Below are 108895 nucleotides of genomic sequence, written 5' to 3'. Positions count from 1 at the left end.
CGGGTCGCCTCGCCCCGGGCCGACGCCGAGGGGCACGACGACCGCCGGTAGTGCGCCGGTCCGGGTCGCGACCGGGCCTGCGGATCACCCCGGCCCCCACCCGGCCGGCGGCGGCACGGCAGGGCCCGAGGGGATGAACCGTGGCCGGCCGGGTAAGCCCGGTCGACCTGGTGGAGGAAAACCGCTGTCGCGGTGGGCCCGCGACGACGCCCGGGCGGGCGGCACGATGCCGACCCACCCGGGCGTCACGCCGTCGGTACGCCTCAGCCGCCGGTGACCCAGTTCCAGGCGGAGACCACCCATCCGGTCTGTTGGAGGTAGGCGATACCGACGCCCACCAGGAAGACCGCGGTCACCGCGTGCGCCCCCCGCGCGCTGCGCCGCACCCGGCCGAGCTGACGCTCCCAGACCAGCCGGCCGAGCAGCCGGGCAAGTGCGAAGAGACCGGCGGCGACCAGCAGGGTCAGCAGGAAGGTCACCACCGGGGAGGTCAGGTCGCCCCGGGACGAGATCGCCCAGATGCCCCAGCAGACGAAGGCGAAGAGTCCCCCGGCGGCGGTCCACTCGGCCCCGTTGCGCCACTGGGCGAAATACCAGCTCAGCGGACGGGACGGCCCCGGGGAGAACCAGCCCGTCGGCTCCTCCGGCTCGATGGCGGGGAAGGTTTCGGTACGCGGAGCCCTCGGTCGACCGACCGACGCCACCCCTCGTTGGAAGCCGTCCCGTTGGGGAGGAATCACCGGGCCGGAGTCCTTCGGCACCTCCACGGTCCGCTCCGCCCACGGCTGTGTCTGGTCTGACATCTCAATTTCCTCCCTGACGCCGGCCCTGCGGATCGGTCTGTCCCTCCCGAGGGTAGCCAGCGCGCACCGCAGGCGACGCGGGCGCATCCCCCGGTGCGGTACCGTCGGCGGATGGCGGACACCGAGCGACGGCGACGGCGCCAGCGGCACCCGGCGGGACACGACCGGGAGCAGACGGGCAGTGCGGCGACGACCGCCGGTACGCACGACGGGACGCCGGTCCCGGGCCGTCGTGGTGGCCCGGAGGAGCGCGACGGCGACCGGGGCCTGCGTGGCCTGGTCGGCTCGGGCACCTCGCAGGTCGGCGTCACGGCGGCGCTGCGGGCGCGGGACGCCAGCCGACCCACCGAGCAGGACGTGGCCGAGGCCGAGGCCGGGCTGGTGCTGGTCCGCCGCAACTGGACGCCGCGCGACGAGCTGCCCCGCCCCGGTCGCTGACCGCCCCTGCCGGCCGGAGCAGACCCGATCCCGGACGGGCCCGGATCGGCCGGCGAGGCGACCGGCCCGCCGCCCGATCCCGCGCGGGGTCCGGAGCGACCCACCGGGCGATTGGCCCCGCCGCCCCGGACCGCACGCCTCAGGGCAGGTCGGGCAGCTTTCCGGAGGTCTCGTACGCGGAGACCTGGGCGATCCGGCGGGCGTGCCGCTCGTTGCCGGAGAAGGGCGTGCCGAGGAACGCCTCGACGATCGCCGTGGCCTCGTCCAGGGTGTGCTGCCGGGCACCGACGGCCACCACGTTGGCGTCGTTGTGCTGCCGCGCCAGTTGCGCGGTGTCGGTGTTCCAGGCGAGCGCCGCCCGTACCCCGGGGATCTTGTTGGCGGCGATCTGCTCGCCGTTGCCCGAGCCGCCGATGACCACCCCGAGGCTGCCCGGGTCCCGCACCACCCGGTCGCCGGTGTGCAGACAGAACGCGGGGTAGTCGTCGTCGGGGTCGAAGGCGTGCGGGCCGACGTCGACCAGCTCGTACCCCTGCGTGGCCAGATGACTGGCCAGGTGCACCTTCAGCTCGAAACCGGCATGGTCGGATCCCAGGTAGACGCGCATACCGCGCAGTCTGTCAGGCCGGTCTCCGCGGTGTCGCCGAGGGCGGCACCGCGGATCCGGTTCGTCACACCCGGGGGGGTTCGTCGCGGGTCAGCGGGACAGCTCCGCCACCACCAGGCCGCCCCGCGCCTTCGGGGTGAACCAGGTGCTCTTGCGGGGCATCTTCTCCCGGGCCAGGTTGACCGCCACGAAGTCGTCCACGGTCACCGGCGCGATCAGGACGGCCAGTTCGGCACGGCCCGCGTCCACCTCGCCGGTCAGCCAGCTCGCCGGGTAGTCGCCGCCGACGTAGGTGATCCGCTTGTCGCCCGGGTCGAGCCCGAGGGCGTCCCGCAGCAACAGCCGCTCGACCAGGGCGTGGTCCAGGTTCTCCAACCGTCCGGCCGGCCCGTCGTGGGGCAGGGTGACCGCGTACCCCCGGTCGGCGAGGCGGAGGTGCACGGTGCCGCCGGCCGCCGGGACCTCCACCGGGCCGTCGATCGGGCGGATCTCCGCGCCGGCCGCACGGAGCCGGTCGAGCAGCTCCTCCGGGCGGCTGGTCAGCTCGCTGACCAGCCGGTTGTAGGGCTGGATCGCCACCGACCGGGGCGTGGTGACCACGGCCAGGAAACGCGGCAGGCCACCGGTCTGGGCGGCCAGGCTGCGGTGGTTGCCGTCCGCGACGACGAGTTCACCGCCGCCGGCCAGCGCGGTCAGCTCGTCCTGCTCCGGGCCCGGCCCGACCAGCCAGATCGCGTGGGTGCGCCCGGCCTGGTCGGTGTCGGTGGCGGCGGGCGGGCCGGCCGCCTCGGTGGCGGCGGCAAGCCGGGCGTGCAGTTCCTCGCCCGTGCCGGTCTGGAGCAGCAGCACCGGCGACAGCAGGTGCCCGAGCGTCTCGGCCAGCGCGACCCGCTCCCGCACCTTGGCGATGAAGACGTCCTCGTTCCGGATCACCAGACCCGGCTCGTCGCGGCTCGTGGAGATCTGGTCGGTGTCGACCATCGCGAAGATCCCGTACGCGGGTTCCTCCCCGGCCGCGCTGATCCGGTAGAGGACGACCACCTGCTCGGCGGGGGTGTAGCTGCCGTCGGCCTTCGCCTCGGCGAGCCGCGCCACCGCGTCGGGGAGGGCGTCGAGGAACGACCTGCCCAAGCTCTCCGGCGCCCGGTGGGGCATCTCGATGCCCAGGGCACTGTGCGGATTCGCCTCGATGATCGCGGTAATCTCCGCGTCGTCGGCGAACTCGTCGTAGTTCTGCGCGCCGGTGCCGCCAGTGGTGATCCAGGCCCGGGCGATCGGATGCACGACCGTCATGTGCGTTGACGCTACCGGGTCCACCAGGTGAAAAGAGGGCCCCCTGTCACCGCGGCCCCGAGCGCGGGACTCCTCCGCCGAAGCGGCCCGACCGGCCGGGAGCCCGCGCCACCCCGACCACGATCGGTGGGGCCAGCAGGTCCACCAGGTGCGCGGGCAGGCCCGGCCGCACCGACGACCAGGCACCGGCGTCCACCGACCAGTACGACTCACCGGCCGGCTCGGCGACGGGCCGGCGGGCGGCCTCACGGGTGGACACGCGGCGGTGGTTCGCCATCGGGATTCCTCCGGGTCGGGCGCGGTCCGGAACGGACCGGCGGGAGCGACACCGAATGCAACGACCACCCCGATGGCCGGTGACGGGAGGTGGCCGGCGAACGGACACCGGGTGCGGCCGGCGAGGGCCCGGCCGTCCCCCTCGACAGGCGACGGCCGGGCCCCGCCCCGGTCACTCGAAGCTGGGCTCGACGTCCCGGGAGCGCTTCAGCTCGAAGAAGCCGGGAGTGCCGGCGACCAGGAGGACACCGTCCCAGAGCCGTCCGGCCGCCTCACCCTTCGGCGCGGGGGTGATCACCGGGCCGAAGAAGGCGACCTGCCGGCCGTCCGGGCCGGGAGCGTGGATCACCGGGGTGCCGACGTCCTGGCCGACCGGGTCCATGCCGGCGTGGTGGCTGGCCCGCAGCGCGTCGTCGTAGTCCGTGCTGGTGGCCGCCGCCGCCAGCGCCGGGTCCAGCCCCGCGTCGGCCAGCGCCGCGGCGATGGTGTCCGGGCTGCGCTCCCCACCGAGGTGGATCCGGGTGCCCAGTGCGGTGTAGAGCTTCCGGAGCACATCCGTGCCGTACCGCTGTTCGGCGGCGATGCAGACCCGGACCGGGCCCCAGGCGGCCCGCATCAGCTCCTGGTACCGCTCGGGCAGCTCCCGTCCCTCGTTGAGGACCGACAGGCTCATCACGTGGAAGCGGACGTCCAGCGGACGGACCTGCTCGACCTCCAGCAGCCAGCGGGAGGTGATCCACGCCCACGGGCAGGTCGGGTCGAACCACATGTCGACGGTGACGCGTTCGGCCACGGTGATTCCCTTCGCGAAGCCGGCCGCGCCGACGGCGCGGCACCTTCCTCGATCTTCGTCCTCCGCGCCGTCGCCCGGCACCGCATTCCACGGTGACCTCGACCACCGGCGGCGACAACCTCGCACGCCGTTTCGGGGCGCCTGCATGGAAGACTCGAATCCGCTGTCGGTCCGGCCACCGGGCCGGCAAGCTGGCAGGGACGCCGTTGACCGTGGGATGGAGACAAACAGTGCCGGGAGTGCGCAACCTGACGCAGGTGGAGGCGACCGAACGGGCCCGCCTGCTCGACGTGACCGGGTACGACATCAGGCTGGACCTGTCGTCGGCGGTCCAGCCGGCCGACGGCCACACGTTCAACTCGGTGACCGAGGTCCGCTTCCGGTGCAGCGAGCCGGGTGCGCGCACCTTCATCGAGGTGGCGGCCGAGTCGGTGCGGTCGGCGACGCTCAACGGCACGCCGCTGGACACCGGCGACTGGTCGGCGGAGAAAGGGCTGGTGCTGCCGGGCTTGGCCGCCGAGAACACCCTCGTGGTCGACGCCGACTTCGCGTACTCGACGAGCGGGCAGGGCCTGCACCGCACGGTCGACCCGGTGGACGGTGAGACGTACCTCTACAGCCAGTTCGAGACGGCCGACGCGCAGCGCGTCTTCGCCTGCTTCGACCAGCCCGACCTGAAGAGCGTCTACACCTGGCACGCCACCGTCCCGGAGCACTGGCGGGTGGTGTCCAACATGCCGGTCGAGCGCCAGGAGCCGGCCGCCGAGGGCTGCAAGACCGTCCACTTCGCCGAGTCGGCGCGGATGAGCACCTACATCACCGCGCTCTGCGCCGGGCCGTACCACGAGGTGCGGGACAGCCACGACGGCATCGACCTGGGCCTCTTCGTCCGGGCGTCGATGGCCCGGTACCTCGACTCCGACGACCTGTTCCTGATCACCAAGCAGGGCTTCGACTTCTTCCACGAGCAGTTCGGTGTGCGGTACCCGCTGCCGAAGTACGACCAGCTCTGGGTCCCCGACTTCAACGCCGGGGCGATGGAGAACTTCGGCTGCGTCACGCACGCCGAGTCGCACTACATCTTCCGGTCCCAGGTCACCGACTACGAGTACGAGCAGCGCGCCAACACGATCCTGCACGAGATGGCGCACATGTGGTTCGGTGACCTGGTCACCATGCGCTGGTGGAACGACCTGTGGCTGAACGAGTCGTTCGCCGAGTGGGCCAGCCACTGGTGCAACACCCACGCCACCCGGTTCACCGACGCCTGGACGACCTTCCTCTCCGTCCGCAAGAACTGGGGCTACCGGCAGGACCAGCTCTCCTCCACCCACCCGGTCTACTGCGAGATGCCGGACCTGGAGGCGGTCGAGGTCAACTTCGACGGCATCACGTACGCCAAGGGCGCCAGCGTGCTCAAGCAGCTGGTCGCGTACGTCGGGATGGAGCCGTTCCTGGCCGGCCTGCGCAGCTACTTCGGCAAGCACGCCTGGGGCAACGCCACCTTCGACGACCTGCTCTCCGAGCTGGAGGCGGCCTCCGGGCGCGAACTGCGCAAGTTCGCCGCGCAGTGGCTGGAGACCGCCCAGGTCAACACGCTCCGCCCCGAGGTGGGCATCGACGCTGCCGGCAACTACGAGCGGGTGGTGGTACGCCAGGACGCCCCGGCCGAGCACCCGACGCTGCGTACGCACCGGATCGGGGTGGGCCTCTACGACCTGACCGACGGCCGGCTGGTGCGCCGGGAGCGGATCGAGGTCGACGTGACCGGCGAGCGCACCGAGCTGACCGCGCTGCACGGCAAGCCCGCCGCCGACGTGCTGCTGCTCAACGACGACGACCTCAGCTACACCAAGCTGCGCCTCGACGAGCGGTCCATGTCCACCGTGGTGCAGCACATCGCCGGATTCGAGTCGTCGCTGGCCCGGGCCCTGTGCTGGACCGCCGCGTGGGACATGGTCCGGGACGCGGAACTCGCCGCCCGCGACTACGTGGCACTGGTGCTCGCCGGGCTGCCCGCCGAGGCGGACATCACCCTGGTCACCGCGACGCTGCGCCAGGCGGTCAGCACGCTGACCTTCTACGCCGACCCGGCCTGGGCCCCCACCGGCTGGGCCGAGCTGGCGCGTACCGCGAAGGCGGCGATGCAGGCCGCCGAGCCGGGCAGCGGCTTCCAGCTCGCCTGGGCGCGGTCGTTCGCCTCGGCGGCCCGTTCCGCCGAGGACCTGGCCACCCTGCGCGGCTGGCTGGACGGGTCGAACGTGCCGACCGGGCTCACCGTCGACACCGAGCTGCGCTGGACGCTGCTCCAGGCGCTGGTCGCCAACGACCGCGCCGGTGCCGCCGAGATCGAGGCCGAACTGGAGCGGGACAAGACCGCCAGCGGCGAGCGCGAAGCGGCGTACGCGCACGCGCTGGTGCCAACGCCGGAGAACAAGGCCGTGGTCTGGGCCCAGCTCACCGGCACGGAGGCACTGCCGAACTGGCGCAACCGGGCGCTGTTGCAGGGCTTCGCGCACCCGGCCCAGGTGGAGCTGACCGAGGTCTACCGGGAGCGGTACTTCGCCACCGTGGCGCAGGTCTGGGCCAACCGGGACAGCGAGCCGGCACAGGAGTTCACCCAGCTGGCGTACCCGGCGTACCTGGTCTCGGAGGACACGGTGGCCGCGACCGACGCCTGGCTGGCCGGCGAGGGTCACCCGGCGCCGCTGCGCCGCCTGGTGGCCGAGGGGCGCGACGGCGTGGTCCGGGCCCTGAAGGCCCGGGCGAGGGACGCCCGGAGCGCCTGACGGACACCGACCGGGGCGGGCGCGGGGTAACCCGTGCCCGCCCCGGCCCGTTACGGTTACCGACGGAGGTGGACGTGATGGCACAGCCGACCGAGTGGCGACCGCCCGCGCGGGCCTGGCGCGAGGAGGACCTGCGCGACCTGCCGGAGGACGGAAACCGCTACGAGATCGTCGACGGGAGCCTGCACGTGACCCCACCGGCCGGATACGCGCACCACGAGCTGGCGGACGACATCCGGATGGCGTTGCGACAGGCCGCGCCGGACGGGTGGCGGGTGATCCGGGAGATCGGGGTACGCGTCCCCGGCGGCAACCTGATCCCGGACGTGACGGTGCTCCGACCCGGCGTGCCTGCGGACGGCATGTGGGCCGAGCCGGCCGATGTCGCGCTCGTCGTCGAGGTGGAGTCGCCGAGCAGCCGGCGGCACGACCGGTTCACCAAGCCCGCTCTCTACGCCGAGGCCGGCATCCCCGCCTACTGGCGGGTGGAACGGGGCGACTTCGGCCCAGTGGTCCACCGGTACGAACTGGCCAAGGGAGACCACTACCGGCTGGTCGGCACGGTCGGGCCGGACGACCCGGTGACGGTGACCGAGCCGTGGCCGATGACCCTCACCCCGGCCGCCTGGCCCCGCTGAGTCAGCACACCCGCAGACACCGACACCCGGCCCGCCGAGCGGCGGACCGGGTGTCGTCGTGTCGAAGGTGGATCAGCCCTTGCCGGCGTGGGTGGCGAGCTGGTCGAGCCCGTTGATGATCCCGCCGGCCAGGTCACCGCCGCCGAAGGCCGCGACCATGGAGAGCGCGGCGAGCTTGGCGTACGTGTCCGGGATGCGCTTGCGGGCCTGCTTGCCGGTGACGATCTCCAGCCGACGCTGGTTGGGCGACACGGCGATCAGGACCGAACGCTCCGGCTCGGCGAGCTGCCGGTGCAGCCGCTCGGCGTGCTCGCGGGCCGGCTCGTCGAGAGCGCCGACGAAGACCGAGAAGACCAGCCCGGTGCCCTGGTCGGCCAGGCGCAGCGCCTCGTCGATGCGGAGCAGCTGCCGGGTGCTGAAGGGGCCGTCCAGCACCTCGGGCGGGGTGCCCGCCTCGATCTGCTTCTCACCAACGGTCACTTGCGCCTCCGGTTGCCCCGGCCGGCGCCTCGATGCCGGCCTGCTCCTGCTTACGGCTGCTCAACGCCGGGGCCTGCGCGCCCGCGGCCAGCGCCGTGCCGGCCGAGTCGGCCAGCTGCTCCGGCCGGGCGAGGAACCAGACCGGCGTGAAGTCGAAGGGTCGGCCCGGCCGGTAGCGCTTGGCACCACCACGGCCGCCACGACCGCCACTGGCGAGGGCCAACCCGGCGATCACCAGCGTCGCCGCCGCCGGGATGCCGACGAAGACCACCAACGTCTCGGTAACAGACAATCCCAACGCCCCCAGGCGGAAAGAGAGACCGGATCCACCGGGCCGGATCGGGCGTCATGGTGTCGCCCCTCCGACCCCGTTGCTGTTCACGTTAGCGGAGCCGACCGCCCGCCATATCGCGGGGTGGCGATGATCCCACCCGCCGTCGGCCTGTTCGACCTCGGCGGCAGTGGCCAACAGCCGGGCGTCGTCGCCGTACCGACCGGTCAGCAGGACGCCCACCGGGAGACCCCCGGCGGTCCGGCCGACCGGCAGCGAGACGGATGGCTGGCCGGTCAGGTTGAAAACCGCGCAGAACGGCGAGAACCGCCGCTGCCGGTCGAAGTCCTCCGCCGGGTCGACGCCGGAGTGAAACCAGCCGACCGGGGCCTGCGGGGCGGCCAGGGTCGGGCAGAGCAGCAGGTCGACCCCGGCGGTCCGGCGGGCACCGAGGCGGACCAGGGCCTGGAGTTCGGCCAGGGTGCCGGTCAGGGCGGCGGCGCTCACCCGCACGCCCCGCTCGCGGAGGAACCGGGTCAGCGGCAGCAGGTCGGACTCCCGCTCCGGCGGCACCGGGGCGAGCGCCAGGACGTACCACACGGTCTCGAACAGTGGCCACGACTCCGGACCGAGCGGCGGCTCCACCTCGACCACCTCGTGCCCGGCCCCGGCGAGCAGCGCGGCGGCCCGGTCGACGGCGGCCACACAGTCCGGGTGGATCGGCTCGTCGACGAGCATCGGGCGGGTGAACCGTCCCACCCGCAGCCGGCCGGGCGTGGCCCGACGTGCCGCCGCCAGGTGACCGCCGGGTGGCGGCGGGGGTGGCAGGTAGGGCTCCCCCGGCACCGGGACGGCCAGGACGTCCAGCAGCGCGGCGACGTCGGCCACGGTCCGGCCGATCGGGCCGTTGGTGGGCAGGCCGAACGCGCCGGAGCCGAGCGGGCCACCGGAGACCAACCCTCGGCTCGGCTTGAGGCCGACCAGCCCGCACAGGGCGGCCGGGATGCGCACCGAGCCGCCCCCGTCGGAACCCTGGGCGACCGGCACCAGGCCGGCCGCGACCGCCGCCGCCGCGCCGCCGCTCGACCCGCCCGCCGTGTACGCCAGGTCCCACGGGTTGCGGGCCGGCGGCGCGACCAGGCCCTCGGAGTAGAGCGAGCAGCCCAGTTCCGAGGTGGTGGTCTTGCCGAGGCTGACCAGCCCCGCGTCCCGCAGGTGTCGCACCACGTCGGCGTCGACGGTCGGGACGTGGTCGGCGAAGGCGGCCGAGCCGAACGTGGTTCGCACCCCGGCGGTGAGGGTCAGATCCTTCACCGCCGTCGGCACCCCGTGCAACGGCCCCCGCTCGGCGGCCGGCACCGCGTCGGCGGCACGGGCCGCCCGGCGGGCCTGTTCGGGAGTGACGGTGACGAACGCCCCGACGGTGTCGCCCAGCGCGTCCACCCGGGCGAGGTGGTGCGCGACCAGCTCGACGCTGGAGAGCTCACCCCGGGCGACGGCCGCGGCCTGCCCCAACGCGTCCAGGTCGTGTGGCTCGGCCATGCCGCCATCCTCCCCCGCCCGCCGGCCCACGTCGACCGCGGCACGCGCCCGCCGCCTGGCCGGTGGTCGGACGTCCGGCTTGGACGCGGGTGAGGCCGGGGCGCTCACATGGCGGTGCGGGCCGACCAGAGTTCCGGGAAGACCACCCGTTCCATGCTGCGGCGCAGCCAGGACAGCCCGGCCGAGCCGCCGCTGCCCACCTTGGCGCCCATCGCCCGCTGCACCGCCTTGAGGTGCTGGTACCGCCAGTCGCCGAACTCCTCGCTGACCGTGGTGAGCGCCTCCCCGAGCATCCGGAGGTGGTTGTCGGGGCCGGCGTCGCCGTAGACGTGCACCCAGGCCGACTCGACCAGCGGGTGCGACTCGTGTTCGACGGCCACGTCCCGGTCGAGCAGGTCGGTCAGGAGGTCGAAGCCGTGTCGGGCGAGCAGGGCGATCACGTCGTCCCACACGCTCGGCGCGTCGAGGACGGCGCGCAGCTGCGCGTACACCTCGGTCTGCCGCCGGAACGGACGGATCAGCGCCGGGTCGCGGAGCCCGAGCAGGAACTCCAGCTCCCGGTACTTCGCCGACTGGAATCCGGAGCCCTCGCCGAGCAGGTCGCGGAACCGGTTGAAGTCGGCCGGCGTCATCCAGCGCAGGCTCTGCCAGGCCGCGTTGAGGCCCTCCAGGTGCAGGGCGGTACGACGCAGCGGGGCCAGCGCGTCGAAGATCCGGTCGGCGCGGAGCAGCCGCTGGGCCTCCCGCAGCTCGTGGCAGGTCAACCCGAAGTACAGCTCCATGATCTGGCTGACCATCAGGAAGGACATCTCACCTGGGTCACCGCTGAGCGGCTGTTGCAGCGTGTGCAGCGTGCTGGCGTGCACGTACGCGTCGTACGGCACCCGCTCGGCGAACTCCAGCGTCGGGCCGCCCCCGTTGCGGGCCGCCCGTACCGCGCGCTGCCGCGGCGTCACCGGGCGAACCGTCGCGGTCAGGGTGGGCGCCCGCAGGTCCGTCGTGTCCACCTGTGTCTCCCTCCGTGAGCCGATGACCTCATGATCTCGCGGTCGCGACGCCGGATGGAATGCCGGAACGATGGTCCTTGCCCGTCCTCACCTCTCGGCGCGAAGGTGAAATGGTTACCTGACTTCAGGAAAGGAAGGTCGAGCGTGGACGACATGGATTGGGCGCTGGTGCGGGAGTTGCAGGCCGACGCGCGCCTGTCGTTCAGTGAGCTGTCCCGCCGGGTCCACCTCTCCCCGCCGGCGGTGGCCGAACGGGTACGCCGGCTGGAGGAGTCGGGGGTGATCACCGGTTACCACGCCCACGTGGACCTCGCCCGGGCCGGTCGGAGCGTCCTCGCCCTGATCAGGATGTCCTGCTACGGCCCCCGGTGCATCCTGCACGACCCGGCGGTGGCCGACTGGCCGGAGATCCTGGAGATCCACCGGATCACCGGAGACGCGTGCAGCATGCTCAAGGTCGCCGCCGGGTCGATCGACGAGTTCGAGGCGGTGATCGATCGCCTCGCCCCGTACGGCCAGCCGTCCAGCACCATGGTCCTCTCCACCCCGCTGGGCTGGCAGCCGGTCACCCCGCTCGGGTCGGAGCCGGCCGACCGCCCGGAACCGCCCGGCCGCCGCCGCTGATCCGCGCCGGGCGGGTCGCGCGACACCGACCGACGGCCGGCGGGCAGGAGCGGCGGCGCCGCGTGGCCGGCGACGCCGGGCCCGGGTTTGCCTCCGGGGCAGCGGGAATGCAGGGCGGGTCGCCCAGCGCACCGCCGGTGCCGGGAAGGGGAGGATCATGCGGGGTCACGGACCCGGCCGCGCCGTGTCGACGGCGCTGGTCATGATCACACTGGTCGGGATCATCGTCCTGGCCGCTGCGGCCCCCGCCCTCGCGGGGGAGAACGTCTTCGTCGAGGTGCGGCCGAGCACGATCCAGGCCGGCAGCCGGGTGGACATCCGGGCCGGCTGCGACCGCAACAACGACCGGCAGGCGGAGGTCACGTCGGACGCCTTCGGTCGGGTGGTGCTCCGCCCGCACGACGACCGGTCGGGCGGCGACGGACGGAGCGGCACCGGCCCCGACCGCAACGGCGACCGCGCCGACTCGGGCTTCCTCACCGGCGCGGTGACCGTCCCGGCCAGCACCGCTCCGGGTGACTACCCGGTGGAGCTGCGTTGCCCGAACGGCAACCGGGCGAGCACCGTGCTGACCGTGCTGAACATGACCCAGCCCAGCAAGGGGCCGGCAACCGGTGGCGGGGGAACCGCCGGCGGCCGGGGATCGGGCTCACTGCTGCTGGTCGGTGGCCTGGTGACCGCCGCCGTCGTGGCCGGGCTGGGGTTGTTCGGCAGCCGCCGCCGGCCCGGGAGTTCCTGACCGGGGTACGCCATGGCCGGCTCACGCCAGCGCGACCCGCGCCGGGACCGCCGGACCCGGCGGCGGGATCCCGCCCACCCCGTCGCACGCCGCCGCGTGCTCCCGGGGTGGCTGTCCGCCCCGCTCGGGCACGGCGCGGCCGGGCTGGTCCGCGCGCTGTGGTGGGCGCTCGTCCTCGTCGGGCGCGGTCTGCGACTCGACGGCGTCCTGCTGTGGCACGGTGCCATCGCCCTCGGCCACGCCGGCCTCGTGCTCGGCCGTGGCCTCGGGCGCGGGCTGCGCCGGTTCCGTGGGGTGGCGGCCGAGGCGAGCCGCGCGGCGGTACTGGTCGTCGACCCGGCCACCCGGCGGCCACCGGGCCACCCGGTCGATCCGCGGGCACCCGGGGCCCCCGTCGGTCCGCGGGCACCGGGGCGCCCGGTCGGTCCGCGACGGACGGGCGTCCGGGGCCGGGTGGGTCGTCGGGCGGTGGGCTCGGGTCCGGGAGCGCCGGTGCTGGTGGTCGCCACGCTGATGGTGCTGATCGTGGCGATGCTCGGGGTCGAGCAGGTCACCGGAACCAGCCTGCTGCCGGACCGGCTCGGCGCCGGGCTGCGCCCGCCGCCCCGGAAGTTCCCGGTTCTACCGGCCAGCCCGCCGGTGGAGATCGAAATCCGGGCGCTGGACCTGGACGCGCCCGTCCACCACGTCGGGCTCGCCGCCGACGGCACGATCGGCGTACCAGACGAGAAGCGTGCCCACGAGGCCGCCTGGTACGACCAGGGCCCGACTCCGGGGCAGTACGGCCCGGCGGTGGTCGTCGGCCACGTGGACACCTCGACCGGTCCGGCGGTCTTCCACGACCTGAAGCGGCTGCGGTCCGGCGACCGGATCGAAGTCGACCGGGCGGACCGGTCGGTGGCGGTCTTCGAGGTGGACGCGGTCGAGCGGTTCGACAAGGAACGGCTGCCGGTGGACGAGGTCTTCGGCGACTTCAGCCGCCCGAGCCTGCGGCTGATCACCTGTGGCGGCCGCTGGGTGGGCGGGGCGACCGGGTACGCCGACAACGTCGTCGTCTTCGCGTCCCTGGTCCGGGCGCGCCAGCCCTGACCTCCCACCGGCCCCGCCCGACGGTGGAGCCGGTCAGGCCGCCTCGGCGACCGGCGCCGTCGCCAGCTCGCTCTCCCGCAGGTCGAGCCAGTCCGCCCAGCGGGGGTCGGGCGCCCGGTGGCCGAGCACCCGCCACGCCGTGCCCTTGGGGGCCGTGGGCATGGCGTGCAGCCGCCATCCCATCTCCGCCGGGGTCTTGTCCCCCTTGGTGTGGTTGCAGCGGGCACAGGCAGCGACCACGTTCTCCCAGACGTGCCGGCCACCCCGGCTGCGGGGGAAGACGTGGTCGATGGTCTCAGCGGGGCCCCGGCAGTACGCGCACCGCCACCCGTCCCGAGCGAAGATCGCCCGCCGGGAGAGCCCGACGTGGGTGCGGTACGGCACCCGGACGAAGCGGGTCAGCCGGACCACCGAGGGGACCGGCAACGCGTCGAAGGCGCTGTGCAGGACACCGTCCCCGTCGGCGACGCAGACGGCCTTGGCCGTGAGCACCAGGATCGCGGCCCGACGCACCGACACGACACACAACGGCTCGTAGGTGGCGTTGAGGACCAACGCGCCGGAGCCCATTGCGGGTCGTATGTCAGGCATCGTGCTCACCCTCCCGGTCCAGCCGCGTCGCGTCCTCGCGGCCGACCGCGGAGGACACGAGGCCAGCCACGGTCGACGCCGGAGGGATCACCGACGTTCCGTGCGCCAATCGTCCCTGATCGGAACCCGGATTGCACGCACTAATCGGGGGTCCCTGGTGAAGCTTTTTTCGACTGTGCAAGGATGACCGGTTTCGCACCGGTTGATCAACGGTGCGCCCCCGAAGCCCGGCCGGAGCCGCCGGCAGGCGGGGTGGCCTGCGCCCCCGGCGGAGCGTGCGGTACGAAGACAGACGTGACTGCTGCCCCGCCGACGCCACCGGCCACGGAGACCCCGACGCTGGAGCTCAGCCCCGACTGCCTCTCCGACGCGCTCTGCAAGAACGTCTACGACCTGACCGGCTCCACCTGGTTCGCCGAGGGCAGCTACTGGATCCTGCTCAAGCCGCTGCGGATCGTGATGATCCTCCTGCTGGCCGTCGCCGCCCGGTTCCTGCTGCACCGGGCGATCAGGCGGCTGGTCCGGAGCACGACGGACGCGGCGGTGCCGACCCTGCTCAAGCCGCTGCGGGAGCGGATCCCCACCGCCGCCACCGAGCCCGGGGAGTTCGTACCCGAGCGGCGTCGGCAGCGGGCCGAGGCCATCGGGTCGGTGCTGAGCAGCATGGTCACCGCCTTCGTGTTCGGCATCGCCCTGCTGATGATCCTCAAGGAGTTCAGCTTCGATCTCGCGCCCCTGCTGGCCAGCGCCGGCATCGCGGGCGTGGCGCTGGGCTTCGGCGCGCAGAGCCTGGTCAAGGATCTGATCGCCGGGCTGTTCATGCTGCTGGAGGACCAGTACGGCGTGGGCGACACGGTGGACGTGGGCGAGGCGACCGGGGTGGTCGAGTCGGTGGGCCTGCGGGTCACCACTGTCCGCGACGCCCGGGGGGTGCTCTGGTACATCCGCAACGGCGAGATCGTCCGGGTCGGCAACAAGAGCCAGGGGTGGGCACTGGTCGTGGTCGACCTGCCGATCGGGTTCGCCAGCACGGAGGAGGCCACCGCGGTGCTGCGGACCGCCGCGGCGTCGGTGGCGCTCGACCCGGACCTGGCCCCGCAGATCGTGGAGCCACCCGAGGTGCTCGGCGTGGAGCAGGTGACCATCGACGGCGCGGTGCTCCGTACGGTGGTCAAGACGAGCGCGGACGGGCAGTTCGCGGTCGGTCGGGAGTTGCGCCGCCGGCTGGCCGAGGCCCTGGAGAACTCGGGCATCACCGCAAAGATCGCCGCAGCCCGCTTCTACCCCGGCATCCCCGCGGCCGGGCCGGCCGCCTCGGTCTGACCGGCGCCTCGTCCCGGTCGATCAGCCATGGTCGAGGTGGCCGACCACCGAGGGGTCGCGATCCGCCCGGCCCCTCGGGTATCGTCCGTTCGTTCAGTCGGAGATGCGACGATCAATCCGTTCACCCTAGCCAGCCTTCAGACGATCGGGCAGAATCCGGGAACGAGCTCCTCCGGAGCGTGATCACGTCCTCGCTGCTCCGTAGATCTGACGACGATTCCCGGCCCGACCACCACGAGTGGCGTCGTCGGGGACGATGGAGGCCACGGTGTCCGACGAGCGACCCCTCCACGAAGGTCCGGCCACCTTCGGTGAAGTGTTCGCCCAGCGCGAGTACCGGGCGGTCCTGACGGCCACCACCCTCTCCTGGATCGGCGACTACATCGCGAAGGCCGCGGTGACCGTCCTGGTCTACCGGGAGACCGACTCGGTGGCCCTGTCGGCGGCGGCGTTCGCGGTGAGCTACCTCCCGTGGCTCGTCGGCGGCCCGCTGCTGTCCACGGTGGCCGACCGGTGCCGGTACCGGTCCGTGATGGTCAACTCCGACCTGTTCCGGATGGCGCTGGTCGCGTTGGTCGCCGTGCCGCACCTGCCGGTCTGGGCGATTCTCGGTCTCCTCTTCGCGACCACCCTGGCCAACCCGCCGAGCCAGGCCGCGCGCTCGGCGCTCATGCCGGTGATCCTCACCGGCGACAAGCTGGTGGTCGGCCTCTCGGTCAACAGCAGCGTCGGGCAGGCGGCCCAGGTGACCGGCTACCTCGTCGGCGCCGCCATCGCCACCGCCAGCCCCACGGTCGCGCTGCTGGTCAACGCGGCCAGCTTCGGCGCGTCCGCGTTGATCGTGCGGCTCGGTGTCCGCGACCATCCCCGGGTCACCACCGGCGATCCCCGTGCGTCCCTGCTGCGCGAGACCGGGGACGGGTTCCGGATCGTCTTCGGCACCCCGGTGCTGCGGTCGATCGCCGTGCTGGTGTTCAGCTCGATGCTCTTCTCCATCGTCCCCGAGGGGCTGGCCGGCGCCTGGGCGGGTGAGCGGTCGGACGGAGGCGTGGACGCCGCCGCCACCCAGGCGGTGATCATGGCCGCCGCGCCGGTCGGCTTCATCCTCGGCGGTCTGATCATCGGACGCGCCGTCCGGCCCGCCCGCCGGGTGGCCCTGATCCGGCCGTTCGCCGTGCTGGCGCCCCTGGTCCTGGTGCCGGCTCTGCTCGACCCACCGCCGGGCGTGGTGGCGCTGCTCGTCGCGGTCTGCGGCTTCTCGGTGGCCGGGCTGCTGCCGGTCGCCAACGGGCTCTTCGTCCGGGCCCTGCCCGACGGCTACCGCGCCCGGGCGTTCGGCGTCATGGCGACCGGCATGCAGGTGATCCAGGGCTCCGCCGTGATCGTCACGGGTTTGCTCGCCGAGCGGTTCTCCATTCCCCGCGTGGTCGGGCTCTGGAGCGCGGCCGGCGTGCTCCTGATGCTGGTGGTGGTGGCCCGCTGGCCGAGCACCACCGCCTTCGACGCCGCCATCGCCGCAGCCAAGGCGCCAGGTCCGCACCCCGGCTCCGCAGCACCGGTAGGCGGTGGCACCCCCGCCGGGACGGCCGGGCGCGCTGCCGCGCCGGTCGCCGAGGGGGCACGTGACGAGGGCCCGATGCCGGGGCGGCGCGCGGCGGCGGGCGGCACCGCCACGCTGTGATGCGACGGCCCAATTGTTGGTGGCCGTGCCGGGTGTGCCGGTGGCGACTCCCACCCCGGGACGGGCCGGTCACCGCCGACACGCCGTGCGGTGGCCACCGCGCCACGCTGTGACCGAGCCCGCACCGCAGCGCGGGCGGGCGCACCGGCCGGGTGCGGAGGCACCTGGCAGGATGGAACGGTGACTGCCGCAGGTGACTCCGACCGGACCCAGCCGACGACGACCTTCTTCGAGGCGGTCGGGGGTGAGCCGACATTCCGCCGGCTGGTCGACGAGTTCTACGCCGGTGTCGCCGCCGACCCGCTGCTGCGCCCGATGTACCCCGAGGAGGACCTCGGCCCGGCCGCCGACCGGCTGACGCTGTTCCTGATGCAGTACTGGGGCGGGCCGAACACCTACTCCGCCCAGCGCGGGCACCCCCGGCTGCGGATGCGGCACGCGCCGTTCCGGATCGGCCCCGCCGAGCGGGACGCCTGGTTGCGGCACATGCGACAGGCGGTCGACTCCCTGGACCTGTCGCCGGACGCGGCCACGACGCTCTGGGACTACCTGGAGCGGGCGGCGTACTTCATGGTCAACATGATGGACGACCCGGCCGTACGCTGACCCGAACCCACCGGGCGGGGACCGCCCGACCTACGGGCGTCACGGCACACCCCGGCCGCCGGAGGTGACGGCGGCCGGCCGGGGGTACCGGCCGGCATCGCCGCGACGTCATCTCCTCAGAGCAGGGCGCCCTCGTCGTGCAACCAGTCGACGAAGTTCGTCGCGACCGCCGCGCCACAGTCGAGCAGCTCGACCAGGAGCGCGTCGTGGGTCCCCGCGCCGAGCGGCACCTGGAGTTCGGCGTAGATCGGCAGTTGCCCGCGCTCGGTCGGGTCACCGATGTACGCCTTGCAGAACCGACGCGTGTGGTTCCACTCGTTGACCACCCGGTACGCCCGGTCGGCCCAGTCCGGTGGAACGGTCGCGTGTGGACGGGCCCGCATGACGAGGATCTCGTCCTCCGGCCCCTCCAGCGTGACCAGCACCGCGTGTCGTTCCCACATGGCCAGCAGGTTGCCGTCGCCGTCCGCAAGGTAGCGGACGTCCAACAGGTCGAGCGCGTCGCAGACCCGGCCGAGGTTCACCGGGGCGACGGCGGCCGACATCTCCGTACGCACCGTCCGGTCAGCGGCGGCGGCGGAGAGACAGTCGTCTCCCGGCTCGCGTGGTGCCGGTGGTCCGACCCGGACGTTGCCCTCCACTGTGATCCCACTCCGATTGTCCGGCTCGCCACCACTGGCGTGGCCGGGGCGCCATGACCACCACGGCATCACTCGCGCACCTCACTCCCCAGCGGATCCGGACGCCTACCGTGCGTTGGATCCGAGGATGGACGGTACCCGGACAGCCGGCGTGAAGCATCCCCCCAACGCCAGCCCCGGGACAGAAGAAGGAATAGGGATCATCCGTTCGGGTGATCACCCTGGGGCTTTATGGCAAGGTCTGCCACCTTCTGCGACCAGGCCACTCCGTACGGCGCCACCAGGCCGGTCCACCGGTTGGCCAGGCGCACCTGCACATCCCGCGGAACGGCGGCACCGGCCGGCCCGAGGAAGCCCATCCGGACCACCCCCTGCACCAGCCGCTGGGTGACCTCGATCCGCTCCCCCGCCTCCCCGGTGACCACCACCGCGACGTGGTCCAGCAGGGCGTCGCGGACCGCGCGCTGCCCGACCGCCCGTCCCGCCACCCCGTGCGTCGCGGCGGCCCGCAGGGTGCCGGCCGCCGCGTCGGCCACCCGGCGCAGTTCACCGGCGGGGATCGTCTCCACTACCCGCCCCGCGGCCGGCGGCAGCGGCCAGCGCCACTGCGCGTCCCGTCGCACGGGCAGGGCCGGGCCGTCCCGACCCAGCTCGGTCAGGAGGTCGGCGGCGGCGACCGTCGCGTCGCCCGGTCCCGGACCGGCGACCGTCCGGCAGACCAGCACCCCCCAGGGCAGCCGGGCCCAGAGCGCCGTCGGGCCGGACGGCCCGACCGGACGGAGCCGGACCACCGCCGTCGGGTCGAACCGCACCAGCCGGGCCAGGAACGCGCCCGCGTCGGCGACGCCGGCCAGCCCGTGCCCGTACGGTGCGGCGGAGGCCGGCCGGCCGGCGACCGGAGCGCCGGTCACACCGGCTCCCGCAACGGCGGCAGGGTGTAGTTCTCCAGGAAGGTCCGTTCGGCGTCGGTGAGGCGGCGCAGCCGCTTCTCCGCGAGGTCGTACGGGACCAGCACCGACCGGGCCCGGCTGGCCAGCACGTCACCGTCGTACATCTCGTACGCGATGGTGAAGGCGGCCCGCCGGATCGCCTCCACCCAGAGCTCGATCCGGACGGTCGGGGCCGCCTCCGCGCTGGTCCGGCCGAGGGCGTAGTCGACCGGGCGGACGTAGTCGATCTCGTGCCGGGCGATGACCACGCCCTCGGCGAACGAGCCGACCCCCCACGCCCGACCACCGGCGAACATCAACGCCACCCGCGCCTCCTCGTAGAGGGTGAGGAAGCGCGCGTTGTTGACGTGGCCGTACGCGTCCAGGTCGGACCAGCGCAGCGTGCAGTGGTAGACGAACCGGTCGCTCATGCTCAGTCGCGGGTGAGCTTGCGGTAGGTGATCCGGTGCGGGCGGGCCGCCTCGGCACCCAGCCGGTCGATCTTGTTCTTCTCGTACGACTCGAAGTTGCCCTCGAACCAGAACCACTTCGCCGGGTTCTCCTCGTCGCCCTCCCAGGCCAGGATGTGCGTGGCGACCCGGTCCAGGAACATCCGGTCGTGGGAGATGACCACGGCGCAGCCGGGGAACTCCAGCAGCGCGTTCTCCAGGCTGGAGAGGGTCTCCACGTCCAGGTCGTTGGTCGGCTCGTCGAGCAGGATCACGTTCCCGCCGATCTTCAGGGTCAGCGCCAGGTTGAGCCGGTTGCGCTCGCCGCCGGAGAGCACCTTGGTCGGCTTCTGCTGGTCCGGCCCCTTGAAGCCGAACGCCGCGATGTACGCCCGGGACGGCATCTCGACCTTGCCCACCATGAGGTGGTCCAGCCCGTCGGAGACGACCTCCCAGACGGTCTTGTCGCCGGCCAGACCCTGCCGGTTCTGGTCGACGTAGGAGAGGGAGACGGTCTCACCGACCCGGACCTGACCGCTGGTCGGCTGCTCCAGCCCGACGATGGTCTTGAAGAGGGTGGTCTTGCCGACGCCGTTCGGGCCGATGATGCCGACGATGCCGTTGCGCGGCAGCGAGAAGGAGAGGTTGTCGATCAGCACCCGGTCGCCGAAGCCCTTGGTCAGGCCGTTCGCCTCGATGACCGTGTTGCCCAGGCGCGGGCCCGGCGGGATCTGGATCTCCTCGAAGTCCAGCTTCCGGGTCTTCTCCGCCTCGGCGGCCATCTCGTCGTACCGGTCGAGCCGGGCCTTGGACTTGGTCTGCCGGGCCTTGGCGTTGGAGCGGACCCACTCCAGTTCCTCGGAGAGGCGCTTCTTCATCTTGGCGTCCCGGCGACCCTCGACGGAGAGCCGGGCGGCCTTCTTCTCCAGGTACGTGGAGTAGTTGCCCTCGTACCCGACGGCCCGGCCCCGGTCCAGTTCGAGGATCCAGCCGGCCACGTTGTCCAGGAAGTACCGGTCGTGGGTGATCGCCAGGACGGTGCCGGCGTACTTGGCCAGGTGCTGCTCCAGCCACTGCACGCTCTCCGCGTCCAGGTGGTTGGTGGGCTCGTCGAGCAGGAGCAGGTCGGGGGCCTCCAGCAGCAGCTTGCACAGCGCCACCCGACGGCGCTCGCCACCGGAGAGCTGGGTGACGTCGGCGTCCGGCGGCGGGCAGCGCAGCGCGTCCATCGCCAGTTCGAGCTTGGAGTCGATGTCCCACGCGTCGGCGTGGTCCAGCTCCTCCTGGAGCTTGCCCATCTCCTCCATCAGCTCGTCGGAGTAGTCGGTCGCCATCTGCTCGGCGATCTTGTTGAACCGCTCCAGCTTGGCCTTGGTCTCGGCGACCGCCTCCTCGACGTTGCCGAGCACGGTCTTGGCGTCGTTGAGCGGGGGCTCCTGGGCGAGCAGGCCGACGGAGAAGCCGGGCATCAGCCGGGCCTCGCCGTTGCTCGGCCGGTCCAGCCCCGCCATGATCTTGAGCAGGCTGGACTTACCCGCGCCGTTCGGGCCGACCACACCGATCTTGGCACCGGGCAGGAAGCTCAGCGTCACGTTGTCGAGCACGACCTTGTCGCCGTGCGCCTTGCGCGCCTTTTCCAGGACGTAGATGTACTGGGCCACGGTGCGGGCTACCTCCGTACGTTGCGATTGGGAGCCGGCGAGCGAAGGGCGGACCGGACCGCCCGCGTGCCGCCGGCCGTCGACCGGGCGCACGCACGCCATCGTCAATCCTGACAGGTACGCCGTGCTCCGCCCACATCACCCCGCCCCTCCCGACCACGCCGCCACCCGCCGCCCGCCCACCGCGCCCCGGGGAACGTCGGGCAGATCACGTCCAGGTTCGGTGCCCGCTGACCGGGGAAGTAACTGCCGCACGGGGCCCCAGACACCGCAGATACGCTCAGTACGCTCAGTACGCTCATGCGGTGGACCCGTCGCTTACCGGAGGTGGCCGATCGTGACCGTCCGTAGCTCCTTTGTCGTAGTGGCGAACCGTCTACCGGTCGACGAGGTGAGCACCCCGGAGGGACGGCAGTGGCGCCGGAGCCCGGGCGGACTCGTCACCGCGTTGCACCCGGTCCTCGCCGAGCGTCAGGGCACCTGGGTCGGGTGGGCCGGTGGCACCGGCGCCGCCCCCGAACCGTTCGAGCTGGAGGGCATCCGGCTGCACCCGGTGCCGTTGAGCGCCGACGAGCTGGAGCGCTACTACGAGGGGCAGTCCAACGCCACCATCTGGCCGCTCTACCACGACGCGGTGGAGACCCCGGCGTACAAGCGACGCTGGCGGGACGCGTACCGGCTGGTCAACGCCCGGTTCGCGGAGGCCGCGGCGGACGTGGCGGCCGAGGGCGCGACGGTCTGGGTGCAGGACTACCAGCTCCAGCTGGTCCCGGCGATGCTCCGTGAGCTCCGCCCCGACCTGCGGATCGGTTTCTTCCTGCACATCCCCTTCCCGCCGATCGAGCTGTTCATGCAGATGCCGCTGCGTGCCGAGGTGCTGCGCGGCCTGCTCGGGGCGGACCTGGTCGGCTTCCAGCAGCGGCTGGCCGCGCAGAACTTCGTCCGGCTGGCCCGGCACCTGCTCGGGCTGCGCTACGAGGGGCAGATGATCCAGGTCGACGGACGCCAGGTGAAGGCCGGCGCGTTCCCGATCTCGATCGACGTACGGGAGATGGAGCGGCTCGCCTCCGACCCGGCCATCCAGGCCCGTGCCAAGCAGATCCGGGAGGAGTTGGGCAATCCGAAGACGATCATCCTGGGCGTGGACCGGCTGGACTACACCAAGGGCATCGAGCTGCGCCTGAAGGCCTTCCGTGAGCTGCTCTCTGACGGAAAGCTGACAGTCCCGGACGCCGTCATGGTGCAGGTGGCCACCCCAAGCCGGGAACGGGTCGAACATTATCAGGCACTCAGAGTGAAGGTCGAGCGCGAAGTCGGCCGGATCAACGGCGAGTACGGACGGGTCGGCGTGCCGGCGGTTCACTATCTCCACCAGTCGTACTCCCGCAGTGAGCTCGCCGCCATGTATGTTGCGGCGGACGTGATGATGGTGACCCCCCTGCGAGACGGAATGAATTTGGTGGCCAAGGAGTACGTGGCATCGCGCGCCGACCAGGGCGGCGCGCTCGTGCTCAGTGAGTTTGCCGGGGCAGCGACGGAGCTGCGCCAGGCTTTTCTGTGTAACCCGCACGACCCGGAAGCGGTCAAGGAAGCCCTGCTGAAGGCTGTGCACGTGGAGCGGACGGAGGCCCGCCGCCGCATGCGAATCATGCAACGACACCTCAGGACCCATGACGTGGGTCACTGGGCCAGGTCGTTCCTCAGCGAACTCGGCACACCCGGCGTGGAGGCTGCTGCGTGAACACGAGTGTCACCGAGCCCGCACAGACCCACGGGGTCATCGACCCCGACCTGCGGGCGGCGATCGGCCGGATCGCCCGGGTCCCCCAACTCCTGGTCGCCTGCGACTACGACGGCACCCTCGCGCCGATCGTCGAGGATCCGACCAAGGCTGTCCCGCTGCACGAGTCGGTGGCCGCCGTCCGGGCGCTCGCCGCGCTGCCGCAGACCAGCGTCGCGGTGGTCTCCGGGCGCGCCCTGCGCGACCTGGCCGCCCTGTCCCGGCTGCCGAGCGAGGTCCACCTGGTGGGCAGCCACGGCTCCGAATTCGACATCGGCTTCGTCGAGCGGCTCAGCCCCGAGCTGATCGCCGTCCGTACCCGGCTGCGCAACGAGCTGCGCGAGATCGCCGCCGCCCACCCGGGCGTCCGGCTGGAACGCAAGCCGGCGAGCGTCGCGGTGCACACCCGGGGGGTGCCGCCGCAGATCGCGGCCGGTGCCATCGAGGCGGTCCGCAACGGTCCGGCCACCTGGGACGGGGTCACGGTCACCCAGGGCAAGGAGGTCATCGAACTGTCGGTGGTCGCCACCCACAAGGGCACCGCCGTCGACCAGCTCCGTACCCAGCTCGCCGCGAGCGCGGTGCTCTTCATCGGGGACGACGTCACCGACGAGAACGCCTTCGGCAACCTGCACGGCCCCGACGTCGGCATCAAGATCGGCACCGGGGAGACGAAGGCGCACTTCCGGGTCGCCGAGCCGATCGAGGCCGCCCGGGCGCTGGCGTTGCTGCTGGAGACCCGGCGGCACTGGCTGTTCGGCGAGCGGGCGGTGCCGATCGAGCGGCACTCCATGCTCGCCAACGGGCGGACCGTCGCGCTGCTCACCCCGGAAGCCAAGATCACCTGGCTGTGCCACCCCAAGCCGGACTCGGCGGCCATCTTCGCCGACCTGGTGGGCGGCAGCCCGGCCGGGCACTTCAGCGTCGCCCCCGAGCGGGGCGGCATCCCGCTGGGGCAGCGGTACCGCAACGGCACCATGACGGTGGAGACCCGCTGGTCGGGCCTGACCGTGACCGACTGGCTCGACCGGCCGTCCCGCGACCACGTGCCGGACGAGTCGACGGTCGTCTCCGGCGACTCGACCCTGATCCGGGTCTTCACCGGCTCCGGCCGGATCCGGCTGGAGTTCGCTCCCCGGCCGGAGTTCGGCCAGGTGGCCGTGCAGCTCCAGCCGCTCGCCGACGGGCTGCTGGTGCTCGGCTCCAACGAGCCGGTGGCGCTCTACTCCCCCGGCGTGCAGTGGCAGGTGACCAACGACGGCGGGTACGAGACCGCCAAGGCGGTGGTCGACCTCTCCGCCGCCGGTGGACAGGTCACCTGCGAGCTGCGCTTCGGTACGCACAGCCTGGAGCACCACCGGGTGCCGGTGCACGAGCGGCAGTCCGCCGCCGAGCAGCCGTGGAAGGACTGGGTGGCCTCGCTGCGCCTGCCGCAGACCGCCCGGGACCTGGTCGCCCGGAGCGCGCTCACCCTGCGCGGGCTCTGCCACGAGGCGACCGGGTCGATCCTCGCGGCGGCGACCACCTCGCTGCCGGAGGAGCTGGGCGGCGTCCGGAACTGGGACTACCGCTACTGCTGGCTGCGGGACGCGGCGATGACCGCCCGGGTGCTGGTGGACCTCGGCTCGATCGAGGAGGCGGAAGCGCTGCTGCGCTGGGTGGACGGCTGCGTCGAGCGCACCGGCGGGCACCCGGAGCGGCTGCACCCGCTCTACACCGTCGACGGGTACGAGCTGGGCGCCGAGGCGGTCATCGACACCCTCCCCGGCTACGCCGGCTCCCGGCCGGTACGAGTGGGCAACCTCGCCAACCACCAGCTCCAGCTCGACGTCTTCGGCCCGATCGCCGACCTGATCGCCGCAGTGGCGGACGCCCGGGGCTCGGTCCGCGAGACCGAGTGGCGGGTGCTGGAGAACATGGTCGAGGCGGTCCGCCGCCGCTGGCACGAGCCCGACCACGGCATCTGGGAGGCGCGTCTGCCTCCCCGGCACCACATCTTCTCGAAGGTGATGTGCTGGATGACCGTCGACCGGGCGCTGCACGTGGTCCGGCAGCACGGCGACGGCGACCGGCCCGAGTGGGTGGAGCTGCGGGACCGGATCGGCGCCAACGTGCTGGAGCACGGCTGGCACGACGGGGTCGAGGCGTACAGCGTCGCGTACGGGGACGAGGACATGGACGCCTCGTCGCTCTGGATCGGCCTGTCCGGGCTGCTCCCCGGCGACGACCCGCGCTTCCTCTCCACCGTCCTGCGGATCGAGGCGGACCTGCGCAGCGGCCCGGTCGTCTACCGGTACCACTGGGACGACGGCCTGCCCGGCCGGGAGGGCGGCTTCCACATCTGCACGGCGTGGCTGATCGAGGCGTACCTGCGCACCGGTCGGCGCACCGACGCGGAGGAGCTGTTCACCCAGATGATCGACACGGCGGGGCCGACCGGCCTGCTCCCCGAGCAGTACGATCCGCTCGCCGAACGCGGGCTGGGCAACCACCCGCAGGCGTACAGCCACCTCGGGCTGATCCGGTGTGCCCTGCTGCTGGACAACATGCTCAAGGTCTGATCCGCCCACGAACGACGGCGGCGGGGAACTTCGGTCCCCCGCCGCCGTCGTCGTGTGGTCCCGCCCGGGGGCGTCCAGGTCAGGAGCGGTCGAGGGCGGTGACCACGTCGCCGACGACCACCACGGCCGGGGGCCGCAGGCCAGCCCCGGCCGCCTCCGCCGCCACCGTGGCGAGGGTGGCGCGCAGGGTCCGCTGGTCGGTGGTCGTCCCCTCCTGCACCACCGCCGCCGGGGTGGCCGGGTCCCGCCCGTGCGCGAGCAGCGTGGCGGTGACCGCCGCCAGGTTCTTCAGCCCCATCAGGATCACCAACGTGCCCCGCAGCGCGGCCAGTGCCGGCCAGTTGACCCGGGACTCCGGGTGGTCCGGGGCGAGGTGCCCGGAGACCACGGTGAACTCGTGGGCCACCCCCCGGTGGGTGACCGGGATGCCGGCCACCGCCGGAACGGCGATCGAGCTGGTCACGCCGGGGACCACGGTCACCGGTATGCCGGCCGCCGCGCAGGCCAGCAGCTCCTCGCCGCCCCGGCCGAAGACGTAGGGGTCGCCGCCCTTGAGCCGGACCACGAACGCGCCCGCCGACGCCCGGTCCACCAGGATCCGGTTGATCTCCTCCTGGGTCCGGGACGGCCCATACGGGATCTTCGAGGCGTCGACCAGCTCCACGTCGGGATGCAACTCGTCGAGGAGCAGTCCGGGGACCAGCCGGTCGGCGACCACCACGTCGGCCCTGGCGAGCAGCCGCCAGCCCCGCAGGGTGATCAGCTCGGCGTCGCCCGGCCCCGCCCCCACCAGGGCCACCTGCCCGCCCCGCCGCCGGGTCCCCGCCGCCCCGGCTCCCGTCCGCAGGGGACTGTCCGGGCCGTCCAGCAACGCGCGGACGGCGTCGCGGGTCGCCCGCGAGCGGTGCGGGTCCCCGCCACCGAGCACGGCGACGGTGACCGGGCCGTGCCGGGTCACCGCGGGGGTCCAGGCGCTGGCGGCGAACCGGTCGTCGGCGCGGACGCAGAAGATCCGTCGTTCGGCGGCCACGGCGCTGACCGCCGCGGCGGCGGCCCGGTCGTCCACGGCCACGTGCACCAGCCACGCCCCGTTCAGGTCGGCCGGGACGAAGCGACGCGGCTCCCAGTGCAGCCGGCCGGCGTCCACGTGCGCCCGCAACGCCGGGGTGAGTTCCGGGGAGACCAGCAGGACGTCCGCACCGGCGTCCAGCAGCGCCGGCACCCGGCGGGTGGCGACCGTGCCCCCACCGACCACGACCACCCGCCGACCGGCCAGCCGCAGGCCCAGCGGGTACGGGTTCACGCTACCGAGTCCGGTGGTTCGCTCGCTCACTTCTCGGCCACTCCTGCCGCGTCGAACGTGGCCACCTCGTGCAGCACCCGGGCCGCCCCGGTCACCACCGGCAGGGCGAGCAGCGCGCCGGTGCCCTCACCGAGACGTAGGCCAAGGTCGATCAGGGGGTCGAGCCCGAGGTGGCGCAGCGCGACGGTGGCACCCGGTTCGGTGGAGCGGTGCCCGGCGACCATCGCGCCCACCGCGTCCGGGGCGAACGCGGCGGCGGCGAGCGCGGCGGAGACCGCGATCACGCCGTCCAGCAGCACCGGGATGCGGCGGGCCGCGGCGGCCAGGATCAATCCGGCCAGCGCGGCGTGCTCCAGGCCACCGACGGCGGCGAGCGCACCGAGCGGGTCGGCCGGGTCGGGTCGGTGCCGGCGCAGCGCGCGCCGCACCACGTCCATCTTCCGCTGGTACGTCTCGTCGTCGACGCCGGTGCCCCGGCCGGTCACCTCGGCCGGGTCGGCCCCGGTGAAGGCGGCGACCAGGGCGGCCGACGGGGTGGTGTTGCCGATGCCCATGTCCCCGGTGAGCAGGATGCCCGCGCCCGCCGCGATCAGTTCGTCGGCGACCCGGATGCCGGTCTCCACCGCCGCCCGCGCCTCGTCCCGGGTGAGCGCGGCGGTGACGGTCAGGTCGCGGGTGCCGGGGCGGATCCGGGCCTCGACCAGCCGGGGGGCGTCCGCCGCCACCGGCCGGGGGACGTCCGGCCCGTCGGCGACGGCGGGCGGCAGCGGGGTGGCCACGCCGACGTCGACCACGGTGACCGAGGCGCCGGCCTGGCGGGCGAAGGCGTTCACCACCGCCCCGCCGGCCAGGAAGTTGCCGATCATCTGCGCAGTGACCTCCTGCGGCCAGGGGGTGACCCCCTGGGCGTGGACGCCGTGGTCGCCCGCGAAGATCGCCACCGCGGCCGGTTCGGGCAGCGGCGGCGGGCAGGTGCCGGCCAGGCCGGCGAGGCGGATCGAGAGGTCCTCCAGGGCGCCGAGGGAGCCGGCCGGCTTGGTCAACCGGGACTGGAGGTCCCGGGCGGCGGCCGTCGCCGTCTGGTCGAGGGGGCCGATCGCCGCGATCGTGGTCTCCAACATCACGCCTCCAGGATGTCCGCCAGCGCTTCGACGAACGCGTCGGTGGTCCGCCGGTCGCGGACCGCCACGCGCAGCCAGTCCGGGCCGAGCCCGGGGAAGGTGTCGCCCCGGCGTACGGCCCAGCCCCGGTCCCGCAGGGCGAGCCGGGTCCGGTCCGCGCCGGGGATCTCCAGCAGCACGAACGCGCTGGCCGGTCGGCCCGCGACGCGTACCCCGGGAAGGGTGGCGAGGCGGGCCAGCAGATGGTCGCGGTCGGCGGCGAGGCCCGCGGCGATGGCGCGTTCGGCGGCGACCGCCTCCGGCGCGGCGCAGGCAGTCGCGGCGGCCAGCGCCGGGGTGGAGACCGCCCAGAGCGGCTGCACCCGGGCCAGCCGGTCCACCAGGGCGGCGCCGCCGAGCAGGTAGCCGATCCGCAGGCCGGCCAGCCCCCAGGTCTTGGTGAGGCTGCGCAGCACCAGCAGGCCGGGCAGGTCACGCCGCCCGGCGAGCGACTCCGGCTCCCCCGGCACCCCGGGTGCGGCGGTGGTGTCGGCGAACGCCTCGTCCACCACCAGGACCCGGCCGGGCCGGGCCAGCGCGGCGATGGTCGCGGCCGGGTGCAGCACGGATGTCGGGTTGGTGGGGTTGCCGACCATGACCAGGTCGGCGTCGGCGGGCACCCGGGCCGGGTCGAGGCGGAACCCGTCGGCCGCGTCGAGCAGCACCCGCTCCACCTCGTGCCCGGCGGCGGCGAGTGCGGCCTCCGGCTCGGTGAACTGCGGGTGCACCACCACCGGCCGGCGCACCCCGCGCAGGGCCTGCGCGATCAGCACGAAACCCTCGGCAGCCCCGGCGGTGAGCAGCACCTCCGCCGGGGGCCGGCGGTGCCGGGCGGCGACCGCAGCGCGGGCCGGGGCGGGGTCGGGGTAGCGGGCGAGGTCGCCGAGGGAGGTGGCCAGCGGCCCGGCCAGCCAGGGTGGCATCGGGGCCCGGCGGACGTTGACCGCGAGGTCGACCAGGCCCTCGCCGACCTCGACGTCACCGTGGTGGCCGAGGTCGGGTTCCGGCACGACGCCCAGGGGCGCTCCGATCGGCTGACCACGCATGCCCGCGATCCTGCCGGGAAGCCGGTGCGGAGGACAGCGGATCGGGGCGTGGGGCGCGTCACCACCTCGAAAGAATTATGAATATGACTCATCTCTTAACGGGATATGTCATAGCTTGACGGCGTGAGCTACCGACCCCTTGCCTCCCTCGGTCGTTGTGTCCCTCTCCTGCGTGCCGGGCTGATCGCCGGGATCATCCTGGCCGCCGTGGCGTACCCGATCGTGGCCGCCGCCGGCATCGGCGCCAAGGTCGGCGCGGAGTTCTCCGAGCACAAGGCCGACCTGCTCCGCACCACGCTGCCCGCCGAGACCTCCTACGTCTACGCCGCCGACGGCAAGACCCTGCTGACGATGTTCTACGAGGAGTACCGGCAGTACACGAAGATCGAGGACATCGCGCCGAGCATGCAGCAGGCCATGGTCGCTGCCGAGGACTCCCGCTTCTACCAGCACCGGGGCGTGGACCCGAAGGGTGTCCTCCGGGCGTTCGTCGCCAACTCGCAGTCCGGCGGGGTCTCCCAGGGCGCGTCGACGATCACCATGCAGTACGTCCGGATGGCGTTGCGGGACAGCGCCACCACGCCGCAGGAGGTGCAGGAGGCGACCGCCCAGACCAGCATCCGCAAGGTCAGGGAGATGCGGCTCGCCCTGGACGTGGAGAAGCAGATGTCGAAGGAGGACATCCTCGAGCGCTACCTCAACTCGGCGTACTTCGGGCACCGGGCGTACGGCATCTACGCCGCCGCGCAGATCTTCTTCTCCAAGAAGCCGAAGGACCTGACCCCGGTCGAGTCCGCCACCCTGGCCGGGCTGGTCAAGTCCCCGTCCGAGTACGACCCGGTCACCTCCGACCAGCAGGAGGCGATCGGCCGCCGCAACTACGTCCTGGAACGGATGGGCCAGCTCGGCTACCTCTCGCCGGAGGCCGCCGCACGGGCCAGCACCGAACCGCTGCGCATCGACCAGAGCGACCCGCGCAACGACTGCGCCTCGATCCCGCAGCGGCACAACAGCCTCGGTTTCGCCTGCGACTACCTGAAGAACTGGTGGAGCGCCCAGCCCGCGTTCGGGGACAACCGGCTGGAACGCATCGACAAACTGCGCCGGGGTGGCTACCGGATCGTGCTCAGCATCGACCCGAGGATCCAGGAGGCAGCGGAGAAGAACATCGACGCGAAGGGCACTACCGGAAGCCCGTTCGCGCACGGCGTGGTCGTCGCCGAGCCGGGCACCGGCCGGGTCAAGGCGATGGCGGTGAACCGGACGTACTCCCTGGACACCAGCGAGAACGGGCCGACGTCGAACCCGGAGGCCGACCCGAAGGTGAAGGCCAACTTCCCGAACACGGTCGCGCCGCTGCTCGGCGGCGGCAACCTGCCGGGCTACCAGGCCGGGTCGACGTTCAAGATGTTCCCGATGCTCGCCGCCCTCGACTCCGGCATGCCGCTGTCCACCGCGTTCGACGCACCGCACCGCTACCGCTCCGAGGTCTACGACGGGTGGGCGCCGTCGAACGCGAGCGGGGCGATGACCGGCCGGCAGACCATGTGGTCCGGCTTCGGCAAGTCGGTCAACACGTACTTCGTCTGGCTGGAGGAGAAGGTCGGCGCCGACCGGGCGGTCCGCCTCGCCGAGCAGCTCGGACTGCGCTGGCGCACCGACGTGGACAAGGCGCAGGCGTCCCCGGAGAAGGTGAAGAAGTGGGGCGCGTTCACCCTCGGCGTCTCCGACGCGACCCCGCTGGAGCTGGCGAACGCGTACGCGGCGATCGCCGCCGACGGCCGGTACTGCGAGGCGATCCCGGTGCTGTCGATCACCAACCGGGACGGCACCCCGGCGACCTACCGGACGCCGGCCGGCCTGGAACGGGAGGTGGCCAAGCCGCGTTGCCGACAGGTCGTGGACGCCGGTGCGGCCCGGGCCGCCACCGACGCCGCCCGCTGCCCGACCGGCGACCGGCCGGCCCGGGGAAGCTGCGGAGGCTGGTCCACCGCCGACAGCGTCCGGGGTACGGTCGGCCGACCGGTCGCCGGCAAGACCGGTACCACCGACAGCACCCGCGCCGCCTGGTTCGTCGGCTACACCCCGGAACTGGCGGCGGCGAGCTTCATCGCCGATCCGGACAACCCGTTCAACGCGGTCGGGGACGGCCAGTCGCAGAAGCCGATCGACGCGGTCGCCAAGACCCTGCGGGACGCGCTCAAGGGCCAACCCACCCGCCAGTTCACGCCGCCACCCGACCGCATGGTCGGCTGACCCCGCGCCGCCCCGGCCGCCGGGCGGGGCGGCACGGGGGTCAGTGGAGGTCGGCCATGACGAATGACCAGAGTTCCAGGTCGACGCGGTTGCCCCGGACGTAACCGGCGTTGCGCAGCAGGCCCTCGTAGCTGAAGCCGGCCTTCTCGGCCACCCGCCGGGACGCCACGTTGCCCGGGGCGACCCGCAGCTCGACCCGCTGGAACCCGTGCTCCAGGATCAGCGCGATGGCCAGCGCGAGGACCGCCTCCGTCGCCAGGCCGTAGCCGCGTGCCTCCGGCGCCATCGCGTACGAGACCTCGGTCAGCCGGGCACCCCAGTCGGTCCGCCTGGTCCAGAGACAGCCGACCACCCGGGCGTCCTCCCGGCGGACCACCGCGAAGTGGTCGCCGTCGCCACTGTCCCGCCGCTGCCGAGCCAGGTCGGTGCACCAGGCCAGCCCGTCGATCTGCCCCGACTCGTCGGCCAACGGCAGCCAGCGCTGGGTCAACCGGTCCGCGAAGATCTCCGAGACCGGGTCGGCGTCCCCCGCAGTGTGCCGGCGTACCTCCGTGCGCGGAGTGGAGACGGTCAGCTCCGGGAACCGGCGCACCGCCACCTGACCGATCACGCCGGGACTCCCAGGGAGCGGTCGGCCGGGGCGGGGCCGGGGCTGGTCGGTGCCGGGGCACGCCGGGCGGCGGCCACCAGCCGGGCGGCGATCTCCGGCGCGCCGGCCCAGTGCAGGGCGAGCTGTGAGGCGTACCCACCGGACCAGACGTGCCCCTCGGGCGGGCCACCCGGCCAGCTCCAGGCCGGGCACTCCCCGGCCCGGGGCGTGAGCACCGCCCGGTGCTGCTTGTAGCCCACCCGTACCGCACCCCGGGGCGCCACCAGGCTCTCCGTCGCAGCCGTCGCCTCCCGGTAGCCCAGCACCATGCCCTCCTGCGTCGCGGCGGTCGCGTCGAGCACCCCGCACATCGGCCGGCCGTCCAGCTGACGGGCCAGCCAGAGCAGGCCCGTCCCCTCCGCCAGCACCGGACGGCCGGCGCGGGCCAGCTCCGCCACCGCCGCGTGCAGCCGGTCGTTGGCGGAGAGCTGCTCGGCGTACGCCTCGGGAAGCCCCGCCCCGACGACCAGCGCGGCGGTGCCCGCCGGCAGGGCCTCGTCGCGGAGCGGGTCCACCGGGACCACCTCGGCCCCGGCGGCGGCGAGCAGTTCCGCCGTCTCGGGGTACCCGTAGGCGCCCCGGGCGGTGCCGGCGAGCGCGACCACCGGGCGGTCCGGGGCGACAGGGGGCGGCGCACCGGGCGACCAGGGCTCGACGGCCAGCGGCGGCGCGGTGCGGGCCAGCCCGAGCAGTCCCTCCAGGTCGACCCGGCCGGCGATCCCCTCCCCCAGCCGCCGGACCGCCCGGGTCACCTCCGGGTCACCGGTCAACGCCGGCGTCATCCCGTACGACCGGGCCGGGAACATCGGGGGCAGGTCACCCCGGCGCAGCGACCCGAAGACCGGGACGCCGATGTCGTCGAGTGCCTCCCGCAGCAGCTCCTCGTGCCGGGGCGAGGCGACCCGGTTCAGGATCACCCCGCCCAGCCAGAGCAGCTCGTCGTACGAGCGGAAGCCGTGCACCAGGGCGGCCAGCGACTGCCCCATCGCCGACACGTCGACCACCAGCACCACCGGACTGCGCAGCGCGGTGGCGACCGCCGCGGTGGACTCGACCTCGGACGGTCCGGCGACACTGTCGTAGAGGCCCATCGTGCCCTGCACCAGGGCCAGCTTCGCCCCGGCCGCCCCGTACGCGAAGAGCGGGGCGACACGTTCCGGCCCGACCAGTCGCGGGTCGAGGTTGCGGCCCGGCCGTCCGTCGGCGGCCATCCCGAGGTACGCGGCGTCGGCGTGGTCCGGCCCCACCTTGAACCCGGCGACGTCCAGCCCCCGTTTCCGGAAGGCGGCGACCAGGCCGATCGAGACGGCGTTCTTGCCGTGCCCCGACGAGGGCGCGGCGACCACGAGGCGTGGCACGACGCTCATGATCCATCCTCCGTGGCGGCGGTACGCGCGAACGCGCACGGTCGGTGGCGGCGCGCGGGCGGTTGTGCCACGGTGACCCGGACACCGCCCGGCGGTTCGTCCGCGTGACGATACCCAACCACTCCGCCGAACGGCGGTAACCGCCCCGCCACGCGTTCACCCGTCCACCGGTGGCGGGGACGGGTGCTCCGGTCCTACGAGTAGCCTCGGGGCGTGTACCGGTTCCTCCTGACGCCACGCTGGCTGGGTTACCTCGTCCTGGCGCTGGTCGCCGCCGCGGTCATGGTGCAGCTCGGCAACTGGCAGCTCGACCGTTACCAGGGACGCTCGGCGATCAACGAGCGCATCGACGCGACCGCGCGGATGACGCCCGTGCCGCTGCCCGACGTGCTCGCCGCGCCGACCGGAGCGGCCGGCTCGACCGGAGCCGCGCCGGACGCGGCGACCGTCTGGACCCGGGTCACCGTCACCGGGCGGTACGACACGACGAACTCGGTCTGGATCCGGGGGCGCAGCGTCGAACGGCAGGTCGGTTTCGAGCTGGTCACCCCGCTGCTGCTGGCCGACGGCTCAGCCGTGCTGGTGGACCGGGGCTGGGTGCCACCCACGCCCGGCGGGGACGCGACGGCGCGGCCCGAGCTGCCGGCCACGCCGAGCGGTGAGGTGACCGTGGTCGGCCGGGTCCGGCTCAGTGAGAGCGGGGCGGGCGGCGTCGAGCGGCGCGACGGCCGGTTGGAGACCCGCCGGATCGGCGTACCCCAGCTCGCCCGGGAACTGCCCTACCCGCTCCACGGGGCGTACCTGCTGCTCGACGAGCAGACCCCGGCCGCCGATCCGGTCTTCCAGGCGGTGCCGGTGCGGCATGAGAACAACTGGCAGAACTTCGGTTACGTGGTGCAGTGGTGGCTCTTCGCCGCGATGACGCTGGTCGCGTACGGCTGGGTGGCCCGCCGGGAGGCACGCCGGCTGGCCGGCGTCCGCCGACCCTCGGGCGACCGGGTCGCCGGCGACGGTACCCCCGAGGGGGACGGTCCGACCGGTCCCCGGGGTGACCGGGCCGGGGAGCCCACCCCGACCGGCTCGGCCTGACCGGCCCGCACGCCGAGCCGGATCGGTCAGCCGGAGGCCGCCGCCGGATGCAGGGCGCGGACCGCGTCGATGGTGTCGGCCTCGGCGGCACTCTTGTCGTCGCGGTAGCGCACCACCCGGGCGAAGCGCAGCGCCACCCCACCCGGGTACCGGGAGCTGGTCTGCACCCCGTCGAAGGCGATCTCGACCACCTGCTCGGGACGGACCCGTACCACGTGCTCGCCCCGCTGGACGGCCAGCGAGAGGAACCGCTCGGTCTGCCAGCGCAGCAGCTCGTCGGTGAGGCCCTTGAAGGTCTTGCCGAGCATCACGAACCCCCCGGTGGCCGGGTCTCGCGCGCCCAGGTGGAGGTTGGACAGCCAGCCACGACGCCGGCCGCTGCCCCACTCCACGGCGAGGACCACCAGGTCGAGGGTGTGCCGGGGCTTCACCTTCACCCAGGCCGCCCCGCGCCGGCCGGCGGCGTAGGGCGCGTCGGGCGACTTGACCACGACCCCCTCCTGACCGGCGGCGAGCGCGGCGGTGAACGCCTCCGTCGCCGCCTCCGGGCCGTCGACCTCCGTCCGCCCGACCAGCAGCTCGGCGTCGACCGCTCCGGCCAGCACGGCCCAGCGCTCCCGTCCCGGCAGGTCGATCAGATCCTCGCCGTCGAGGTGCAGCAGGTCGAAGAAGTACGGTGTCAGGACGGTGCCGCCGGTCGTGGCGGCGGCGGCGAGCACCGCCGGGGCGACCGGTGTCCGGCCGGTGGTGCTGGCGGTGGTACGGCGGGCGGCCCGACTGGACGTCTCCTGGAACGGCAGCGGTCGCCCGGTGGCGTCGAGCCCGATCGCCTCCCCGTCGAGGACCAGCTCCCGGGCGGGCAACGCGCGGACGGCCGCCACCACCTCGGGGACCCGCGCGGTGATCTCGTCGAGGCTGCGGGTGAAGACGGCGATGTCGGAGCCGGCACGGTGCACCTGGATCCGGATGCCGTCGAGCTTGACGTCGACGACGGCGGGAACACCGGTGGCGGTGAGCGCGTCGGCCACCGTGGGCGCGCTCTGGGCCAGCATCGGGGCGAGCGGACGCCCGACCCGCAGCCCGAACCCGGCCAGCGCGGCGGCACCCCCGGCGAGTGCGGCGACCGCCACCGCGCGGAGGTCGCCGGCGACGAGCAGGGCCCGGCGCACCGCACCCAGCGGCACCTCGGCGGCGCGGGCGACCGCGTCGGCGAGCAGCCCGGCCTGCGCGCCCTGGCGCAGCTCGCCGCTGAACAGCCCGACCAGCATGCGCTGCTCGGCGGCGGTGGCGGCGGCGAAGAGGGCGTGCAGCAGGGCGCGGCGGCGGGCCTGGGAGCCGGGTCCGTGCACGGCGGCGATCTCGTCGATCGCCGCGTCGACCGTGGCGACGGTCAGGGTCGGCACGCCGGCCGGTGGCGGCAGGTCGCGCAGACCGGCCCAGCCCACGCCGGTCTGGCGCTGGCGTAGCTCACCGGCGAGCCAGCCGGCACCGGCCGGCACCTCCGCCGGGTCGAGCGCGCGCAACGCCCCCGCGAGCAGTTCCACCTTGGCCCGCCGGCCGCTGGTGGCACTGACCGCGGCGGAGGTGGCCGCCAGGTCGAGGAACCGCACGGTCCCATCCTGCCAGCCACCTCCGACGACACCGGCGATCCGCCGAGGCCGGCCCCGGTGTGCCCAGGTCTCGGGCCGCTCCGCTCCGGCGGGAGGCCGCCCTACCGGGACTCGGCTGCCCTACCGGGACTCGACCGCTCCGCTCCGGAGGGAGGCCCGCCGGGACGGCTCAGGCCGAGACCGGCTCCTCGATCCGCAGGCCCCGGTCCCGGACCTGGCCGGCGACCCGCGCCAGGAGGGCGTCGAGCGCGACCAGCGCGGTGGAGAGATCGCCGAGCCGCTCGCGGAGCATCTCGTCGGGCCACGCGGAGACGTCGACGTCCCCAAGTGCGCTGACGGCGGCCTCCAGCCGCACCATCACCTCGTTCGTACTCATGTTCGAGAGGCTAACGTACGGACCGTCCCTGACGTGCCGGAATCCCGGAAATCGGACCGCGTGTCCGGTCAGCTCCGCTTCGTGCCCGCCTCGGCCACCCCGGCCAGCAACAGCGCCTCGGCCAGGCAGACCCGGGCGAACTCGCCGAGGTGCAGGCTCTCGTTCGGCCCGTGGGCCTGGGCGTGCGGGTCCTCGACCCCGGTCACCATGATCGCCGCCTGCGGGAACATCTCCTGGAAGGTCGCGATGAACGGGATCGAGCCGCCGATTCCGATCTCCACCGGCTCGGTGCCGTCCCAGGCGGTACGGAAGGCGGCGCGGGCCGCGTCGAACAGCGGGCCCGAACTGTCGATGACACAGGGTGCGCCGTCGTGCTCCAGGGTGACGGTCACCCGCGCGTCCCAGGAGACGTGCCGCTCCAGGTGGGTCCGGACGGCCTGGAAGGCCCGCTTCGGGTCGTCGCCCGCCGCCAGCCGTACGCTGATCTTGGCCTTGGCGGCCGGGACCAGGGCGTTCGGAGCCTCGGCGGTGGCCGGGGCGTCGATGCCGAGCACCGCCACCGAGGGCCGGGACCAGAGCCGGTCGGTGATCCGCCCGGTGCCCATCAGCGACACCCCGTCGACCAGGCCGGCCTCGGCGCGGAACCGCTCCTCCGGGTAGTCGACGGTCGCGTCCGCCGCGCGGGCCAGCCCCTCGATCGCCACGTCCCCCGCGTCGTCGTGCAGCGTGGCCAGAAGCCGGGACAGGGTGGTGAGCGCGTCCGGCACCGGGCCGCCGAACATGCCGCTGTGCACGGCGTTGCCCAGGGTGCGCACCTCGACGAAGAGGTTGACGATGCCGCGCAGCGAGGTGGTCAGCGCCGGCACGCCGACGTCCCAGTTGGTGGAGTCGGCGATGACGATGACGTCGGCGGCGATCTCGTCCCGGTGCTCGACCAGGAGGCGTTCCAGCGAGTCGGAGCCGTACTCCTCCTCGCCCTCGATGAACAGCACCACCCCGACCGGGAGGGCGTCGCCGAAGGCACGCAACGCGGCGACGTGCGCCATGATGCCGGCTTTGTCGTCGGCGGCACCCCGACCGTAGAGGCGGCCGTCCCGCTCGACCGGCTCGAACGGGTCGGACTCCCACCGGGAGCGGTCACCGACCGGCTGGACGTCGTGGTGGGCGTAGAGCAGCACGGTGGGCGCCCCGGGCGGGGCGGGCCGCGTCCCGATCACCGCGGGCTGGCCGCCGGAGCGCACGATCCGTGCGTCCAGGCCACAGCCGCGCAGCAGCTCGGCCACCGCCTCGGCGGAGCGCTCGACCTGCGTGTGGTCGAAGCCGTCGAACGCGATGCCGGGGATACGGACGAGGCGTTCCAGGTCGGCGCGGACGCCGGGCAGTTCCCGCTCGACGGCGGCCCGCAGCTCGGACTCGGTCGTGATCGGAGTGGTCATGACCGGCATCGTATGCCGGCCTTACCGGCTGCCGGGCGGCGCACGAAGTAGCACCGGCCGTCGTGCGGCAGCGTCGGCGCACCGTCCACCACGTGGTCCACCCCGGCCGCCGTGTCGTCGGCGGTGAAGTGCGCCCGCTCCCCCGCGTGCCAGCGGCGCAGCTCGGGCAGGATCCGCGCGCCGTCACGGGCCACCGCCCGCGCCAGCCGCAGCGCCGCCGGGGCGGTGACCAGGACCGTCAGGGTCGTCTCGGGGCGGACCGCCCGGCGGGCCGCGCTGACCCCCTCCACGATCAGCACCGGCGCGACCGGCACCGGGACCACCCGGGGCAGAAACTCCCGACGGACCCAGCTGTAACGGTGGTAACCGCCGGACCGTCCGGCGCGCAGTGGGGCCAGCACCCGCTCCTCCAGCCGGGGCCAGAAGGTGAACTGGTCGGCCCAGCCGTCGAGCAGGTCGTCGGTGTGCACCACCGGGGGCCGGTGGCCGCCGGAGAGCGCGGCCAGGGCGTCCGCGAGCCGGTCGGCGAAGACGCTCTTGCCCGCGCCGCTCGGCCCGTCGACCGCCACCAGTCGGGTACGCCCCAACCGCGCCGGCCCCGCCAGCACCCGCCGGGCCAGTTCCGCGTACGCCTCCACCACCGCCACCACGTCCGCCGACGCTACCGATCGGGTGGAGGGGTGGTGTTCGTCGGGCGGAACGCCCGTCGGGTCGGCAGGATCGGGTCGTGTCCCATTCCGTGATGAGTCCCGGCGTCGACGCCCTGCTCGAACAGGCGCGGGCCGGCGTGCGTCGACTGACCCCGCACGAGACGGTCCAGGCCGCCGGCCGGGGAGCGCTCGTGGTCGACACCCGTACCGACCTCCAGCGGCGCGAGCAGGGCGAGCTGCCCGGCGTGCTGGTGATCGACCGGACCGTGCTGGAGTGGCGGCTGGATCCGGCCAGCGCCTGGCGGATCCCCGAGGCCACCGGGTACGACCTGGAGGTCGTCGTGGTGTGCCGGCAGGGCTACTCCTCCAGCCTGGCGGCGGCGAGCCTGCGGGTGCTCGGGCTGCACCGGGCGACGGACATGGTCGGTGGGGTCGAGGCGTGGCGGGCGGCGGGCCTGCCGATGTCCGACCACCCCGCCGACGTCCGCCACTGAGCACCCTCCGGGCACCACCGGAGGCGCGACTCTTGGGTGGGTCAGCCGCCGAGCAGTTCGAGGGTCTGCCGCCCGTACGCGGTCAGGAGTGCTTCGACGTCGACGGCGGCCGGCGCGGTTCCACCGTGACCGGTCCAGCGCAACTGGAGGCCCACCGGCCCCTGGACGACCCTGAGCGTGCCCGTCTGCGACCGGACCTGCTGCCCCTCCCGCAGGGGGTGCTCCCCGGCGAGGGTGTCGCCGACGTGGATCACCGCATGGTCACCCAGGCCCTGCACGGCCCGCTCCGGGGGCTGCGGGGTCCGTTCCTGGTCGGCATCCCCCGTGTGGTCGAGTGTGACGGCGACCTGGAGGCTGTAGACCCACAGGTTTTCCTTGTCGCGGGTGGACAACCAGCAGCTCAGGTGCCGGTCCCGGGCCTCGGGGCGGACCGGATGGTATCTGGTCTGCGTGGTCGGGATGCCGGTCAGCGTGGTCAGGTGGGTGGGGTCGAGCTGGTCGCAGAGGTCGTCCACGAGGCGGTACTCGCGTGCCGGCGTGGGGCTGGCAACCTCCGACGCCGAACGTCGTGGTCCGGTCGTGCAACCGGCGAGGAAGAGCGGCAACAACATCCCGATGATCGACCACCGGGCGGTCAGGGTGGGCACCGGCAGAGTTTCGCACAGTCCTGTCAGGACAGTTCCCATGGACGCGCCCTGGCCCGCTCGGCGCGGGACAGGTCGGCCCGGGGCTGGACGCATCCGGTCGCGCAGGAGAGGTGCGACGGGTTCAGCCGGCGGGGGCGCCCGGCGGGATGAAGGGCAGGCCGGTCGGGGGGCCGGACTCGACGAGCCGCCAGAGGGCGTCGGTGTCCAGGTGCTCCTCGACCAGGTCGCCGAGGAGGTCGAGACCGCGTTCCCGAGCGGCGGCGAAGGAGGTGGCCGGGGCCGGCCGGAATCCGCGCCGCCCGGCCTGCCGCGCCACCTCGGCGAGGAAGCGGCGACGGAAGCCGTCCGACTCGAAGGCCCCGTGCCAGTGCGTGCCGTACACCGCGCCGAGCAGGGCGCCCTCGCTCCGGCCGTCGGCGTAGGTCAGCAGCGGGGGCAGGTCCGGGTCGGCGGTGGAGACGTAACCGTGGTGGATCTCGTAGCCCCGGACCTCGACGTCGTCGAACGCGGCACCGGCCGACTGGCGGACGGTCTTGCGCGGGTCGAACGTGACCTCGATCGGCAGCAGGCCGAGCCCGGGAACACTGCCCCGCCGGCTCTCCACCGGGTCGTGGATCGCCCGCCCGAGCATCTGGAAGCCGCCGCAGATGCCGAGCAGCGGCTTTCCCGCCGCCGCATGGGCGAGCACCGCGTCGGCGAGGCCGCTCTCCCGCAGCCAGGCCAGGTCGGCCACGGTGGACTTCGAGCCGGGCAGGACGACCAGGTCGGCGCTGGCGAGTTCGGCCGGTTCGACGGTGAGCCGGACCCGGACCCCCGGCTCGGTGGCGAGCGCCTCGACGTCGGTGGCGTTGCTGACCCGGGGCAGCCGGACGACGGCCACGTCGAGCCACTCGTCGCCGTACGGGGCGGCCGGGCGGCCGAGGACGCGGCCGTAGGCGAGCGAGTCCTCGGCGTCCAGCCAGAGGTCGAGGTGCCAGGGCAGCACCCCGTACGTGGGGCGGCCGGTCACCTGACCCAGCATGTCCAGACCGGGCTGGAGCAGGCCGAGGTCGCCCCGGAACTTGTTGACCACGAAGCCGGCGACGAGTGCCTGGTCGGCCGGGTCCAGCAGGGCCACCGTGCCGAACATCGAGGCGAACACCCCGCCCCGGTCGATGTCGCCGACGACGATCACCGGCAGCCCGGCGTGCCGGGCCAGCCCCATGTTGACGTAGTCGCCGTCGCGCAGGTTGATCTCGGCCGGGCTGCCGGCTCCCTCGCAGATCACCACGTCGTACTCGATGCGCAGTTCGGCCAGGGCGGCCCACGCCGTCTCGGCGAGCCGGGGACGGAGCACCCGGAAGTTGCCGGCGGTGACCGTGTCGACGGCCTCACCGAGGAGCACCACCTGGCTCGCCAGGTCGCTGCCCGGCTTGAGCAGCACCGGATTGAAGCGCAGGTCCGGGGCGAGCCCGCAGGCGGCGGCCTGCATCGCCTGGGCCCGGCCGATCTCGCCGCCCCGGCCGTCCGCCCCCACGACCACAGCCGAGTTGTTGGACATGTTCTGCGCCTTGAACGGCGCCACCTTGACGCCCCGGCGGTGCAGCCACCGGCAGATGCCGGCGGTCAGCACGCTCTTGCCGGCGTCCGAGGTGGTGCCGGCGACCAGCAGTCCGCCGCTCATGCCGCGCTCCCTCTCCGTAGCCGGTTCTCCGCCGCCCGGCCCAGTACCGCCCGGCCCACCGCGACGGTGACGGCCAGCCCGAGTGCGGCCCGGCCGACCGCCCCGGAGATCCGGGCCGCCCGGCGCAGGTGCCGGCCCTCCGGCCGGGGGCCGTCGCCGAGGAACGGTCGCACCTCGGAGCGTCCGAAGTAGACGTTCCGCCCGCCCAGCCGCACCCCGAGCGCCCCGGCCATGGCCGACTCGCATTGCCCGGCGTTGGGGCTCGGATGGTCGTTCCGGTCCCGCCGCCACACGTGCCAGGCCCGCTCCCGGTCCCCGCGCGCCACCGGGGCCACGGCCACGGTGAGCAGCCCGGTCAGGCGTGCCGGAGCCAGGTTGAGCAGGTCGTCCAGCCGGGCGGCGGGGGTGCCGAAACGGGCATACCGGGCCGAGCGGTGACCGACCATGGCGTCCAGGGTGTTCGCCGCCCGGTAGCCGAGCAGGCCGGGCAGCCCGGCGACCGCACCCCAGAACAGCGGTGCCACCACGGCGTCGGAGGTGTTCTCGGCGACCGACTCGACGGTGGCGCGGGCCAGTTCCGACTCGTCCAGGACGGACGGGTCGCGTCCGCAGAGGTGGCTGAGCCGACGGCGGGCGGCCGGCAGGTCGCCGTCGCGCAGCGCCCGGCCCATCACCTCGGCCTCGTGGCGGAGGGTACGACCGCCGAGCACGGTCCAGGTGCCGGCCGCCACCAGGACCGCGCGGGCCACCGGCCGCCGCCGGGTGGCGAGCACGCCCGCCGCGCCGAGCAGCACGGGCACCCCGACCGCGAGCGCGGTGAACGTCGCGCCCGCCACCCGGTCCGGACGGTAGAGGCGTCGTTCCAGGGCACCGGCGGCCCGACCGAACCCGGCGACCGGGTGCCAGCGGCGCGGGTCGCCGAGGAACGCGTCCAGCGCGTACCCCGCCACCAGCCCGGCCGCATCGGCGACGGTGACTGCCTGCCGCACCCCGCACCACCTCCGGCCGGTAAGCCTAGCCGTCACCGCCCCGCGTCCCGGGGGACGGCGGAGGGGTCACGCAGGCAGGACAGCCCGGTGGCGGAGCGTGGCCGCGGACTCGGGGCGACGGGCCCTCGGCCGGGGGCAGAGCGCGCCCGTGGGCGGGGGCCGGAGCGCGCCCGTGGGCCGGGGACGGAGCGGGCCCGGGTGGGGTGCCGGTCTGAAGCCGTCACCCCACCCACTTGCCCGCCCCGGCCGGTGTCCCCGGCCGGGGACGGTTCGTTCAGGCCGGTACGGGTTGCCGGGCCGGCCCGGCCGCATCGCCCCGGAGGCCACCGGTGCCCCCACGACCACCGCGCCGACCCCGACGCGCCGGCATCGCCGCCTCTCCGGGCGTTGCCGCCGTCTCACCGGGCGTCGGGATCCCGCCAGGGAGGCCGGCCGCCTCGGGCAGGGGGTCGAGTTCCCCGATCGGCCCCGCCACGACCGGATCCTCGGGCAGGTCGTCCCCCTCGGGCAGCGCGGCGAGTTCGTCGTCCCCGACCGGAGCGGTCGCCCCGGTCGGCTCGACCGTGCGGACGATCGGCGTGGACCCACGGGCCGGGGTGTCGAAAGGGTCGGGGCCGAGGTCCACCGCGCTGACCGGGAGGCCGGGCAGCCGACGCGGGTCACCGGAAGCCGGCAGGTCGAGGTCGTCGTCGAGCGGCCGGTCGTCGAGGGGAACGGGGGCCTCGTCGCCCGGAACCGGCTCGGTCGGCTCGCCGTGGACCCGTCGCTCCGCGTCGGCGTCCTCCACCGTGCTGGTCGCCATGCTGGGACGGTTGCGCAGGAACCGGCCCCGGCCCCGGGCGAGATCGTGCCCGACGGTGACCGCCTCCAACTCGTAGAGGGTGCGCTGGTTGCCGGCGTCGTCGATCCAGTCCCGGGTGTAGAGCCGCCCGGCGACGACGACCGGGTCGCCCACCATCACCGAGGAGGCGACCCCCTCGGCGAGCTTGCGCCAGCAGTTGACGCGGACCCGGAGGCTGTTGCCGTCGACCCAGCGCCCGCTCTCCCGGTCCAACCGGCGAGCGGTCGAGGCGACCTTGAAGTTGGCGACCAGCGTGCCGCTCTGCGCGGTCCGCCGCCACTCCGGGGCGGTCAGGACATTGCCGACCACTGTGAGGGATTGCAAAGACCTACCAACGCTGCGTCACCTCGAAGAGGAGTTGCTCTTCGTCAGCCGCTCGTGGATGCGTCGGGCGGCGGCGGCCACCTCGGGGTCCATGCCCATCAACTCCATGTCGACGTGCACCCGACCGGGCTGCACGGTGTCGGTGTGCCGCACCCGGGCGAGTTCATCGCGGAGGGCGGCGGCCTCGGCCTGGTGCCTCTGCGCCTCCCGCTGGGCGGCGGCGGCCCGGTCACGGGCCTGGAGCCCGTAGAGGTGCGCGCCGACGGCAAACGCGGCGGCGCCGAGGACGGCGGCGAGGATGCCGAGGGCGTTCCGGGTGGTCTGGATCTGGCTGTGGGTACGGCTGTTCCTGTGCATGGTTGTGCTGCTCCGCACTGTGAGGCAGGTGGGGGTGATTGGAGGGCGCGGGGCCCTCTCCGAGGCGCGGTGGTCCGGGCTCTGCCCGGGTGGCACGGGCCGGCGGGTCAGGCAGGCCGTGGGTCGAGAGCCTCGCCGTCGCGGCCGGTCAGGTGTGCGCGGGCTCGGGCGACGGTGAGCCGGTCGAGGGTGTCGGTGTCGACGGTGGCCGTGGCGGCCAGTCCCTGCATCTCGTGCCCGCCGCCGGGTGGCTTGGAGACGGGCGGTGGTGGGCTGTCGACCCAGGCGCCGGGGCCGTGGCCACACCGGTCGGGCCGGTCAGCGGCGGCCGGGCGCGCGGGCGTGGGGAGGATGCGTGGCACCTGCCGGGTCTGCGGGTCGCAGGGCTCCACGTCGTCGTCGCGGGTGGTGGCGGCCCGGTCGGTGCCGCGGTCGGGGCGCGCCGGCCGTCCGGATGGTCCCGCGCGGGGGTTGGCCACCTGCTCCGGGTCGACCTCCACCGGGGGCGCTACGGGTGCCGGCCTGGCGGGGCGGGGGGTGGGCAGCGGCGCGGGGGTGGCGCCGACGAGGGGTGGGTCGACGGGCGCGGGCTCCGGTGCGGCGGGGCTGGCCGGCGGGAGCAGGGCCGGCGGGTCCACCACGATGGGCGGGCCGGGTGGGGCGGGTACCTCGATGTCGACGGGCGGCGCGTCGAGGGGCGGCGCGTCGGGCTCTGGCTCGGCGGGTGCCGGCTCGTCGGCGGGCGTCTCGGGTGCTGGCGCGGGCTCGCTGGGCTCGGGCGGATCGTCGCGGTCCGGCTCGGTCGGCGGCGGCCGGTCGGCGGGGTCGTCGCAGTCCGGCGGTGGCCGGTCCCGGCGCGGCAGCACCCGGGGCGGGTGCTCGCGGGTGGGCCGGTCGAGTACGCGGTCGACGGCGCGGTCCACGGTGGCCGGCAGGGGGCGGTCCGCGGCGTGGGCCGGGTCGGAGTCGAGGGCGGCCAGGGCGGCGAGGGCCAGCATGGTGCCGCCGGCGGCGATGATGGCACGCTGGGTCCAGCGGGCGATCATGGACATTGGCCAGCACCTCCCCGCACGTCCGGGGTCCTGTAGAGACTGTCGATCTTAGTACACCTGTGCGACCAGGGAAACTCTTCGTGGCAGACGATTTACCGCAAGTTGCATAGATACGGTTCTGTCACGTGACGTTATGCCTGGAACGTTGCCCGTGCAACCGCCGTGCCCGAGTCGTCGGTCAGGCGGTGGTGAAGTCGAACATGTCGGCGCGGTACGGGCCCCGGGTCTGCGCTCCGACATGGATGGTCACCACGGGAACAACCTCGCCCAGCTCGATGCCCAGATCCACGCGTTCGGCGTCCGTCGGCATGCGACACACGATTTGGGCGGATCTAGGAACCCTGACATGTTGCCGAGTCTGCTGCTGCACCACGCGCGTACCGTAGCCACCCTCGGTGACAACCAGGCCCTCTCCGCGCAGCACGGCCAGTGCCCGGCGCACCGTTTCCCGACTGACCCCGTGGGTCTGCTCCAGGGTCTTACTCGACGGCAGTAGCGCACCGGGTTTCACCTGCCCGGACGCGATCAGCCCTCGCAGCAGGTCGGCGAGCTGCTGGTAGACGGCCCGCTCGGCGCGAGGGTCAATCACGGGCGAACCGTACGAACGACGCCGGAGTTGACAACCTGGGGTCCGGGGATCCTGGGGCCCCCAGGTACGTGGCCGCTCAACCTAACCCTGGACACACCACCGCCCCCGCGCCTGCTGGCCGGGGGCGGTTCTCTGCGTGGGCTACTGGTCGCCAGCTCGGCGACGTCGGATGAACTCCTCCACCGCGGCCCGCCGCACGAACCGGTAGCCGCTCTCCGACCGGTACCAGTCCTGTCCCTGCTCGCCGAACTTTCCGGCATCGACGCGGCGGCGAATCGTGTCGACCTTGTCCGGGTAGCCGGCAGCCTGGACGACATCCGTCACCTGCTTCACGGTGAGCCAATCTGAGTCCACGGTCGCCCTCCCTGCCGACGCTCGCAACTTTGGCGAGTCTCTCGATGATCGCAGACAGGGCAGGGCGAGCGCGGGAGCGGTGGGTGGCGACATGTCGTGAAGGCTAGCAACCTTTGGAACTCTGGCAACTCTGTGCCATGATGACCGGCATGAAGCTGACTGACCGGAGCCAGCAGCCGGCCCAGACCGCCAAGGACCTGGCCGCAGCCCTCGCCGAAGAACGCGCCATCATCGACGTCCAGCGCACCGACCAGCAGGAGCGCCGCCGCCTCGACGCCGAGCACCGCGACGCCCTGGCCGCCGTCGACGAGCAGTCCACGACCCGCCGGCGGGCCCGCCGCGAACGCGACCGCGACGAAATCGAGGGCGCCGAGCTGGCCGCCCTGTACCGGCGGGCCGCCCGGTCCGGCACCCGAGCCCGTATCCGCGCCGAGATTCAGCGGTCCGCCGAGGTGCGGGCGCTGCGGGTGGCCGGGGTGCGCCGGTACGCCCTGCTGCTGGGCCTGCCCCTCGTGGCCGGGTTCGCCGCCTACTCCACGCCCGGCGTGCAGCGGGGCATGGTCGAGCTGCTGGACCTGGAGCGGGGCTCGGCCGGCTGGTGGGCCGCGTGGGGGGTGGAGCCGCTGCTGATCGCGGTGGCGGTCGGGATCATCCTCGCCGGGTCGGTCCTACGGATGTCCGGTGGGCAAACCGACCGGCGGGCGGACGTCGCCAAATGGGGCGCGCTGTTCTTCTCCGTCGCCCTGAACCTGCTGGGCGGCTGGACCGGCAAGCACGACTCGGTGACGGCGCTCGGTGAGGCCCTGGCGCACTCGGTGGGGGCGGTCGGCGCGGCCGTGGTCGCGTGGCTGATCGGGGTTCTCGTCGACTACGCCAGCGAGGCGAAGCCGTGGGATGGCGCACCGCGGATCGCGGACCTGAACCTCACCGCGCCGGCCCTGGCGCACCCCGCCGCACCCGCGTCACCGGCCACCCTCGGCGGGCCCGTTGACGCGCCGCCGGCCCTGCCGGTGACGCACGAGCCGGCTCGGGTTGACGCACCGGTGGCGCAGCCAGATGACGCGCCCGTGGCGCAGTCCGCGCAGCCTGCGTCACCGCAGGTCACCTCCACTCTGACGCGGTACGACGCACCCCAGCGGCGCACTCGCGAGGTGGTGATGCGGCGCCCGGTAAGCGCCCCGCCTGCCGACCGTGACGCGGCCCTGGCGCAGGCCGCCGACGCGGTCCTGCGCAAGAAGGACTCGATCCGTGGCGCGGCCCGCGCTGCCGGCGTGCCGGACGCGACGCTGCGCCGGCACCTGACTCAACTGCGCACCGTGGCGCAGCCACCCGCTCAGAAGGTCAACGGCCACTCCCACGAGCTGGCCGGGACGAAGGAGAACTGATCATGCCCACTACGACCGCGCCGCCGACCCACTTCGTCAGCTTCGTGACCAGGTCCAGCCGCGGCTGGACGTCGATCACCCTGCCGGCCGGCATCCAGAGCCCCGCCGACATCGAGGCCATCCAGTCGTACCTGCGCACCCAGACGGGCCAGCCGGGGCTGACCGTCACCGGCTGGCAGCGCTTCGAGACGGAGGCCTCCCGGTGACCCGGCTCGCCGAACTCGAGCGCCGGCTCATCACGACCACCGACCCCACCGAGCACGCCCGCGTGCGCCAGCAGATCCGCGACGCCGGACTGGTCCACGTGGCCGACGCCCTCGACCGCATCGCCGCCAAGACCACCACCCGATGACGCCCCGGGGCGCGGCCCCCGCCGACCAAAGCAGCGCCGCGCCCCGGGTCACCTACCCACAGAGAGAGGCAGGACCCTCATCATGTCCCACTACACCAACCGGGCGCACCGTCGCGGTGACGCCGGACCCGGATTCCTCGTCGGCCTCGCCGCCCTGTTCCTCACCGTCGGCATGGTCGCCGTGGCGCTCGGATGGTGGTCGGCGTGACCGTCACCAACGGCCACAGGCCCACGCTGCGTAACTCTCCACTCTCCACTGGACAGTTCCGACCCTCCCCCGTCAAGCGCGAAACCCCGGCAGGCAAGCCGGAAACTCTCCACTCTCCGATTACCGACGGTGACGCCGGGGTGCGGCGGTGGCAGGCTGTCAAGGCGTACTTCACGCTGCCGTCACCGCTCACCGAGAAGGCCCCCGGCATCGACCAGATCCGCGCGTACGCCGACCGGGCCCCGTGGACGTCCCGCCACGACGGGCCGGTCCGGTTCGCCGGCATGGCCTACGCCCGCCTGGTGGCGATCCCCTACCTCACCTGGTCGCGGATCCGCGAGTGGATCGTGGCGCGGCCCGCCCGGCTGATCGTCACCGCGCTGACCGTCAAGTTCCTGTCCGAGCTGCCGCCGGCCGATTGGGCTGTCGAGCACGTCGTCAAGCCGGGCGTGGCGTTCGCGCTCTGGCTGTTCCTCTAACCCCCGAAGGAGAGATCACCATGATGAAGCCTCTGGCCTGGATCGGGTTCGCGCTCGCCGTCATCGGCGGCGCTGGCCTGGTCGGCGTTGGCCTCGCCTCAACCGTCCTGGTCGTCGCCGCCCTCGGCGCGCTGATCATCATCGCCATCGACATCGCCAAAGACCGCGTCCCGAACCAGTACGCGGTGATCGGCGCGTTCGTGTTGCCCTCGCTGATCGTGTCGATCAACGGCACGATCCCCGACTGGATCAACGCCCGACTCGGCGACCTGTGGGGGTGGGCGAACGACACCCTCGGAGACTGGGTGGGCACGACCACCGTCGGCCTCGCCCTGGCCGCCGTCGCCGTGTCGTTCCTCGTGTCGACGAAGACCATGCAGCGGGCGGGGCGGTAACCCGTGGAGATCCTGTTCTGGATTTGGGTGCTGACCTGGATGGCGAAGACGGCCACGCAGGACGTGCTGTACGCGTGGTCGGGGAAGCCGAACCCCCGCTACGAGCTGAAGAAGCAGAAGGCGCTCGCCGCCGGTCAGCCGGTCCAGGGCCAGCCCCGGTACGGCACCCGTGACTGGCTCGCCGACCTGCGCTCGGACGCGCTGGTGGCGCACACCGAGAATCGACGGGCGAAGGCCAAGGCCGCCCGGCAGCCGGTCGACGACATGCTCGACGTTGCCGAGGTGCGACCCGCCGACACCAAGCCGGCCGCTGACACCAAGCCGGCCGCCGAGCCGGACTGGCTGACCCCCGCCCCCGACGAGATGGACCTGCTCACCAAGGGCAACCCGACATGCCCCCGCTGTAACCTTGTGCTCCTGTCCCTCCAGTCGGACGGCTCCACCCGCTGCCCCGTCTGTGAACCGGACGTCACCACCCCCGACCAGTCGGACAGCCGCGCTCGATGCAACCGGCCCGGCTGCTTCGACGGCCGGATCATCGGCACTCGCTGCTGGCCGGGCGACCCCACCAGCTCGGACACCGCCGACCAGAACTGCGACCGGTGCGGGTGGCTGTCCTCCCACACCACCGGCAAGACGTGGGATCAGCTCGCCGACGAGTTCCACAACCGCCCGACCAGCGACCCGGCTGACACCCAGCCGCTCGCCACCGTCATCCCAATGTTCCCCACTATCAAGGAGGCACCCATGTCCAACGCCGAAATCACCGGCCTGCCCACCGCCATCGCGTTCGCCCGGGGCATGGCCGCCGCCCACCGGGCCGCGTCCACCGCCGGTGGCGAGCAGTACGTCGCCGCCCTGAGGAACTTCGAGGTCGGTGACGGCACCATCGCCACGGTCGCCACCGCGCAGGAGATGTCCGCGCAGGCCGCTGCCGCGTGGGAGCGGGCCGCCGCCGATCTGGCGAAGCAGACCACCGTCACCGAGGCGTACCAGGCCGTCCCGGACGCCGGTAACAAGCGGTTCGTCACCGGCGAGTAGCCCCGACTCCCGCCGTGCGGCGCAGGCCCTCCCCGGTCTGCGCCGTGCGGTGGAAGCCGGGACACCCGAGGGAGACACGATGACCACCAAGACCGTGGTGTCCGGACCGGACGCCCCCACCCGAGCACGACGCGTGGACCTGTCCGCACAGAGGGCACCTCACGTCGCCGTGGGTGCGCTCGTTCTCGCCGCCGGTGCCGCCCGCACCGCCGTGCACCTCACCGGCGACGAGGCCACCGTGGCGCAGTTCGTGGCCGGCACCGCTTTCGTCGTCGCTGTGGTCGCCGCCGCGGTCGTGTCCCGGAAGCGGCGGGTGTTCGGCCCGAAGGCCACCGCCCGCGCGGTGGCGTTCATCGCCACAGCCGCCGGCTGGCTCACCGGAGTCACCGTCACCGGCCTCAGCCTCGGCGCGGTCGGCATCCTCATGGCGTTCGGGTACGGCCTGGCCCTGCACTGGTGGCGGGAGCACCGCATCGACCCCGGCCCCGCCCGCCGGAAGGTCGACGAGCGTCCGTACGTGCAGCGGTGGAAGGCGAACCTCGCTGGCCCTGGTGCCGCCCTCACCGGCTCCGTGGCCATGGACGAGAAACCGGTGGAGGGTGGTGCTCGGTTCACGGTGCAGCTCGTTCCCGGCAAGCAGGAGCTCGCCACCGTCACCGGCGCGGCTGGGAAGATCCGCACCGGCCTCGGCTTGCGCGCCACCGACGAGCTGGTGGTGGAGCACCACCCTAGCCGCGACCAGTCGTACATCCGGGTGACCGTGTTGGAAGCCGCTCCCGTGCTCAAGCGCGACAACGTGTGGCCCGGCCCGGAGGCGTACAACCCGACGACCGGCAAGGTGGCGCTCGGCCCACACGTCGACGGGGACGGGTACGCGCAGTGGCGGGTGTACTCGTCGAACTCCATCTGGGGCGGTTTCCTCGTCGGCGCTCAGGGGTCGGGGAAGACCCGCATGATGGAAGGCATCGTCATGTCGGTCGTCGCCTCAACGCCGACGGCGGTGTTCTTCGCCGACGGGCACGGCGAAACCGGCGCGTCGTCGAAGCTGCTACGCGATCACTGCGACTACTTCGCCGGCACCGCCGACCAGCTCCGCACGATGCTCGCTGGTCTGCACCTGGTAGCCGAAGCCCGCTTCGACGACATGCTGTTGGACGACCTGGAAGGGTTCACCGCGACCGAGGACCGTCCCGGCCTGATCCTGGTCATCGACGAGTGCCACAAGTTCTTCGAGCACGACGACATCCAGTACACGGTCGCCAACATGATCACCGAGTTCCGGAAGGTGGGCTTCGCGGTCATCGCCGCCACTCAGTCCGCCAACCTCAACCGGGCGTTCGGCACCGGCGACGCCGCCGACGCACTGCGAGGCGCTCTCCTCACCGGCAACGGGGTGGTCTTGCGCATCAAGAGCGGGTCGATCAAGGACGTGCTCAAGCTGCCCTACGATCCGCGTGACTTCCCCGACATCCCCGGCTACGCCCGCATGGTCGACGAGTCGCGTGGTGCGGCGTTCCGGGGCTTTCGGGTCACCGACGAGCAGGTGGAGACTCTGCCGAAGCAGCTTCGCTGGCTGTCCTTGTCCCCGCCGGAAGCTGCTGCATTCGGTCCGGCCTACGACGAGCGGAAGCTTGTACGGGTGAAGGCGAAGGCGGAGGCGTTGAAGCGCCGCCAGCAGCGACAGGCCGGCATCCACACCCCGCCGCCGGTGTCACCTTCGGTTGCGGCAGCCACCGCGACGGGCGTCCCTCCGCAGGTCGTGGCAGAACTGCTGGAGGACGTGGTGTTCCCGGTGTGGCCGGGGTCGATGGAGCCGCCGACGCTCGACCTGTCCGACAGCCACCGGCGGATCCTCGACGCGGTGGGCGGTGGCCGTCAGCAGCCGAAGGACGTCATGGAGGCCGTCGGGCTGGGGTCGAGCCGCTTCTACCAACTCGCGTCCGAGTTGCAGGCGCACGGCTACCTGACGAAGACCGGCAAGGGCCCGGCGGCCCGGTACACGGCAACGGAGAAGGCGCACAGTCTCGCCGCGTGACACCCAGAAGCGCCCCGCCACCAGCACGGTGGCGGGGCGCTCTGCTGTCCACAAGATGCGAGGGTTATCCACAGGCGCGGCGTCGAGGGTTGCCCCACCCGCCGCAGGGCCGGCACGCTGACCGGGTCGACGCGGCCACTCCGACGGCACCGGCCACGCCCGAGGGCGGTGGGGTGCCCGACCAGCAGGCCACCGACGTCCGGGCTCGGACAGCACGAAGCGCCCCCACCGCCACGCAGGCAGTGGGGGCGTTTCTATAGCGCGCTTGACAGGCCCCTAAAGCGCGCTATACGCTATGGGCATGACGGCGACGGCAACCATCACCCGCACCCTCGACACCTACCCCGGCGAAACCCGCATCGATCACCTCTGGTCCATCACCATCGACGGCGAGCGCATCGCGGAGCTGTGGGTCGAGATTGCCACCGGCGAGATCCTCAACGTCTGGACCCACGAAGACCACCGGGGCCAGGGACACGCCACCGCCCTCTACCAGCAGGCCGCCAGCGAGATCGACATCTTCCACGCGCCCGTCAGCCACCGCACCGACGACGGCAACCGTTTCGCCGAGCGCGTTGGCGGACTCGTCATGCCCGACTGCAACACCTGCTGCGCCAACCTGTACGCCGACGAAGACGGAGACCAGTGGTGACCAGCATCGACGACCTTGCCCGCGCCATCCAGGACCGCCACGACATCGACACCCTCGCCGCCGCCCTCGAGTCCGTCGCCGTCATGGTCGACCAGATCGCGGACGACCCCGACCTCTGGGATGCCGACACCCGCACCCTCACCCCATCCGGCGTCGAGGTCGTCTCGCAGGCAATCGCCGAGTCGTACATGGTCGGTGCGGTGGCCACCAGCGCGCAAATCCTGCTGTCCGACATCGACGACACCGCCGCCGAGATCGCCAAGCTGGAGGAGGGGCACGCGGAGCTGGTGGCCCGCCGCGACGAGCTGATCCGCGCTGCCCTTCGCACCGAACTGCCGCGCGCCGACATCGCCAACGCTGCCAGGGTCAAGCCGGCACGTCTCTACCAGATTCGTGACGGTCGCCGCTGATCCACCCGGGTCCGAACACAGCGAAGCGCCCCCACCCCGGCCGCGAGGCCAGAGTGGGGGCGCTGGTTGTTTGGTCGGCACCCTCCGGACGGCCGTCAACGGGGGCACCGCGCTGGTGATCCTACCGGCGACCGGACAGCAGCCGCGCCACGGTCGCCGGGGCGTACACCCGGCCACGGGCGACCGCGGTCACGATCAGCGGCGCGACCACCGCCACCACACCGAGGATCGCGGTCTCCTGCTCGTCGGTCACCTCCAGGCCGAACGCGACGAGGAGAGCGAGGGTCGCGGTGACCGCCGCGGTGATGCCGCCGACGGTCCACAGCGGCTCGGTGCTCTGCGAGGCCGGCACGGTGCTGCCGGGCTGGGTGGGTCCGTACTCCATGAGGTGCCTCCAGGTACGACGAGGCCCGGACCAGCGCGGTCCGGGCCGAGGTTGGTCAGGTCAGCAGCCAAGCGAGGCGCGCAGCTCGGCGACCTCCAGCGCGATCCGCTGGCCGCGCTCCGTCTCCGGCGGCGGACTCCGGTCCGCCAGCACAGTCAGCAGCTCACACCACCGCTGATCGGCGTCGGCCTGCGCGCGGTGCGTATACCAGATACCCGCCCCCGACACGGCCAGCACGGACACTAGGACGGCGAGCAGCGCGTACCACACCGGGACAGGCCGCCTGTACGGGCTCACCGCGGATCACCCGCCGAGGGCGCGGACGAGGGCAGCGGCGAGGGCGAGGGCGGTGCCGGCGATGCTGGCGCCGACGACAACGCTGCGCCCGGGGTATGCCCCGCCAGCAGCAGATGCACGACCCCCGGCCCGGCCATCAGCGCGGCGCTCACGAGCAACGCCGGCCAGTCCGCGCCCGTCTTCAACGCGTACGCGAACCCCGCCACCCCGGCGGCGAGCGTGGTGAGGTCCCGCACCAGCGGGATGCGTTGCTGCAGCGTCACTCACGTGCCTGCCCCTGGCCGGCGGTGGCGAGCAGCTCGCCCATCCGTCGGAGCACCTCCGCCGCGTCGAGCGTCCCGTCCTGTCCCTGCTGGACGAGGGCGAGCAGGTCGGCGTCCCGGCGGGCGGCGGCCTCGTCGCGCTCCCGTTCGGCCTGGGCGTGCTCGTCGAGGCGGGCGAGGATCGCCCGGCCGTCGACACCCTGCTGCGCGTCGATCAGGGCCCGCACCTCGCTGCGGAGCGCGGTCACCTCAGCTCGGGTGCGGGCTGCGTCGGTACGGGCGTCGAGCAGGATCGCGGACGTCGGCCGCACCGCCGGCTTGCCGTCGACCGGCGGCAGGTTGTAGTCGCGGTACGGCTGGCTCCACACCTCGGCAGCGACCTCATCGGCGCTGGGCATGTCGTCGTCCTCTCCGGCCAGCGCGTGCTGGACCTTGGTCAGCAGGTGGTCCCAGGGGAAGTTGGGGCCGGGGTCGGTGTGCGTGGTGCCACCCCACGCCCGGCGCATGTCGTCGTGGCCGTAGAAAGCCCGGACCCGGGGGTTGGACGTCATCTCGACGACGGTGGCGCGGCGGGGGGCGATGTCGTACTCGCGGCACACGACGGCGAGCACCTGGGCGAGCCGGTCCCACGCCACCCGCTGGAGCCACTGCTCCCTGGTCCAGCCGTTGACCCCGGTGATCTCCACCGCGATGGCGTTCTCGTTACCGGTGCTGGAACCGGCGTGACCGGCGCGGGCCCGGGTGTCCAGCGACTGGATCACCGAGTCAGCGTCGACGTAGAAATGCGCGCTGACCTCGTCTGTGCGTCTGGTGGCGTAGCTTGCTTCCTGCTCGGCGCTCGCGTCGTTGCTGGTGTTGTGGATCGCGATGCCGCATTTCGTGCTGTCCCGGTCGCTGTAGGCGTTACGTCCGGCGACGTACCTGACCCCAGAGACGATCACTGCCCCTCCTCGGGAACCTCGGGGGGTTCTGGGATCTCGACGGGTTCCTCGATGACCGGGGCGTCAACGAACCGGAAAACGGTCTTCGGCGGTGGCGGAATCTGCTCCGGCGTCGGGTCGTCCTGCGAGTACACGTTCCCGTCGGCGAGGTTCGCGTCCAGCAGCCCCTGACGCTCAGATTCGGGGATGTCGCGGCGGGCGAGCAGCCAGCCCGAGAGCCGCCACTCTTCGATAGAGAACATCAGTTCCTCCCTATGGAGACGGTTCGACGAGTACATACCGGTTGAGCACCGCCGCCGTGGCACCCGACGTGTCGCTGCGGAACAGCGACCGCACGTTGTAGGCACCGCCCGGGGTCAGTCCGGGCACCAGGGTCCGCCGCTCGGCAGGCGAGTACTTGTAGCCGACGTCGGAGTTGTTGGGCCGCCACGGGCCTGCCGCGCGGGTGTCGTCGGCGGTCACGGCGACGGTGCCGGATCCGACGGAGCTGCCGATGCGCACCTCGAACGCCAGCAGGGAGCCGGCTACGGACGTGACGGCGTTGGTGCCCAGCGAGGCGGAGACAGTGATGTACACCCGGCCGCTAGGCGGGGCGGTGAACGCTGTCCCGTGGGTGGTGCCCGGCTGGTATGCCTGCGACGACGTCGTGTCGTTGGCGGCCTGGTGCGCGTCGACCGGCTGCGGTGTCGACTCGATGCGCTGCAGCTCCGTCTCGACCGCCTCGGCGAGATCCTGGGTAGCGCCTGCGATGTCCGGCGGGTCATCCGGCTCCAGGTACGGCAGGCCGTATATCGACGTTTCTCCAGCCATGATGTCCTTCCGTGGTCAGAGGGGGATCACTGTCAGGTTCCGGCCGCCGAACCGTGCCTCGCCGCCGGGATCCATCTCGGAGACGTAGCGCGCGGTGAACGTGTGCAGGCCCGGATTGAGGCCCTCGTGCAGTACCAGCCGGGTGGCGGTGGGTCCGGACCCGGCGGGCCCGTAGTAGGCCAGCGACGGCGGGGTGTCACCCGTCGGCACGGTGGTGGCTCCACTGATCTCGTAGGCCATTTCCCCGCCGCCGGCCGCGACGAGCATGGTGATGGTGGACGTGATCAGGACCAGGCACCTACCGGACGGGCCGATCAGCACGTCCGACACGACCGGCCCGGGGGTGGCCAGGTCCCCCCAGGTGGACGAGGACGTCGTCTCGTAGGCGGCCACCGTTTCCGACGTGGTGCGGATCGCGTCCAGGGCCGACGCCGCAGCCGGGGAGCCGGGGATGGTGAGCCGGCCGAGGATCGCCCACGACGAGGCAGCCTGCCCGGTGGTGAGGATGGCCACCGTGTCACCGGGGGCGAGCACCAGCACCTCGGTGGTGTTGAGGACCGGTAGGTCGGTGACGTTGACCCCGTCGACCTCGACTGTGCTCTGCGCTGTCGTCGGATCCCATGCCCGCACAATGCCCTGCCTCAGCTGGACCCCGGCGGTGGGCTGCGGGACGAGCAGCGGCACCAGGTCATCGGACGGGTACGACACTAGAGCCTCCCGAGCAGGATGGTGGTCTGCTGGCGGGTGGAGGCGGGCATCGCCTCACCTGGAGCCAGCGGAACGGTGAGCCGGTCGATGACGTGGATTTCGGAGCGGCCCGGGTATCGGACCCGTATCGGGTCGCCCGGCTCCAACGCCGGGTTGGGCACTGCGGTGAAATCCACCGCGTACGGCAGGCCGAGTTGGGCGGTCAGCAGCGACGCGGCGGCGATGTCCGCCTGCCCCTGCGAGGTGATCAGGGGCGACGAGTACCGACGCGGGACTCTGCCGAACGGGCCGTCCCACCATGTCGGGCTGGCGGGGTTGTTGTCGACGACGACGGCCCGTGCCGGTGTGGACGTGTCCGCGCCCTCGCCCACCGCGATCACCCCGTTGTACACGCCCTCCCGGGTCAGCCTGCGGCCGATTTTGACGAGCACCCCGCCCTCACCGTGGTTGACCTCCCACACCGGCTGAGCGGAGGAGACGGGTGTGCGGATGACGAGGACACCCCGGTGGTCCCACCACCACGATTTGCCCACCGACGTGACGAGGTCGTGGAGGACCTGATACCGGTCATCATCGGCGATGATCTGCCGGCCGATCTGCTGGTCGGCGGTACTGTCGTCCCACTCGATGGTCACCCACGGGTAGATGTCCGTCACCAACGTGGACATAACCTGCCCGTAGGTGGTGGTGGCGGGAAACTGGACCGGGGCAACCATCCGCCCGTCCACAATCCCCGACATGCGGTCCCGGCCCATGACACGGATCGGGCCGCGCGGGGCGTCATCCTGCTCCGGCGTATAAATCCGGTAGTAGCCGAGGGACACCCACTCGGTGACGCCGTTGCCGTAGCGGACACCCCGCCGCACGAACAACTCGTTGCCGTACGGGGCGAGCAGACTCGACGCGCGGGTCGGCCACAAGCTCCCCTCAGTGGTGAGATCGAGGGTGGAGCGGACCTGCGCGGACCCGTCCATCTGCACGTCGCCGTCGAGGATCGGAATGTCCGTGCCGTCCGGGTTGACCCCGGTCGAGCCGGGGGCCACCACACGTGCCTGCACCACCATGCGATGCGAGCCCCGCAGAGCGCGGAGGAAACGCTCGCTGACCGGTCTCATGGCACCACCACATCGGCCGGGTCGCCCACCAGCTCCAGCAGGTCGAGGCATGTGTCGTGGGCGTCGAGCACGTCCTGGCAGGTCGCGTACGTGTTGAGCACCGTCTGGCAGGTGACTGTCGCCCCGACCACGTCCGGGCCCGGTGCCGCGACCTCCACGCAGGGCAGGGCAAACACCCGCTGCACCAGGTCGACGGTCGGCGGGGTGATCTCACGGACGTCCCCGACCGTCACATAGCCGCCCGGTACCGCGCTGACCCGGCCCGACGCGGCGGGCACGTGCACCAGCAGCACATCACCGGACGCCAGCACCAGGTCCAGGTCGGAGGCGTCGTCCGCCGTGTCTGTCACGACCTCCAGTACCCACTGCCTGGATCCGCGCACATCGGTCACCGCCACCGGGTAGGACCGGCCGATCACGTCGAACACGCCAGCCCGGCTGCGGCGGGTTACCTCGCCGTACCCCCGCACCGACACGACACGGTTAAGGAACGGCCGGATGAGGGACTTGAGCCACACCCCGGCCAGGGTCGGGGTGATCTGGTCGGTCTCTGCCCCCAGGGTGCGCCCGCTGTCCGGGTCGTAGACGCGCACCCGGAAGAAATTCGCCGCACGATCGGCGAACTCGTAGTCATCGGCACGGACCGCAGCCCCGGCGGTGCCGTCACGGTCCAGGCCACCGCGCACCGTCGTCCACCGGATCGAGTCCGTGGACCGCTCGACCACGGCGGTGCCGTAGCTGGTCACGTCGTCCCAGCTTGCGGTGACCGGAAGGGTGTTGGTGTTGGCGCTGGACAGGATGGACCGGTGCCCGACCCGTCCGGCGGCGGTGATGCTGGCGTCGGTCTGGTCGATCTGCCACGTAGTCGGCTGCTCACCTGACGCCAACCACGCCCGCGCGCGCAGCCTCGACCCGACCACCTGCAACCGCAGGCCGTGCATGGCGCCAGCGACGTGCGTGAGGCCAGTGGTGTGCTGCACGATCAGGCTCTCCGTGCCGGCGAGCCGCTTGCGGAGGGTCAGGATCACCCCGGCCGTCGTGCTGAACTCCAGGCGGGCCAGGTAGCAGGTCGCCCCGTCGTCGGTGGACCGGGCCACCAGCGACGCGAACTGGCTTCCACCAACGGCCAGGGCATCCGTGGAGACGGTCGCGGACCGGTCCGAGTCGGCCGCCCACCCGGTCAGTGACCAGCGGGAGACGTTGACCGATCCCAACACGTGCTTACCGACCCCATCGGCCACCTGAAACGCGGTCGCAGCCCCCACGGTCAGCCATGTGTGACCCGAGTCGGACACGCCCCACCCGTCGGTGACGGCCCGGGTGAACGTGTCCCAGATGCCGGGGGCAACCCCGGCCAGTCGCACCCGCGACAGGGTGTCGTCGTAGGTGAGGGACAGCACCGCAGCCGACTGGATGGCCTCCACGTACGCGTCGAACACGGCCGTGCGGGCGGTGCCGGTCAGGCTGGACAGCGACAGGTCCCCGCCCGGGAAGAATGACTCCCGCAGTGCGCGGGACATCTCGATCTGCACTCCGGCCCGGGTCGCCCCGTCGTTGCAGATGTTCGTCGGATCCGCGCCCGCAAGCTCACTGGCGGCTATGGTGACCACGAACCCGGCCAGCTCCAACGCCGCCTTGATGCGATCCCGCAGACCGGCGTCGAGCCCCCCGATCAGCGTTTCCGCGACCCCAGTCGTGCCGGTGTACCCGTGAAAGCTGATCACCCGGTGGGCTGCGGCGACGAGACTTTCGCACATCGGCTCATCAAAATTACTGCTGGTGATATGCAGCTCGGCGAAATTGTTCGCCGGCTGAATCCCCGCGAACTCGTAGAACGCCATCCGGTCGCCAGCCACCGCGCGGGCGACCGGACCCGCTCCGGCCTCGATCAGACCGCCGTGGATGGCGATGGCCGCCCACGTCGACCCGGTCGGCCGGATCGCCGTCCGCGTGTAGTCCACACCCTCCGTCTTCGCGGCGGCGAGCGCGGCGTAGTTCGGATACAGGTCAGGCACGCGTCTACCTCCCCGCCCCGGCGCTCACGCGCCTCCGCAGCCCCCGGTTGTGGTCCGCCACCTCGACCCGCACCATCCCGCGCAACTCCTGGTCGCCGATGAACACCCGCACCTCGGTGGTCCCTGCGGACTGGGTCAGCGACGCGGTGGCCGGGATGATCTGCTGCCCGTACCAGCGGGCCGCCCGCGACAAGATGTCCAGGCTCCGCTCGGGGTTACCGTGCCGCGGGATGAACGCCTCGCCGCCCGTGGCCGGCTCCGCCCACGCGTACCGGGCCGGGGAGACCGGGGCGGCGATCTGCGCCTCCCGCAGCACACCCTCGGCCGCGTGCTCGTACACGCCACCCCACCGGTTGAACTCGCGGGGCCCGCCCCGGGCGGTGTATTGCTCGGCGATGATCCGCTGCCGCACCGTGCTGGTCTTGTCCAGGTTCACCGACGCCAGCCACTGCCTGTACGCGCTGACCTGACTACGCGCGGGCCCCGTGTCGGCCTTCACGGTCCGGTTGATGTTCGGGATGCCGAAAAGGCTGTTCGCCAGCGCAACAGCTCGGCCCTTCTCGACGCCCATCGCGTCGGCGGCGGCGAGGAACTTCGCGCGGCTCTGCTCAATCACCTCAGAGGCCATCTGGTGATTGCCGGTGGTTTCCCGAATCGTCGCAGCGTTCTCCTTGGCGGCCTTGGCAGCGGCCATCAGCATCTGAAGGTTACGCTCCCCGGCCTCCGTGTTCTCGTTGATGCCCTTACCGGCACCCTCCTTCGCCGCCTCACCCAGCTCGCGGAACGCCGACGCCATCCGCATGTTCGCTTCAAGCGCGGTGAAGGCACGTCCGGTGGACTGATCCAGGAAATCCGTGAACGTCTGCACCGGCGGTAGCGCATCCCGGGCCGCGTCACCAACCCCACGGACCCCCTCGGACGCACGGTCCGCCTGCGCCCGGTACCGGCCCGACGCGTCGGCGGCGGCGATCTCCGCATCGGTCATCCCCGCCGTTTTCAACGTGGCGAAATCAGCGGCCTCGGCCGTGCCCAGAGTCGCCTTGCGGTACGCCTCAGCCTCCGCGCTGCCCGCCTTGAAACCGTCGGCGGTCAGGTCAAGCTGGATATTGAAGTTCTCCAACGCGCCGCCAGAGGACATCCAGTCCTCCAGCCAGTACCGGCCCCGGTCAATGGCGGTGTCCGTGGAAGCAGCAAGCTCGTCCGTGGCCCCCTTGACCTGGGCGAGCGCGTGCACCGCCTCCCCGGACACTCTCACCAGGTTGGACATGGCCGTCGTCAAGCTGTCGATGGCCGACGCGCCTTCGTCGGCGTCCTCCGACAGCAAGGTCAAGGTGTCGCCAGCGGCGTCCCCGAGACGGTCGAAACCGCGAGCCAGCGCATCCACCGCCGGGTCGGCGCTGTCCATCACGTCCGCGACCCCGGCGACCACCTTGCGGGCACCGGACAGAGCGCCGTCCACGAGAGGATCCACGAACCGGTTGGCCCGGAAGATCCGGTCCAGGTCCGGGCCCAGCGACCGCCAGCCGGCCCGGATGTCGTCGATGACATCCAGAACGACCGGCGTGAACCCCGACGCCCGCTGCTCAAGGTCACCGATGATGAACTGACCCAGCTCGCTCCCGGCGGCCTTGACCGCAGGGTTGCGGGCGGCCAAGACGACACCGCCGATAACACCGCCGCCCGCAACACCGCCAGCCACCGCACCGGCGACAGCGGCACCCAGGGTGGGGGCGAGCCCCGCCGCCAGGACCGCGCCAGCCGCTGCGCCGGCCGGGCCGAGCGGTGCCCGCGCCAGCAGCGGGCCGATCCGCTGGGTGAACGACATCGACACCTGTTCGGCCAGCTCGGCACCCATGTCGTCGGCCGAGTCGACGTCGAGCAACTCCCGCAGGTTGGTCTGCCGCCGCAGGTTGCGCCGCTCGACGTTGAGCTGCTTGTTGAGGTCCGCTCGCTCGGCCTCGTCGGAGGTGGCGGCGATAGCCCGCGCGAGATCACGGATTCCGCGCGAGGTCTCGTCGATCTGCCGGTCCAGCCGCTCAGCGTCGGCGCGGAGCCGGTTCAGGCCCTGGCCAGCGTCCCGGGCGGAGTCCCCGAGATCCTCGGTCGACTCGGCGGCCCGCTCGGTGGTGGTGGCCGTGTCCCGGGCGGAGTCGGTGACGTCGTCTAGGGCGTCCTCGAGCCGGTCCGCCGCGCCGGCGGCCCGGTCCATGCCCTTGACGAACTTGCCCTCGTCGACGTCGAGACCGACCTTGACGATGCGGGCCACCACTCACCCCCTCGGTACGAGCCGGACCGCGTGGATCAGCGCCCCTGGATGCTGCGGATTTAGGTCGGCTGTCGCCTTCTCTGACCGGTGGAGTGCGGCGCAGGCGTGACACTGCACTGGCGTGCCCTCGACCGGCAGGTAGACCGCCGTGGCCTGCGGGTTGTTGAAGTCGTGCTCCAGCTTGGTGCTTTCGGCGAGCGGCTCCCCGCACCTGCACAGCCCGGCCTCGTGCTCCTCGAGTGCCTCCAGCCACGCGAGTTGCTCGGCGTTCCACTCGGACTCCGGCACCGACCGGACCAGTCGGCCAGCGTCGTCGTACTCGTAGACCGTCGCCGGCTCCCAGCCCTCCAGGCGGCGGAGGCTTACGCCGAGGGTTCGGGAGAGCCGGACTCGCCGCCGCAGTTCGGGTTCGGCAGCAATCCGGCCACGGAGAAAGGGAGGTCCACCTGCTGGACGTTGAGGTTCCAGCAGGTCCGCCACAGTTGCCGCCACTGGTGGACGGTGAGCAGTTCGCCGTCCGGGTCGAGCAGCGCCGCCCATGTCTCGTCGGTCAGTTCGGGTGCGACGGTGGACGCCCGGACCAGGGCCGGCAGGAACGACTCCCGGTTGACGCCCATCCGGGCGTCCTCCTCGTCGCTCTGCCGGGCCGGGTGCGTCTCCACCAGGTCCAGCCACACCTTGCGGCGCAGCGCCCGGAGCCGGAACACCACGGTGGCGGCCTCCACCTGCTCCCGCAGCGTCTCCATCCGCTGGACCTGCTCGTCGGTGCCGTCGCCGGCCAGCCGCGGGTCCGCCGCCGACTTCAGCTTCCTCGCCGCCACGGCCTGGGCGAGCTGCTGCCACTCGCCGGCCAGATCCGGGCGGGTGCAGATCGACACCTCATCCTCCGGCAGGCGCGCGCCGGTCAGCAGCGTATTCGGGTCGGTCACGCCGCGACCACCGCGTCGATGACCACGTCACCAGTGACGAACAGGCGCTGCGTGGCCGTGTGCACCGAGTTGGCGCCGTTCCAGTTCTTCATCGGCTCACCGGCGGTGATCGGCCACACGTCGACGATGTCGCCGGCGGCGTACGCCTGGGCGCGGGGCACCCCGTAGCGGGTGACGATGTACCCGGTCACGCCCTCCTCCAGGGTCAGGTACGCCTCGTTGTTCGTCGGGTCGTCCGGGTTGTGCACGTACGTCATCGTGAGGCTCTTGGACTTGCGGCCCGGTTGCTCGAACGTCTGCGTCGAGGCGATCCGCTCGTCGGTGACGGTGGCCTGCTCACCGGACGGGGTGAACCCGTCGCCGGTGACGTAGCCGGCCAACTCCTGCGCGCCGACCGCGGACACCTCCGCCACCGTCGGGGCGGTGCGGACCGCGATGGTCGGCACGAAGTCGATGCGCAGGGTGCCGTCGGACGGCACCGAGGTGGGCAGCGGGGACGTCATCGGGTCGACTCCTTACTCGCGGTCGAGGTCTTGCTCTTGCTGGTGGTCTCCGACGGCGGCAGGGCACGACCCAGCCGGTCCGCCGCGTCGCCGTCCTTCACGATCTCGACGCCGCCGCGCTCCACGAGCTGCTCGGCCCGCCGCGCCCCGACGCTGTACTCGGTGCTGTTGCTCTTGTCGCGGATGCGCACCAGGTCCGGCACGACTCCTCCTCAGGTGTGGTGCCGGATCAGCCCGGCAGAGATTCCAAGCGGTACTGGTCGATCTGGTCGAACACCCGCCGGCCCGTGGACTCATCCACGTCCGGCGGCAACGACGCATCCTGGCGGATCGGGTACGGTCTGCGGCCCGTCATCGCTGGCACGACGTCGAGCAGCGCGACCCGCACCCTCCCTGCTGTGATCCGCGCGGCGGTGTCGTTCGCGCCGACCGAGTGCACCGTCGCGGTGGCCACCCCCCGGCTCGACCGGCCCTCGATGGTCGGGCCGAGGTCGTAGCGGACGCTGATCCACGCCACCACGTACGGCAGGGCGGTGGTCGCCGTCGGCGTCCCGCCCTCCCCGTCGGGGAACACCCGCAGGCCGGGAACAGCCCGCAGCAGGGACAGGAACGCCGTGGCGTGCGGGTCGTCGCTCACAGCCGCTCCAACGCCTGCTCGGCGGCGATCCGTAGACCGCGCTCGAAGTCCGGCGCCCACTTGTCCAGGGCCGGGTTGACGTGCGGGATCGGCGCGCTGTTCGGGGTGCCGTACTCGAAGATGTTGTCCAGGTGCCCGGGGGTGCGTTTCGGGCCGCCACCGATCACCTTGTCGCGGTCCGGGCCGATCTCCGCGTCCACCCCGTCGCCGACACCGCGGTCGTTGACGTCGTAGCTGATCGTGTACGGGTACAGGGGGGCGTGCGCGATGCCCGAGGAACGCTCGCGCGCGGTGTCCCGGATGTGGTGGGCGGTAACCTGCGTGGCCTTCACGACGTTGCGGTGCGCCCCCTCTGGCACGTCGTGCAGTTCGGCGACCAGCCGGTCAGCGCCGAACGTCCTCACGTCGATGCGCATCAGCTCGTCGCCTCCTGAATACCCAGACGCCGTGACGTGGCGTGGCTCTTGGCGAACTCGGTCCGGACCACGAACAGCCGGCCCACCAGGTCGGGGTCGTTGGCGCAGGCGGTGATCCGCACCCGGTGGCCGGCACGAACACCAGGAGAGGTCGCCACCGGCAGTTGAAGCACGCGCGACAACATCAGCAGTTCCGCCTCGCCGACGTTCGTCTCCCCGGCCGTCGTGGTGGCCTGCTGCACCCGGCAGCGGCCCGCGTACACCTGCTCGACGGTGTCCGTGACCTCACCTGACTCCGGGTCGGTCGTAGACCCGGTGACCGTCTCAATCTCGCACCCGTCGGTCATGAGCCGCTCCGCCGCGCGCCTGCCTCGAGCAAGCGCCGATACCAGGGACATGTCAGCCCTCTTCCACGGTCAACGCACGCACGGCCACGCCGTGCGGCGTCCTGGCTGATCAGGCGATGAGGATGCCGCGGTAGTCGGCGGCGACCTCCGACCACGGCCGCCCTGCCGTGATCGGCTTGCCGTTGTAGCGAACCGTGTAGTCGTCGATGGACTCCGAGGCCGCGTCACCGGGGTGCTCGTACATCCCGGCGGCGATCTCCAGCACCGCCTTCTTCACGTCGTCGGGGACGGTGGTGTACCCGTACGTCAGGTCCACCTCGACGACGTCCGGTGGGAACGCGTACCAGGTGCCGAACCCCGCCGAACGCCACAGCGCGTTGTGGCGCAGCGTCCACCCGGTGATGACGTTGCCGTTGAGTCGCACCTGCGAAATCTCGGTCACCGGCCGGTACGGGATCTCGATGTTCGTGCCCGGCCCGCCCTGCACCGTCCACGTGGCTGTTGTCGGGGAGAAAGCGGCGTCGGCGGCGCGGGCGAAGTCGCCTGACGCCAGTGTCAGCGCCAGCGTCGCGGCAGGCTCGTCGAGATCCTGCTGAAGGTAGGAGGCCAGCTCCTCAGGCGTCGCGTACATCGGCATCGCTGGCCCCCTACCCCTTGTGCGGTTGTCTCGGTCAGCGGGTGGTGGCGTTCTTGCCGACGTCCTCCGGCGGCACACCGGGCGGGGTCTGCTGGTAGCCACCCGGGGTCCGGTACATGTCCGTCGTGTAGATCGGGCCGGGCATCGGGGGCGGCGGGATCTCCCCGCGGGCGATCTGCCCGAGGGTTTCGTCGTCGATGCCCATCTTGTCGACGAACTCCCGGGTCAGGCTCGGGGCCTTCGCCAGCGCCGCCGCGAACAGCTTGTCGCCGCCGGCGTCCGGGCTCACGCCCGGGGTGACCTCCGCCGGGATCCGGGCCGGGTCGACGCCCGGCACGACCGAACCGGTCGCGGCGAGCAGTTCCTCACCGTGGGTGCCCTTCAGTCCGTCGCTGTTCGACTCGCTGAACGGCTGGCCGCTGCGCGGGTCGACCGGCACGTCGTCCGGCTTTGTGGCGAACGGCGCCGACTGGCCCTCCGTCACGATCACGTCGCCGCGGACGGGGGCGTTGGTCACGGACGCGTCGCCGGCGATCCGCTGCTCGCCCTCCGCCTGCGCGGTGGTGCGGGAGTTGGACGTGTCCTGCGACGCCCGGGCGGAGGTCGCCTTCGCGGCGGCGGTGCGGGTGTCCGCCTTCGCTTCCGCCTTGTCAGCGGCACGTTCGCCGCTGCGCTGCGTGTCTGCCATGGGTCAGCTCTCCGATCAGGTGGTCAGGGTCAGGACGCGGAACGCGCCGGCCGTCGAGACGTCCGCGCCGACCCGCCAGAACGCGTACCAGGCGCCCTGTCCGGTCGGGCGGCGGTTCGCGCCGAGCACCACCGGGTCGTAGACCACGGACATGCCGACCCGGTCGACGATGTAGTACTGGCGCATATCACCGAACGCCAGCACCTTGGCTCCGTTGGCGAACGCGCCGGCCACGCTAGTCGACTCCAGCAGCGGCTTACCCAGCAGCGTCGGCACCGGGCCCGAGTCGTTCACGATCGACGTGGTCGAGCCCGTGAACGACGGCACGTTACGCAGGGCGTTGATGGTGGTCAGGTTCGCCAGCCACACGTTGTTGGCGCGCGGACCCCGCCAGCGGGCCGGCAGGGCACCCATCAGCGAGTACACCGACGCGGCGGTCGGACCGGTCGCGGCGGTGCCAGCGGCGGCGGCGAGCGTGGTGCCCCGGGCGAGCACACCGTTGGGCTGGCCGGTGCCGGTGCCGACAGCGAACGCCGACTCCTCCAGCCGGTCCTTCGCGTCGGCGAGCAGCTCGGGTAGCTGCTGGGCGATGTCGGAGTCGCCGAGCACCTCGTAGGAGCCGAACAGGTACGCGTCGGCCTTCTGCGGGGTGATCTTCAACTGGCCGACCGTCGGGGTCGCGTCGGCGGCCTCAATGCCTTCCGCCGTCCACTCCGCGCTGACACCGGCCGAGGTGACGCCGTTCCAGTCGTTCGTGGCGGTCGTCTTGATCGTCGCGTACGCCCGGTAGGGGTTCGCCGACCCGTTGTTCGTCAGGATGATCGTCGGGTCGAGGGTGAACGGCACCAGGTAGCCGCCGTTGGCCGGGGTCAGCGACAGGGCCGCCCGCGAGGACATGCCGCCCGGGTCCTCCATGTACGACTGGAACGCCGCCAGGTACTCCGGGGTGCCGGTGATGAGCATCTGCCGGGCGACGGCGGTACCGAACCGGGCGCCGGTCTTCTCGACCAGCTTGGTGGCCTGCTCCGCGCCGTCGTGGGCGAGCGCCCAGTGGTCGGTGCGGTTGGCGTACTGCTCGATCGCGGCGACCGCCCGGGCCCGCACGTCGGCGGGGTCGGCCAGGCCGGCGCGGATCGCGTCGAGGTTCTCGTACGGGTTGCGGATCGACCGGCGCCGCCCCAACTCGGGGACGCCGCGTTCGGCGATGCTGCGCTCGCTGCGGTGCGGCTCGTCGACGGGCTCGTCGTGGTTCGCCTCGTTCAGCGACGCGCGCTGCACGCGGGCGATGCGTTCCTCCCGCTCGGCGAGGGGCTTCAGCTCCTCGGCCAGCAGGTCGGCCTCGGCGAGCAGGTCGTCGAGACGCTGGTGCGCCGCCTCGTCGGCCTCGCCGCTCCGGTCGAGCTGCTCCAGGGTTGCCAGGTCAGCCCGGATGCTCTCCATCCGGGTGCGGATCTCATCCGCGCGCTTCAAACCCATCAGGGTCACTCCCATCCTCGGGCGATACGAGCAGCGCGGACGCGCATGCTCAGAGGGACGGACCGGGAGTGCCGTGCTGGCGGGTCGTCGGTCACGGTTCCGGCGGAGCCCGGGACGTCCGGGGTGCCGGTGTTGTCCACCTCGGCCGGGTCCACCTCGTCGAGGGGAGTGGCCAGGTGGTCGAGATGGTCGAGCAGTGCCTGCCGGCGGGACGCCGGGGCAGTGAGCAGAGCACCGAGTACCTGCTGCGCCCGGATACCGGTGATGGCCGCGCCCGCGAAGGCGGGAAACGGTGTCGGCCCGAACTCGCGCATCGCGACCTCAAGGCGGGTCACAGTGCGCAGCTTGCCGTCGGGGTCGGCCCGGAAGCCGCCTGGCGGCCTGCGCACGTCGGAGCGGATGAAACGGCCACCGTACGACTGCGCCGTCACGGCGCCCAGGCGGATCGCCTCAAGCACCTCGTCAGCCAGTTCCGAGCGGCCGTACTCGCTGACCGTCAGCACGCCCCGCTTGTCGGCGCGGACCTCGGTGGAGACGCCGATCGGAACACTGCCGCGCTCCGACGCGGTGCCCGCAAGCGTCAGCCCGTGGTGGTAGACCACCGGGAACCGGCCCTTGCTGTTGGCGATCGTGCGGTTGAACGCCACCGGCGAGTTGACCTCATAGTAGTGGCCGTCCTGGTCGATGATCTCCGCTGGTTCGTTGAAGATCGCGGCGTACGCCTCGACGGTACGGCCGGTGCCGCCGGAGCGGATCCGGATGTCATCGAGGGCGACGGCCCGGATGAACTCGCTCACGGCTTACCTCCCACTGTGATCGCCGGTCGGGCGCCGTTCAGGCCACCACTGGATTTGGGGGGCGCGGAGCCCGGCGCCTGCAACTGCACGGACAGCAGGCCCGAGTGCACCAGGAGGTTCATGTCCTCGGCCTCGACCGCCGCGATCACCGAGCGGGGCTCGAAGCCCTCCCGCACCAGCGCGCCGATCGTCTGCGCCTTCAACTGCTCGATCTCCGCCGCGTCCTTGCGGTCCTCCTGCAAGAAGCTGATCTCCCGCTCGGGGTACCACAGCTCCGCGTCGGACGGCTTCTCCCACATGATCGTCTGCAAGGACGCGAACATCGACGCCCACAGTGGGCGCAGGGTTCGGTCGGCGACCAGCCGGCACGCGGCCTTGAAGTTGCCCGCGTTCAGCGACGAACCGGCCATGCCCTCCGACAGCGCCGCCACCACCGGATGCACGCCCGAGCCCGCGGCGATCCGCGTCTCACCCGCGCCCTGCGTCACCTTGAAGTCCAGCTGGTGCAGATCCTTACCGACCACGTGCGGGGTGACGCCCTGCAACACCAACGTCCGGTAGGCGTTCGACACACCAGCGTGCCGGGACTCCAGCGTCGTGTTGAACTTCTGGAACTCCTCACGCTTCACCGACGGGTCCAGCGACAGGATCATCTGCGGCGTCGCGCCACGCTCGAAGAACGCCGCCTTGTGCATCGTCGCCGCAACGTCCGAGTCGACCTCTCGCAGCGCGGCCGTCGGCCACGGGATACCCCGGTAGGCGGCCATCGGATCCGGGATCGGCGCCCACACCGCCACCTCGTCGGCCAGCAGCACCTTCGGCTCACGGCCGGAGCCCTTCCCGCCCGGGTGATACATGATCCCCAGGAAGTCGGCGTCGAGGGCGAACTGCGCCTCAGCATCCGGCTCGGCGTCCGAGCCGAGGACCATCGTCACCCAGTCAGGGCGCATCCGCAGCAGCCGGTCAGGGCGCTCCTGGCGGCGACCCACGAACGCCGTCCCACCGAACGCCGCGTCCAACTCCATCCGCGACGCGAGGGAAGCAAACGTGCCGCCCGGCCACGGGTTCTCCAGCACCGACAGGTCGTCGTTGCCGAACAGGTCACCGCCGCGCCCACTGCGCCGCAGCCGCCGCCACGCCGGCCGCGCCTGCGACAACAGGCCCATGCGGGTCAGCTCACAGGCGAACACGATCGCGTTGCCCTTGAACGCCTTCCCGACCAGGTTCGCGAAGTCCGAGCCGATGCCCTCATGGTTGGGCTCCCACGACGTCAGCACGTTGTTCCAGTACTGGTTGCCCTGGAACAGGTGCCAGTCGTCGTGCCGCTCCGCAGGGCGGGCCGCCAGCGACCGGGAGACGGCGCGCAGCAGGTTCGTCACCGCAACCGCACCTCCCCCTCAGGATCGACCTGCCCCGCCTCGTCGACGTCGTACAGCAGCACCACGTACGCGATCAGCCCCACACCGGCGGCGACCAGACCCCAGCCGACGCTCAGCGCCAGGCCGAAGCCGACAGCGAGCAGCAGCAGCCCCAGGAAGTAGCCGCTGCGGGCCCGAGCGGCGCGGCTCACTCGACGCTTCGGCCTGCGCTTAGACATCGAGCCACTCCGCCCACACCTCGGTTTGTCCGGGCGCGGTCAGCGCCCCATCCTCGATGGCCCGACCGCGGGCCGCGTGCGCCAGCACCGTGGCCACCGCCGCGTCGATCAGCATCCCCTCGCCCCGCTTCGCCATCTTCAGGTAGTGCGTGGCGATGTCCTGCTCCTCACCGGGGCGGGGCTTCTTCCGGGAGCCCTTCACCAACACGGCGTTCTTGCAGTGCTTGCCGAGCGTCTCCGACCCGTCATGGGTGATCTGACCAGCGGCGAAGCCCGTCGTGAACCGCTCGATCGCCTTGTCCATCCGCTGCTCGACGTTCGTCGGGAACTCCACCACCCGGCCCGGCCACTCCGCCGCCCACGCGTTCAGGTAGTCCTGCCACCGGTACGGGTCGGCGAACATCAACGCCACCTCGTACGCGCTGAACACCTCACGCAGCCGCTCGTCGACCTTCGCCGACGGCACCTTCCAGTCCGGCCCCGCGTCCGCCGGCCGCTCCCACACACCCAGCTCGAACAGCCGGCCGTCGGACAGCCGCGACGCCACCAGCGCGGTGGCATCCCGATACTTCGACCCGTCGAACCCCAACGCGATCCCGTCACCAGGGCGCAGCTGGTCATCGCGGGCGAACAGATCCCAGCGGACCGGGTCCACGAACACCGACTCACCGACGACGATCTCGTTGAGGAAGAACCGCCGCCGGTCAGCCTCCATGTGCCGCGACGACCGCACCTCGTGCACGATGCGGCCCCGGATGTTCACCCAGCCGCCGCGCTCCCGCGCGCTGTCGCCGTACTGGCGCAGCAGCTCCGCGTACAACGCCTCATCGTCGGCCAGGTCGTCGACCCGCTTCGGCTCCACCGTGTCGACGTAGATCCGATCGTCCTTCGCCTCCGCCGTGACCTGCGCCTCCGAACCCTCCGTCGGATCCCAGGCGTTCGTCAGCTCCAACCAGCGGCCGTCCATACCGGCCACGTTCCGCTTCACGGCGCCGCACACCTTGCGGTAGCCGCCCTGCAACGTGAACAGGTGCGACTCGGTGATCGTCAGGAACGTCAGCGGTGCACCCAGCCGCGACTTCGCGCTGGTCGTCACCGGCTCGATCTTCCCGCCGCCCGGCAGCGTCACCTTCGTCTCGCCGGCGTCGATGCCCGACAGGTTGATCAGCGGCCCGTTCCGCACCGACGACAGCAGCGGACGCCACGTGTTGTCCGTCTGATCCTCCGACGTGCCCAGGCACACGATCAGCGGCGTCGGATACGGGGCCCCCACCGGCTCACCATCGGCGTTCCACCCGTCGAAGCGGGTCGGACCCAACGCCTCAGCCAGGATGATCGCCGCACCGAACGGGTCCTTGCCCCACTTCTGCGACCGGCGCAGCTGACCGCCGTAGTGCCGCAGCGCGTCCGGTGCCGGCCACGGCCCCGCGTGCGGGTACAGCCGGTAGTAGTGGACCAGGAACCGCCACATCTCGTCGGTCAGCCGGTACGGCTCACCACGCTGGTAGCCGTCCGGGACAACGACGTTGTCCTCGATCCACTCGCCGACGTCGTAGCCGAGGGTCGGGAACTCGCCCTCCTCGTTCGGGCCACGCCACGGCATCAGCCGACCGCCTTGATCCGCCCCCGCGCGCCAGCGGACTGCTCGCGCTTCTGCCCGACCTCGTCCTCGGCGATCTGCCACAACAGCAGCCGCATCGACTTCGGCGTCAGCCCGAGCCGGTCCTCCAGGGCGACGGCCTGGGCGAGGAGCGCCGCGATCGCGTCGGGCTCCTCGGAGGCGACCATCACCCGGCAGTAACGGGCCACGGTGCGCGTCCAACCGAGCTGCTCCCACGCCACCGCCTGCGGAGTGGCCCACAACTGCGCCCACGCCTCACGCTCGGCGGCGGCCATCCGCCCGGGCAACGGCCACGGCGGGGGGTCGCCCTTGCGGCCGGCGGCGGGAAGGGTGATGACGCCACGGCCGCGAGAGCCCCGCTGTGGGTCCATCTTCGGAGGGTTCGGCATCAGGCCACCTCCAAGGCGAAGAGGGTCACGGGACCGGCGTAGTCGCCGCCGTCCTTCGGTCGCTTCAAGTTGCAGGCGCGGCAGATGATTCGGACGTTGCCGATCGTGTGGGTGCCGCCTACACCGAGCGGCACGATGTGGTCGAGTTCCTTGCTGGCCGGCAGATACGGCTGGTCCGTCATCCGGACGGCGCACAACGGACAGCGGCGAGCCTTCACGCGCAGCTCCCGCTCAATCGCGGGCGTCACATCTCCGTACCGGCCGACCGCTCGGCGCCGGTGCGTCTTAGCGCGCTCACGCGCCCTCCGGGTCTCCGGGTTGCCGTCGCTCCACTTGCTGCGGTTCTTCTGGCGGTAGTGGCGACGGCACAAGCCAGCAGAGCGGTGCTTCTCGTCGCAGCCTCGTTCGCTGCACTTCCGGTCTTCCCGTGCGGCTCGTCGAGCTGCACGACAGCGAGCAGAACCGAGCCTCTCGGCGAGAGGACCGGATAGGCGCGCTGCACCGTTCGCAGGGCCGAGCGGGGCGCGCAGCTCGCACAGTGCGGGGCAGCTGCTGGCAGGAAGCGCAGAGTCTGGGCACCCGGCCTCGGCGGACCGGGATCTCATGACCGCATCCCGCTGTTCGCCTGCGGAGAGGCTCAACGGCGCGCCAGTTCGGCGACTCCTCAACCTCGGCAGCGCAATCAGCACACCGAAGACCGGGCGCGGGTGAGTTGCAGTCGACGCAAGCGTTCATCTCGAATCTCCCGGGAATGCGGAAGCCCCGAGCCGGGAGACTCGGGGCTTCCTAACCCACGGTGATCAGGCCGTGGGGTGCCTAACCATCAGTTAGCGATCTTGAAATGTGGGAACTGTCGCCACCCGGAGAAGCCTGGCCCCGGGGGTCCGGAGGCCGACTGATCTTGCGTCGCCACCCCGCCCCCCTCACCCTGGGTGACCTGCCTCCCGTGACCGTGTGTGACTGTCGCTCGGGATTGGCGGCGCGCCTCGCTCCTGGTTGCACCTGCGTCCGCATGTCTCGCAGGGCTTCGTGCCATGTGCAGGACGCAGGTTGGCCAAGGCGGGAGCACCACCATGGGAGGTGGGGGTGCGGTGGTCCGCCTGGTCCGCGCCCGGGTGGCCGCAGATGCCGCACGTTGTGGAGGCGGCAAGCAAGGTGGCACGGTTCCGTTCGTATTCCGTGGTGTATCCACGCTGCCGGGCGCTGGGTCTCTGTCTGGTCCGCTCCCGCTGCCTGCCCCGCGCGAGGCGGCACCCGTGGCACCTGCTCCCCGTGGTGATGTCTCCGCAGTCGAGGCACGGCCGGCTCGGCATGGTCACCCCCGTGGTTCGCTGTGCTCCCTGCCGTCGAGGCTGTGGTGCACGACCTGCCACACCACCGTCCCGTCGGCCCGCTTGACCGGAACCGTCGCAGGCCCGCAGACGCAGGGTTGTCCGCCGCTGCTGTCGTGGGCGATGAGGTCGTTTTCGGGGACGACGTGCTCGGCCGCCATGGTCACCTCCGTCTGCGGGTGTGCGGGCAGGCCACCGCCACAGGGCCTGCCCGCGTTCCCCCGGTCCCCACCGTGTGGGCGTTGGCGCACCCGGCCCGACTTGCACGGGCTGCAGTCGCGTGGAGTTCCCTGTCGTCCCGGCGGCAGGGAGAGCCTCGACGTGTGGCGGGCGCAGGTCTGGATGCGCGACAGCCCGGCGGCGCGGGGCGCTCGACCGGGCTGCGGACAGACTTCACCTACAAGCGGAGTGGTCAAATCATGCGGCGGCGACCGCCTCAACGTCAACTCGGCGACGTCGTCCGCGTGTCGCCTGCCGGGTGGTGGCTTCGATGCGGGCGGCTTGGTCGAGCGGGTAGAGGACGCAGGGGCGTCCGTTGTTGTCGGTGGTGCGATGTCGGGCGAGGCCGGAGCGGCGGGCCCAGTTGCGGACCATGGTGGGGGTGACGTCGTCGCCGAGCCGGTCGGCGATCTGGGCGGCGGTGCCGTACTGGTGGCCGGCGATGCGGATCATGGCCGCCACTCCGGCCGGTAGCCGGGCCGGTTGGCGTACGGCAGGGCAAGGACGCGCAGCAGGTCGTCCCAGACTCCACCGGTGGCCGGCTGCACCATCCCGCGGACGGAGTTGCCTCGCAGTTCGAACTGCGTCAGTAGCAGCCGCTTGGCGTTGATGTCGGCGATCAGCCACTTGAATCCCGGGTGTGGCCAGCGCTCGCCCCTTGCCCCGGCAGACCACAGTTCGCGTTCGTCCTCGTCGAGCTGGGCGCGCAGCCAGGTGACCAGGTCATCCACGGTCCGATTCTCCCTCGTTGCTGGTGGTGGCCGGGGTGAGTACAACGTTGCGGGGCCAGATGTGTTGGGCGCCTTCGACGGCACCGGGCATGCCGCAGCGGCAACCCTGTCCGACGCACAGGCAGGTGCAGGTGATGGTCCACGTGTTGGTGGGGCCGTCGGTGTGGGCGGTGAGGGTGCGGTGTCCGCAGCGGGGGCAGGGGACGCCGACGAGTGGCATGCCGGCGGGTTCGAGGCGTACGGCGGCCCTGATCCACGTGTCTTCGTCGGCGAGGTGCTTGGCGAGGAGCGCGGCGGTGCCGGGCAGCAGCATGGGGATGCGGTTGCGGATGGCGGTGAGGGGCGCCTGGCCGGGTTGTGCCCGGAATTGGGTGGCGATCCACGTGAGACGGTCGTGGGCGCGTTGGGACAGCTCCACCCACCCCGAGGTATGCCCGGAGCCTTCCGGGGCGGTGAGGACGGCTCCTACGGGGTCGGCGTGGTCGCCGGTGGCGTGTCGGACACCGTAGATGGGTGAGCGGAGCCGGTCGGCGGCGGCGAGGTACTGGTCGCTGCGGTGGCGGGTTTCGAGGCGGGCGAGTTGGTGGAGGCGGGTGAGGGCGACGTCGAGGGCCCAGGTGGTGCGGGTGGCGTGGAGGTGGTGCGGGCTGGTCATGGTGCTGGTCCCCCCTGGGTAGGCTGGCCGGTGCGATGGGGTGCCCCTGTGGGGGGTGTGCGGCCCGGCGGATGGGGGTCCGCCGGGCCGTCGTCGTGTCAGGCGGCCTTGGTGCGGGCCGCGTACCGCTGGCGTTCCCGGAACCGCTTCATCACCCGGCGCGGGTCGCGGCTGTCGGGTCCGCCGTCGCGTCGGTCGGAGGTCCACGGCCGGGACGGTTGCTCGTGCTCATGCCAGTAGGTGAGGAACCGGTGGCGGGCTCGGGCGAGGCGGTCGCAGAACCTGCCGTATGGGATGCCGAGCGCGGCAGCTGCCGCCTGGTAGGTGTCGAACGCGGCGAGGGCGTTGACGGCGGCCTGTTCCTGGGCGGTGAGTAGCGGCAGGATCTGCCGGACGGCGACGGCGTCGATGATGTGGTCGTCGTGGCCGGGGGCGGGTTGGCCGATCCACCGCCAGTAGGTGACGTATCGGGGGCGGTCGCCGGTGCCGGCGCCGGGGGTGTTGGTGTCGTACCCGTGGTGGCGGAGGGTGTGTCGCATGGCGGTGAGGACCGCGGCCCGGCCGGCGTGGACGAGGTCGTGGTCATCGGGCCGGCTGGTGGTGGTGTAGAGGTGCTCGGCGATGGCGCTGTACGCCTCCTGGTAGCGGTCGGCGTGGCTGGTGCTGGTGTGGGTGGTGGCGGCGACGAGTCGGGCGAGGCGTTGCAGGTCGGCAATGGTGTAGCCGTAACGGAGGAGGGTCATCGGGTTCGCGCCTCCTTCTGGATGAGGTCGACGAGCTGGGTGATGGTGTTGACGACGGTGGGCAGGTCGGGCAGGTCGGGGTCCTGGCCGCGGATGCGGGCCTGTAGCCGGTGGAGGGCTTCTTGGAGGCGGGTGACGCCGGTGAGGTATTCGCGGCGGGACCGGTCGACGCGACGGCATTCGCTGTCGGCGTGATGGAGCTGCTTCTCCAGCTCGCTGATCATGTGGCCGTGTTCGGTGCAGTCGAGGGCCCGTGCGGTGGCTTCGAGGACTTGCCGGTCGGTGTCGACTTTCACGGCGGCCCACGACTCGCGGTAGTGGTGGGCTTTCTCGGCGCATGCGGTGAGGGCTTTCTCGACGAGGTCGACGTTCCAGTTGTCGCGGCGGGCGAGGGCGTGGAGTTCGAGGGCGTGGTGGCGGCTGGCGCCGAGGGCGGTTTCGAGGAGCAGGTGCAGGTCGTTCATGGCGTCGCCTCGTGGTCGGTGGTGCGGTGCCGGTGGGCGTCGTGGGCGGCGAGGAGGGCAACGTCGGCGGGCTGGGCGGGGGTGGCGCCGTGTTGGCGGCGGTGGCGCCAGTGCTGGGCCCACGTGTCGAGGGCGGCGGTGAGCGGGTCGGTGATGTCGGCCGGGTCCTGCGCGCGGGCCGGCGGGGAACCGAGGGCGGCGCCCTGGTCCTCGTTGGGGTTGAGTCGCCAGTTGGCGGGCGGGCTGCCCATGTCGCTGTCGTCGGCGTCGATGTCGACGAGGAGGACGGCGCGGTTGGGGCCGAGCGCGTCGAGGGCATGCTCGCTGATGACGCCGTAGGTGGGGTGCTGCCAGCCGCCGTCGGGTGCGGGTCGCCAGATCAGGTCGCGGGCGTCGATGCGGACGCTGTCGGCCTTCTCGATGGCCTGGGCGAGGGCGTCGACGTCGTCGGTGGTGAGGTCGTCGCTGCGGCCGAGGGTGTCGTGCTCGGCCCAGGCCCGGTCGCGCTGCTCGTCGAGGTCGCGGAGCCGGCAGAGGAGGGTGCCGTTACGGCGGAGCTGCTCGGCCTGGCTGGCGATGGTGGCGCGGGCCTGGTCGCGTTCGGCGGTGAGCTGCTCGATCTCGGCGGCCTGCCGGTCGCGGACTCGGTACATGGTGGCGAGGTGCTTGCGGAGGGTGTCGGGGGTGAGCCTGGCGTCGCTGGCGAGGTAGTCGTCGAGGGTGGGCAGGGGCCGCACGATGGCGGTGGGGGCGTCTCCGGCGTCGTACGGGGCGGCGTCGGCTGTGTCCGCCCCGGTGATGTCGCGCCAGTGCGGCTCCGGCCGGTTGGGGTCGCGGGGCTGGATGGCGTCGGGGCTGGCGGTGAGGACCGCGTCGATGGCGGCTTGGGCGTCGGGGTGGACGTGGTCAGTGGGCATGGCGGTCTCCTCGGTCAGGCGGGCTGGTGGGTTTCGGGCCAGGTGACGGCGTCGAGGGCGGCCCGGTGGGCGGCGGGCATGGGGGCGAGGGGGTGGCCGAGGTGGTCGGCGGCCATGGCGGCGAGAACGACGGCGTCGGCGAGGTTGTCGTCGCCCTTGGTCTCGTAGCCCGGCCAGCGGCGAGCTACGGCGTCGATGACGGCGCCCTTGAGGGCGCGGCCTCGGCCGGTGGCGTAGCGCATGCGTGCCTGGATGGGGATCTCGGCGACGGGCACCTCGCGGCGTCGGAGGTTCCGGACGACTCGCCACCAGAGGGCGGAGCGTTCGTGCTGGCCGGCGCCGGACCGGGAGTAGGCGGGGATCTCGATGGCGACGAGGGCCGGCCAGCGTCCGCTGCCGCCGCCGATGGCGATGAGGATGTCGCGGGTGAGCCGGTCGATGGCGTCGAGGCGTTCGTCGAGCGGGCGGGTGGTGATGCCGGTTTCGCCGATGAGCTGGCACCAGCCGAGGTTGGAGGCGATGCCGGTGCCGGTGAGCGACAGGTCGACGCCGACGACCTTGGGCGGGGTGGGCTGGGTCATGCGGCACCGCCGAACATGAGCGCGCCCTGGGCGAGTCGGGTGCGCAACGCCAGGTCGAGGTAGGTGGCGGACAGGTCGATGCCGACGAACCGGCGGCCGAGCTGCCCGGCGACCATGCCGGTGGTGCAGGACCCGGCGAACGGGTCGAGAACGACGTCGCCGGTGCGGCTGCCGGCGGCGATGCAGCGGCGGGCCAGCTCGGGTGGCATGACGGCGAAGTGCGCGCCGGGGAACGGCTGAGCGGAGATCGACCACACGTCGCGGGAGTTCCGACCGCCCCGGCCGGGGCGGGAGTGGATGCCGATGTTGTTGACGTTGCCGGGCTGGCCGGTGTCGGAGGCCCGCTCGGTGTGGGCGGTGTACTCCTTGGCGTACCGGCGGTTGTGGGCTTCTTGCTCGGGGTCGGATTCCTCACGGATGGCGTCGGCGTCGAAGTAGTAGCGGGGCCGCTTGGTCATGAGGAAGACGTGCTCGTGGGCGCGGGTGGGCCGGTCCTTGACGGCTTCGGGCATGAAGTTCCGCTTCGCCCAGATGATTTCGGAGCGGAGGATCCAGCCGTCGTCCTGGAGGGCGAACGCGACCCGCCACGGAATGCCGAGCAGGTTCTTCGGCGGCAGCGGCGACGACGGCCGGGTCCGCTCGACGTCCTGCCGTCGCGTCTGCGCCACGACCGCGTTGGGGCCGACACCAGACGTGCCACCGGTGGAGGAGTACGAGTCGCCGAGGTTGAGCCACAGGGTGCCGTCGTCAGCGAGGACCCGCCGTACCTCGGCGAACACCTCCCGCATCCGGTCGACGTACGCGGCGGGCGAGGACTCCAGCCCGTACTGGCCGGGCTCCCCGTAGTCCCGGAGCCCGTAGTAGGGCGGCGAGGTGACGACGCAGTTGACGGACCCGGACGGAAGGGCGCGGAGGACGGTGAGGCTGTCGCCGTGGTGGAGGGTGACGGTGTCGTCGGCGTAGTAGGGCGTCACGGCTGCTCCTTGCGGGTGCGGATGGCGGGGGTTTGGCGGCGGAGGCGGTCGAGGGCGGCCCGGCGGCGGGCGGCGAGGAGCAGTTCGTCGGAGCGGGTGGGCGGCGGCTCGTCGTCGGCGGGCTTCTCCCGGCGGGCGAGGGCGGCGTCGACCACGGCGCGGCAGGCGGCGACGCCGTGTTCGTTGCGCTCGACCTGCTCGGGGCTGAGGCGGTTCACCATTCGGTCACCACCTGGCGGACTGCGGGCCCGTCGAGGACGAGCACGCCACCGCCGTCGATGAGCCGCTCGACGATGGGGTGGCCGTACCGGGTGACGAGCTGCGCGTAGGCCACCTCGGCGGGCGACCGGTCGTCGCCTTCGTCCGGCCCGGTGGTGTTGCAGGTGACGACGAGCCGGCGTTCCTGGGCGCACCGCTCGTCGAGGATCCGCTGGAGCTGTTCTAGCCACCAGTCGGTGACGCGTTCCCGGCCGAGGTCGTCGAGGACGAGCAGGTCGCAGCCGGTGGCGTAGTCGTAGGCGAACGGCTCGCCGTCGGGCTTGAGGGCGGCGGACAGGTCGGGGGCGGTCCACACCATCACCCACTGGTCGTGGGCGTGGGTGTCGTTGGCGATGGCGTACGCGGCGGTGGTCTTGCCGGTGCGGGCGGGGCCGGCGATGAGGAGTGCCCGTGGCCCGTGGGCTCGCCAGCGGCTGACCTTCCCGGCCGGGTCCTGCTCGGGCAGGAGCAGCTCGTAGCTGGCGTTGGCGTAGCGGCTGGGCCGGCGGCGGGTGTAGGCGATGGCCCGGTTCGCGGCCTGTCGCGCGTGGATGGCGGCCCGTTCCGCCCGGTCGGCTTCCCGGCTGAGCTCGTCGTGGCTGGGCGTGGTGTCGTCGATGACGGCGTGGGCCCAGATCCGGCGCTGCCACTCCCGCAGCGGGTTGCGAATGAGTTCGGCGGTCATCGGTGGCCTCCGGTGTGCTGGCTGGCGACGGTGGCATTGGCCCCGCCGGCGAAGGGGTTGTCGGTGCGGCGGTCGACGTGCCGGTTTGCTCCGGTGGTGCGGCTGCCGCCGGTCTGGGCACGGTCGGTCTTCCACTGCTGGGCCTTGCGCATCCAGGTGCGCCAGGCGGCGGTCCAGTCGTTCTTGACGGCGTCCTTGCCGGCCTTCGAGGTCCAGTGGTCGACGAAGTTGGCGGTCTCGACAGCGACGTCCACGTTCGGTGCCTTCTCCCGTGCCCAGGCGCGCATGGCGGGGGTTACGTCGAAGTCACCGGAGATGCGGGTGCCTCGGGTGGTGGTGGGCGGAGCCGAAGGCGACGCGGAGGGGGTGCCCACAGAACTTCCGTAGGAAGTTCGGGTCGGGTCGGGTCGGGTCGGGTCGGGGTTAGGCGAACTTCCCGCGATGTTCTCGCGCACGTTCGCGCGAACATCCTGCGAACCGGGCGAGCGCTGTTCGCGAATGCGGCGCATGCGTTCGCGCGCAGCCTCCCGCTTCGCCAGCACCTCTTCGGAGGACGGCTGGTGGTCGTCCCATTGGTGGAACCGCCAGCCCTTGTCGCCGTCGTGCTCGTCTTCCTCCCACAGGCCGGCCCGGACGAGGGTGGCGGCGTGCTCCCGGTAGTCGGGGTCGAGGCGGGCGGCGATGTAGTCGGGCACCCAGCCGTCGGTGAGCTGGCTGGAGGACCAGGACCCGGCGAGGACCCAGAGGCCCATCGCGGGGACGCCGGCGCGCACCGCCTTCATGTGGGCGTGCAGGCCGTCGTCGACCTTGAACCACGGCATTAGTCCTGGGTCCCTTCGGGGTTGAGCTCGTTGCGTCGCCAGTAGGTGGGCGACTTCGGGCAGAGCAGGCAGGCGGGTACGAGAGGAGCGCCGTGGCGGCCAGGTGTACGTCCGCCGCAGCACGTTGCGAGGCGCTCGACGGCCGGCGCATCGCGCTGGGCGGGGATGCCAGGGCTGGTCCGGTCCTCGCATGCTCGACCGGCTGGGCGGTCACTGCGTCGGACGTTCGCCGTCTCGGCTTGGTCGACGTTGCCTCCCCGCTCGGCGACGAGCTGGTCGTACTCCTTAGCAGGGATCCAGGTGACCCGGTTGCGGTGCCGGTAGGGCAGCCACGATCCGTGGAGGATGCCTTCGAGCAGGTGGTCGAGGTGAGGGCGGTCCGTGGCCGGGAACCGGGCGTCTACGTGGTTGGGGAAGGCGAACCGGTCGCGGGGGTCGTACGTCGGGTAGAGGTGCCACTGGCCGCATGGGATGGCCTTGCGGGTTGCCGGGCACCGCTGGGTTCCCGTCCACAGGTCAGCCCAGCCACAGCGTCGCCGTTCCAGGACGATGGCGCCGGCGATGAGATTCACCTTCGGCTCGCGCAGGTAGTACCGGTGGTCTCCGACGGTGGGGAGCGCGAGGTGCGGCACGAGGTGCATGAAGCCGATGTCGGCGGCCGGGAGGTCGGTCGTCCACACCACTCGGTCGCCGGCCTTGCGGAGCGCCTTCTGCCGGCTCTGGATCTCGCGGGCGCGTGCCGCAGAGTGCTGGACCTCGCCCGCGACGGTTAGCTCCGGGCCGACGGCGAGCACATCCGGGCGACGGCGGGCCTTCGGCCGCCACACCTCCACGTTGACGTCGATCGCGCCGGCAGCGTCGAACGTGCGAGCCTTCCGCTCCTTGAGGGCCTTGTGGATGTCGGTTTCGGGCTGATGCTCAGGGTGTGGGGAACGCCCGCCCTCGTGCCGGAACATCGGCCCGTACCGGCCCTCCACGAAGGTGAGCCACACCGGCTCGGGCGGAAGGTTCCGCTCGGCCTGAATGCGCATGCAGAGCAGGCAGAGCAGCTTCTTTCCGCGAACTCCGTGGGGTCGGTCCGCGGTGGCCAGCCGGTCCCGGAGCCCTGGCTGGTCTGGGTGCCCCCAGTGCGGCAGCCGGGGCTGCAACTCCAGCATCGCGGGCACGTAGAACACGCCGTCGGCGAAGTCGCGTGGGTCGATCAGCTCCCAGATTTGGGTGGTCACTGTTCCCCCTGGTGGTGCTCGACGAGGTGCTCTTCGAGGGCGTCGGCGGCGGCGACCGCCGCTTCGGCCGGGTCCGTCTCGCGGATGAGGACGGTGACCGTGCAGAGCGGGCAGTCGACGGTGGTTGCGGTGTTCACGCCGCCTCCCTGCGTTCGGTCGCCCAGCGGCGGGCCTGGTTGAGGTGGAGCACCTGGGCGGGTGTGGCGGCTCGTTCGCGGGCGGTGTCGGCGTAGGGGCCGTACCGCTCGTCGAGGAGGGCGCGGAGCTGTGTGGCGCGCTCGTCGTGGTGGGTGGCGCTCATGTGGTCCCCCCTGGTCGTCGTGTTCGTGGTCGGGTGGGTGGCGCCCCGTCGCGCGCTCGATGCGCGGTGCCGGCCTGGTCCGGGCGGGGCCGAAGTGGTTAAAACGGCGGGATGTCGTCGCGCGAGTTACGGCCTGCCGGCGGGGCGGTCGCCCACGGGTCGTCGGCTGCGGGTGCCGGTCGGGTGCCGGTCGAGCCGCCGGAGCGCTGCATCTTGTTGACCGTGGCGGTGGCGAACTTCAGGGCCGGGCCGATGCCGTCGACCATCAGCTCGACGACGGACCGCTTTTCGCCTTCCTTGGTCTCGTAGCGGCGAGTCTTGAGCCGGCCGGTGACGACGACCTCCAGGCCCCGCTGCAAGCTCTCGGCGGCATGCTCGGCTTCCTGGTTGAAGACGGTGCCGTCGACGAAGAACGTGTCGCCGTCTTCCCACTGGCCGGTGGAGTCGTTCTTCTTGCGGGAGTTGAAGGCGAGCCGCAGCTTGCACACCGCGGTGCCGGAGGCGGCGTAGCGCAGCTCGGGGTCGTCGGTGAGGCGGGCGACACCGCTGATGACGGGCAGGCTCATGCCGCCACCTCCGCCCGCTGGTCGCCGGTGACGTCGGCGGCGGTAACCCGGGCCGTCGGGAACTCGTCGGCGGCGGTCGTCTCACCCCGGTTGATCGACGAGAACACGACGCCCAGGTCAGCGACGTCGGCGGCCGTCCACTGGCCGCGTTTGCGTTCGAGCCGGTCCTCGATTTGCGGCACCCTGACGCCGATCCCTGCGAACGCGGCGACCATGTCGGCGATGCGCTCGTCGAGGGGCTTGCCGTCGCCGTGCTCGATGGTGCGGCGGCACAGTTCCTGCGCCTCGGCGACGAAGTCAGCGGGCAGGACGGTGAACAGGCACTCGCGGACGGCGCGGGCTCCGACGTTCTGGTTGTTGAGGTACACGTCGGTCAGGTCGACGAGCTTGCGGCGCTCCTTCCCGGCCATACGGGCGTGCGGCACGATCAGCGATCGGGTGGACCGGACGTTGGTCTGCTGGTCCCACGCGAACGCCTGGACCTCGGACTCGCCGGCGGTGTCGTCGCGGCGCAGTTCCCGCACCCCGTAGTCGAGGTTGCCCCAGATGCGGGCGAGTTCCCGGGCGAGGTGCACGGACGGGCCGTGGCCGCGGTTCGGGACGGCGTAGAACGCGCGGGAGGCGAGGGAGAGCCGGCCGCAGGCGGCGCGCATCTCGGCCCAGGCGCGGACCATGTCGCGGGGGCACTGCTGGGCGACGACGACGGCGGCCTGGACTTCGGCGACGGCACGGGACTGCTCGATGGCGGTGGCCTGGCCGAGATGCGCCGGGATGGGCACCTGCGGCGTGGTCAGTCGGTCGATGGCGTTGGTCACCAGATCTCCTTGGTGTGTTGGCGCTCCACCCAGGCGGGCAGGGCGATCGGTTCGATGTCGTCGCTGTATGCGGGCCACGTGTCGGTGCGCAGGCACTCGGCGTAGATGTCGCGGGCCTGCTGGGCGAGGTCCCGGCCGATGCGCAGCGCCACGGGGTCGAGCTGGACGACGGTGACGAGGTGGGGCGGTTCGATCTCCTGGAAGGCCAGGACGAACACCGGATCGTCGGCGACGCCGAGCTGCACGGCCCCGTCGAGGTAGTGGCCGCCTTGGAGGGCGTAGCCGAACCGGCTGACGGCCCGCTGGATGTGTTCGGGGCTGGCGTCGGGGGTGGTTTTGTAGTCGACGACGATCCGCCGGCGGCCGGGCACCGGGTGGCGGAGGAAGTCGTACCGGGCGCGGCACCACACCCCGGTCGCCGGGTCGATCCAGAACGCGGACACCTCCGGCTGCCCGCTGTCGGGGTGCAGGAGCGGCCCGGCGATGGGGTGCTGGCGGATCGCGTCGGCCATCGCCTCGACCCGGTCGTGGTCGGCGGCCAGGAGCGGCACCTGGCCGGCGGCGTACGCGGCGGCTTTGGCCTCGCGGGCGTCTTTGGTTCGCCAGTCGGCGGCGTCGACCACGACCAGGTCGAGGCCGCGGCCCAACACCTTGAGGTGGGCGGCGTGGCCGAGGTCGAAGGCGTCCTTGGGGGGCTGACCGTGGTCGAGCCAGTGCCGGAACTTCGCCGGGCAGGACGGCGGCAGGAGCTTCCGCAGGCCGGTGGACGACAGGCTGCCGCCGGGTACCGGGTCGCGGTGGTAGTCCTCGTCGGCGATGTCCGGGTAGAGGCCCGGCTCGGTCACGGTCAGCGTGGTCACGCCGTCTCGTCTCCCTTCACGTTGCGGGGGTCGTGGATGGGGCAGCGGGGGCCCTGGATGAACAGCCGGACGCCGATCTGGCTGCCGCAGGTGCGGGCTTCGCCGCCGATCCAGTGGGTGCAGGGGCCGGTCTTGCGGGGTGCCGGCTTGGCGACGACCGGCCGGACGTGGCGGGCGGTCATGCCGGCACCTGCGTCCGGTCGGTGCCGCGGTGGGCCCGGTTGGACACGGACCGCCGGTTGATGGTGGGCAGCCCGGCTTTGGCGCGGGCCCGCTGGAGGCGCATCCAGTAGGCCTTGACGGCTTCGTTGGTGGAGCCGATGGCGTAGGCGACCTCGTGGTAGGTGTAGGCGGCGTCGAGGTCGGACAGCATCGTTTCGATCTGGTGGTGCCAGTCGCGGGGTTTGTTGGTGGTGCAGCCTTCGGGTACGTCGGGGAGCCGGTCGACGCGGACGGACCGGTGGCCTTTGCTGTTGAGGTGCAGCGCCCAGTAGTTGCTGATGCTGGTGTGGCTGAGTCCGATGACGGCGCCGATGTGGCGCATGGTCGCGCCGTCGGCGAGCATCCGGGCGATGGTGTCGTGGTGGTCGGCGGCGGTGCCGCCGTGGCCGTTGACGCAGCGCGGGTTGGTGCCGGCGCCGAGGATGAGGCCGCCGCAGGCGGTGCAGCCGGGGGCGACCTTGCCGTAGTCGTCGTAGGGGATGCCGGCGCGGATGGTGCCGGCGGCGTCGAGGCCGTCGGCGGGGGTGCACTGGTTCTGCCAGGGGCAGGTGCCGCACAGCTTGATGGCCTCCGGGTTGCCGGCGTTCCCGGTGTCCCACCACTGCGGGTCGTGGGTGACGCACGGACGCAGGTCGAGGCCTGCGGGGGTGAGGGCGCCGGGTCGGCGTCCGGGCTGGGCGAGTAGCACGGCGGTCACCAGTCCTCACCGTTCTCGATCTCGTCGGCGAGGGCGGCGATCAGGTCCGGGCTGATGCCGAGGGTCTCCCGGCACCGGTCGACGAGGCGCTCGAGGTGGTTGCGGACGGCGGCGACCTGGTCGACGCCGCCGTCGTCGAGGGCGGTGATCAGGTTGGTGTCGGCGGCGTGGTCGGCGTGGGTGTAGAGGTCGGAGGTGATCTGCTCGTGGTGTAGGCGGGTGAGGGCGGCGAGGTAGCGGGCGGTGATGGTGGTGGCGGTGGCGGCGAGCGGGTCGCGGCTGGTCGTGGCGGTCACCGGGCCACCTCGCTGCCCGCGTAGTGGCGGTTGACGTTGCCGGCCTGGATGGCGGCGGTCGTCGCCGCCGTGATGGCCTTGTTCAGGGCGACCATCCCGGCCTGGAGCACCTGCTCGGCGGGGACGGGCACTTCGGGCACCTCGCAGCAGCGGCAGCCCCGGCCGAGCCACTGCCGGGTGTCGGCGAGGGTGTACCGCCCGGCGTCGTTGACGTTGCTGCGGTAGCCGGCCCCGTTCGGCGCGAACCAGGCACCGTGGTGGTTCGACCAGATCAGGTACTCCGGCTCGGCCGGCTGGGTCTCCTCCGCCCGGCCGGTGCGGTTGATGCGGTCCCGGCACTCTGCGGCGACGGCGAGGATCCCGAACGGGGCGATGTCGGTTTCGGTGGTGGCGGGGCGTCCGCAGCGGCGGGTGTGGCCGTCGACGTAGCAGCAGTTGCAGGGGTGCGCCCCGGGCTGCTCGGCGCGGAGGTAGGTCGGCTGCCAGTTGCCCTCGCGCTCGCAGCACTCCATGTAGCTGGGCGGCGGCTGCGAGCCGGCCCATCGGGTGATGAGGCTGCCGGGGCACTGGTGCAGGTAGAGCTGCTCGCCCGCCGTGACGGTGATCGGCTTGAAGCTGCCCAGTTCGGCGCGGAGTCGGCCGACCTCGGCATTGAGGTGCTCGCGCTCGTCGATCGTGCGGTCTCGCTCCAGTGCACGAGCCAGCCGGTCCGCGTGTGCGCGCTCGTAGCTGTCGCGGAGCCGGTCGACCTCGGCGATCAGGGCGGGCACGAGGGTGCGGGCGGCGGCGATGAGCTCGCCGTCGGCGCGGCAGTCCTCGACGTCGTCCTCCGGGTGGATCGGAAGCTCCGCAATCAGGGCGGGCCCGTCGTCGTCGTGGTCGGGGGCGATGACGTTGATGACCCGGCGGCCGGGCTGGAAGTGCACGCCGGTGGTGGTCCAGGGGCCGTCGGTGGCGCGGCCGGCTACGCGGCGGATGGCGTCGAGGTCGAGGGCGGTGGTGGTGGTGGTGTCGGTCATCGCAGGCTCCAGAGGGTGAGGAGGATGGCGGCCCAGAGGGCGGCGGAGATGGGGAGGCCGTGGAGGAGGCCCCGGATCGCGGCCAGGTCGCGGCGGGTCACCGGGTGCCCCGGGCGGCGTCGTACTGCTGGATCGCCCAGACGATCGCGTGGCAGGCCCACAGGAACGTCCAGTCCCAGTCGCGGAGGTCCCACTCCCACGTGTCGGCGGTGACGCCGAGCCGCTCCAGGTCGCCCAGCACGATCCGGGTGCCGTCGGCGTGGGCCAGGTAGCCCTCGTCGTCGTAGTCGGAGACCGTCTCGCGGACCTCGGCCGGCGGGTTTGGCCTGGTCGGGATGGCCCGCCGGGTGTACTGGTCGAGCAGGTGCGGGTACGTGTCGGCCTCGTACTGGTCGACGCATTCGGTGATGAGCTGGCGGGCGTGCTCCTCGCTGTGCTCCATCGCCGAGGCGCGGCTGCCGCCGTCGAGCTTCTCCGACCAGTAGGTCGGGTTGATCCGGCCGCCGGCGCCGCGGAAGAACTCGAACATGTCGTCGATGCGGCGGAACACCCTGGCGGGACCGAAGTCGCCGCGGACCACCAGCGCGCCGGGCCAGGTGATGACCTCGAACGACCAGATGCCGGTGCCGGGCTTGGCGCAGTGCAGGTGCCGGTAGAGGCCGTCGTCGTGGCGGACGGTGAGCTGGTGCTCGGTGGTGTCGCGGGCGAACCGGTCGGCAATTTCCTGCTGGAGGGTCTTGGGCTTGGTGGTGGTGTCGGTGCTCATCGGGTCCTCCGGGGCAGGCTGATGCCGAGCAGGCGGGCGTAGTGGGCGAACACGGCCGCCCAGTGGTCGGGGTCGGTGATCGCCGTGTGGGCGGCGTCCAGGCGGGCCAGGTGGGCGCGGGTGCGCAGGTGGTGGCCGGTCCAGCCGGCGGCCAGGCCGAGGAGCAGGGCGGCGAGGGTGGCGAAGACGGGGGCCATCACGCGGCCTCGTCCTGGTGGTGGGTGGGCTGCCACGGGCCGAGGGTCGGCCGGTACGGGCCGTCGGTGACGTCCACGGCGGTCACCGGACACCTGCCCGGTCCGCGTCCCGCACCCGGCGGCGACCCGTGCCAGTCGGCACCGTGGTGTCCAGCTCCGGGTACCACACCTGCCGCAGACCAGGCCCCCAGCCGGCGTGCTTCGCGTCGTACACACGTCGACCCGGCGCAGCGTCTCCTCCAGATCCGGCAGCGCCTCGGTGATGCCGACGGCGCCGGTGACGGTGATCTGCCCGGTCGGCAGGTCCACCCGCCACGACGTGACCAGACCGGCCAGCATGTCCGGCGCGGCGAGCAGCAGCAGCTCGTCGCCGCCGAGCCGCACCGCCGTGCCGTACGGCTGGAGGTGAGCGGCGACCGCGACGAGCACCGCGTCACCGGCGGCGTGGCCGAGGGTGTCGTTGATTGCCTTGAAACCGTCCAGGTCGACGAGGGCGACGAGCTGCCCGGCGGGCCGGTCGACCTGCCAGGTCTCCTCGAGCCAGCGCCGGTTGTACAGGCCGGTGAGCGGGTCGGTGGTGGCCTGCCAGGTGCGTTCGGCGAGCCGCTGCTCCAGGTAGACGATGCGGGCCTGGAGGGCGTCGACGTCGAGGGTGGGGGCGGTCATCGGGTGCCGCCCTGCTGCGACTCCAGCTCGGCGACCCGAGCCCGCAGCCGCTCCACCTCGGACCGGCCGTCCGGCTGGATCTGCGCGCGGATGTGCAGCTCCGGCCCCCACGGGTCGTCGTCAAGCCGGATCGTGTGCTCCGTGAACGGGATGTCGCCGCCGGTCCCGCCGTCCTCGGTGATCTCGCTGCCGAGGTAGCCGGACAGCTTCTCCAGGTCGGCCCGGCTGTCGAGCACCCCGAGGTGCATGCGGATGTGGCCGCCGACCGGCAGGTCCAGGCGGACGATGCCGTCGACGAGGTGGCGCAACTCCGCGGCGAGACGCTGCCGGGTGGTCGGCTCGCTGGTGCCGTCCGGGTTGGCGATGTGCTGGTCGAGCACTGCGGCGGCCTCGGCGACCGTGTCGAACCCGGCGACGGCCGTCCCGCACGCGCAGACCGCGCTGCACGCGCCCGGACCTCCGGTCGAACCGGCGGCGTGGTAGTGCTCCGGAGCACCGACGACGGTGACGCCCTCCTCCGGGTGGTACGGAAGCTCGCCGTCCACCTCGTCGAACTGCACGAGGATGGTGTCGTCGGCGTACCGGTGGACGACCGAGACGGTCAGCGGGTCGCCGAACCCGGCGCAGATGACGGCCATGCCGGCCGTCAGGTACCGGGCCTTGATCTCCCGGCGGGCGGCGGTCAGGTCGGGGGTGGTGTCCGGCTCGGCCGGGGTGTTGGTGTTGGGGTTCACGTACGATCTCCTTCGGTTGGCGGTCCCGCGGCTCTTGGTCGGTGTTGCGGGGCCGCTGTCATGTCCGGGCCCGGACGGGCACCGGCAGGGGTTCAGGGGCGGGCGAGCGGCCCGGCGGTGACCAGCTGCAACTGCTGACCCGACTGGAGCGGCTGCGACCCGCCGAGGCGGCGGTGCAGCTCGTGGAGGCCCTTGACGGTCACGCGCACCTGCGGGGCGTCGAGGACGAGGTCACCGGTGCGCGGGTGGTAGTGCGACGCGGGCATCTCCGACAGCCAGCCGGCGTTGACGGCCCGCTGGTAGGCCCGCCACCGGCCGTCCGACTGCTGCCGGTAGGACCACTCGAAGTCGCCGAGCAGGGTGAACAGGCGGCGTTCGCCGAGCTGGATCTGCGGGTCGCGGGACAGCACCTTCGCGGCGTCGCGGACCGAGAAGTCACCGTCGGCGGAGGCGAGCAGGTCCCACGACTCGGCCTTCGGTGCGGCGATGGCGAGCTGCGCGGCCTGGGCTTCGATCTGCCGGGCCTGGTCGGCGGCGAGCTGGAGCGCGTCGGCGTAGGTCTGGGGAATCGCGGGCGCGGTGCTGTAACTGCCGGTCTTGCGGATGGCGGGGAGCACCTCGTGGGTGATCCACCGCTTGAAGGCTCTCGCCTCCGGCTTGCGGGAGCGGAGGATCAGCGAGTAGAGGCCCGGCTCGTTGATGGTGCCGAACTGCTGCTGCCCGCCGGGGGTGTCCAGACTGTGTACGCCCCTCTCGTCGTCGTCGAGTGCGGTGAGCGACGAGCGGTGGAGTCCGAGCAGGGCGAGGATGTCGGCGGCGACGAACCAGGGCTCGTCGTCGATCAGGACGGTGCGGATCTGGGCGCCGTCGGTGTATTCGAAGGCGCGGGCGAGAGCGGACACGGGTGCCTCCTTTCGGTTGTGGGTGGGTCAGGCGGCCGACTGCTGGGCGGCGGCCTTGCGGCGCCAGATGGCGACCTGGATGTCGGCGAGGACCGCGCTGAGCGCCTCGGCCGCGGCCTGCCCCTCGGGGCTCGCGGGGTCAAGCGGCGTCACCAGCGGATGCGCGTACTTCGGGGTCTTCGGCCCGGGGGCGCTTGGGGTTTGCGGGTACGTGGGAGGCGGTTGCGTCATTTCTTCGCCACCCGCCCGAATAGCGCCTCCACCGTGGTGTCCAGGTCGCTTGCCATGCGCAGCGCCAGGAGAAGGCTCACGCCCTTCTTGCCGGCCTTGATGAGGGACATGTGCGGGCGTCCGATGCCGTGCTGCTTGGCCTGGGCGGTGACCGACTTGAGCCCCTTCTTTTCGGCCAAGGCGTCGTAGACCTCGACCCGCAGCCGCGCCCCGTCGCCCCTGGGCGATGGTGCGTTGGTCTTTCCCGTCGGTTGCATGGGCAAGACGGTAGACCGTTGGCTTTAGGCAACGCAACACCTGGCGGCAAAACACGCCGAGACCAACCGAACGGGTGGGTACCCATCGGCCACTCCGATGCCCTATCGTTGCCCGCAGGCAACGACAGGAGGAGGTCATGGGCCATGTCCCAGCCCACGAACACCCAGGAAGCCGACTGGATCAAGCGACGACGCGAGGTGCCCGCGATCGTCGCCAAAGAGCAACGGCCACCGAATTACCGTTGCCACTGGCAGAACGCATACCGTTCGCCTATGGGCGACGCTTCTTCGGCCGAGGACTGGGCCGGCTACCTCAGACGGATGACCCGCAGGCATGGCTGGAGCGTCGCCAGGCTTGCGCGAGAGTCTGGGATCAACCGGGCTACGATCTTCGGCTGGATGAACGGCGACGGGGTGACCGTCGCCAACGTCAAGGTCATTGCCAAGGCTCTCGGTGACGACGAGGCACATGCCCTAGCTGCTGCGGGTGGGGTGGAGCCGGAAGAGGCTCTCGACCCTGACCTGCGGATCATCCTCCGGCGGCTGAAGTCTCCCGAGGCCAGCGAAGCGGAGAAGGCCGTCATTCGAGGGACACTGAAGCACCTCGCCGACCTCGCCGACCGCGCCGAGCGAGGCGAAGAGCAGGATCGCCGCGCCAGCTGATGCCGCCGCGCCGCCGGCTCGCCGCCGTACCCGACCGCCCCACCCGAGCCGTTCTCTACGTCCGGGTTTCCGCGCTGATGGGCCGCGGCGGCGAGGACTTCCATTCGCCCGACGTGCAGATCAGCGCCATGCGGCGCACCACCCACGGCATGACCGAGGTCGCCGTCGTCGAGGACATCGACCGCACCGGCCGCCACTTCTCCCGCGAAGGCATCGACCGCATCCGCCGCATGGCCGACGCGGGCCAGATCGACGCACTCGCCGTCTACGACGTGTCCCGCCTCGGCCGCAACGTCCGCGAGTCCCTCGCGTTCCTCGCCGAACTGGCCGACAAGGGCGTCACGATCCTCTCCGCCAACGAGCAGGTCGACACCTCCACGCCGGCCGGGCGGCTGATGCTCACCAACATGCTCGCCATCGCCGAGTACCGCTCCGACGAGATCGGCCGAGGCTGGTCCGGGGCGATCCAGCGGCGTGCCGAGCGCGGCCAGCACCACGGCCGCCCCCTGGGCTATCTGAAGGAGGACAAGCGACTCGTCCCGGACCCGCTGGTCGGTCCGGCCATCGCCGAGGCGTTCCGCCGGTACGCGGCTGGCGCCCGGGTCGGTGAGGTCACCGAGTACCTCTCCGGTGTGCGCGGCGTCGCCATGACCAACATCAACGTCAAGAAGCTGCTCCGGAACCCCGCCTACCTCGGCAAGGTCGTCGCTGGCGGCGAGGTGCTCCAGGGTGAGCACGACCCTCTTACCGACGAGGAGACCTGGCGGAAGGTTCAGCAGCGACTCGACGACGAGGCGGGCGCCCCTCCGCGCGCCCTGGCGTACACCTGGGCGCTTGTGGGGCTGGTGGAATGCCAGAGGGGCCACAAGCTTCAGAAGCAGGGCAACAGGCTCGTCTGCGGCCACGGACGGGGCGACACGAAGGGCGGCGACTGTCCCGGCGTGGGTAGGCCGATCATCGCCCTCGTTGAGGAGGAGACGCTACGCCAGGTCGCCGCGTACGCGGCGAAGCTGCGCACCGACGCCGGTGTCCGCGCTTCCCGCGCCGCACGGATCGACAGCGCGCGCGTCGACCGGGACCGGCTGGAGAAGGAGTTGAATGCCGCACGCGCGGCCATGGTGAAGCTCGCCACCAGCAACGCCCTTAGCCAGCTTCCAGACGAGGTCTATCAGAAGGCGCTCGGTGAGCTGACCCGCATCGAGCAGTCGGCTGCGGCCGAGCTGGCTCGGCTCGCCCCCGTGCGGGAGGCGCCCGCCCCGGAGGCTGAGGCGGCGATGGTGGACACGCTGCTCGGGCTGTGGCCGGACATGACGAATCAGGAGCGCAGTCGGGCGCTACGCGCCGTAGTCGACAGGGTGGAGGTGCGTGCGGCGGAGCGGTGGCGGCAGCCCGAATCCGAGCGCATCGAGGTTCATTTCCGCTGGTAGACGTGTTGGCGCTTTGCAATCCGCCACCACTGTGAGGGATTGCAAAGACCTACCAACGCTGCGTCACCTCGAAGAGGAGTTGCTCTTCGTCAGCCGCTCGTGGATGCGTCGGGCGGCGGCGGCCACCTCGGGGTCCATGCCCATCAACTCCATGTCGACGTGCACCCGACCGGGCTGCACGGTGTCGGTGTGCCGCACCCGGGCGAGTTCATCGCGGAGGGCGGCGGCCTCGGCCTGGTGCCTCTGCGCCTCCCGCTGGGCGGCGGCGGCCCGGTCACGGGCCTGGAGCCCGTAGAGGTGCGCGCCGACGGCAAACGCGGCGGCGCCGAGGACGGCGGCGAGGATGCCGAGGGCGTTCCGGGTGGTCTGGATCTGGCTGTGGGTACGGCTGTTCCTGTGCATGGTTGTGCTGCTCCGCACTGTGAGGCAGGTGGGGGTGATTGGAGGGCGCGGGGCCCTCTCCGAGGCGCGGTGGTCCGGGCTCTGCCCGGGTGGCACGGGCCGGCGGGTCAGGCAGGCCGTGGGTCGAGAGCCTCGCCGTCGCGGCCGGTCAGGTGTGCGCGGGCTCGGGCGACGGTGAGCCGGTCGAGGGTGTCGGTGTCGACGGTGGCCGTGGCGGCCAGTCCCTGCATCTCGTGCCCGCCGCCGGGTGGCTTGGAGACGGGCGGTGGTGGGCTGTCGACCCAGGCGCCGGGGCCGTGGCCACACCGGTCGGGCCGGTCAGCGGCGGCCGGGCGCGCGGGCGTGGGGAGGATGCGTGGCACCTGCCGGGTCTGCGGGTCGCAGGGCTCCACGTCGTCGTCGCGGGTGGTGGCGGCCCGGTCGGTGCCGCGGTCGGGGCGCGCCGGCCGTCCGGATGGTCCCGCGCGGGGGTTGGCCACCTGCTCCGGGTCGACCTCCACCGGGGGCGCTACGGGTGCCGGCCTGGCGGGGCGGGGGGTGGGCAGCGGCGCGGGGGTGGCGCCGACGAGGGGTGGGTCGACGGGCGCGGGCTCCGGTGCGGCGGGGCTGGCCGGCGGGAGCAGGGCCGGCGGGTCCACCACGATGGGCGGGCCGGGTGGGGCGGGTACCTCGATGTCGACGGGCGGCGCGTCGAGGGGCGGCGCGTCGGGCTCTGGCTCGGCGGGTGCCGGCTCGTCGGCGGGCGTCTCGGGTGCTGGCGCGGGCTCGCTGGGCTCGGGCGGATCGTCGCGGTCCGGCTCGGTCGGCGGCGGCCGGTCGGCGGGGTCGTCGCAGTCCGGCGGTGGCCGGTCCCGGCGCGGCAGCACCCGGGGCGGGTGCTCGCGGGTGGGCCGGTCGAGTACGCGGTCGACGGCGCGGTCCACGGTGGCCGGCAGGGGGCGGTCCGCGGCGTGGGCCGGGTCGGAGTCGAGGGCGGCCAGGGCGGCGAGGGCCAGCATGGTGCCGCCGGCGGCGATGATGGCACGCTGGGTCCAGCGGGCGATCATGGACATTGGCCAGCACCTCCCCGCACGTCCGGGGTCCTGTAGAGACTGTCGATCTTAGTACACCTGTGCGACCAGGGAAACTCTTCGTGGCAGACGATTTACCGCAAGTTGCATAGATACGGTTCTGTCACGTGACGTTATGCCTGGAACGTTGCCCGTGCAACCGCCGTGCCCGAGTCGTCGGTCAGGCGGTGGTGAAGTCGAACATGTCGGCGCGGTACGGGCCCCGGGTCTGCGCTCCGACATGGATGGTCACCACGGGAACAACCTCGCCCAGCTCGATGCCCAGATCCACGCGTTCGGCGTCCGTCGGCATGCGACACACGATTTGGGCGGATCTAGGAACCCTGACATGTTGCCGAGTCTGCTGCTGCACCACGCGCGTACCGTAGCCACCCTCGGTGACAACCAGGCCCTCTCCGCGCAGCACGGCCAGTGCCCGGCGCACCGTTTCCCGACTGACCCCGTGGGTCTGCTCCAGGGTCTTACTCGACGGCAGTAGCGCACCGGGTTTCACCTGCCCGGACGCGATCAGCCCTCGCAGCAGGTCGGCGAGCTGCTGGTAGACGGCCCGCTCGGCGCGAGGGTCAATCACGGGCGAACCGTACGAACGACGCCGGAGTTGACAACCTGGGGTCCGGGGATCCTGGGGCCCCCAGGTACGTGGCCGCTCAACCTAACCCTGGACACACCACCGCCCCCGCGCCTGCTGGCCGGGGGCGGTTCTCTGCGTGGGCTACTGGTCGCCAGCTCGGCGACGTCGGATGAACTCCTCCACCGCGGCCCGCCGCACGAACCGGTAGCCGCTCTCCGACCGGTACCAGTCCTGTCCCTGCTCGCCGAACTTTCCGGCATCGACGCGGCGGCGAATCGTGTCGACCTTGTCCGGGTAGCCGGCAGCCTGGACGACATCCGTCACCTGCTTCACGGTGAGCCAATCTGAGTCCACGGTCGCCCTCCCTGCCGACGCTCGCAACTTTGGCGAGTCTCTCGATGATCGCAGACAGGGCAGGGCGAGCGCGGGAGCGGTGGGTGGCGACATGTCGTGAAGGCTAGCAACCTTTGGAACTCTGGCAACTCTGTGCCATGATGACCGGCATGAAGCTGACTGACCGGAGCCAGCAGCCGGCCCAGACCGCCAAGGACCTGGCCGCAGCCCTCGCCGAAGAACGCGCCATCATCGACGTCCAGCGCACCGACCAGCAGGAGCGCCGCCGCCTCGACGCCGAGCACCGCGACGCCCTGGCCGCCGTCGACGAGCAGTCCACGACCCGCCGGCGGGCCCGCCGCGAACGCGACCGCGACGAAATCGAGGGCGCCGAGCTGGCCGCCCTGTACCGGCGGGCCGCCCGGTCCGGCACCCGAGCCCGTATCCGCGCCGAGATTCAGCGGTCCGCCGAGGTGCGGGCGCTGCGGGTGGCCGGGGTGCGCCGGTACGCCCTGCTGCTGGGCCTGCCCCTCGTGGCCGGGTTCGCCGCCTACTCCACGCCCGGCGTGCAGCGGGGCATGGTCGAGCTGCTGGACCTGGAGCGGGGCTCGGCCGGCTGGTGGGCCGCGTGGGGGGTGGAGCCGCTGCTGATCGCGGTGGCGGTCGGGATCATCCTCGCCGGGTCGGTCCTACGGATGTCCGGTGGGCAAACCGACCGGCGGGCGGACGTCGCCAAATGGGGCGCGCTGTTCTTCTCCGTCGCCCTGAACCTGCTGGGCGGCTGGACCGGCAAGCACGACTCGGTGACGGCGCTCGGTGAGGCCCTGGCGCACTCGGTGGGGGCGGTCGGCGCGGCCGTGGTCGCGTGGCTGATCGGGGTTCTCGTCGACTACGCCAGCGAGGCGAAGCCGTGGGATGGCGCACCGCGGATCGCGGACCTGAACCTCACCGCGCCGGCCCTGGCGCACCCCGCCGCACCCGCGTCACCGGCCACCCTCGGCGGGCCCGTTGACGCGCCGCCGGCCCTGCCGGTGACGCACGAGCCGGCTCGGGTTGACGCACCGGTGGCGCAGCCAGATGACGCGCCCGTGGCGCAGTCCGCGCAGCCTGCGTCACCGCAGGTCACCTCCACTCTGACGCGGTACGACGCACCCCAGCGGCGCACTCGCGAGGTGGTGATGCGGCGCCCGGTAAGCGCCCCGCCTGCCGACCGTGACGCGGCCCTGGCGCAGGCCGCCGACGCGGTCCTGCGCAAGAAGGACTCGATCCGTGGCGCGGCCCGCGCTGCCGGCGTGCCGGACGCGACGCTGCGCCGGCACCTGACTCAACTGCGCACCGTGGCGCAGCCACCCGCTCAGAAGGTCAACGGCCACTCCCACGAGCTGGCCGGGACGAAGGAGAACTGATCATGCCCACTACGACCGCGCCGCCGACCCACTTCGTCAGCTTCGTGACCAGGTCCAGCCGCGGCTGGACGTCGATCACCCTGCCGGCCGGCATCCAGAGCCCCGCCGACATCGAGGCCATCCAGTCGTACCTGCGCACCCAGACGGGCCAGCCGGGGCTGACCGTCACCGGCTGGCAGCGCTTCGAGACGGAGGCCTCCCGGTGACCCGGCTCGCCGAACTCGAGCGCCGGCTCATCACGACCACCGACCCCACCGAGCACGCCCGCGTGCGCCAGCAGATCCGCGACGCCGGACTGGTCCACGTGGCCGACGCCCTCGACCGCATCGCCGCCAAGACCACCACCCGATGACGCCCCGGGGCGCGGCCCCCGCCGACCAAAGCAGCGCCGCGCCCCGGGTCACCTACCCACAGAGAGAGGCAGGACCCTCATCATGTCCCACTACACCAACCGGGCGCACCGTCGCGGTGACGCCGGACCCGGATTCCTCGTCGGCCTCGCCGCCCTGTTCCTCACCGTCGGCATGGTCGCCGTGGCGCTCGGATGGTGGTCGGCGTGACCGTCACCAACGGCCACAGGCCCACGCTGCGTAACTCTCCACTCTCCACTGGACAGTTCCGACCCTCCCCCGTCAAGCGCGAAACCCCGGCAGGCAAGCCGGAAACTCTCCACTCTCCGATTACCGACGGTGACGCCGGGGTGCGGCGGTGGCAGGCTGTCAAGGCGTACTTCACGCTGCCGTCACCGCTCACCGAGAAGGCCCCCGGCATCGACCAGATCCGCGCGTACGCCGACCGGGCCCCGTGGACGTCCCGCCACGACGGGCCGGTCCGGTTCGCCGGCATGGCCTACGCCCGCCTGGTGGCGATCCCCTACCTCACCTGGTCGCGGATCCGCGAGTGGATCGTGGCGCGGCCCGCCCGGCTGATCGTCACCGCGCTGACCGTCAAGTTCCTGTCCGAGCTGCCGCCGGCCGATTGGGCTGTCGAGCACGTCGTCAAGCCGGGCGTGGCGTTCGCGCTCTGGCTGTTCCTCTAACCCCCGAAGGAGAGATCACCATGATGAAGCCTCTGGCCTGGATCGGGTTCGCGCTCGCCGTCATCGGCGGCGCTGGCCTGGTCGGCGTTGGCCTCGCCTCAACCGTCCTGGTCGTCGCCGCCCTCGGCGCGCTGATCATCATCGCCATCGACATCGCCAAAGACCGCGTCCCGAACCAGTACGCGGTGATCGGCGCGTTCGTGTTGCCCTCGCTGATCGTGTCGATCAACGGCACGATCCCCGACTGGATCAACGCCCGACTCGGCGACCTGTGGGGGTGGGCGAACGACACCCTCGGAGACTGGGTGGGCACGACCACCGTCGGCCTCGCCCTGGCCGCCGTCGCCGTGTCGTTCCTCGTGTCGACGAAGACCATGCAGCGGGCGGGGCGGTAACCCGTGGAGATCCTGTTCTGGATTTGGGTGCTGACCTGGATGGCGAAGACGGCCACGCAGGACGTGCTGTACGCGTGGTCGGGGAAGCCGAACCCCCGCTACGAGCTGAAGAAGCAGAAGGCGCTCGCCGCCGGTCAGCCGGTCCAGGGCCAGCCCCGGTACGGCACCCGTGACTGGCTCGCCGACCTGCGCTCGGACGCGCTGGTGGCGCACACCGAGAATCGACGGGCGAAGGCCAAGGCCGCCCGGCAGCCGGTCGACGACATGCTCGACGTTGCCGAGGTGCGACCCGCCGACACCAAGCCGGCCGCTGACACCAAGCCGGCCGCCGAGCCGGACTGGCTGACCCCCGCCCCCGACGAGATGGACCTGCTCACCAAGGGCAACCCGACATGCCCCCGCTGTAACCTTGTGCTCCTGTCCCTCCAGTCGGACGGCTCCACCCGCTGCCCCGTCTGTGAACCGGACGTCACCACCCCCGACCAGTCGGACAGCCGCGCTCGATGCAACCGGCCCGGCTGCTTCGACGGCCGGATCATCGGCACTCGCTGCTGGCCGGGCGACCCCACCAGCTCGGACACCGCCGACCAGAACTGCGACCGGTGCGGGTGGCTGTCCTCCCACACCACCGGCAAGACGTGGGATCAGCTCGCCGACGAGTTCCACAACCGCCCGACCAGCGACCCGGCTGACACCCAGCCGCTCGCCACCGTCATCCCAATGTTCCCCACTATCAAGGAGGCACCCATGTCCAACGCCGAAATCACCGGCCTGCCCACCGCCATCGCGTTCGCCCGGGGCATGGCCGCCGCCCACCGGGCCGCGTCCACCGCCGGTGGCGAGCAGTACGTCGCCGCCCTGAGGAACTTCGAGGTCGGTGACGGCACCATCGCCACGGTCGCCACCGCGCAGGAGATGTCCGCGCAGGCCGCTGCCGCGTGGGAGCGGGCCGCCGCCGATCTGGCGAAGCAGACCACCGTCACCGAGGCGTACCAGGCCGTCCCGGACGCCGGTAACAAGCGGTTCGTCACCGGCGAGTAGCCCCGACTCCCGCCGTGCGGCGCAGGCCCTCCCCGGTCTGCGCCGTGCGGTGGAAGCCGGGACACCCGAGGGAGACACGATGACCACCAAGACCGTGGTGTCCGGACCGGACGCCCCCACCCGAGCACGACGCGTGGACCTGTCCGCACAGAGGGCACCTCACGTCGCCGTGGGTGCGCTCGTTCTCGCCGCCGGTGCCGCCCGCACCGCCGTGCACCTCACCGGCGACGAGGCCACCGTGGCGCAGTTCGTGGCCGGCACCGCTTTCGTCGTCGCTGTGGTCGCCGCCGCGGTCGTGTCCCGGAAGCGGCGGGTGTTCGGCCCGAAGGCCACCGCCCGCGCGGTGGCGTTCATCGCCACAGCCGCCGGCTGGCTCACCGGAGTCACCGTCACCGGCCTCAGCCTCGGCGCGGTCGGCATCCTCATGGCGTTCGGGTACGGCCTGGCCCTGCACTGGTGGCGGGAGCACCGCATCGACCCCGGCCCCGCCCGCCGGAAGGTCGACGAGCGTCCGTACGTGCAGCGGTGGAAGGCGAACCTCGCTGGCCCTGGTGCCGCCCTCACCGGCTCCGTGGCCATGGACGAGAAACCGGTGGAGGGTGGTGCTCGGTTCACGGTGCAGCTCGTTCCCGGCAAGCAGGAGCTCGCCACCGTCACCGGCGCGGCTGGGAAGATCCGCACCGGCCTCGGCTTGCGCGCCACCGACGAGCTGGTGGTGGAGCACCACCCTAGCCGCGACCAGTCGTACATCCGGGTGACCGTGTTGGAAGCCGCTCCCGTGCTCAAGCGCGACAACGTGTGGCCCGGCCCGGAGGCGTACAACCCGACGACCGGCAAGGTGGCGCTCGGCCCACACGTCGACGGGGACGGGTACGCGCAGTGGCGGGTGTACTCGTCGAACTCCATCTGGGGCGGTTTCCTCGTCGGCGCTCAGGGGTCGGGGAAGACCCGCATGATGGAAGGCATCGTCATGTCGGTCGTCGCCTCAACGCCGACGGCGGTGTTCTTCGCCGACGGGCACGGCGAAACCGGCGCGTCGTCGAAGCTGCTACGCGATCACTGCGACTACTTCGCCGGCACCGCCGACCAGCTCCGCACGATGCTCGCTGGTCTGCACCTGGTAGCCGAAGCCCGCTTCGACGACATGCTGTTGGACGACCTGGAAGGGTTCACCGCGACCGAGGACCGTCCCGGCCTGATCCTGGTCATCGACGAGTGCCACAAGTTCTTCGAGCACGACGACATCCAGTACACGGTCGCCAACATGATCACCGAGTTCCGGAAGGTGGGCTTCGCGGTCATCGCCGCCACTCAGTCCGCCAACCTCAACCGGGCGTTCGGCACCGGCGACGCCGCCGACGCACTGCGAGGCGCTCTCCTCACCGGCAACGGGGTGGTCTTGCGCATCAAGAGCGGGTCGATCAAGGACGTGCTCAAGCTGCCCTACGATCCGCGTGACTTCCCCGACATCCCCGGCTACGCCCGCATGGTCGACGAGTCGCGTGGTGCGGCGTTCCGGGGCTTTCGGGTCACCGACGAGCAGGTGGAGACTCTGCCGAAGCAGCTTCGCTGGCTGTCCTTGTCCCCGCCGGAAGCTGCTGCATTCGGTCCGGCCTACGACGAGCGGAAGCTTGTACGGGTGAAGGCGAAGGCGGAGGCGTTGAAGCGCCGCCAGCAGCGACAGGCCGGCATCCACACCCCGCCGCCGGTGTCACCTTCGGTTGCGGCAGCCACCGCGACGGGCGTCCCTCCGCAGGTCGTGGCAGAACTGCTGGAGGACGTGGTGTTCCCGGTGTGGCCGGGGTCGATGGAGCCGCCGACGCTCGACCTGTCCGACAGCCACCGGCGGATCCTCGACGCGGTGGGCGGTGGCCGTCAGCAGCCGAAGGACGTCATGGAGGCCGTCGGGCTGGGGTCGAGCCGCTTCTACCAACTCGCGTCCGAGTTGCAGGCGCACGGCTACCTGACGAAGACCGGCAAGGGCCCGGCGGCCCGGTACACGGCAACGGAGAAGGCGCACAGTCTCGCCGCGTGACACCCAGAAGCGCCCCGCCACCAGCACGGTGGCGGGGCGCTCTGCTGTCCACAAGATGCGAGGGTTATCCACAGGCGCGGCGTCGAGGGTTGCCCCACCCGCCGCAGGGCCGGCACGCTGACCGGGTCGACGCGGCCACTCCGACGGCACCGGCCACGCCCGAGGGCGGTGGGGTGCCCGACCAGCAGGCCACCGACGTCCGGGCTCGGACAGCACGAAGCGCCCCCACCGCCACGCAGGCAGTGGGGGCGTTTCTATAGCGCGCTTGACAGGCCCCTAAAGCGCGCTATACGCTATGGGCATGACGGCGACGGCAACCATCACCCGCACCCTCGACACCTACCCCGGCGAAACCCGCATCGATCACCTCTGGTCCATCACCATCGACGGCGAGCGCATCGCGGAGCTGTGGGTCGAGATTGCCACCGGCGAGATCCTCAACGTCTGGACCCACGAAGACCACCGGGGCCAGGGACACGCCACCGCCCTCTACCAGCAGGCCGCCAGCGAGATCGACATCTTCCACGCGCCCGTCAGCCACCGCACCGACGACGGCAACCGTTTCGCCGAGCGCGTTGGCGGACTCGTCATGCCCGACTGCAACACCTGCTGCGCCAACCTGTACGCCGACGAAGACGGAGACCAGTGGTGACCAGCATCGACGACCTTGCCCGCGCCATCCAGGACCGCCACGACATCGACACCCTCGCCGCCGCCCTCGAGTCCGTCGCCGTCATGGTCGACCAGATCGCGGACGACCCCGACCTCTGGGATGCCGACACCCGCACCCTCACCCCATCCGGCGTCGAGGTCGTCTCGCAGGCAATCGCCGAGTCGTACATGGTCGGTGCGGTGGCCACCAGCGCGCAAATCCTGCTGTCCGACATCGACGACACCGCCGCCGAGATCGCCAAGCTGGAGGAGGGGCACGCGGAGCTGGTGGCCCGCCGCGACGAGCTGATCCGCGCTGCCCTTCGCACCGAACTGCCGCGCGCCGACATCGCCAACGCTGCCAGGGTCAAGCCGGCACGTCTCTACCAGATTCGTGACGGTCGCCGCTGATCCACCCGGGTCCGAACACAGCGAAGCGCCCCCACCCCGGCCGCGAGGCCAGAGTGGGGGCGCTGGTTGTTTGGTCGGCACCCTCCGGACGGCCGTCAACGGGGGCACCGCGCTGGTGATCCTACCGGCGACCGGACAGCAGCCGCGCCACGGTCGCCGGGGCGTACACCCGGCCACGGGCGACCGCGGTCACGATCAGCGGCGCGACCACCGCCACCACACCGAGGATCGCGGTCTCCTGCTCGTCGGTCACCTCCAGGCCGAACGCGACGAGGAGAGCGAGGGTCGCGGTGACCGCCGCGGTGATGCCGCCGACGGTCCACAGCGGCTCGGTGCTCTGCGAGGCCGGCACGGTGCTGCCGGGCTGGGTGGGTCCGTACTCCATGAGGTGCCTCCAGGTACGACGAGGCCCGGACCAGCGCGGTCCGGGCCGAGGTTGGTCAGGTCAGCAGCCAAGCGAGGCGCGCAGCTCGGCGACCTCCAGCGCGATCCGCTGGCCGCGCTCCGTCTCCGGCGGCGGACTCCGGTCCGCCAGCACAGTCAGCAGCTCACACCACCGCTGATCGGCGTCGGCCTGCGCGCGGTGCGTATACCAGATACCCGCCCCCGACACGGCCAGCACGGACACTAGGACGGCGAGCAGCGCGTACCACACCGGGACAGGCCGCCTGTACGGGCTCACCGCGGATCACCCGCCGAGGGCGCGGACGAGGGCAGCGGCGAGGGCGAGGGCGGTGCCGGCGATGCTGGCGCCGACGACAACGCTGCGCCCGGGGTATGCCCCGCCAGCAGCAGATGCACGACCCCCGGCCCGGCCATCAGCGCGGCGCTCACGAGCAACGCCGGCCAGTCCGCGCCCGTCTTCAACGCGTACGCGAACCCCGCCACCCCGGCGGCGAGCGTGGTGAGGTCCCGCACCAGCGGGATGCGTTGCTGCAGCGTCACTCACGTGCCTGCCCCTGGCCGGCGGTGGCGAGCAGCTCGCCCATCCGTCGGAGCACCTCCGCCGCGTCGAGCGTCCCGTCCTGTCCCTGCTGGACGAGGGCGAGCAGGTCGGCGTCCCGGCGGGCGGCGGCCTCGTCGCGCTCCCGTTCGGCCTGGGCGTGCTCGTCGAGGCGGGCGAGGATCGCCCGGCCGTCGACACCCTGCTGCGCGTCGATCAGGGCCCGCACCTCGCTGCGGAGCGCGGTCACCTCAGCTCGGGTGCGGGCTGCGTCGGTACGGGCGTCGAGCAGGATCGCGGACGTCGGCCGCACCGCCGGCTTGCCGTCGACCGGCGGCAGGTTGTAGTCGCGGTACGGCTGGCTCCACACCTCGGCAGCGACCTCATCGGCGCTGGGCATGTCGTCGTCCTCTCCGGCCAGCGCGTGCTGGACCTTGGTCAGCAGGTGGTCCCAGGGGAAGTTGGGGCCGGGGTCGGTGTGCGTGGTGCCACCCCACGCCCGGCGCATGTCGTCGTGGCCGTAGAAAGCCCGGACCCGGGGGTTGGACGTCATCTCGACGACGGTGGCGCGGCGGGGGGCGATGTCGTACTCGCGGCACACGACGGCGAGCACCTGGGCGAGCCGGTCCCACGCCACCCGCTGGAGCCACTGCTCCCTGGTCCAGCCGTTGACCCCGGTGATCTCCACCGCGATGGCGTTCTCGTTACCGGTGCTGGAACCGGCGTGACCGGCGCGGGCCCGGGTGTCCAGCGACTGGATCACCGAGTCAGCGTCGACGTAGAAATGCGCGCTGACCTCGTCTGTGCGTCTGGTGGCGTAGCTTGCTTCCTGCTCGGCGCTCGCGTCGTTGCTGGTGTTGTGGATCGCGATGCCGCATTTCGTGCTGTCCCGGTCGCTGTAGGCGTTACGTCCGGCGACGTACCTGACCCCAGAGACGATCACTGCCCCTCCTCGGGAACCTCGGGGGGTTCTGGGATCTCGACGGGTTCCTCGATGACCGGGGCGTCAACGAACCGGAAAACGGTCTTCGGCGGTGGCGGAATCTGCTCCGGCGTCGGGTCGTCCTGCGAGTACACGTTCCCGTCGGCGAGGTTCGCGTCCAGCAGCCCCTGACGCTCAGATTCGGGGATGTCGCGGCGGGCGAGCAGCCAGCCCGAGAGCCGCCACTCTTCGATAGAGAACATCAGTTCCTCCCTATGGAGACGGTTCGACGAGTACATACCGGTTGAGCACCGCCGCCGTGGCACCCGACGTGTCGCTGCGGAACAGCGACCGCACGTTGTAGGCACCGCCCGGGGTCAGTCCGGGCACCAGGGTCCGCCGCTCGGCAGGCGAGTACTTGTAGCCGACGTCGGAGTTGTTGGGCCGCCACGGGCCTGCCGCGCGGGTGTCGTCGGCGGTCACGGCGACGGTGCCGGATCCGACGGAGCTGCCGATGCGCACCTCGAACGCCAGCAGGGAGCCGGCTACGGACGTGACGGCGTTGGTGCCCAGCGAGGCGGAGACAGTGATGTACACCCGGCCGCTAGGCGGGGCGGTGAACGCTGTCCCGTGGGTGGTGCCCGGCTGGTATGCCTGCGACGACGTCGTGTCGTTGGCGGCCTGGTGCGCGTCGACCGGCTGCGGTGTCGACTCGATGCGCTGCAGCTCCGTCTCGACCGCCTCGGCGAGATCCTGGGTAGCGCCTGCGATGTCCGGCGGGTCATCCGGCTCCAGGTACGGCAGGCCGTATATCGACGTTTCTCCAGCCATGATGTCCTTCCGTGGTCAGAGGGGGATCACTGTCAGGTTCCGGCCGCCGAACCGTGCCTCGCCGCCGGGATCCATCTCGGAGACGTAGCGCGCGGTGAACGTGTGCAGGCCCGGATTGAGGCCCTCGTGCAGTACCAGCCGGGTGGCGGTGGGTCCGGACCCGGCGGGCCCGTAGTAGGCCAGCGACGGCGGGGTGTCACCCGTCGGCACGGTGGTGGCTCCACTGATCTCGTAGGCCATTTCCCCGCCGCCGGCCGCGACGAGCATGGTGATGGTGGACGTGATCAGGACCAGGCACCTACCGGACGGGCCGATCAGCACGTCCGACACGACCGGCCCGGGGGTGGCCAGGTCCCCCCAGGTGGACGAGGACGTCGTCTCGTAGGCGGCCACCGTTTCCGACGTGGTGCGGATCGCGTCCAGGGCCGACGCCGCAGCCGGGGAGCCGGGGATGGTGAGCCGGCCGAGGATCGCCCACGACGAGGCAGCCTGCCCGGTGGTGAGGATGGCCACCGTGTCACCGGGGGCGAGCACCAGCACCTCGGTGGTGTTGAGGACCGGTAGGTCGGTGACGTTGACCCCGTCGACCTCGACTGTGCTCTGCGCTGTCGTCGGATCCCATGCCCGCACAATGCCCTGCCTCAGCTGGACCCCGGCGGTGGGCTGCGGGACGAGCAGCGGCACCAGGTCATCGGACGGGTACGACACTAGAGCCTCCCGAGCAGGATGGTGGTCTGCTGGCGGGTGGAGGCGGGCATCGCCTCACCTGGAGCCAGCGGAACGGTGAGCCGGTCGATGACGTGGATTTCGGAGCGGCCCGGGTATCGGACCCGTATCGGGTCGCCCGGCTCCAACGCCGGGTTGGGCACTGCGGTGAAATCCACCGCGTACGGCAGGCCGAGTTGGGCGGTCAGCAGCGACGCGGCGGCGATGTCCGCCTGCCCCTGCGAGGTGATCAGGGGCGACGAGTACCGACGCGGGACTCTGCCGAACGGGCCGTCCCACCATGTCGGGCTGGCGGGGTTGTTGTCGACGACGACGGCCCGTGCCGGTGTGGACGTGTCCGCGCCCTCGCCCACCGCGATCACCCCGTTGTACACGCCCTCCCGGGTCAGCCTGCGGCCGATTTTGACGAGCACCCCGCCCTCACCGTGGTTGACCTCCCACACCGGCTGAGCGGAGGAGACGGGTGTGCGGATGACGAGGACACCCCGGTGGTCCCACCACCACGATTTGCCCACCGACGTGACGAGGTCGTGGAGGACCTGATACCGGTCATCATCGGCGATGATCTGCCGGCCGATCTGCTGGTCGGCGGTACTGTCGTCCCACTCGATGGTCACCCACGGGTAGATGTCCGTCACCAACGTGGACATAACCTGCCCGTAGGTGGTGGTGGCGGGAAACTGGACCGGGGCAACCATCCGCCCGTCCACAATCCCCGACATGCGGTCCCGGCCCATGACACGGATCGGGCCGCGCGGGGCGTCATCCTGCTCCGGCGTATAAATCCGGTAGTAGCCGAGGGACACCCACTCGGTGACGCCGTTGCCGTAGCGGACACCCCGCCGCACGAACAACTCGTTGCCGTACGGGGCGAGCAGACTCGACGCGCGGGTCGGCCACAAGCTCCCCTCAGTGGTGAGATCGAGGGTGGAGCGGACCTGCGCGGACCCGTCCATCTGCACGTCGCCGTCGAGGATCGGAATGTCCGTGCCGTCCGGGTTGACCCCGGTCGAGCCGGGGGCCACCACACGTGCCTGCACCACCATGCGATGCGAGCCCCGCAGAGCGCGGAGGAAACGCTCGCTGACCGGTCTCATGGCACCACCACATCGGCCGGGTCGCCCACCAGCTCCAGCAGGTCGAGGCATGTGTCGTGGGCGTCGAGCACGTCCTGGCAGGTCGCGTACGTGTTGAGCACCGTCTGGCAGGTGACTGTCGCCCCGACCACGTCCGGGCCCGGTGCCGCGACCTCCACGCAGGGCAGGGCAAACACCCGCTGCACCAGGTCGACGGTCGGCGGGGTGATCTCACGGACGTCCCCGACCGTCACATAGCCGCCCGGTACCGCGCTGACCCGGCCCGACGCGGCGGGCACGTGCACCAGCAGCACATCACCGGACGCCAGCACCAGGTCCAGGTCGGAGGCGTCGTCCGCCGTGTCTGTCACGACCTCCAGTACCCACTGCCTGGATCCGCGCACATCGGTCACCGCCACCGGGTAGGACCGGCCGATCACGTCGAACACGCCAGCCCGGCTGCGGCGGGTTACCTCGCCGTACCCCCGCACCGACACGACACGGTTAAGGAACGGCCGGATGAGGGACTTGAGCCACACCCCGGCCAGGGTCGGGGTGATCTGGTCGGTCTCTGCCCCCAGGGTGCGCCCGCTGTCCGGGTCGTAGACGCGCACCCGGAAGAAATTCGCCGCACGATCGGCGAACTCGTAGTCATCGGCACGGACCGCAGCCCCGGCGGTGCCGTCACGGTCCAGGCCACCGCGCACCGTCGTCCACCGGATCGAGTCCGTGGACCGCTCGACCACGGCGGTGCCGTAGCTGGTCACGTCGTCCCAGCTTGCGGTGACCGGAAGGGTGTTGGTGTTGGCGCTGGACAGGATGGACCGGTGCCCGACCCGTCCGGCGGCGGTGATGCTGGCGTCGGTCTGGTCGATCTGCCACGTAGTCGGCTGCTCACCTGACGCCAACCACGCCCGCGCGCGCAGCCTCGACCCGACCACCTGCAACCGCAGGCCGTGCATGGCGCCAGCGACGTGCGTGAGGCCAGTGGTGTGCTGCACGATCAGGCTCTCCGTGCCGGCGAGCCGCTTGCGGAGGGTCAGGATCACCCCGGCCGTCGTGCTGAACTCCAGGCGGGCCAGGTAGCAGGTCGCCCCGTCGTCGGTGGACCGGGCCACCAGCGACGCGAACTGGCTTCCACCAACGGCCAGGGCATCCGTGGAGACGGTCGCGGACCGGTCCGAGTCGGCCGCCCACCCGGTCAGTGACCAGCGGGAGACGTTGACCGATCCCAACACGTGCTTACCGACCCCATCGGCCACCTGAAACGCGGTCGCAGCCCCCACGGTCAGCCATGTGTGACCCGAGTCGGACACGCCCCACCCGTCGGTGACGGCCCGGGTGAACGTGTCCCAGATGCCGGGGGCAACCCCGGCCAGTCGCACCCGCGACAGGGTGTCGTCGTAGGTGAGGGACAGCACCGCAGCCGACTGGATGGCCTCCACGTACGCGTCGAACACGGCCGTGCGGGCGGTGCCGGTCAGGCTGGACAGCGACAGGTCCCCGCCCGGGAAGAATGACTCCCGCAGTGCGCGGGACATCTCGATCTGCACTCCGGCCCGGGTCGCCCCGTCGTTGCAGATGTTCGTCGGATCCGCGCCCGCAAGCTCACTGGCGGCTATGGTGACCACGAACCCGGCCAGCTCCAACGCCGCCTTGATGCGATCCCGCAGACCGGCGTCGAGCCCCCCGATCAGCGTTTCCGCGACCCCAGTCGTGCCGGTGTACCCGTGAAAGCTGATCACCCGGTGGGCTGCGGCGACGAGACTTTCGCACATCGGCTCATCAAAATTACTGCTGGTGATATGCAGCTCGGCGAAATTGTTCGCCGGCTGAATCCCCGCGAACTCGTAGAACGCCATCCGGTCGCCAGCCACCGCGCGGGCGACCGGACCCGCTCCGGCCTCGATCAGACCGCCGTGGATGGCGATGGCCGCCCACGTCGACCCGGTCGGCCGGATCGCCGTCCGCGTGTAGTCCACACCCTCCGTCTTCGCGGCGGCGAGCGCGGCGTAGTTCGGATACAGGTCAGGCACGCGTCTACCTCCCCGCCCCGGCGCTCACGCGCCTCCGCAGCCCCCGGTTGTGGTCCGCCACCTCGACCCGCACCATCCCGCGCAACTCCTGGTCGCCGATGAACACCCGCACCTCGGTGGTCCCTGCGGACTGGGTCAGCGACGCGGTGGCCGGGATGATCTGCTGCCCGTACCAGCGGGCCGCCCGCGACAAGATGTCCAGGCTCCGCTCGGGGTTACCGTGCCGCGGGATGAACGCCTCGCCGCCCGTGGCCGGCTCCGCCCACGCGTACCGGGCCGGGGAGACCGGGGCGGCGATCTGCGCCTCCCGCAGCACACCCTCGGCCGCGTGCTCGTACACGCCACCCCACCGGTTGAACTCGCGGGGCCCGCCCCGGGCGGTGTATTGCTCGGCGATGATCCGCTGCCGCACCGTGCTGGTCTTGTCCAGGTTCACCGACGCCAGCCACTGCCTGTACGCGCTGACCTGACTACGCGCGGGCCCCGTGTCGGCCTTCACGGTCCGGTTGATGTTCGGGATGCCGAAAAGGCTGTTCGCCAGCGCAACAGCTCGGCCCTTCTCGACGCCCATCGCGTCGGCGGCGGCGAGGAACTTCGCGCGGCTCTGCTCAATCACCTCAGAGGCCATCTGGTGATTGCCGGTGGTTTCCCGAATCGTCGCAGCGTTCTCCTTGGCGGCCTTGGCAGCGGCCATCAGCATCTGAAGGTTACGCTCCCCGGCCTCCGTGTTCTCGTTGATGCCCTTACCGGCACCCTCCTTCGCCGCCTCACCCAGCTCGCGGAACGCCGACGCCATCCGCATGTTCGCTTCAAGCGCGGTGAAGGCACGTCCGGTGGACTGATCCAGGAAATCCGTGAACGTCTGCACCGGCGGTAGCGCATCCCGGGCCGCGTCACCAACCCCACGGACCCCTCGGACGCACGGTCCGCCTGCGCCCGGTACCGGCCCGACGCGTCGGCGGCGGCGATCTCCGCATCGGTCATCCCCGCCGTTTTCAACGTGGCGAAATCAGCGGCCTCGGCCGTGCCCAGAGTCGCCTTGCGGTACGCCTCAGCCTCCGCGCTGCCCGCCTTGAAACCGTCGCGGTCAGGTCAAGCTGGATATTGAAGTTCTCCAACGCGCCGC

The 108895-nt window shown here is 72.2% G+C and carries 135 protein-coding genes and 1 pseudogene (1 of these 136 cut by a window edge); 37 read left to right on the top strand and 99 right to left on the bottom strand.

The genetic code is table 11. The features are described 5' to 3' along the window. Positions 1-51 carry the end of a hypothetical protein gene (locus GA0074694_RS31690; protein WP_091459380.1) on the top strand. Its footprint begins 216 nt before the window's first position, so only the last 51 of its 267 coding nucleotides appear in the window; its start codon lies beyond the left edge, outside the window; it ends in the stop codon at positions 49-51. Positions 52-263: 212 nt separating this feature from the next. Here the strand turns inward: GA0074694_RS31690 and GA0074694_RS15570 are convergent, their stop codons facing one another. Then, positions 264-803 (bottom strand): hypothetical protein, encoded by a 540-nt coding sequence (locus GA0074694_RS15570; protein WP_091459377.1) that lies wholly within the window; start codon positions 801-803, stop codon positions 264-266. Between the two features lie 111 nt (positions 804-914). Between GA0074694_RS15570 and GA0074694_RS15565 the strand changes: the two genes are divergently transcribed. Then, positions 915-1241 (top strand): hypothetical protein, encoded by a 327-nt coding sequence (locus GA0074694_RS15565; RefSeq protein ID WP_091459375.1) that lies wholly within the window; start codon positions 915-917, stop codon positions 1239-1241. Between the two features lie 139 nt (positions 1242-1380). On the opposite strand, the gene GA0074694_RS15560 is transcribed toward GA0074694_RS15565, so the two are convergent. From GA0074694_RS15560 to GA0074694_RS15545, 4 genes are all read right to left on the bottom strand, one after another. Beyond that, positions 1381-1848 carry a ribose-5-phosphate isomerase gene (locus GA0074694_RS15560; protein WP_091459373.1) on the bottom strand — a complete coding sequence of 156 codons (468 nt, stop codon included), beginning with the start codon at positions 1846-1848 and terminating at the stop codon, positions 1381-1383. Between the two features lie 90 nt (positions 1849-1938). Then, a complete protein-coding gene (locus GA0074694_RS15555; protein WP_091459370.1) occupies positions 1939-3141 on the bottom strand; it encodes a DUF1015 family protein in 1203 nt (400 codons plus the stop codon). A 46-nt stretch (positions 3142-3187) separates the two neighbouring features. Next, positions 3188-3418 (bottom strand): nucleoside/nucleotide kinase family protein, encoded by a 231-nt coding sequence (locus GA0074694_RS15550; RefSeq protein ID WP_091459368.1) that lies wholly within the window; start codon positions 3416-3418, stop codon positions 3188-3190. Positions 3419-3589: 171 nt separating this feature from the next. Next, positions 3590-4210: a DsbA family protein gene (locus GA0074694_RS15545; protein ID WP_091463285.1), complete on the bottom strand. Its 621-nt coding sequence runs from the start codon at positions 4208-4210 to the stop codon at positions 3590-3592. 239 nt (positions 4211-4449) lie between these two features. On the opposite strand from GA0074694_RS15545, the gene pepN reads away from it, so the two are divergent. Both pepN and GA0074694_RS15535 read left to right on the top strand, forming a co-directional pair. After that, the gene (gene pepN, locus GA0074694_RS15540; RefSeq protein ID WP_091459366.1) at positions 4450-6999 is read left to right on the top strand and encodes an aminopeptidase N; all 2550 of its coding nucleotides are present in this window, start codon (positions 4450-4452) and stop codon (positions 6997-6999) included. 77 nt (positions 7000-7076) lie between these two features. Next, complete coding sequence (locus GA0074694_RS15535) at positions 7077-7637, top strand: Uma2 family endonuclease (protein ID WP_091463284.1); 561 nt, start codon at positions 7077-7079, stop codon at positions 7635-7637. A gap of 72 nt (positions 7638-7709) precedes the next feature. On the opposite strand, the gene GA0074694_RS15530 is transcribed toward GA0074694_RS15535, so the two are convergent. The 4 genes from GA0074694_RS15530 to GA0074694_RS15515 form a co-directional block, all read right to left on the bottom strand. Further along, complete coding sequence (locus tag GA0074694_RS15530; RefSeq protein ID WP_091459363.1) at positions 7710-8117, bottom strand: DUF5130 family protein; 408 nt, start codon at positions 8115-8117, stop codon at positions 7710-7712. Beyond that, the gene (ctaJ, locus tag GA0074694_RS15525; RefSeq protein ID WP_483819080.1) at positions 8104-8409 is read right to left on the bottom strand and encodes an aa3-type cytochrome oxidase subunit CtaJ; all 306 of its coding nucleotides are present in this window, start codon (positions 8407-8409) and stop codon (positions 8104-8106) included. The genes GA0074694_RS15530 and ctaJ overlap by 14 nt, the downstream gene beginning before the upstream one ends. 54 nt (positions 8410-8463) lie before the next feature. Next, complete coding sequence (locus tag GA0074694_RS15520) at positions 8464-9930, bottom strand: amidase (RefSeq protein WP_091459359.1); 1467 nt, start codon at positions 9928-9930, stop codon at positions 8464-8466. Positions 9931-10034: 104 nt separating this feature from the next. Further along, the gene (locus tag GA0074694_RS15515; RefSeq protein ID WP_091459357.1) at positions 10035-10937 is read right to left on the bottom strand and encodes a tryptophan 2,3-dioxygenase; all 903 of its coding nucleotides are present in this window, start codon (positions 10935-10937) and stop codon (positions 10035-10037) included. A 144-nt stretch (positions 10938-11081) separates the two neighbouring features. On the opposite strand from GA0074694_RS15515, the gene GA0074694_RS15510 reads away from it, so the two are divergent. From GA0074694_RS15510 to GA0074694_RS15500, 3 genes are all read left to right on the top strand, one after another. Continuing rightward, a complete protein-coding gene (locus tag GA0074694_RS15510) occupies positions 11082-11561 on the top strand; it encodes an Lrp/AsnC family transcriptional regulator (protein ID WP_091459355.1) in 480 nt (159 codons plus the stop codon). A 202-nt stretch (positions 11562-11763) separates the two neighbouring features. After that, entirely contained in the window at positions 11764-12300 is a 537-nt protein-coding gene (locus tag GA0074694_RS15505; RefSeq protein WP_091463283.1) for a hypothetical protein, read from the top strand. Between the two features lie 249 nt (positions 12301-12549). Continuing rightward, positions 12550-13389: a class F sortase gene (locus tag GA0074694_RS15500; protein ID WP_245714988.1), complete on the top strand. Its 840-nt coding sequence runs from the start codon at positions 12550-12552 to the stop codon at positions 13387-13389. A 33-nt stretch (positions 13390-13422) separates the two neighbouring features. Here the strand turns inward: GA0074694_RS15500 and GA0074694_RS15495 are convergent, their stop codons facing one another. Beyond that, positions 13423-13980, bottom strand: coding sequence for an HNH endonuclease (locus tag GA0074694_RS15495; RefSeq protein WP_091459351.1), 558 nt, complete (start codon positions 13978-13980; stop codon positions 13423-13425). Between the two features lie 339 nt (positions 13981-14319). Here GA0074694_RS15495 and GA0074694_RS15490 point away from each other — a divergent pair, with 339 nt between their 5' ends. From GA0074694_RS15490 to GA0074694_RS15480, 3 genes are all read left to right on the top strand, one after another. Beyond that, complete coding sequence (locus GA0074694_RS15490) at positions 14320-15303, top strand: mechanosensitive ion channel family protein (protein ID WP_483819081.1); 984 nt, start codon at positions 14320-14322, stop codon at positions 15301-15303. A 256-nt stretch (positions 15304-15559) separates the two neighbouring features. After that, a complete protein-coding gene (locus GA0074694_RS15485; protein ID WP_245714761.1) occupies positions 15560-16984 on the top strand; it encodes an MFS transporter in 1425 nt (474 codons plus the stop codon). A 180-nt stretch (positions 16985-17164) separates the two neighbouring features. Next, the gene (locus GA0074694_RS15480; RefSeq protein WP_091459347.1) at positions 17165-17590 is read left to right on the top strand and encodes a globin; all 426 of its coding nucleotides are present in this window, start codon (positions 17165-17167) and stop codon (positions 17588-17590) included. A gap of 116 nt (positions 17591-17706) precedes the next feature. On the opposite strand, the gene GA0074694_RS15475 is transcribed toward GA0074694_RS15480, so the two are convergent. From GA0074694_RS15475 to ettA, 4 genes are all read right to left on the bottom strand, one after another. Then, positions 17707-18300 (bottom strand): type III secretion system chaperone family protein, encoded by a 594-nt coding sequence (locus GA0074694_RS15475; protein ID WP_091459345.1) that lies wholly within the window; start codon positions 18298-18300, stop codon positions 17707-17709. A 131-nt stretch (positions 18301-18431) separates the two neighbouring features. Continuing rightward, positions 18432-19142 carry a DUF8185 domain-containing protein gene (locus GA0074694_RS15470; protein ID WP_091459343.1) on the bottom strand — a complete coding sequence of 237 codons (711 nt, stop codon included), beginning with the start codon at positions 19140-19142 and terminating at the stop codon, positions 18432-18434. After that, positions 19139-19591 (bottom strand): acyl-CoA thioesterase, encoded by a 453-nt coding sequence (locus tag GA0074694_RS15465; protein ID WP_091459341.1) that lies wholly within the window; start codon positions 19589-19591, stop codon positions 19139-19141. The genes GA0074694_RS15470 and GA0074694_RS15465 overlap by 4 nt, the downstream gene beginning before the upstream one ends. A gap of 2 nt (positions 19592-19593) precedes the next feature. Further along, positions 19594-21270: an energy-dependent translational throttle protein EttA gene (gene ettA, locus GA0074694_RS15460; RefSeq protein WP_091463282.1), complete on the bottom strand. Its 1677-nt coding sequence runs from the start codon at positions 21268-21270 to the stop codon at positions 19594-19596. Between the two features lie 337 nt (positions 21271-21607). Between ettA and GA0074694_RS15455 the strand changes: the two genes are divergently transcribed. Beyond that, the gene (locus GA0074694_RS15455; RefSeq protein ID WP_091459340.1) at positions 21608-23011 is read left to right on the top strand and encodes an alpha,alpha-trehalose-phosphate synthase (UDP-forming); all 1404 of its coding nucleotides are present in this window, start codon (positions 21608-21610) and stop codon (positions 23009-23011) included. Next, positions 23008-25611 (top strand): trehalose-phosphatase, encoded by a 2604-nt coding sequence (gene otsB, locus GA0074694_RS15450; RefSeq protein WP_091459338.1) that lies wholly within the window; start codon positions 23008-23010, stop codon positions 25609-25611. Before GA0074694_RS15455 ends, otsB begins: the two co-directional genes overlap by 4 nt. A gap of 79 nt (positions 25612-25690) precedes the next feature. On the opposite strand, the gene cobA is transcribed toward otsB, so the two are convergent. Genes cobA through cobC form a run of 3 tightly spaced genes read right to left on the bottom strand, consistent with a single transcriptional unit; the run spans position 25691 to position 29120 of the window. After that, positions 25691-26944, bottom strand: a complete 1254-nt coding sequence (gene cobA, locus GA0074694_RS15445; RefSeq protein ID WP_425413619.1) for a uroporphyrinogen-III C-methyltransferase — start codon at positions 26942-26944, stop codon at positions 25691-25693. Then, positions 26941-28035: a nicotinate-nucleotide--dimethylbenzimidazole phosphoribosyltransferase gene (gene cobT / locus GA0074694_RS15440; RefSeq protein ID WP_091459336.1), complete on the bottom strand. Its 1095-nt coding sequence runs from the start codon at positions 28033-28035 to the stop codon at positions 26941-26943. Before cobT ends, cobA begins: the two co-directional genes overlap by 4 nt. After that, positions 28035-29120, bottom strand: a complete 1086-nt coding sequence (gene cobC / locus GA0074694_RS15435) for an Rv2231c family histidinol phosphate aminotransferase CobC (RefSeq protein ID WP_091459334.1) — start codon at positions 29118-29120, stop codon at positions 28035-28037. The genes cobT and cobC overlap by 1 nt, the downstream gene beginning before the upstream one ends. 123 nt (positions 29121-29243) lie before the next feature. Here cobC and GA0074694_RS15430 point away from each other — a divergent pair, with 123 nt between their 5' ends. Continuing rightward, on the top strand, positions 29244-31376 hold the full coding sequence (locus GA0074694_RS15430) for a transglycosylase domain-containing protein (RefSeq protein WP_091459332.1): 2133 nt from the start codon (positions 29244-29246) through the stop codon (positions 31374-31376). Positions 31377-31416: 40 nt separating this feature from the next. Here GA0074694_RS15430 and GA0074694_RS15425 read toward each other — a convergent pair whose 3' ends face one another. Continuing rightward, the gene (locus GA0074694_RS15425) at positions 31417-31986 is read right to left on the bottom strand and encodes a GNAT family N-acetyltransferase (protein WP_091459330.1); all 570 of its coding nucleotides are present in this window, start codon (positions 31984-31986) and stop codon (positions 31417-31419) included. Beyond that, positions 31983-33392, bottom strand: a complete 1410-nt coding sequence (locus GA0074694_RS15420) for a cobyrinic acid a,c-diamide synthase CobB (protein WP_091459328.1) — start codon at positions 33390-33392, stop codon at positions 31983-31985. Before GA0074694_RS15420 ends, GA0074694_RS15425 begins: the two co-directional genes overlap by 4 nt. A gap of 213 nt (positions 33393-33605) precedes the next feature. Here GA0074694_RS15420 and GA0074694_RS15415 point away from each other — a divergent pair, with 213 nt between their 5' ends. Further along, a complete protein-coding gene (locus GA0074694_RS15415; RefSeq protein ID WP_245714760.1) occupies positions 33606-34481 on the top strand; it encodes an SURF1 family cytochrome oxidase biogenesis protein in 876 nt (291 codons plus the stop codon). A gap of 26 nt (positions 34482-34507) precedes the next feature. On the opposite strand, the gene GA0074694_RS15410 is transcribed toward GA0074694_RS15415, so the two are convergent. The 4 genes and pseudogenes from GA0074694_RS15410 to GA0074694_RS15395 all read right to left on the bottom strand — a co-directional run. Further along, positions 34508-36091: an ATP-dependent DNA ligase gene (locus GA0074694_RS15410; protein ID WP_091459326.1), complete on the bottom strand. Its 1584-nt coding sequence runs from the start codon at positions 36089-36091 to the stop codon at positions 34508-34510. A 169-nt stretch (positions 36092-36260) separates the two neighbouring features. Next, positions 36261-36467: a hypothetical protein gene (locus tag GA0074694_RS15405; RefSeq protein ID WP_091459323.1), complete on the bottom strand. Its 207-nt coding sequence runs from the start codon at positions 36465-36467 to the stop codon at positions 36261-36263. Between the two features lie 68 nt (positions 36468-36535). Beyond that, positions 36536-37903, bottom strand: coding sequence for a dipeptidase (locus GA0074694_RS15400; protein WP_091463279.1), 1368 nt, complete (start codon positions 37901-37903; stop codon positions 36536-36538). Beyond that, positions 37881-38711, bottom strand: a pseudogene (locus GA0074694_RS15395) (hypothetical protein); the annotation flags it as partial. The pseudogene GA0074694_RS15395 and the gene GA0074694_RS15400, both read right to left, overlap by 23 nt. On the opposite strand from GA0074694_RS15395, the gene GA0074694_RS15390 reads away from it, so the two are divergent. Further along, a complete protein-coding gene (locus GA0074694_RS15390) occupies positions 38646-39047 on the top strand; it encodes a rhodanese-like domain-containing protein (protein ID WP_091459319.1) in 402 nt (133 codons plus the stop codon). The pseudogene GA0074694_RS15395 and the gene GA0074694_RS15390 sit on opposite strands and share 66 nt — an antisense overlap. 41 nt (positions 39048-39088) lie before the next feature. On the opposite strand, the gene GA0074694_RS15385 is transcribed toward GA0074694_RS15390, so the two are convergent. The 8 genes from GA0074694_RS15385 to GA0074694_RS15350 form a co-directional block, all read right to left on the bottom strand. Next, the gene (locus GA0074694_RS15385; protein WP_091459317.1) at positions 39089-39694 is read right to left on the bottom strand and encodes a hypothetical protein; all 606 of its coding nucleotides are present in this window, start codon (positions 39692-39694) and stop codon (positions 39089-39091) included. 121 nt (positions 39695-39815) lie between these two features. Further along, the gene (locus GA0074694_RS15380; protein WP_091459315.1) at positions 39816-41357 is read right to left on the bottom strand and encodes a cobyric acid synthase; all 1542 of its coding nucleotides are present in this window, start codon (positions 41355-41357) and stop codon (positions 39816-39818) included. Further along, positions 41354-42346 carry a cobalamin biosynthesis protein gene (locus GA0074694_RS15375; protein WP_091459313.1) on the bottom strand — a complete coding sequence of 331 codons (993 nt, stop codon included), beginning with the start codon at positions 42344-42346 and terminating at the stop codon, positions 41354-41356. Before GA0074694_RS15375 ends, GA0074694_RS15380 begins: the two co-directional genes overlap by 4 nt. 274 nt (positions 42347-42620) lie before the next feature. Further along, positions 42621-43496: a single-stranded DNA-binding protein gene (locus tag GA0074694_RS34215; RefSeq protein WP_245714759.1), complete on the bottom strand. Its 876-nt coding sequence runs from the start codon at positions 43494-43496 to the stop codon at positions 42621-42623. Positions 43497-43529: 33 nt separating this feature from the next. Continuing rightward, positions 43530-43868 (bottom strand): hypothetical protein, encoded by a 339-nt coding sequence (locus GA0074694_RS15365; RefSeq protein WP_091459252.1) that lies wholly within the window; start codon positions 43866-43868, stop codon positions 43530-43532. A 107-nt stretch (positions 43869-43975) separates the two neighbouring features. Next, positions 43976-44920, bottom strand: coding sequence for a hypothetical protein (locus GA0074694_RS15360; protein WP_091459250.1), 945 nt, complete (start codon positions 44918-44920; stop codon positions 43976-43978). Positions 44921-45098: 178 nt separating this feature from the next. Then, positions 45099-45509, bottom strand: coding sequence for a GntR family transcriptional regulator (locus GA0074694_RS15355; RefSeq protein WP_091459248.1), 411 nt, complete (start codon positions 45507-45509; stop codon positions 45099-45101). Positions 45510-45650: 141 nt separating this feature from the next. Then, the gene (locus GA0074694_RS15350; protein WP_141714147.1) at positions 45651-45863 is read right to left on the bottom strand and encodes a hypothetical protein; all 213 of its coding nucleotides are present in this window, start codon (positions 45861-45863) and stop codon (positions 45651-45653) included. A gap of 149 nt (positions 45864-46012) precedes the next feature. On the opposite strand from GA0074694_RS15350, the gene GA0074694_RS15345 reads away from it, so the two are divergent. From GA0074694_RS15345 to GA0074694_RS15310, 10 genes are all read left to right on the top strand, one after another. After that, a complete protein-coding gene (locus tag GA0074694_RS15345; RefSeq protein ID WP_091459243.1) occupies positions 46013-47248 on the top strand; it encodes a hypothetical protein in 1236 nt (411 codons plus the stop codon). Positions 47249-47250: 2 nt separating this feature from the next. Next, positions 47251-47454 (top strand): hypothetical protein, encoded by a 204-nt coding sequence (locus GA0074694_RS15340; protein ID WP_091459241.1) that lies wholly within the window; start codon positions 47251-47253, stop codon positions 47452-47454. Beyond that, positions 47451-47600, top strand: a complete 150-nt coding sequence (locus GA0074694_RS31685) for a hypothetical protein (RefSeq protein ID WP_176737960.1) — start codon at positions 47451-47453, stop codon at positions 47598-47600. The genes GA0074694_RS15340 and GA0074694_RS31685 overlap by 4 nt, the downstream gene beginning before the upstream one ends. 82 nt (positions 47601-47682) lie before the next feature. Continuing rightward, positions 47683-47808: a hypothetical protein gene (locus GA0074694_RS33660; RefSeq protein ID WP_281190022.1), complete on the top strand. Its 126-nt coding sequence runs from the start codon at positions 47683-47685 to the stop codon at positions 47806-47808. A gap of 140 nt (positions 47809-47948) precedes the next feature. Next, positions 47949-48287: a hypothetical protein gene (locus GA0074694_RS15335; protein ID WP_091459239.1), complete on the top strand. Its 339-nt coding sequence runs from the start codon at positions 47949-47951 to the stop codon at positions 48285-48287. A 20-nt stretch (positions 48288-48307) separates the two neighbouring features. Continuing rightward, positions 48308-48682: a hypothetical protein gene (locus tag GA0074694_RS15330; protein WP_091459237.1), complete on the top strand. Its 375-nt coding sequence runs from the start codon at positions 48308-48310 to the stop codon at positions 48680-48682. Positions 48683-48685: 3 nt separating this feature from the next. Then, positions 48686-49723 (top strand): hypothetical protein, encoded by a 1038-nt coding sequence (locus GA0074694_RS15325; RefSeq protein WP_091459235.1) that lies wholly within the window; start codon positions 48686-48688, stop codon positions 49721-49723. 79 nt (positions 49724-49802) lie between these two features. Next, entirely contained in the window at positions 49803-51758 is a 1956-nt protein-coding gene (locus tag GA0074694_RS15320; protein WP_091459233.1) for a P-loop NTPase family protein, read from the top strand. Between the two features lie 301 nt (positions 51759-52059). Further along, on the top strand, positions 52060-52410 hold the full coding sequence (locus GA0074694_RS15315; RefSeq protein WP_141714145.1) for a GNAT family N-acetyltransferase: 351 nt from the start codon (positions 52060-52062) through the stop codon (positions 52408-52410). Further along, positions 52407-52820, top strand: a complete 414-nt coding sequence (locus GA0074694_RS15310; RefSeq protein WP_141714143.1) for a hypothetical protein — start codon at positions 52407-52409, stop codon at positions 52818-52820. Before GA0074694_RS15315 ends, GA0074694_RS15310 begins: the two co-directional genes overlap by 4 nt. A 121-nt stretch (positions 52821-52941) precedes the next feature. Here GA0074694_RS15310 and GA0074694_RS15305 read toward each other — a convergent pair whose 3' ends face one another. From GA0074694_RS15305 to GA0074694_RS15055, 54 genes are all read right to left on the bottom strand, one after another. Continuing rightward, positions 52942-53205 carry a hypothetical protein gene (locus GA0074694_RS15305; protein ID WP_091459227.1) on the bottom strand — a complete coding sequence of 88 codons (264 nt, stop codon included), beginning with the start codon at positions 53203-53205 and terminating at the stop codon, positions 52942-52944. Positions 53206-53265: 60 nt separating this feature from the next. Next, complete coding sequence (locus tag GA0074694_RS15300) at positions 53266-53502, bottom strand: hypothetical protein (RefSeq protein ID WP_141714141.1); 237 nt, start codon at positions 53500-53502, stop codon at positions 53266-53268. Beyond that, on the bottom strand, positions 53499-53765 hold the full coding sequence (locus tag GA0074694_RS15295) for a hypothetical protein (protein WP_091459223.1): 267 nt from the start codon (positions 53763-53765) through the stop codon (positions 53499-53501). The genes GA0074694_RS15300 and GA0074694_RS15295 overlap by 4 nt, the downstream gene beginning before the upstream one ends. Beyond that, positions 53762-54706 (bottom strand): peptidoglycan recognition protein family protein, encoded by a 945-nt coding sequence (locus GA0074694_RS15290; protein ID WP_091459220.1) that lies wholly within the window; start codon positions 54704-54706, stop codon positions 53762-53764. Before GA0074694_RS15290 ends, GA0074694_RS15295 begins: the two co-directional genes overlap by 4 nt. Further along, the gene (locus tag GA0074694_RS15285; RefSeq protein ID WP_091459218.1) at positions 54703-54948 is read right to left on the bottom strand and encodes a hypothetical protein; all 246 of its coding nucleotides are present in this window, start codon (positions 54946-54948) and stop codon (positions 54703-54705) included. Before GA0074694_RS15285 ends, GA0074694_RS15290 begins: the two co-directional genes overlap by 4 nt. Before the next feature lie 10 nt (positions 54949-54958). Then, positions 54959-55516 carry a hypothetical protein gene (locus GA0074694_RS15280; RefSeq protein ID WP_091459217.1) on the bottom strand — a complete coding sequence of 186 codons (558 nt, stop codon included), beginning with the start codon at positions 55514-55516 and terminating at the stop codon, positions 54959-54961. A 15-nt stretch (positions 55517-55531) separates the two neighbouring features. Then, positions 55532-56224, bottom strand: a complete 693-nt coding sequence (locus GA0074694_RS15275; protein ID WP_091459215.1) for a hypothetical protein — start codon at positions 56222-56224, stop codon at positions 55532-55534. Then, a complete protein-coding gene (locus GA0074694_RS15270) occupies positions 56224-57339 on the bottom strand; it encodes a DUF5047 domain-containing protein (RefSeq protein ID WP_091459213.1) in 1116 nt (371 codons plus the stop codon). Before GA0074694_RS15270 ends, GA0074694_RS15275 begins: the two co-directional genes overlap by 1 nt. Next, positions 57336-59354, bottom strand: coding sequence for a poly-gamma-glutamate hydrolase family protein (locus tag GA0074694_RS15265; RefSeq protein WP_091459211.1), 2019 nt, complete (start codon positions 59352-59354; stop codon positions 57336-57338). The genes GA0074694_RS15270 and GA0074694_RS15265 overlap by 4 nt, the downstream gene beginning before the upstream one ends. Before the next feature lie 4 nt (positions 59355-59358). After that, positions 59359-61620, bottom strand: coding sequence for a hypothetical protein (locus GA0074694_RS15260; RefSeq protein ID WP_141714152.1), 2262 nt, complete (start codon positions 61618-61620; stop codon positions 59359-59361). Between the two features lie 3 nt (positions 61621-61623). After that, complete coding sequence (locus GA0074694_RS15255) at positions 61624-61908, bottom strand: hypothetical protein (protein WP_091459307.1); 285 nt, start codon at positions 61906-61908, stop codon at positions 61624-61626. 74 nt (positions 61909-61982) lie between these two features. Next, complete coding sequence (locus GA0074694_RS15250; protein WP_091459305.1) at positions 61983-62549, bottom strand: hypothetical protein; 567 nt, start codon at positions 62547-62549, stop codon at positions 61983-61985. Continuing rightward, positions 62546-63052, bottom strand: coding sequence for a phage tail tube protein (locus GA0074694_RS15245; protein ID WP_091459303.1), 507 nt, complete (start codon positions 63050-63052; stop codon positions 62546-62548). The genes GA0074694_RS15250 and GA0074694_RS15245 overlap by 4 nt, the downstream gene beginning before the upstream one ends. Then, positions 63049-63255 (bottom strand): hypothetical protein, encoded by a 207-nt coding sequence (locus GA0074694_RS15240; protein WP_091459301.1) that lies wholly within the window; start codon positions 63253-63255, stop codon positions 63049-63051. The genes GA0074694_RS15245 and GA0074694_RS15240 overlap by 4 nt, the downstream gene beginning before the upstream one ends. 26 nt (positions 63256-63281) lie before the next feature. Then, positions 63282-63689 carry a hypothetical protein gene (locus GA0074694_RS15235; protein ID WP_091459299.1) on the bottom strand — a complete coding sequence of 136 codons (408 nt, stop codon included), beginning with the start codon at positions 63687-63689 and terminating at the stop codon, positions 63282-63284. Then, complete coding sequence (locus GA0074694_RS15230; RefSeq protein WP_091459297.1) at positions 63686-64105, bottom strand: hypothetical protein; 420 nt, start codon at positions 64103-64105, stop codon at positions 63686-63688. The genes GA0074694_RS15235 and GA0074694_RS15230 overlap by 4 nt, the downstream gene beginning before the upstream one ends. Continuing rightward, positions 64105-64503 (bottom strand): DUF6093 family protein, encoded by a 399-nt coding sequence (locus GA0074694_RS15225; RefSeq protein WP_281190024.1) that lies wholly within the window; start codon positions 64501-64503, stop codon positions 64105-64107. The genes GA0074694_RS15230 and GA0074694_RS15225 overlap by 1 nt, the downstream gene beginning before the upstream one ends. 58 nt (positions 64504-64561) lie before the next feature. Further along, positions 64562-65089 carry a head-tail connector protein gene (locus tag GA0074694_RS15220; protein WP_091459293.1) on the bottom strand — a complete coding sequence of 176 codons (528 nt, stop codon included), beginning with the start codon at positions 65087-65089 and terminating at the stop codon, positions 64562-64564. 34 nt (positions 65090-65123) lie between these two features. Continuing rightward, entirely contained in the window at positions 65124-65777 is a 654-nt protein-coding gene (locus GA0074694_RS15215; RefSeq protein WP_091459291.1) for a hypothetical protein, read from the bottom strand. Between the two features lie 15 nt (positions 65778-65792). Next, positions 65793-67253: a phage major capsid protein gene (locus GA0074694_RS15210; protein ID WP_176737963.1), complete on the bottom strand. Its 1461-nt coding sequence runs from the start codon at positions 67251-67253 to the stop codon at positions 65793-65795. 5 nt (positions 67254-67258) lie between these two features. After that, positions 67259-68050, bottom strand: a complete 792-nt coding sequence (locus tag GA0074694_RS15205) for an HK97 family phage prohead protease (RefSeq protein ID WP_091459287.1) — start codon at positions 68048-68050, stop codon at positions 67259-67261. Continuing rightward, positions 68047-69429: a phage portal protein gene (locus GA0074694_RS15200; protein ID WP_091459285.1), complete on the bottom strand. Its 1383-nt coding sequence runs from the start codon at positions 69427-69429 to the stop codon at positions 68047-68049. The genes GA0074694_RS15205 and GA0074694_RS15200 overlap by 4 nt, the downstream gene beginning before the upstream one ends. Further along, entirely contained in the window at positions 69426-69647 is a 222-nt protein-coding gene (locus GA0074694_RS15195) for a hypothetical protein (RefSeq protein WP_141714150.1), read from the bottom strand. Before GA0074694_RS15195 ends, GA0074694_RS15200 begins: the two co-directional genes overlap by 4 nt. After that, positions 69640-71250, bottom strand: coding sequence for a hypothetical protein (locus GA0074694_RS15190; protein ID WP_091459281.1), 1611 nt, complete (start codon positions 71248-71250; stop codon positions 69640-69642). Before GA0074694_RS15190 ends, GA0074694_RS15195 begins: the two co-directional genes overlap by 8 nt. Continuing rightward, the gene (locus tag GA0074694_RS15185; protein WP_091459279.1) at positions 71250-71657 is read right to left on the bottom strand and encodes a hypothetical protein; all 408 of its coding nucleotides are present in this window, start codon (positions 71655-71657) and stop codon (positions 71250-71252) included. Before GA0074694_RS15185 ends, GA0074694_RS15190 begins: the two co-directional genes overlap by 1 nt. Beyond that, entirely contained in the window at positions 71657-71875 is a 219-nt protein-coding gene (locus GA0074694_RS31680) for an HNH endonuclease (RefSeq protein WP_176737962.1), read from the bottom strand. Before GA0074694_RS31680 ends, GA0074694_RS15185 begins: the two co-directional genes overlap by 1 nt. A 1097-nt stretch (positions 71876-72972) precedes the next feature. After that, positions 72973-73149, bottom strand: coding sequence for a hypothetical protein (locus GA0074694_RS31675; protein ID WP_176737961.1), 177 nt, complete (start codon positions 73147-73149; stop codon positions 72973-72975). A 256-nt stretch (positions 73150-73405) separates the two neighbouring features. Continuing rightward, complete coding sequence (locus tag GA0074694_RS15170; protein WP_091459275.1) at positions 73406-73660, bottom strand: MerR family transcriptional regulator; 255 nt, start codon at positions 73658-73660, stop codon at positions 73406-73408. Then, entirely contained in the window at positions 73657-73938 is a 282-nt protein-coding gene (locus tag GA0074694_RS15165) for a DUF6221 family protein (RefSeq protein ID WP_091459272.1), read from the bottom strand. The genes GA0074694_RS15170 and GA0074694_RS15165 overlap by 4 nt, the downstream gene beginning before the upstream one ends. Beyond that, positions 73931-74593 (bottom strand): hypothetical protein, encoded by a 663-nt coding sequence (locus GA0074694_RS15160; RefSeq protein ID WP_091459270.1) that lies wholly within the window; start codon positions 74591-74593, stop codon positions 73931-73933. The genes GA0074694_RS15165 and GA0074694_RS15160 overlap by 8 nt, the downstream gene beginning before the upstream one ends. Before the next feature lie 98 nt (positions 74594-74691). Next, entirely contained in the window at positions 74692-75336 is a 645-nt protein-coding gene (locus GA0074694_RS15155; RefSeq protein WP_091459268.1) for a hypothetical protein, read from the bottom strand. Then, on the bottom strand, positions 75333-75800 hold the full coding sequence (locus GA0074694_RS15150) for a hypothetical protein (protein ID WP_091459265.1): 468 nt from the start codon (positions 75798-75800) through the stop codon (positions 75333-75335). Before GA0074694_RS15150 ends, GA0074694_RS15155 begins: the two co-directional genes overlap by 4 nt. Beyond that, the gene (locus tag GA0074694_RS15145) at positions 75797-76717 is read right to left on the bottom strand and encodes a hypothetical protein (protein WP_091459262.1); all 921 of its coding nucleotides are present in this window, start codon (positions 76715-76717) and stop codon (positions 75797-75799) included. The genes GA0074694_RS15150 and GA0074694_RS15145 overlap by 4 nt, the downstream gene beginning before the upstream one ends. Positions 76718-76731: 14 nt before the next feature. Beyond that, positions 76732-77298, bottom strand: a complete 567-nt coding sequence (locus tag GA0074694_RS15140; protein ID WP_091459259.1) for a hypothetical protein — start codon at positions 77296-77298, stop codon at positions 76732-76734. Then, positions 77295-78272, bottom strand: coding sequence for a DNA-methyltransferase (locus tag GA0074694_RS15135; RefSeq protein ID WP_091459258.1), 978 nt, complete (start codon positions 78270-78272; stop codon positions 77295-77297). Before GA0074694_RS15135 ends, GA0074694_RS15140 begins: the two co-directional genes overlap by 4 nt. Then, positions 78269-78493, bottom strand: a complete 225-nt coding sequence (locus GA0074694_RS15130; RefSeq protein WP_091450598.1) for a hypothetical protein — start codon at positions 78491-78493, stop codon at positions 78269-78271. The genes GA0074694_RS15135 and GA0074694_RS15130 overlap by 4 nt, the downstream gene beginning before the upstream one ends. Then, positions 78487-79215 (bottom strand): P-loop NTPase family protein, encoded by a 729-nt coding sequence (locus tag GA0074694_RS15125; RefSeq protein WP_091450601.1) that lies wholly within the window; start codon positions 79213-79215, stop codon positions 78487-78489. Before GA0074694_RS15125 ends, GA0074694_RS15130 begins: the two co-directional genes overlap by 7 nt. Further along, positions 79212-80036 (bottom strand): hypothetical protein, encoded by an 825-nt coding sequence (locus tag GA0074694_RS15120; RefSeq protein WP_091450603.1) that lies wholly within the window; start codon positions 80034-80036, stop codon positions 79212-79214. The genes GA0074694_RS15125 and GA0074694_RS15120 overlap by 4 nt, the downstream gene beginning before the upstream one ends. Continuing rightward, positions 80036-81262 (bottom strand): competence protein CoiA family protein, encoded by a 1227-nt coding sequence (locus GA0074694_RS15115; protein ID WP_091459254.1) that lies wholly within the window; start codon positions 81260-81262, stop codon positions 80036-80038. Before GA0074694_RS15115 ends, GA0074694_RS15120 begins: the two co-directional genes overlap by 1 nt. Continuing rightward, the gene (locus GA0074694_RS31670) at positions 81259-81399 is read right to left on the bottom strand and encodes a hypothetical protein (protein ID WP_176737727.1); all 141 of its coding nucleotides are present in this window, start codon (positions 81397-81399) and stop codon (positions 81259-81261) included. The genes GA0074694_RS15115 and GA0074694_RS31670 overlap by 4 nt, the downstream gene beginning before the upstream one ends. After that, positions 81396-81563 carry a hypothetical protein gene (locus tag GA0074694_RS31665; RefSeq protein ID WP_176737728.1) on the bottom strand — a complete coding sequence of 56 codons (168 nt, stop codon included), beginning with the start codon at positions 81561-81563 and terminating at the stop codon, positions 81396-81398. Before GA0074694_RS31665 ends, GA0074694_RS31670 begins: the two co-directional genes overlap by 4 nt. A gap of 98 nt (positions 81564-81661) precedes the next feature. Next, positions 81662-82129, bottom strand: a complete 468-nt coding sequence (gene ssb / locus GA0074694_RS15110) for a single-stranded DNA-binding protein (RefSeq protein WP_091450607.1) — start codon at positions 82127-82129, stop codon at positions 81662-81664. Further along, on the bottom strand, positions 82126-82944 hold the full coding sequence (locus tag GA0074694_RS15105; RefSeq protein ID WP_091450610.1) for a hypothetical protein: 819 nt from the start codon (positions 82942-82944) through the stop codon (positions 82126-82128). The genes ssb and GA0074694_RS15105 overlap by 4 nt, the downstream gene beginning before the upstream one ends. Next, positions 82941-83804, bottom strand: coding sequence for a PD-(D/E)XK nuclease-like domain-containing protein (locus tag GA0074694_RS15100; protein WP_091450613.1), 864 nt, complete (start codon positions 83802-83804; stop codon positions 82941-82943). The genes GA0074694_RS15105 and GA0074694_RS15100 overlap by 4 nt, the downstream gene beginning before the upstream one ends. Further along, positions 83801-83986: a hypothetical protein gene (locus tag GA0074694_RS15095; protein ID WP_091450615.1), complete on the bottom strand. Its 186-nt coding sequence runs from the start codon at positions 83984-83986 to the stop codon at positions 83801-83803. Before GA0074694_RS15095 ends, GA0074694_RS15100 begins: the two co-directional genes overlap by 4 nt. After that, positions 83983-84723 (bottom strand): hypothetical protein, encoded by a 741-nt coding sequence (locus GA0074694_RS15090; RefSeq protein WP_091450618.1) that lies wholly within the window; start codon positions 84721-84723, stop codon positions 83983-83985. Before GA0074694_RS15090 ends, GA0074694_RS15095 begins: the two co-directional genes overlap by 4 nt. Next, entirely contained in the window at positions 84720-85019 is a 300-nt protein-coding gene (locus GA0074694_RS31660; protein ID WP_091450620.1) for a hypothetical protein, read from the bottom strand. The genes GA0074694_RS15090 and GA0074694_RS31660 overlap by 4 nt, the downstream gene beginning before the upstream one ends. After that, a complete protein-coding gene (locus GA0074694_RS15080; protein ID WP_091450623.1) occupies positions 85016-86038 on the bottom strand; it encodes a hypothetical protein in 1023 nt (340 codons plus the stop codon). Before GA0074694_RS15080 ends, GA0074694_RS31660 begins: the two co-directional genes overlap by 4 nt. A 97-nt stretch (positions 86039-86135) precedes the next feature. Continuing rightward, positions 86136-86804 carry a hypothetical protein gene (locus tag GA0074694_RS15075; protein WP_091450625.1) on the bottom strand — a complete coding sequence of 223 codons (669 nt, stop codon included), beginning with the start codon at positions 86802-86804 and terminating at the stop codon, positions 86136-86138. After that, positions 86801-87667 (bottom strand): GGDEF domain-containing protein, encoded by an 867-nt coding sequence (locus GA0074694_RS15070; RefSeq protein WP_091450627.1) that lies wholly within the window; start codon positions 87665-87667, stop codon positions 86801-86803. Before GA0074694_RS15070 ends, GA0074694_RS15075 begins: the two co-directional genes overlap by 4 nt. Further along, positions 87664-88401 (bottom strand): hypothetical protein, encoded by a 738-nt coding sequence (locus tag GA0074694_RS15065; protein ID WP_091450630.1) that lies wholly within the window; start codon positions 88399-88401, stop codon positions 87664-87666. Before GA0074694_RS15065 ends, GA0074694_RS15070 begins: the two co-directional genes overlap by 4 nt. A gap of 92 nt (positions 88402-88493) precedes the next feature. Then, the gene (locus GA0074694_RS15060) at positions 88494-89303 is read right to left on the bottom strand and encodes a phage antirepressor KilAC domain-containing protein (protein WP_091450632.1); all 810 of its coding nucleotides are present in this window, start codon (positions 89301-89303) and stop codon (positions 88494-88496) included. A gap of 27 nt (positions 89304-89330) precedes the next feature. After that, positions 89331-89534 (bottom strand): hypothetical protein, encoded by a 204-nt coding sequence (locus GA0074694_RS30925; RefSeq protein ID WP_141713930.1) that lies wholly within the window; start codon positions 89532-89534, stop codon positions 89331-89333. Further along, positions 89531-89791 carry a hypothetical protein gene (locus tag GA0074694_RS15055; RefSeq protein WP_091450635.1) on the bottom strand — a complete coding sequence of 87 codons (261 nt, stop codon included), beginning with the start codon at positions 89789-89791 and terminating at the stop codon, positions 89531-89533. Before GA0074694_RS15055 ends, GA0074694_RS30925 begins: the two co-directional genes overlap by 4 nt. 144 nt (positions 89792-89935) lie before the next feature. Between GA0074694_RS15055 and GA0074694_RS15050 the strand changes: the two genes are divergently transcribed. Next, positions 89936-90454 (top strand): helix-turn-helix domain-containing protein, encoded by a 519-nt coding sequence (locus tag GA0074694_RS15050; protein ID WP_141713931.1) that lies wholly within the window; start codon positions 89936-89938, stop codon positions 90452-90454. Continuing rightward, positions 90454-91881, top strand: a complete 1428-nt coding sequence (locus GA0074694_RS15045) for a recombinase family protein (protein ID WP_091450639.1) — start codon at positions 90454-90456, stop codon at positions 91879-91881. The genes GA0074694_RS15050 and GA0074694_RS15045 overlap by 1 nt, the downstream gene beginning before the upstream one ends. Before the next feature lie 63 nt (positions 91882-91944). Here GA0074694_RS15045 and GA0074694_RS15040 read toward each other — a convergent pair whose 3' ends face one another. The 4 genes from GA0074694_RS15040 to GA0074694_RS15025 all read right to left on the bottom strand — a co-directional run bounded on the left by GA0074694_RS15040 (position 91945) and on the right by GA0074694_RS15025 (position 94278). Then, positions 91945-92283 (bottom strand): hypothetical protein, encoded by a 339-nt coding sequence (locus tag GA0074694_RS15040; protein WP_091459252.1) that lies wholly within the window; start codon positions 92281-92283, stop codon positions 91945-91947. Between the two features lie 107 nt (positions 92284-92390). Beyond that, positions 92391-93335, bottom strand: a complete 945-nt coding sequence (locus GA0074694_RS15035; protein ID WP_091459250.1) for a hypothetical protein — start codon at positions 93333-93335, stop codon at positions 92391-92393. 178 nt (positions 93336-93513) lie between these two features. Further along, on the bottom strand, positions 93514-93924 hold the full coding sequence (locus GA0074694_RS15030; RefSeq protein ID WP_091459248.1) for a GntR family transcriptional regulator: 411 nt from the start codon (positions 93922-93924) through the stop codon (positions 93514-93516). A gap of 141 nt (positions 93925-94065) precedes the next feature. After that, positions 94066-94278: a hypothetical protein gene (locus tag GA0074694_RS15025; RefSeq protein WP_141714147.1), complete on the bottom strand. Its 213-nt coding sequence runs from the start codon at positions 94276-94278 to the stop codon at positions 94066-94068. Positions 94279-94427: 149 nt separating this feature from the next. Between GA0074694_RS15025 and GA0074694_RS15020 the strand changes: the two genes are divergently transcribed. The 10 genes from GA0074694_RS15020 to GA0074694_RS14985 all read left to right on the top strand — a co-directional run bounded on the left by GA0074694_RS15020 (position 94428) and on the right by GA0074694_RS14985 (position 101235). Then, a complete protein-coding gene (locus GA0074694_RS15020; RefSeq protein ID WP_091459243.1) occupies positions 94428-95663 on the top strand; it encodes a hypothetical protein in 1236 nt (411 codons plus the stop codon). A gap of 2 nt (positions 95664-95665) precedes the next feature. Continuing rightward, complete coding sequence (locus GA0074694_RS15015; RefSeq protein WP_091459241.1) at positions 95666-95869, top strand: hypothetical protein; 204 nt, start codon at positions 95666-95668, stop codon at positions 95867-95869. Continuing rightward, a complete protein-coding gene (locus tag GA0074694_RS31655; RefSeq protein ID WP_176737960.1) occupies positions 95866-96015 on the top strand; it encodes a hypothetical protein in 150 nt (49 codons plus the stop codon). The genes GA0074694_RS15015 and GA0074694_RS31655 overlap by 4 nt, the downstream gene beginning before the upstream one ends. An 82-nt stretch (positions 96016-96097) precedes the next feature. Then, the gene (locus tag GA0074694_RS33655) at positions 96098-96223 is read left to right on the top strand and encodes a hypothetical protein (protein ID WP_281190022.1); all 126 of its coding nucleotides are present in this window, start codon (positions 96098-96100) and stop codon (positions 96221-96223) included. 140 nt (positions 96224-96363) lie between these two features. Continuing rightward, positions 96364-96702, top strand: coding sequence for a hypothetical protein (locus tag GA0074694_RS15010; RefSeq protein WP_091459239.1), 339 nt, complete (start codon positions 96364-96366; stop codon positions 96700-96702). A gap of 20 nt (positions 96703-96722) precedes the next feature. Continuing rightward, the gene (locus GA0074694_RS15005) at positions 96723-97097 is read left to right on the top strand and encodes a hypothetical protein (RefSeq protein ID WP_091459237.1); all 375 of its coding nucleotides are present in this window, start codon (positions 96723-96725) and stop codon (positions 97095-97097) included. 3 nt (positions 97098-97100) lie between these two features. Then, on the top strand, positions 97101-98138 hold the full coding sequence (locus GA0074694_RS15000; protein ID WP_091459235.1) for a hypothetical protein: 1038 nt from the start codon (positions 97101-97103) through the stop codon (positions 98136-98138). Between the two features lie 79 nt (positions 98139-98217). Next, positions 98218-100173: a P-loop NTPase family protein gene (locus GA0074694_RS14995; RefSeq protein WP_091459233.1), complete on the top strand. Its 1956-nt coding sequence runs from the start codon at positions 98218-98220 to the stop codon at positions 100171-100173. A gap of 301 nt (positions 100174-100474) precedes the next feature. Then, positions 100475-100825: a GNAT family N-acetyltransferase gene (locus tag GA0074694_RS14990; protein ID WP_141714145.1), complete on the top strand. Its 351-nt coding sequence runs from the start codon at positions 100475-100477 to the stop codon at positions 100823-100825. After that, positions 100822-101235, top strand: a complete 414-nt coding sequence (locus GA0074694_RS14985) for a hypothetical protein (protein WP_141714143.1) — start codon at positions 100822-100824, stop codon at positions 101233-101235. Before GA0074694_RS14990 ends, GA0074694_RS14985 begins: the two co-directional genes overlap by 4 nt. 121 nt (positions 101236-101356) lie before the next feature. Here the strand turns inward: GA0074694_RS14985 and GA0074694_RS14980 are convergent, their stop codons facing one another. The 10 genes from GA0074694_RS14980 to GA0074694_RS14935 are packed head-to-tail and all read right to left on the bottom strand — an operon-like array spanning position 101357 to position 108637. Further along, positions 101357-101620: a hypothetical protein gene (locus GA0074694_RS14980; RefSeq protein ID WP_091459227.1), complete on the bottom strand. Its 264-nt coding sequence runs from the start codon at positions 101618-101620 to the stop codon at positions 101357-101359. 60 nt (positions 101621-101680) lie between these two features. Continuing rightward, complete coding sequence (locus GA0074694_RS14975) at positions 101681-101917, bottom strand: hypothetical protein (RefSeq protein ID WP_141714141.1); 237 nt, start codon at positions 101915-101917, stop codon at positions 101681-101683. Then, positions 101914-102180: a hypothetical protein gene (locus GA0074694_RS14970; protein WP_091459223.1), complete on the bottom strand. Its 267-nt coding sequence runs from the start codon at positions 102178-102180 to the stop codon at positions 101914-101916. Before GA0074694_RS14970 ends, GA0074694_RS14975 begins: the two co-directional genes overlap by 4 nt. After that, complete coding sequence (locus GA0074694_RS14965; protein ID WP_091459220.1) at positions 102177-103121, bottom strand: peptidoglycan recognition protein family protein; 945 nt, start codon at positions 103119-103121, stop codon at positions 102177-102179. Before GA0074694_RS14965 ends, GA0074694_RS14970 begins: the two co-directional genes overlap by 4 nt. Beyond that, entirely contained in the window at positions 103118-103363 is a 246-nt protein-coding gene (locus GA0074694_RS14960; RefSeq protein ID WP_091459218.1) for a hypothetical protein, read from the bottom strand. The genes GA0074694_RS14965 and GA0074694_RS14960 overlap by 4 nt, the downstream gene beginning before the upstream one ends. Before the next feature lie 10 nt (positions 103364-103373). Next, positions 103374-103931 (bottom strand): hypothetical protein, encoded by a 558-nt coding sequence (locus GA0074694_RS14955; RefSeq protein WP_091459217.1) that lies wholly within the window; start codon positions 103929-103931, stop codon positions 103374-103376. A gap of 15 nt (positions 103932-103946) precedes the next feature. After that, entirely contained in the window at positions 103947-104639 is a 693-nt protein-coding gene (locus GA0074694_RS14950; protein WP_091459215.1) for a hypothetical protein, read from the bottom strand. Beyond that, on the bottom strand, positions 104639-105754 hold the full coding sequence (locus tag GA0074694_RS14945; protein ID WP_091459213.1) for a DUF5047 domain-containing protein: 1116 nt from the start codon (positions 105752-105754) through the stop codon (positions 104639-104641). Before GA0074694_RS14945 ends, GA0074694_RS14950 begins: the two co-directional genes overlap by 1 nt. After that, entirely contained in the window at positions 105751-107769 is a 2019-nt protein-coding gene (locus GA0074694_RS14940) for a poly-gamma-glutamate hydrolase family protein (RefSeq protein WP_091459211.1), read from the bottom strand. The genes GA0074694_RS14945 and GA0074694_RS14940 overlap by 4 nt, the downstream gene beginning before the upstream one ends. 4 nt (positions 107770-107773) lie before the next feature. Continuing rightward, on the bottom strand, positions 107774-108637 hold the full coding sequence (locus tag GA0074694_RS14935; RefSeq protein ID WP_091459208.1) for a hypothetical protein: 864 nt from the start codon (positions 108635-108637) through the stop codon (positions 107774-107776). Positions 108638-108895: the final 258 nt, after the last annotated feature.

It is taken from the genome of Micromonospora inyonensis (assembly GCF_900091415.1).
In the GTDB taxonomy this organism is placed as follows: Bacteria; Actinomycetota; Actinomycetes; order Mycobacteriales; family Micromonosporaceae; genus Micromonospora; species Micromonospora inyonensis.
This window is presented reverse-complemented; position numbering and strand designations above follow the sequence as displayed.

Bases quoted from the DNA above. Each gene is read 5' to 3' on its own strand.
- GA0074694_RS15535 (WP_091463284.1), top strand. From the start codon at position 7,077: ATGGCACAGCCGACCGAGTGGCGACCGCCCGCGCGGGCCTGGCGCGAG.
- GA0074694_RS15405 (WP_091459323.1), bottom strand. From the start codon at position 36,467: ATGAGTACGAACGAGGTGATGGTGCGGCTGGAGGCCGCCGTCAGCGCA.
- GA0074694_RS15125 (WP_091450601.1), bottom strand. From the start codon at position 79,215: ATGACCGCCGAACTCATTCGCAACCCGCTGCGGGAGTGGCAGCGCCGG.
- GA0074694_RS15150 (WP_091459265.1), bottom strand. From the start codon at position 75,800: ATGAACGACCTGCACCTGCTCCTCGAAACCGCCCTCGGCGCCAGCCGC.
- GA0074694_RS31675 (WP_176737961.1), bottom strand. From the start codon at position 73,149: ATGGCGGCCGAGCACGTCGTCCCCGAAAACGACCTCATCGCCCACGAC.
- GA0074694_RS15315 (WP_141714145.1), top strand. From the start codon at position 52,060: ATGACGGCGACGGCAACCATCACCCGCACCCTCGACACCTACCCCGGC.
- GA0074694_RS15560 (WP_091459373.1), bottom strand. From the start codon at position 1,848: ATGCGCGTCTACCTGGGATCCGACCATGCCGGTTTCGAGCTGAAGGTG.
- GA0074694_RS15095 (WP_091450615.1), bottom strand. From the start codon at position 83,986: ATGACCGCCCGCCACGTCCGGCCGGTCGTCGCCAAGCCGGCACCCCGC.
- GA0074694_RS15075 (WP_091450625.1), bottom strand. From the start codon at position 86,804: ATGAGCACCGACACCACCACCAAGCCCAAGACCCTCCAGCAGGAAATT.
- GA0074694_RS15280 (WP_091459217.1), bottom strand. From the start codon at position 55,516: ATGGCTGGAGAAACGTCGATATACGGCCTGCCGTACCTGGAGCCGGAT.
- GA0074694_RS15465 (WP_091459341.1), bottom strand. From the start codon at position 19,591: ATGAGCGACCGGTTCGTCTACCACTGCACGCTGCGCTGGTCCGACCTG.
- GA0074694_RS14980 (WP_091459227.1), bottom strand. From the start codon at position 101,620: ATGGAGTACGGACCCACCCAGCCCGGCAGCACCGTGCCGGCCTCGCAG.
- GA0074694_RS15565 (WP_091459375.1), top strand. From the start codon at position 915: ATGGCGGACACCGAGCGACGGCGACGGCGCCAGCGGCACCCGGCGGGA.
- GA0074694_RS15570 (WP_091459377.1), bottom strand. From the start codon at position 803: ATGTCAGACCAGACACAGCCGTGGGCGGAGCGGACCGTGGAGGTGCCG.
- GA0074694_RS15130 (WP_091450598.1), bottom strand. From the start codon at position 78,493: ATGGTGAACCGCCTCAGCCCCGAGCAGGTCGAGCGCAACGAACACGGC.
- GA0074694_RS14995 (WP_091459233.1), top strand. From the start codon at position 98,218: ATGACCACCAAGACCGTGGTGTCCGGACCGGACGCCCCCACCCGAGCA.
- GA0074694_RS15305 (WP_091459227.1), bottom strand. From the start codon at position 53,205: ATGGAGTACGGACCCACCCAGCCCGGCAGCACCGTGCCGGCCTCGCAG.
- ssb (WP_091450607.1), bottom strand. From the start codon at position 82,129: ATGAGCCTGCCCGTCATCAGCGGTGTCGCCCGCCTCACCGACGACCCC.
- GA0074694_RS15120 (WP_091450603.1), bottom strand. From the start codon at position 80,036: ATGCCGTGGTTCAAGGTCGACGACGGCCTGCACGCCCACATGAAGGCG.
- GA0074694_RS33655 (WP_281190022.1), top strand. From the start codon at position 96,098: ATGTCCCACTACACCAACCGGGCGCACCGTCGCGGTGACGCCGGACCC.
- GA0074694_RS15485 (WP_245714761.1), top strand. From the start codon at position 15,560: ATGGAGGCCACGGTGTCCGACGAGCGACCCCTCCACGAAGGTCCGGCC.
- GA0074694_RS15045 (WP_091450639.1), top strand. From the start codon at position 90,454: ATGCCGCCGCGCCGCCGGCTCGCCGCCGTACCCGACCGCCCCACCCGA.
- GA0074694_RS15230 (WP_091459297.1), bottom strand. From the start codon at position 64,105: ATGCGCATCGACGTGAGGACGTTCGGCGCTGACCGGCTGGTCGCCGAA.
- GA0074694_RS15195 (WP_141714150.1), bottom strand. From the start codon at position 69,647: ATGTCTAAGCGCAGGCCGAAGCGTCGAGTGAGCCGCGCCGCTCGGGCC.
- GA0074694_RS15220 (WP_091459293.1), bottom strand. From the start codon at position 65,089: ATGCCGATGTACGCGACGCCTGAGGAGCTGGCCTCCTACCTTCAGCAG.
- GA0074694_RS15140 (WP_091459259.1), bottom strand. From the start codon at position 77,298: ATGACCCAGCCCACCCCGCCCAAGGTCGTCGGCGTCGACCTGTCGCTC.
- GA0074694_RS15190 (WP_091459281.1), bottom strand. From the start codon at position 71,250: ATGCCGTGGCGTGGCCCGAACGAGGAGGGCGAGTTCCCGACCCTCGGC.
- GA0074694_RS15055 (WP_091450635.1), bottom strand. From the start codon at position 89,791: ATGCAACCGACGGGAAAGACCAACGCACCATCGCCCAGGGGCGACGGG.
- cobT (WP_091459336.1), bottom strand. From the start codon at position 28,035: ATGTTGGAGACCACGATCGCGGCGATCGGCCCCCTCGACCAGACGGCG.
- GA0074694_RS15550 (WP_091459368.1), bottom strand. From the start codon at position 3,418: ATGGCGAACCACCGCCGCGTGTCCACCCGTGAGGCCGCCCGCCGGCCC.
- GA0074694_RS15015 (WP_091459241.1), top strand. From the start codon at position 95,666: ATGCCCACTACGACCGCGCCGCCGACCCACTTCGTCAGCTTCGTGACC.
- GA0074694_RS15005 (WP_091459237.1), top strand. From the start codon at position 96,723: ATGATGAAGCCTCTGGCCTGGATCGGGTTCGCGCTCGCCGTCATCGGC.
- GA0074694_RS15475 (WP_091459345.1), bottom strand. From the start codon at position 18,300: ATGCCGTGGTGGTCATGGCGCCCCGGCCACGCCAGTGGTGGCGAGCCG.
- GA0074694_RS15245 (WP_091459303.1), bottom strand. From the start codon at position 63,052: ATGACGTCCCCGCTGCCCACCTCGGTGCCGTCCGACGGCACCCTGCGC.
- GA0074694_RS15185 (WP_091459279.1), bottom strand. From the start codon at position 71,657: ATGCCGAACCCTCCGAAGATGGACCCACAGCGGGGCTCTCGCGGCCGT.
- GA0074694_RS15495 (WP_091459351.1), bottom strand. From the start codon at position 13,980: ATGCCTGACATACGACCCGCAATGGGCTCCGGCGCGTTGGTCCTCAAC.
- cobC (WP_091459334.1), bottom strand. From the start codon at position 29,120: ATGCGTGGTCAGCCGATCGGAGCGCCCCTGGGCGTCGTGCCGGAACCC.
- GA0074694_RS30925 (WP_141713930.1), bottom strand. From the start codon at position 89,534: ATGACGCAACCGCCTCCCACGTACCCGCAAACCCCAAGCGCCCCCGGG.
- GA0074694_RS15070 (WP_091450627.1), bottom strand. From the start codon at position 87,667: ATGACCGCCCCCACCCTCGACGTCGACGCCCTCCAGGCCCGCATCGTC.
- GA0074694_RS15345 (WP_091459243.1), top strand. From the start codon at position 46,013: ATGAAGCTGACTGACCGGAGCCAGCAGCCGGCCCAGACCGCCAAGGAC.
- GA0074694_RS15080 (WP_091450623.1), bottom strand. From the start codon at position 86,038: ATGACCGACACCACCACCACCACCGCCCTCGACCTCGACGCCATCCGC.
- GA0074694_RS15050 (WP_141713931.1), top strand. From the start codon at position 89,936: ATGTCCCAGCCCACGAACACCCAGGAAGCCGACTGGATCAAGCGACGA.
- GA0074694_RS15285 (WP_091459218.1), bottom strand. From the start codon at position 54,948: ATGTTCTCTATCGAAGAGTGGCGGCTCTCGGGCTGGCTGCTCGCCCGC.
- GA0074694_RS15400 (WP_091463279.1), bottom strand. From the start codon at position 37,903: ATGACCACTCCGATCACGACCGAGTCCGAGCTGCGGGCCGCCGTCGAG.
- GA0074694_RS15020 (WP_091459243.1), top strand. From the start codon at position 94,428: ATGAAGCTGACTGACCGGAGCCAGCAGCCGGCCCAGACCGCCAAGGAC.
- GA0074694_RS15225 (WP_281190024.1), bottom strand. From the start codon at position 64,503: ATGTCCCTGGTATCGGCGCTTGCTCGAGGCAGGCGCGCGGCGGAGCGG.
- GA0074694_RS14955 (WP_091459217.1), bottom strand. From the start codon at position 103,931: ATGGCTGGAGAAACGTCGATATACGGCCTGCCGTACCTGGAGCCGGAT.
- GA0074694_RS15380 (WP_091459315.1), bottom strand. From the start codon at position 41,357: ATGAGCGGCGGACTGCTGGTCGCCGGCACCACCTCGGACGCCGGCAAG.
- GA0074694_RS15320 (WP_091459233.1), top strand. From the start codon at position 49,803: ATGACCACCAAGACCGTGGTGTCCGGACCGGACGCCCCCACCCGAGCA.
- GA0074694_RS15555 (WP_091459370.1), bottom strand. From the start codon at position 3,141: ATGACGGTCGTGCATCCGATCGCCCGGGCCTGGATCACCACTGGCGGC.
- GA0074694_RS31665 (WP_176737728.1), bottom strand. From the start codon at position 81,563: ATGAGCGCCACCCACCACGACGAGCGCGCCACACAGCTCCGCGCCCTC.
- GA0074694_RS15330 (WP_091459237.1), top strand. From the start codon at position 48,308: ATGATGAAGCCTCTGGCCTGGATCGGGTTCGCGCTCGCCGTCATCGGC.
- GA0074694_RS15360 (WP_091459250.1), bottom strand. From the start codon at position 44,920: ATGTCCATGATCGCCCGCTGGACCCAGCGTGCCATCATCGCCGCCGGC.
- GA0074694_RS15365 (WP_091459252.1), bottom strand. From the start codon at position 43,868: ATGCACAGGAACAGCCGTACCCACAGCCAGATCCAGACCACCCGGAAC.
- GA0074694_RS15210 (WP_176737963.1), bottom strand. From the start codon at position 67,253: ATGGGTTTGAAGCGCGCGGATGAGATCCGCACCCGGATGGAGAGCATC.
- GA0074694_RS15340 (WP_091459241.1), top strand. From the start codon at position 47,251: ATGCCCACTACGACCGCGCCGCCGACCCACTTCGTCAGCTTCGTGACC.
- GA0074694_RS15145 (WP_091459262.1), bottom strand. From the start codon at position 76,717: ATGCCCACTGACCACGTCCACCCCGACGCCCAAGCCGCCATCGACGCG.
- GA0074694_RS15170 (WP_091459275.1), bottom strand. From the start codon at position 73,660: ATGATCCGCATCGCCGGCCACCAGTACGGCACCGCCGCCCAGATCGCC.
- GA0074694_RS15160 (WP_091459270.1), bottom strand. From the start codon at position 74,593: ATGACCAGCCCGCACCACCTCCACGCCACCCGCACCACCTGGGCCCTC.
- GA0074694_RS15390 (WP_091459319.1), top strand. From the start codon at position 38,646: ATGAGTCCCGGCGTCGACGCCCTGCTCGAACAGGCGCGGGCCGGCGTG.
- GA0074694_RS15520 (WP_091459359.1), bottom strand. From the start codon at position 9,930: ATGGCCGAGCCACACGACCTGGACGCGTTGGGGCAGGCCGCGGCCGTC.
- GA0074694_RS15420 (WP_091459328.1), bottom strand. From the start codon at position 33,392: ATGAGCGTCGTGCCACGCCTCGTGGTCGCCGCGCCCTCGTCGGGGCAC.
- GA0074694_RS15505 (WP_091463283.1), top strand. From the start codon at position 11,764: ATGATCACACTGGTCGGGATCATCGTCCTGGCCGCTGCGGCCCCCGCC.
- GA0074694_RS15270 (WP_091459213.1), bottom strand. From the start codon at position 57,339: ATGAGACCGGTCAGCGAGCGTTTCCTCCGCGCTCTGCGGGGCTCGCAT.
- GA0074694_RS15155 (WP_091459268.1), bottom strand. From the start codon at position 75,336: ATGACCCTCCTCCGTTACGGCTACACCATTGCCGACCTGCAACGCCTC.
- GA0074694_RS14945 (WP_091459213.1), bottom strand. From the start codon at position 105,754: ATGAGACCGGTCAGCGAGCGTTTCCTCCGCGCTCTGCGGGGCTCGCAT.
- GA0074694_RS33660 (WP_281190022.1), top strand. From the start codon at position 47,683: ATGTCCCACTACACCAACCGGGCGCACCGTCGCGGTGACGCCGGACCC.
- GA0074694_RS15040 (WP_091459252.1), bottom strand. From the start codon at position 92,283: ATGCACAGGAACAGCCGTACCCACAGCCAGATCCAGACCACCCGGAAC.
- GA0074694_RS15215 (WP_091459291.1), bottom strand. From the start codon at position 65,777: ATGGCAGACACGCAGCGCAGCGGCGAACGTGCCGCTGACAAGGCGGAA.
- GA0074694_RS14960 (WP_091459218.1), bottom strand. From the start codon at position 103,363: ATGTTCTCTATCGAAGAGTGGCGGCTCTCGGGCTGGCTGCTCGCCCGC.
- GA0074694_RS15035 (WP_091459250.1), bottom strand. From the start codon at position 93,335: ATGTCCATGATCGCCCGCTGGACCCAGCGTGCCATCATCGCCGCCGGC.
- GA0074694_RS14990 (WP_141714145.1), top strand. From the start codon at position 100,475: ATGACGGCGACGGCAACCATCACCCGCACCCTCGACACCTACCCCGGC.